The sequence below is a fragment of the Segeticoccus sp. genome (assembly GCF_035708005.1).
Map to the genome: position 1 here is coordinate 1 of NZ_DASSTI010000054.1, position 84,973 is coordinate 84,973.

At 71.6% G+C, this 84,973-nt stretch carries 82 protein-coding genes; 47 read left to right on the plus strand and 35 right to left on the minus strand.

The features are described 5' to 3' along the window. Window positions 1-599, minus strand: a 599-nt coding sequence (locus tag VFL99_RS05960) for a DsbA family oxidoreductase (protein WP_325105415.1), incomplete at its 3' end; no start/stop codon positions are given. 74 nt (window positions 600-673) lie between these two features. Here VFL99_RS05960 and VFL99_RS05965 point away from each other — a divergent pair. Further along, the gene (locus VFL99_RS05965) at window positions 674-1,231 is read left to right on the plus strand and encodes a VOC family protein (protein WP_325105416.1); all 558 of its coding nucleotides are present in this window, start codon (window positions 674-676) and stop codon (window positions 1,229-1,231) included. Window positions 1,232-1,246: 15 nt separating this feature from the next. On the opposite strand, the gene VFL99_RS05970 is transcribed toward VFL99_RS05965, so the two are convergent. The 6 genes from VFL99_RS05970 to VFL99_RS05995 all read right to left on the minus strand — a co-directional run bounded on the left by VFL99_RS05970 (window position 1,247) and on the right by VFL99_RS05995 (window position 7,010). Next, the gene (locus VFL99_RS05970) at window positions 1,247-2,290 is read right to left on the minus strand and encodes an aminoglycoside phosphotransferase/kinase family protein (protein ID WP_325105417.1); all 1,044 of its coding nucleotides are present in this window, start codon (window positions 2,288-2,290) and stop codon (window positions 1,247-1,249) included. Window positions 2,291-2,375: 85 nt separating this feature from the next. After that, on the minus strand, window positions 2,376-3,260 hold the full coding sequence (gene thpD, locus VFL99_RS05975) for an ectoine hydroxylase (protein WP_325105418.1): 885 nt from the start codon (window positions 3,258-3,260) through the stop codon (window positions 2,376-2,378). 47 nt (window positions 3,261-3,307) lie between these two features. Beyond that, complete coding sequence (locus VFL99_RS05980; protein ID WP_325105419.1) at window positions 3,308-3,712, minus strand: ectoine synthase; 405 nt, start codon at window positions 3,710-3,712, stop codon at window positions 3,308-3,310. Window positions 3,713-3,766: 54 nt separating this feature from the next. Continuing rightward, on the minus strand, window positions 3,767-5,026 hold the full coding sequence (gene ectB, locus VFL99_RS05985; protein ID WP_325105420.1) for a diaminobutyrate--2-oxoglutarate transaminase: 1,260 nt from the start codon (window positions 5,024-5,026) through the stop codon (window positions 3,767-3,769). Between the two features lie 42 nt (window positions 5,027-5,068). Next, a complete protein-coding gene (ectA, locus tag VFL99_RS05990; protein ID WP_325105421.1) occupies window positions 5,069-5,599 on the minus strand; it encodes a diaminobutyrate acetyltransferase in 531 nt (176 codons plus the stop codon). A 115-nt stretch (window positions 5,600-5,714) separates the two neighbouring features. Beyond that, on the minus strand, window positions 5,715-7,010 hold the full coding sequence (locus VFL99_RS05995) for an aspartate kinase (protein WP_325105422.1): 1,296 nt from the start codon (window positions 7,008-7,010) through the stop codon (window positions 5,715-5,717). Between the two features lie 284 nt (window positions 7,011-7,294). Between VFL99_RS05995 and VFL99_RS06000 the strand changes: the two genes are divergently transcribed. Further along, window positions 7,295-8,020, plus strand: a complete 726-nt coding sequence (locus tag VFL99_RS06000; protein WP_325105423.1) for a sulfite exporter TauE/SafE family protein — start codon at window positions 7,295-7,297, stop codon at window positions 8,018-8,020. On the opposite strand, the gene VFL99_RS06005 is transcribed toward VFL99_RS06000, so the two are convergent. From VFL99_RS06005 to VFL99_RS06015, 3 genes are read right to left on the minus strand one after another with little or no spacing between them, the layout of a single operon-like run. After that, window positions 7,980-8,744, minus strand: a complete 765-nt coding sequence (locus tag VFL99_RS06005; protein ID WP_325105424.1) for a type 1 glutamine amidotransferase — start codon at window positions 8,742-8,744, stop codon at window positions 7,980-7,982. The genes VFL99_RS06000 and VFL99_RS06005 overlap by 41 nt on opposite strands. A 13-nt stretch (window positions 8,745-8,757) precedes the next feature. Next, entirely contained in the window at window positions 8,758-9,492 is a 735-nt protein-coding gene (locus tag VFL99_RS06010) for a VIT1/CCC1 transporter family protein (RefSeq protein ID WP_325105425.1), read from the minus strand. Further along, on the minus strand, window positions 9,489-9,806 hold the full coding sequence (locus VFL99_RS06015; RefSeq protein WP_325105426.1) for a 4a-hydroxytetrahydrobiopterin dehydratase: 318 nt from the start codon (window positions 9,804-9,806) through the stop codon (window positions 9,489-9,491). Before VFL99_RS06015 ends, VFL99_RS06010 begins: the two co-directional genes overlap by 4 nt. Window positions 9,807-9,893: 87 nt before the next feature. Between VFL99_RS06015 and VFL99_RS06020 the strand changes: the two genes are divergently transcribed. From VFL99_RS06020 to VFL99_RS06065, 10 genes are all read left to right on the plus strand, one after another. Continuing rightward, window positions 9,894-10,346, plus strand: coding sequence for a (deoxy)nucleoside triphosphate pyrophosphohydrolase (locus tag VFL99_RS06020; RefSeq protein ID WP_325105427.1), 453 nt, complete (start codon window positions 9,894-9,896; stop codon window positions 10,344-10,346). A 13-nt stretch (window positions 10,347-10,359) separates the two neighbouring features. Continuing rightward, entirely contained in the window at window positions 10,360-12,264 is a 1,905-nt protein-coding gene (gene typA / locus VFL99_RS06025) for a translational GTPase TypA (protein ID WP_325105428.1), read from the plus strand. Window positions 12,265-12,595: 331 nt separating this feature from the next. Beyond that, window positions 12,596-13,609: an ABC transporter permease gene (locus VFL99_RS06030; protein WP_325105429.1), complete on the plus strand. Its 1,014-nt coding sequence runs from the start codon at window positions 12,596-12,598 to the stop codon at window positions 13,607-13,609. A gap of 80 nt (window positions 13,610-13,689) precedes the next feature. After that, entirely contained in the window at window positions 13,690-15,468 is a 1,779-nt protein-coding gene (locus VFL99_RS06035; RefSeq protein ID WP_325105430.1) for an ABC transporter substrate-binding protein, read from the plus strand. Window positions 15,469-15,651: 183 nt separating this feature from the next. After that, window positions 15,652-16,665 carry an ABC transporter permease gene (locus VFL99_RS06040; protein WP_325105431.1) on the plus strand — a complete coding sequence of 338 codons (1,014 nt, stop codon included), beginning with the start codon at window positions 15,652-15,654 and terminating at the stop codon, window positions 16,663-16,665. 50 nt (window positions 16,666-16,715) lie between these two features. After that, window positions 16,716-17,804, plus strand: coding sequence for an ABC transporter ATP-binding protein (locus tag VFL99_RS06045; RefSeq protein ID WP_325105432.1), 1,089 nt, complete (start codon window positions 16,716-16,718; stop codon window positions 17,802-17,804). Continuing rightward, the gene (locus tag VFL99_RS06050) at window positions 17,801-18,841 is read left to right on the plus strand and encodes an ABC transporter ATP-binding protein (protein WP_325105433.1); all 1,041 of its coding nucleotides are present in this window, start codon (window positions 17,801-17,803) and stop codon (window positions 18,839-18,841) included. Before VFL99_RS06045 ends, VFL99_RS06050 begins: the two co-directional genes overlap by 4 nt. Continuing rightward, window positions 18,841-19,767: an N-acetyl-1-D-myo-inositol-2-amino-2-deoxy-alpha-D-glucopyranoside deacetylase gene (mshB, locus tag VFL99_RS06055; RefSeq protein WP_325105434.1), complete on the plus strand. Its 927-nt coding sequence runs from the start codon at window positions 18,841-18,843 to the stop codon at window positions 19,765-19,767. Before VFL99_RS06050 ends, mshB begins: the two co-directional genes overlap by 1 nt. Beyond that, window positions 19,764-20,285, plus strand: a complete 522-nt coding sequence (locus VFL99_RS06060) for a flavin reductase family protein (protein WP_325105435.1) — start codon at window positions 19,764-19,766, stop codon at window positions 20,283-20,285. Before mshB ends, VFL99_RS06060 begins: the two co-directional genes overlap by 4 nt. After that, on the plus strand, window positions 20,282-21,985 hold the full coding sequence (locus VFL99_RS06065; RefSeq protein WP_325105436.1) for a VanW family protein: 1,704 nt from the start codon (window positions 20,282-20,284) through the stop codon (window positions 21,983-21,985). Before VFL99_RS06060 ends, VFL99_RS06065 begins: the two co-directional genes overlap by 4 nt. 23 nt (window positions 21,986-22,008) lie before the next feature. On the opposite strand, the gene VFL99_RS06070 is transcribed toward VFL99_RS06065, so the two are convergent. Then, window positions 22,009-22,995, minus strand: a complete 987-nt coding sequence (locus VFL99_RS06070) for a GNAT family N-acetyltransferase (RefSeq protein ID WP_325105437.1) — start codon at window positions 22,993-22,995, stop codon at window positions 22,009-22,011. A 140-nt stretch (window positions 22,996-23,135) separates the two neighbouring features. On the opposite strand from VFL99_RS06070, the gene fdxA reads away from it, so the two are divergent. The 3 genes from fdxA to VFL99_RS06085 all read left to right on the plus strand — a co-directional run bounded on the left by fdxA (window position 23,136) and on the right by VFL99_RS06085 (window position 25,998). Then, complete coding sequence (fdxA, locus tag VFL99_RS06075; RefSeq protein WP_325105438.1) at window positions 23,136-23,462, plus strand: ferredoxin; 327 nt, start codon at window positions 23,136-23,138, stop codon at window positions 23,460-23,462. Then, the gene (gene dapC, locus VFL99_RS06080; RefSeq protein WP_325105439.1) at window positions 23,463-24,602 is read left to right on the plus strand and encodes a succinyldiaminopimelate transaminase; all 1,140 of its coding nucleotides are present in this window, start codon (window positions 23,463-23,465) and stop codon (window positions 24,600-24,602) included. Between the two features lie 103 nt (window positions 24,603-24,705). Next, window positions 24,706-25,998 (plus strand): citrate synthase, encoded by a 1,293-nt coding sequence (locus VFL99_RS06085; RefSeq protein WP_325105440.1) that lies wholly within the window; start codon window positions 24,706-24,708, stop codon window positions 25,996-25,998. Window positions 25,999-26,146: 148 nt separating this feature from the next. Here VFL99_RS06085 and VFL99_RS06090 read toward each other — a convergent pair whose 3' ends face one another. Both VFL99_RS06090 and dapD read right to left on the minus strand, forming a co-directional pair. After that, window positions 26,147-27,076: a hypothetical protein gene (locus tag VFL99_RS06090; RefSeq protein WP_325105441.1), complete on the minus strand. Its 930-nt coding sequence runs from the start codon at window positions 27,074-27,076 to the stop codon at window positions 26,147-26,149. A 4-nt stretch (window positions 27,077-27,080) separates the two neighbouring features. Next, the gene (gene dapD, locus VFL99_RS06095; protein ID WP_325105442.1) at window positions 27,081-28,028 is read right to left on the minus strand and encodes a 2,3,4,5-tetrahydropyridine-2,6-dicarboxylate N-succinyltransferase; all 948 of its coding nucleotides are present in this window, start codon (window positions 28,026-28,028) and stop codon (window positions 27,081-27,083) included. A 60-nt stretch (window positions 28,029-28,088) separates the two neighbouring features. Here dapD and dapE point away from each other — a divergent pair, with 60 nt between their 5' ends. The 3 genes from dapE to VFL99_RS06110 are packed head-to-tail and all read left to right on the plus strand — an operon-like array spanning window position 28,089 to window position 30,292. Beyond that, on the plus strand, window positions 28,089-29,210 hold the full coding sequence (gene dapE, locus VFL99_RS06100; RefSeq protein WP_325105443.1) for a succinyl-diaminopimelate desuccinylase: 1,122 nt from the start codon (window positions 28,089-28,091) through the stop codon (window positions 29,208-29,210). Window positions 29,211-29,250: 40 nt separating this feature from the next. After that, on the plus strand, window positions 29,251-29,424 hold the full coding sequence (locus tag VFL99_RS06105) for a CsbD family protein (RefSeq protein WP_325105494.1): 174 nt from the start codon (window positions 29,251-29,253) through the stop codon (window positions 29,422-29,424). A gap of 46 nt (window positions 29,425-29,470) precedes the next feature. Next, complete coding sequence (locus VFL99_RS06110; protein ID WP_414713724.1) at window positions 29,471-30,292, plus strand: LOG family protein; 822 nt, start codon at window positions 29,471-29,473, stop codon at window positions 30,290-30,292. A gap of 153 nt (window positions 30,293-30,445) precedes the next feature. Here the strand turns inward: VFL99_RS06110 and folP are convergent, their stop codons facing one another. Then, window positions 30,446-31,336, minus strand: a complete 891-nt coding sequence (gene folP, locus VFL99_RS06115) for a dihydropteroate synthase (protein WP_325105444.1) — start codon at window positions 31,334-31,336, stop codon at window positions 30,446-30,448. Between the two features lie 14 nt (window positions 31,337-31,350). Here folP and VFL99_RS06120 point away from each other — a divergent pair, with 14 nt between their 5' ends. The 5 genes from VFL99_RS06120 to VFL99_RS06140 all read left to right on the plus strand — a co-directional run bounded on the left by VFL99_RS06120 (window position 31,351) and on the right by VFL99_RS06140 (window position 38,697). Then, a complete protein-coding gene (locus tag VFL99_RS06120) occupies window positions 31,351-31,635 on the plus strand; it encodes a DivIVA domain-containing protein (protein ID WP_325105445.1) in 285 nt (94 codons plus the stop codon). Window positions 31,636-31,641: 6 nt separating this feature from the next. Beyond that, entirely contained in the window at window positions 31,642-32,100 is a 459-nt protein-coding gene (locus VFL99_RS06125) for an SRPBCC family protein (RefSeq protein ID WP_325105446.1), read from the plus strand. 83 nt (window positions 32,101-32,183) lie between these two features. Next, window positions 32,184-35,144 carry an FAD-binding and (Fe-S)-binding domain-containing protein gene (locus VFL99_RS06130; RefSeq protein WP_325105447.1) on the plus strand — a complete coding sequence of 987 codons (2,961 nt, stop codon included), beginning with the start codon at window positions 32,184-32,186 and terminating at the stop codon, window positions 35,142-35,144. 4 nt (window positions 35,145-35,148) lie between these two features. Next, window positions 35,149-37,002 carry a thiamine pyrophosphate-dependent enzyme gene (locus tag VFL99_RS06135; protein WP_325105448.1) on the plus strand — a complete coding sequence of 618 codons (1,854 nt, stop codon included), beginning with the start codon at window positions 35,149-35,151 and terminating at the stop codon, window positions 37,000-37,002. A 6-nt stretch (window positions 37,003-37,008) separates the two neighbouring features. Further along, complete coding sequence (locus VFL99_RS06140; protein ID WP_325105449.1) at window positions 37,009-38,697, plus strand: alpha/beta fold hydrolase; 1,689 nt, start codon at window positions 37,009-37,011, stop codon at window positions 38,695-38,697. 31 nt (window positions 38,698-38,728) lie between these two features. On the opposite strand, the gene VFL99_RS06145 is transcribed toward VFL99_RS06140, so the two are convergent. After that, window positions 38,729-39,550 (minus strand): enoyl-CoA hydratase/isomerase family protein, encoded by an 822-nt coding sequence (locus VFL99_RS06145; RefSeq protein ID WP_325105450.1) that lies wholly within the window; start codon window positions 39,548-39,550, stop codon window positions 38,729-38,731. A gap of 5 nt (window positions 39,551-39,555) precedes the next feature. Beyond that, window positions 39,556-40,380: a PaaX family transcriptional regulator gene (locus tag VFL99_RS06150; RefSeq protein WP_325105451.1), complete on the minus strand. Its 825-nt coding sequence runs from the start codon at window positions 40,378-40,380 to the stop codon at window positions 39,556-39,558. Between the two features lie 147 nt (window positions 40,381-40,527). Here VFL99_RS06150 and VFL99_RS06155 point away from each other — a divergent pair, with 147 nt between their 5' ends. Continuing rightward, entirely contained in the window at window positions 40,528-40,701 is a 174-nt protein-coding gene (locus VFL99_RS06155) for a DUF3117 domain-containing protein (protein ID WP_325105452.1), read from the plus strand. 83 nt (window positions 40,702-40,784) lie between these two features. On the opposite strand, the gene VFL99_RS06160 is transcribed toward VFL99_RS06155, so the two are convergent. Beyond that, on the minus strand, window positions 40,785-41,417 hold the full coding sequence (locus VFL99_RS06160) for an O-methyltransferase (RefSeq protein ID WP_325105453.1): 633 nt from the start codon (window positions 41,415-41,417) through the stop codon (window positions 40,785-40,787). 74 nt (window positions 41,418-41,491) lie between these two features. On the opposite strand from VFL99_RS06160, the gene sigE reads away from it, so the two are divergent. The 4 genes from sigE to VFL99_RS06180 are packed head-to-tail and all read left to right on the plus strand — an operon-like array spanning window position 41,492 to window position 44,357. Beyond that, a complete protein-coding gene (sigE, locus tag VFL99_RS06165) occupies window positions 41,492-42,112 on the plus strand; it encodes an RNA polymerase sigma factor SigE (protein WP_325105454.1) in 621 nt (206 codons plus the stop codon). Next, window positions 42,112-42,681 (plus strand): zf-HC2 domain-containing protein, encoded by a 570-nt coding sequence (locus VFL99_RS06170; RefSeq protein ID WP_325105455.1) that lies wholly within the window; start codon window positions 42,112-42,114, stop codon window positions 42,679-42,681. Before sigE ends, VFL99_RS06170 begins: the two co-directional genes overlap by 1 nt. After that, window positions 42,678-43,913: a S1C family serine protease gene (locus tag VFL99_RS06175; RefSeq protein WP_325105456.1), complete on the plus strand. Its 1,236-nt coding sequence runs from the start codon at window positions 42,678-42,680 to the stop codon at window positions 43,911-43,913. Before VFL99_RS06170 ends, VFL99_RS06175 begins: the two co-directional genes overlap by 4 nt. A gap of 54 nt (window positions 43,914-43,967) precedes the next feature. Continuing rightward, complete coding sequence (locus tag VFL99_RS06180) at window positions 43,968-44,357, plus strand: Sec-independent protein translocase family protein (protein ID WP_325105457.1); 390 nt, start codon at window positions 43,968-43,970, stop codon at window positions 44,355-44,357. Between the two features lie 164 nt (window positions 44,358-44,521). On the opposite strand, the gene VFL99_RS06185 is transcribed toward VFL99_RS06180, so the two are convergent. The 4 genes from VFL99_RS06185 to VFL99_RS06200 are packed head-to-tail and all read right to left on the minus strand — an operon-like array spanning window position 44,522 to window position 48,240. After that, on the minus strand, window positions 44,522-45,655 hold the full coding sequence (locus tag VFL99_RS06185) for an Mrp/NBP35 family ATP-binding protein (RefSeq protein WP_325105458.1): 1,134 nt from the start codon (window positions 45,653-45,655) through the stop codon (window positions 44,522-44,524). Window positions 45,656-45,676: 21 nt separating this feature from the next. Beyond that, a complete protein-coding gene (locus tag VFL99_RS06190) occupies window positions 45,677-46,324 on the minus strand; it encodes a DUF1003 domain-containing protein (RefSeq protein WP_325105459.1) in 648 nt (215 codons plus the stop codon). Between the two features lie 23 nt (window positions 46,325-46,347). Then, on the minus strand, window positions 46,348-47,631 hold the full coding sequence (locus VFL99_RS06195) for a magnesium transporter MgtE N-terminal domain-containing protein (protein ID WP_325105460.1): 1,284 nt from the start codon (window positions 47,629-47,631) through the stop codon (window positions 46,348-46,350). 30 nt (window positions 47,632-47,661) lie between these two features. Next, complete coding sequence (locus VFL99_RS06200) at window positions 47,662-48,240, minus strand: hypothetical protein (RefSeq protein WP_325105461.1); 579 nt, start codon at window positions 48,238-48,240, stop codon at window positions 47,662-47,664. Between the two features lie 199 nt (window positions 48,241-48,439). Between VFL99_RS06200 and VFL99_RS06205 the strand changes: the two genes are divergently transcribed. Continuing rightward, entirely contained in the window at window positions 48,440-49,135 is a 696-nt protein-coding gene (locus VFL99_RS06205) for a L,D-transpeptidase family protein (protein ID WP_325105462.1), read from the plus strand. Between the two features lie 96 nt (window positions 49,136-49,231). Then, a complete protein-coding gene (locus VFL99_RS06210) occupies window positions 49,232-50,092 on the plus strand; it encodes a L,D-transpeptidase family protein (protein ID WP_325105463.1) in 861 nt (286 codons plus the stop codon). A 156-nt stretch (window positions 50,093-50,248) separates the two neighbouring features. On the opposite strand, the gene VFL99_RS06215 is transcribed toward VFL99_RS06210, so the two are convergent. Continuing rightward, window positions 50,249-51,175, minus strand: coding sequence for a serine protein kinase RIO (locus VFL99_RS06215; protein WP_325105464.1), 927 nt, complete (start codon window positions 51,173-51,175; stop codon window positions 50,249-50,251). Window positions 51,176-51,340: 165 nt separating this feature from the next. Next, window positions 51,341-52,195, minus strand: a complete 855-nt coding sequence (locus VFL99_RS06220) for a TetR family transcriptional regulator C-terminal domain-containing protein (protein WP_325105465.1) — start codon at window positions 52,193-52,195, stop codon at window positions 51,341-51,343. A 115-nt stretch (window positions 52,196-52,310) separates the two neighbouring features. Between VFL99_RS06220 and VFL99_RS06225 the strand changes: the two genes are divergently transcribed. The 8 genes from VFL99_RS06225 to VFL99_RS06260 all read left to right on the plus strand — a co-directional run bounded on the left by VFL99_RS06225 (window position 52,311) and on the right by VFL99_RS06260 (window position 60,885). Then, window positions 52,311-53,198, plus strand: coding sequence for a beta-keto acid cleavage family enzyme (locus VFL99_RS06225; protein WP_325105466.1), 888 nt, complete (start codon window positions 52,311-52,313; stop codon window positions 53,196-53,198). After that, window positions 53,191-54,159 carry a 3-hydroxyacyl-CoA dehydrogenase NAD-binding domain-containing protein gene (locus VFL99_RS06230; protein ID WP_325105467.1) on the plus strand — a complete coding sequence of 323 codons (969 nt, stop codon included), beginning with the start codon at window positions 53,191-53,193 and terminating at the stop codon, window positions 54,157-54,159. Before VFL99_RS06225 ends, VFL99_RS06230 begins: the two co-directional genes overlap by 8 nt. After that, window positions 54,156-54,611 (plus strand): thioesterase family protein, encoded by a 456-nt coding sequence (locus tag VFL99_RS06235; RefSeq protein ID WP_325105468.1) that lies wholly within the window; start codon window positions 54,156-54,158, stop codon window positions 54,609-54,611. Before VFL99_RS06230 ends, VFL99_RS06235 begins: the two co-directional genes overlap by 4 nt. Window positions 54,612-54,692: 81 nt before the next feature. Further along, complete coding sequence (locus VFL99_RS06240; protein ID WP_325105469.1) at window positions 54,693-56,288, plus strand: ABC transporter substrate-binding protein; 1,596 nt, start codon at window positions 54,693-54,695, stop codon at window positions 56,286-56,288. A 13-nt stretch (window positions 56,289-56,301) separates the two neighbouring features. Further along, the gene (locus tag VFL99_RS06245) at window positions 56,302-57,255 is read left to right on the plus strand and encodes an ABC transporter permease (protein ID WP_325105470.1); all 954 of its coding nucleotides are present in this window, start codon (window positions 56,302-56,304) and stop codon (window positions 57,253-57,255) included. Continuing rightward, entirely contained in the window at window positions 57,252-58,136 is an 885-nt protein-coding gene (locus VFL99_RS06250) for an ABC transporter permease (protein WP_414713725.1), read from the plus strand. Before VFL99_RS06245 ends, VFL99_RS06250 begins: the two co-directional genes overlap by 4 nt. Next, a complete protein-coding gene (locus tag VFL99_RS06255; RefSeq protein WP_325105471.1) occupies window positions 58,133-59,923 on the plus strand; it encodes an ABC transporter ATP-binding protein in 1,791 nt (596 codons plus the stop codon). The genes VFL99_RS06250 and VFL99_RS06255 overlap by 4 nt, the downstream gene beginning before the upstream one ends. Next, the gene (locus VFL99_RS06260) at window positions 59,920-60,885 is read left to right on the plus strand and encodes an alpha/beta hydrolase (protein WP_325105472.1); all 966 of its coding nucleotides are present in this window, start codon (window positions 59,920-59,922) and stop codon (window positions 60,883-60,885) included. Before VFL99_RS06255 ends, VFL99_RS06260 begins: the two co-directional genes overlap by 4 nt. 6 nt (window positions 60,886-60,891) lie before the next feature. Here VFL99_RS06260 and VFL99_RS06265 read toward each other — a convergent pair whose 3' ends face one another. Genes VFL99_RS06265 through VFL99_RS06280 form a run of 4 tightly spaced genes read right to left on the minus strand, consistent with a single transcriptional unit; the run spans window position 60,892 to window position 65,533 of the window. Next, a complete protein-coding gene (locus VFL99_RS06265; protein WP_325105473.1) occupies window positions 60,892-61,680 on the minus strand; it encodes an enoyl-CoA hydratase-related protein in 789 nt (262 codons plus the stop codon). Then, window positions 61,677-63,803 (minus strand): acetate--CoA ligase family protein, encoded by a 2,127-nt coding sequence (locus VFL99_RS06270; RefSeq protein ID WP_325105474.1) that lies wholly within the window; start codon window positions 63,801-63,803, stop codon window positions 61,677-61,679. The genes VFL99_RS06265 and VFL99_RS06270 overlap by 4 nt, the downstream gene beginning before the upstream one ends. Then, window positions 63,800-64,960, minus strand: coding sequence for an acyl-CoA dehydrogenase family protein (locus tag VFL99_RS06275; protein ID WP_325105475.1), 1,161 nt, complete (start codon window positions 64,958-64,960; stop codon window positions 63,800-63,802). Before VFL99_RS06275 ends, VFL99_RS06270 begins: the two co-directional genes overlap by 4 nt. 30 nt (window positions 64,961-64,990) lie before the next feature. Then, window positions 64,991-65,533: a thioesterase family protein gene (locus tag VFL99_RS06280; RefSeq protein ID WP_325105476.1), complete on the minus strand. Its 543-nt coding sequence runs from the start codon at window positions 65,531-65,533 to the stop codon at window positions 64,991-64,993. Between the two features lie 69 nt (window positions 65,534-65,602). On the opposite strand from VFL99_RS06280, the gene VFL99_RS06285 reads away from it, so the two are divergent. Further along, window positions 65,603-66,388, plus strand: a complete 786-nt coding sequence (locus VFL99_RS06285; RefSeq protein ID WP_325105477.1) for an IclR family transcriptional regulator — start codon at window positions 65,603-65,605, stop codon at window positions 66,386-66,388. Between the two features lie 99 nt (window positions 66,389-66,487). Then, entirely contained in the window at window positions 66,488-67,102 is a 615-nt protein-coding gene (locus VFL99_RS06290; RefSeq protein WP_325105478.1) for a YflT domain-containing protein, read from the plus strand. A gap of 43 nt (window positions 67,103-67,145) precedes the next feature. On the opposite strand, the gene VFL99_RS06295 is transcribed toward VFL99_RS06290, so the two are convergent. Together VFL99_RS06295 and VFL99_RS06300 are read right to left on the minus strand one after the other, a co-directional pair. After that, window positions 67,146-69,020 carry a chloride channel protein gene (locus tag VFL99_RS06295; RefSeq protein ID WP_325105479.1) on the minus strand — a complete coding sequence of 625 codons (1,875 nt, stop codon included), beginning with the start codon at window positions 69,018-69,020 and terminating at the stop codon, window positions 67,146-67,148. 83 nt (window positions 69,021-69,103) lie between these two features. After that, entirely contained in the window at window positions 69,104-70,657 is a 1,554-nt protein-coding gene (locus VFL99_RS06300; RefSeq protein WP_325105480.1) for an aminopeptidase P family protein, read from the minus strand. A gap of 93 nt (window positions 70,658-70,750) precedes the next feature. Here VFL99_RS06300 and VFL99_RS06305 point away from each other — a divergent pair, with 93 nt between their 5' ends. Beyond that, entirely contained in the window at window positions 70,751-72,208 is a 1,458-nt protein-coding gene (locus tag VFL99_RS06305) for a threonine/serine exporter family protein (protein WP_325105481.1), read from the plus strand. 21 nt (window positions 72,209-72,229) lie between these two features. On the opposite strand, the gene VFL99_RS06310 is transcribed toward VFL99_RS06305, so the two are convergent. Next, the gene (locus tag VFL99_RS06310) at window positions 72,230-72,637 is read right to left on the minus strand and encodes a DcrB-related protein (RefSeq protein ID WP_325105482.1); all 408 of its coding nucleotides are present in this window, start codon (window positions 72,635-72,637) and stop codon (window positions 72,230-72,232) included. Between VFL99_RS06310 and VFL99_RS06315 the strand changes: the two genes are divergently transcribed. Further along, entirely contained in the window at window positions 72,615-73,007 is a 393-nt protein-coding gene (locus VFL99_RS06315; RefSeq protein ID WP_325105483.1) for a hypothetical protein, read from the plus strand. The genes VFL99_RS06310 and VFL99_RS06315 overlap by 23 nt on opposite strands. Before the next feature lie 8 nt (window positions 73,008-73,015). On the opposite strand, the gene VFL99_RS06320 is transcribed toward VFL99_RS06315, so the two are convergent. Both VFL99_RS06320 and VFL99_RS06325 read right to left on the minus strand, forming a co-directional pair. Continuing rightward, complete coding sequence (locus VFL99_RS06320; RefSeq protein WP_325105484.1) at window positions 73,016-73,423, minus strand: hypothetical protein; 408 nt, start codon at window positions 73,421-73,423, stop codon at window positions 73,016-73,018. 78 nt (window positions 73,424-73,501) lie between these two features. Further along, window positions 73,502-75,013 carry a DEAD/DEAH box helicase gene (locus VFL99_RS06325; protein ID WP_325105485.1) on the minus strand — a complete coding sequence of 504 codons (1,512 nt, stop codon included), beginning with the start codon at window positions 75,011-75,013 and terminating at the stop codon, window positions 73,502-73,504. Between the two features lie 247 nt (window positions 75,014-75,260). Between VFL99_RS06325 and VFL99_RS06330 the strand changes: the two genes are divergently transcribed. Further along, complete coding sequence (locus tag VFL99_RS06330) at window positions 75,261-75,989, plus strand: ferritin-like fold-containing protein (protein ID WP_325105486.1); 729 nt, start codon at window positions 75,261-75,263, stop codon at window positions 75,987-75,989. Window positions 75,990-76,150: 161 nt separating this feature from the next. On the opposite strand, the gene VFL99_RS06335 is transcribed toward VFL99_RS06330, so the two are convergent. The 3 genes from VFL99_RS06335 to VFL99_RS06345 all read right to left on the minus strand — a co-directional run bounded on the left by VFL99_RS06335 (window position 76,151) and on the right by VFL99_RS06345 (window position 77,719). Next, window positions 76,151-76,423 carry a GlsB/YeaQ/YmgE family stress response membrane protein gene (locus VFL99_RS06335; protein ID WP_325105487.1) on the minus strand — a complete coding sequence of 91 codons (273 nt, stop codon included), beginning with the start codon at window positions 76,421-76,423 and terminating at the stop codon, window positions 76,151-76,153. Window positions 76,424-76,610: 187 nt separating this feature from the next. After that, the gene (locus tag VFL99_RS06340; protein ID WP_325105488.1) at window positions 76,611-76,835 is read right to left on the minus strand and encodes a DUF3107 domain-containing protein; all 225 of its coding nucleotides are present in this window, start codon (window positions 76,833-76,835) and stop codon (window positions 76,611-76,613) included. A gap of 176 nt (window positions 76,836-77,011) precedes the next feature. Next, entirely contained in the window at window positions 77,012-77,719 is a 708-nt protein-coding gene (locus VFL99_RS06345; protein ID WP_325105489.1) for a TetR/AcrR family transcriptional regulator, read from the minus strand. A 32-nt stretch (window positions 77,720-77,751) separates the two neighbouring features. Between VFL99_RS06345 and moeB the strand changes: the two genes are divergently transcribed. The 4 genes from moeB to VFL99_RS06365 form a co-directional block, all read left to right on the plus strand. Further along, window positions 77,752-78,978, plus strand: coding sequence for a molybdopterin-synthase adenylyltransferase MoeB (gene moeB, locus VFL99_RS06350; RefSeq protein ID WP_325105490.1), 1,227 nt, complete (start codon window positions 77,752-77,754; stop codon window positions 78,976-78,978). Window positions 78,979-79,008: 30 nt separating this feature from the next. Next, window positions 79,009-79,347, plus strand: coding sequence for an MGMT family protein (locus VFL99_RS06355; protein WP_325105491.1), 339 nt, complete (start codon window positions 79,009-79,011; stop codon window positions 79,345-79,347). A gap of 34 nt (window positions 79,348-79,381) precedes the next feature. Continuing rightward, entirely contained in the window at window positions 79,382-82,684 is a 3,303-nt protein-coding gene (locus VFL99_RS06360) for an ATP-dependent helicase (RefSeq protein ID WP_325105492.1), read from the plus strand. After that, window positions 82,681-84,973 (plus strand): ATP-dependent helicase (locus VFL99_RS06365; RefSeq protein ID WP_325105493.1); only part of this gene is annotated, 2,293 nt, incomplete at its 3' end. The genes VFL99_RS06360 and VFL99_RS06365, both read left to right, overlap by 4 nt.

An 84,973-nucleotide genomic window follows, 5' to 3' on the forward strand; every position in this document is an offset into this window, starting at 1 on the left:
AACACGGTCGGCGGCTGCGCACCGGAGACGCCGTAGCGTCCGCCGAGCACGAAGAAGGGCACGCCCTGGATCCCGATCTGCCGTGCCTGCGCGATGTCCTCCTGGACAGCAGGAAGGTACTGCTCGCTCTCGAGCGCCGTCCGGATCTCGTCGGCGTCCAGGCCGGCGTCCGTGCCGACGGCAGTGAGCACCGCCAGGTCACCGATGTCCTGTCCGTGCTCGAAGTGGGCAGAGAGCAGCGCGTCCTTGACGCGGTCGGCGACGCCGTGCTCCTTGGCGAGGTGGAGCAGCTGGTGGGCACGGATGCTGTTGGCGACCACGAGGTTGTCGTAGTCGAACTCCAGCCCTTCGCCGAGCGCCTGCTCGGAGACGTAGCCGATCATCTGGCGGACCTGCTCGACCGGCATACCCTTGCGGCTGCTGAGGTACTCGACCTCGCTGCCGTCGAAGTGCTCGGGAAGCGTGGGATCGAGCTGGTAGCTGTGCCAGGTCACCGTGACCTCGTCGCGGTGGGGGAAGTCGGCGAGCGCCTTCTCGAAGCGGCGCTTGCCGATGTAGCACCACGGGCACGCGATGTCGGACCAGATGTCAACGTTCACACTGTGGGCAACGGCGCGGACCCACCATTGCTTCCCGTGCTTCGGTCGTCGGACCGGACCAGCGATGAGATCCGGTGACACGACCGGTCAGCACCGGCAGACTCGTCACCGAGGACGAGGTCGTACCCGGCCACGAAGGGACCGTCATGTCACTCATCACCTGCCTCTGGTTCGACGGCGAGGCCGAGGAGGCCGCGCAGTTCTACACGAGCGTCTTCCCGGACTCCCGCATCACGGGCGTCACCCACAACACCGACGCCGCTCCGGGCGAGAACGGCGCCGTGCTGACCGTCGAGTTCGAGGTGAACGGCCAGCAGTTCGTCGGGCTGAACGGTGGCCCGGCCTTCTCCTTCAGTGAGGCGATCTCCTTCCAGGTCATGTGCAAGGACCAGGCGGAGGTGGACCGCTACTGGGCGATCCTGTCCGAGGGCGGCCAGGAGGGGCCCTGCGGCTGGTTGAAGGACCGCTACGGCCTGTCCTGGCAGGTCGTGCCCGCGGTGCTCCCGCAGCTGCTCAACGATCCGGACCGGGGCCGGGCGGACCGGGCGATGAAGGCCATGATGGGCATGGGCAAGCTCGACATCGCCGGCATCGCAGCGGCGGCCGACGGCGAGCCGGCGCCCGCCCTCTGACGTGCGCCACCATCCTCACGACAGCAGGGCGAGGGCCTCGTCGCACCAGCGCACCAGGTGCTGCAGCGCAAGGCCGCGCTGCTGGTAGAGCCGGTCTGGATCGGCACGCTCGTGGTAGGCCCGCTGCTCCGGCTCGGAGGCCTGCCCCAGCATCAGGGGGAGCAGCCAGGCGTACTTCACCGCGGAGGCCGTGACGCCGAGGCGCACGTCCCGCTCGTCCCCGGACCAGCCTGCCGAGCGCAGGCCGTGCAGGTATGCCGTGAAGCACACCTCGTCGAGCTCGGCGATCCGCTCGGCCGGCCAGAACAGGTCCAGGGTCGCGTCGGGCACGTGGTTGCCCACGTCCTCACCGACCGCCCCGTCGCCGACGTAACCCCAGTCGATGAGGGCGCAGCTGCCCCCCGGCCGGCGGAACTCGTTGCTGACCCACAGGTCGAGGTGGCACAGGGCCCTCGGGAGCCGCTCCATCACCTCGAGCAGGTGAGCGCGGTGGGCCAGGAGCCGCTGCCACCCGTCGCGGAGACCGGCCGGCCAGTGGTTGCGGACGAGTGGCTGCTCCCACGCGGCGTCGTCGTCGACGAGGGCCCACGGCGCGGGTCGAGTGGTGGAGTAGGCCCGCAGGAAGCCCCGGGACATCCACGGTTGCCACGCCGGCTGCCCGGCCGCGTGCCAGCGGCCGAGGCCAGTGACCAGGGCCGCGTGGTCGTCGATCGAGAACGCCGTGCCCGGGGTTCCCCGGAGGTCCTCCAGGCAGAGGGTGGCGCCACGGTCGTCCTCATCGAGGGAGAGGACCACCGGCAGGCCGAGGCCGGCGGCCTCCAGGCCGGCCCGTAGCGCCGGGGTGCGGTAGGCGAGCACCTCCCGGCGCCAGTAGTTCCAGTGTGCGGGGTCGCCTGCCGCGGCCCAGGGCACCTGCGGGTCGGCGAGCCCCTCGGCTCGGCGCAGGCGCTTGACCACGCTCGTCGCGCCGGAGGCGTCGGTGCGGCGCTCCACCGACGCGGTGACCTCGTTGAGCGGGTTGTGCCGCAGCACCTCCCGTCGCACGACCCCGAACGTCACGGCACCGATGATGACGCATCGGGCGGTGCGCAGATGCGAGGAGGGCCGGGCGGTTGCCCGGCCCTCCTCGCGTCAGCGTCGCGGCTCAGCGGATGGGGCTGTGGTCCCGAGACGCCAGGAAGCTCGGTCGCGGAGCGCTGGCGGCGAACGGTTCCACGCAGGCGTTCTCCACCGAGTTGTACACGACGAACAGGTTCGAACGCGGGAAGGGCGTCACGTTGCCGTTCGACGCGTGCATGCAGTTGGAGTCGAACATGGTGGCGCCGCCAGCGGAACCGGTCAGGACGTCGATGCCGTACCGGTCCGCGAAGTCGGTGAGGATCTTCGGGTCGGGAGTCCCGGCTCCCTGCATCACCAGCGACTCCTTGTAGTTGTCGTCCGGGGTGGCCCCGACGCACGAGACGTACTCCCGGTGCGAGCCCGGCATGATCATCAGCGGCCCGTTGAAGGTGTAGTTCTCGGTGAGGGAGACCGAGATGCTGACCGCGCGTGGGGCCGGCATACCGTCCTCGGCGTGCCAGGTCTCGAAGTCGGAGTGCCAGGAGAAGTCCTTGCCGACGAATCCCGGCTTGAAGTTGACCCGGCTCTGGTGGATGGAGACGTCCGAGCCGAGCACCTGTCGGGCACGGTCCACCAGGCGCGGATCGTGCGTGATGCTGCGGAACAGCTCATTCGTGCGGTGCACCTCGAAGACCGAGCGCAACTCGTGGGACGTGGCCTCGACGACGGTGCGCTCGTCGGCCAGGACCTCCCGGTCCTGGCCGAGACGCGACAGCTCGGCTCGCATGGCCTCCACCTCGTCCGGCGTCACGAGGTCCGGGACCTGCACGTAACCCTTCTGGTCCACGCTGGCCAGCCCGTCGGAGCCGAGCGGGCCGTCCGCCGCTCCGCCGAACACGACCGGCCCCTGGCGGCTGATGACGTCGGGTTCGCTGGCGACTCGGGTCGGGTAGGGGTCCGTGGATGGCATGCTGAATTCGACCTCCGTATTGCGTGAGATGGACGACCGGTCAGGTCTCAGGCCGAGACCTGGTCGTCCTCGGTGATCAGGGGATAGACCCCGTTCTCGTCGTGCACTTCCCGGCCGGTCACCGGCGGGTTGAACACGCAGGCGGTGTGAATGTCCTCGTCGGCGATGACCGTGTGCTGGTCGTGTCCGTCGAGCAGGTACATGGTGCCGGGCCGCAGCTCGTGGCGTTCCCCGGTCTCCCGGTTCACCAACGTGCCGCTGCCTTGGTAGACGTAGACGCACTCGACGTGGTTCGCGTACCACATCTCGGTCTCGGTGCCGGCACGCAGCACCGTGTCGTGGAAGGAGAAGCCGACGCCGTCCTTCGCCAGAACGAACCGGCGGCTGCGCCAGTTGCCGTGCTGGACGTCGTTGTCCGTGTCGTTCAGGTCCTCGAGGTGGATGACCTTCATGGGTTCCTTTCGGTTCTGTGGGGGATCAGCGGGTGGTTCGGCGCTGGGACGGTGTCAGGCGGCTCGTGGCAGGACGGCGCGTCCGGAGTCGATGAGGATGTCGAGCCCGCGCTCGAGCTCCTCCTCCGTCACTGTCAGCGGCGGCATCACCTTGAGCACCTCGCTGTCTGGGCCCGACGTCTCGACCAGCAGGCCGCGCTGGAAGGCGGCCGCGGCCAGCTTCTCGGCCACCTCGGTGTCCGGGAAGTGCACGCCGGCGAGCAGTCCCCGTCCCCGGTAGGAGGCGCCGGGGGACAGCGCCGCCAGTCGCTCGAGACCGCCCTGCAGCTGTGCCCCCCGCTGGGCAGCTGCTTGCGCCAGTGCGTCGTCCTGCCAGAACTCGCGCAGGGCGGCCGTGGCCGTGACGAAGGCCGGGTTGAAGCCACGGAAGGTGCCGTTGTGCTCGCCCGGCTCCCACAGGTCGAGCTCAGGGCGCAGCAGCGTGGCGGCGAAAGGAAGTCCCAAGCCGGACAGCGACTTCGACAGGCAGATGATGTCCGGGGTGATCCCGGCGGGCTCGAACGAGAAGAACGTCCCCGTGCGGCCGCAACCGGCCTGGACGTCGTCGACGATCAGCTTGACGTCGAAGCGGCGGCACAGGTCGGCGAGGGCGCGGAGCCACTCCATGCGAGCTGCCTTCAGGCCGCCCTCGCCCTGCACGGTCTCGACGATCACCGCGGCGGGAAGAGACAGGCCGGAGCCGCTGTCCTCCCAGACGCGCTCCAACCACAGGAAGTCGGGGGTGCCACCGTCGAAGTAGTCGTCGTACGGTGCCGGCGTGGCGTGGTAGAGCGGGGTCCCGGCACCCGCACGCTTCATCGAGTTTCCCGTCACGGCAAGGGAACCGAGCGTCATACCGTGGAAGGCGTTCGTGAACGAGACGATGTCCGTGCGGCCGGTCACCTTGCGCGCGATCTTCAACGCGGTCTCCACGGCGTTCGTCCCGGTCGGCCCGGGGAACTGGACCCGGTGGTCCAGGCCCCGTGGCTGCAGGATCGTCTCCTCGAAGGTCTCCAGGAACTCACGCTTGGCGACCGAGTACATGTCGAGCGAGTGGATGACGCCGTCACCGGCGAGGTAGTCCTGCAAGGCCTGCTTGAGTGCCGGGTGGTTGTGCCCGTAGTTGAGGGCACCGGCGCCGGAGAAGAAGTCCAGGTAGCGGGTGCCGTCCTCGGCGACCTGCTCGGCGCCGCGTGCCTGGTCGAAAACGGTCGGCCAGTTGCGGCAGTAGCTGCGGACAACGGACTCACGGCGGTCGAACACCGCTGTATTCATGTCTCTCCTTGTGGGCGGACGGGATGAACCCGTGCCCTGTCGTCAGTGAGCGTGGTTCAGGGGCGCGATGCGGTGCAGGAACTCGGGCTTCCACGGGTCTTCGTCCGGGAACTGGTCGGCCTCGAAGAGGGGGTCGACCGTGTGCTCTGCCCCGTGGCGCCGGGCCAGTCCCGCGAACAGGCTGCGGGAGGCCGGGTTGTCGTCGGTGATCGTGGTCTCCAGCGTGGTCGCGTCGGTCCGCTCCACGAGGTGCTCCAGGAGTCGGGAGGCGACGCCGCGCCCGCGCAGCCGTTCGTCGACGGCGACCTGCCAGACCATGAGCGTCTGCGGCGAGTTCGGGCGACGGAAGCCGGTGACGAAGCCGGCCACCTCGCCGTCGACGTCGGCCACCACGGAAGTGTCGGCGAAGTCGCGGGCCCACAGCAGGTAGGCATAGGGGGGGTTCAGGTCCAGCCGGACGGAATCTCTGGCGACCCGCCACATGCCGGCTCCGTCGCCGACGGCGGGCTGCCGGAGGACCGGCTCGGATTGGGTGGTGGCCTCGGGCAGGGTGTTCTGTCGTGGAGAGGTCATCCCGGCCGACCGTAGCGAGGTTTCGCAGGAAGCCCAAGTTTCGTGCATCAGATCACATCCTTCGTCGCGTCACATTCCCTTGCGATGAGCACGGTTGTGGGAAGCACGAATTCGCTCAGCGGCCGGTTCCTGCGTAGACGACGGCCTCCGCCTCGGTGTCCAGGCCGAAGGCGCGGTGTGCCGCGCGAGTCGCCTCCTCCAGCTGGCCACCCTCGACCACGACGGAGACGCGGATCTCGGAGGTCGAGATGAGGTGCACGGTGACGCCGGCCTCGCTCAGCGCGTGGAACAGCTCGGCGGACACCTCGGCGTTGGAGCGCATGCCGGCGCCCACGACGCTGAGCTTGCCCACCTCGTCGGTGAACGTCACATCGGAGAAGCCGAGCTGGGCCTGGGCCTCCCGCAGGGCCGCCACGGCCTTGCGGCCGTCATCGAGCGGCAGCGCGAACGAGAAGTCGATGTGTCCGGTGTCCACGGCGGTGTGGGTCTGGCCGATCATGTCGACGGTGGAGACCGCCTTGCTCAGCACCGAGAAGATGGTGGCGGCCCGTCCCGCCACGTCCGGCACGTTGACGACCGTGATCTTGCACAGGTCGTCGCTGTGCGTGACTCCGCGAATGACGGGTTCTTCCACCAGGCTCTCCTCGTGTTCGGTTCGTGCGTACTCGGGAATGGCCGCGAGGTCGTCGATCACCCAGGTGCCGGGCCGGTCCGCGAAGCTGGACCGCACGTGCAGCGGAACGCCGAAGCGCCGGGCGAACTCGACCGAGCGCAGGTGCAGGATCTTCGCGCCGTGGGCTGCGAGTTCCAGCGCCTCCTGCGTGGACAGCACCGGCATCTGCTGGGCGCTGGGCACCACCCGAGGATCGGCTGAGTACAGGCCGTCGACGTCGGTGTTGATCTCGCAGACGTCGGCGTCGACGGCCGCGGCGACGGCGACTGCCGTGGTGTCCGAGCCGCCACGGCCCAAGGTCGTGATGTCCTCCTCGGCAGAGGCGCCCTGGAAGCCCGCGATGATCGGGATCCTGCCTGCCTCGAGCGCGGCGCGGATCCGCTTCGGTTCGATGCCGGTGATCTTGGCCTTCCCGAAGTCGTGCGTGGTGCGCAGGCCAGCTTGTACGCCGGTGAGCGACACGGCCGGGCGGCCGAGTTCGCGCACCGCCATGGCGAGCAGGGACATCGAGATGCGCTCACCGGAGGTGAGCAGCATGTCGAGCTCGCGCGGGTCGGGCCGTTGGCTGATGTCGGTGGTCAGGTCGAGCAGGTCATCGGTCGTGTCACCCATCGCCGAGACGACGACAACCACGTCGTGCCCGGCCTCCCGGGTCCGAACGATGCGGCGAGCCACCCGTTTCAGGCTGGCGGAGTCCGCGACCGATGACCCTCCGTACTTCTGGACGACCAAAGCCATTCAGGCTTGCTCCTCGAGAGGTGTCGGGGGTCGGAACGGTCCAACACCCTAACGCGGATGCGAATCGGCGCTTGTTCTCGGCAGGTTCGTGATGGGGAATCAGGGTATCCACACCTTGAGCGAGCGGTTCCCTTGCTGCGTCGTGGAATTCGTGTGCCACTTACTCGAATCACGAGGGGCAGCAACTAGTTTCGGGGAGATCTCCAAGCCACGTCCGCGGGGCCGGAGGGGCCTTCAGCGAGGGGAAGGTCACAATCCTGTCTCGATGGTCCAAGATGGGTCTCGTGTGGCAGCTCCTGGTGGCGACAGCGCTGGCCGTGGCCTCAGGTGCGTTCGCCCAGTCGGTGACCGGCTTCGGCTTCTCGATGGTCGCGATCCCGCTGGTCAGCTTCGTGCTGGGACCGGCGGAGGCGGTCGTCGTGGTCACCGTCGTCGCGTGCCTGCTCACCATCGGGGCGAGCTGGCGCCACCGGGAGGACGTGCAGTGGCCGGTCGCCTCGCGGATGGTGCTGGCCGGTGTGGTCGGGATGCCGCTGGGGCTGGCGGCGCTGACGCTCGTGGACGAACGGCGCCTGGCCATGGGGATCGCTGTCGTGATCGCGGCCTTCGCGGTGCTGACCTTCGTCGGGTTCTCGCTGAAGCGGTCGACGGCCTCCACGGTCGGTGCGGGCCTGACCAGCGGCGCCTTCCTCACGTCGGCCGGTGTCAACGGCCCGCCGCTGGTCGCGGCGCTGCAGGCCATGGGGTTCAGCCCCCGCCAGATGCGGGCCACGTTGCAGGCCACCTTCGCTGTCCAGGACGTGCTCGCCGTGGCCGGGTTCGCCGCGGTGGGGCACGTCGAGGGCCGGACCTGGCTGCTCGCGGCCGTCGGCGTGCCGGGCCTGGTGGTGGGCTGGCTGCTGGGGGAGAAGGTGTTCGACCGGGTCGACCGGCGGACCTTCCGCGGGCTCGTCCTTGTGGTGCTGCTCGTCAGCGCCGTGCTGCTGTTCCTGAACGGGCTCCGGGGCTGACCGCGGTTCGGGCCAGCTCGGCGAAGCGGTGGGCCAGCGGCGCCCAGTCCCGCCGGAGGCGGTCCTCAGCGGCCTCGATCTGGTCAGCGATCGCCTCCACGTCGATGCCGTCCTCGCGTGGGGCCTCCGCGGAGGGCTTGGCGGTCGTCCACGTGCGGAACTGGGCCGGGGAGCACTCGGGGTGGAACTGCAGCCCCCAGGCGTGCTCGCCGAAGCGGGCGGCCTGGACGGTCCCGTCGGGAGAGGTCGCCAACCGGGTAGCGCCCTCGGGAAGCCGGGTCACCACGTCGCCGTTCCACATGATCGCGGGGCAGCCGTCCCCGACCACGCCGAGCAGCGGGTCCACGCGGCCGTCGTCGGTGAGTCGGACCGGGGTGAGCCCGGTCGCTTGGCCGTGGACGTTGCGCTCCACCGTGCCGCCCAGGGCCGCAGCCGCCAGCTGGTGGCCAAGACAGATGCCGAGGAACGGCCGGCCCTGCCGGATCGTGTGGGCGATGAGCTCGCGGGTCGGGGCGAGCCACGGCGCACGATGGTCGTCGTGCGCGCCCATCTCGCCGCCCAGCACGACGAGGCCGAGGATCTCGGCGTCGAGCTCGCCCGGAAGGGGCTCACCACGGTGTCCCAGGACCGCGTCGCAGCGCACGCCGACCTCGGCCCACCACTCACCGAACCACTCGGTCGGGCAGTCGTCCTCGTGCTGGATGACCAGAAGGCGCGCGCTCACCTGCGCAACCTATCTAGACGGTGACACCGATCGCGCTACCGATGCCGTAGGTGACCGCCATGGCGATGGCGCCGCCGAGCACGTTGCGCCAGACCGCGCGGTGCGGGCCCGAGCCGCCCAGTCGCGCGCTGACGACGCCGGTGACGACCAACGCGAGGAGGACGGCGACGAAGGTGATGGGCACCCGCCAGAGCGCCGGCGGGAGCACGATGGCGAACAGCGGCAGCAGCGCCCCGACGGTGAAGGCCACGAAGGAGGCGAGCGCGGCGTGCCAGGGGTTGGTCAGCTCGTCCGGGTCGATGCCGAGCTCGGTCTCCGCGTGGGCGGCCAGCGCATCGTGCTCGGTCAGCTCGTGGGCGACGCGCTCGGCGAGCCCGCGGCTGAGCCCCTTGGCGACGTAGAGCTGGGTGAGTTCCTCCAGCTCCTCCTCGGGCATGGTCCGGAGCTCGTGCCGCTCGAGGGCGAGCAGCGCCTCCTCGCTGTCCCGCTGGGTGCTCACGGAGACGTACTCGCCCACGGCCATGCTCATCGCGCCCGCGACGAGCCCGGCGACGCCGGCGATGAGGATCGGGGTCCGGTTGGTCGTCGCACCGGCCACGCCGACGACCAGCCCGGCCGTGGAGACGATGCCGTCGTTGGCCCCGAGCACCCCCGCCCGCAGCCAGTTGAGCCGTCCGTGGAAGCCGCGCTCGTGCGGCTCGTGCCGGTGGTCAGTGCCCACGGCAGCCGGGCCCCCGACCGAGGTCATGCCGGTCTCTCCTTGGCGTTGGCGCCCAACCGCTGGGCCGCCTGGGCGATCCGGTGGGCGAGCTCGATGTCCAGCTGGGTCAGGCCGCCTTCGGAGTGCGTCGACAGGCGCCACTGCGTCACCTTCCAGCGGATGTCGATGTCCGGGTGGTGGTTCATCTCCTCGGCCTCACCGGCGACCTCGTCCACCAGCCGGATCGCGGTGGGGAAGTCCGGTGCGTCGTAGCTCGCGGTGATCGCCTCGCCGTCGCGCTCCCAGCCGGCGAGCTCGCCGAGCTGCCGGGTGATCTCCTCGTCGGTCAGCAGCCTGCTCATGGCACCAGCCTCGCCCGCGCGCTGTGTGGTTGTCGAGGCAGGTTTGGCTGTCCTGACCAAGGGTGCGTGCGGCAGACTGGCCCCCCGATGTCGTCTTCGTGCCTGCCCGCGCCGCGCCTGGTGGTCGGTGCGGCGATCGTCGACGACCTCAGCCACCCCGCGCGCCTGCTGGCAGCCCGTCGCACCGAGCCGCCCGCCCTCGCCGGTGGCTGGGAGCTGCCCGGCGGCAAGGTGGAGCCGGGGGAGCAACTGCGCGCGGCGTTGCACCGCGAGGTCCGCGAGGAGCTGGGCGTGTCGATCCGGCTCGGCGCCGAAGTCCACGGGCCGCGGGACGGCGGTTGGCCGCTGGGGGACCGCTTCCTCATGTACGTCTGGTTGGCCGAGGTCGTCGCCGAGGAGCCCCGCCCGATCGAGGACCACGACGCGGTGCGCTTCCTGCCCCGGTCCGAGCTGTATGCCGTGCCTTGGCTCCCTGCCGACCTGCCGGTCGTGCGCGCGGTCGAGCCGTACCTGTGGGACGAAGGGGGCTCCGCGGGCTGAGAGAATGCGGGCCATGCCCCTTCAGACCCGCGGTGACATCCGCAACGTCGCCATCGTCGCCCACGTCGACCACGGCAAGACCACGCTCGTCGACGCCATGCTCAAGCAGTCCGGCGCGTTCGGCGGCCACCAGACGGAAGGCACCGACCTCGACCGGGTCATGGACACCGGCGACCTCGAGCGTGAGAAGGGCATCACGATCCTCGCCAAGAACACGGCGATCCACTACGCCGGACCGTCGGCGGACGCCGCCGGCCAGCCGGACGGCGTCACCATCAACATCATCGACACCCCCGGGCACGCCGACTTCGGCGGCGAGGTGGAGCGCGGCCTGTCCATGGTCGACGGTGTCGTCCTGCTCGTGGACGCCTCCGAGGGACCCCTGCCGCAAACCCGGTTCGTGCTCCGCAAGGCGCTCACGGCTCGGCTCCCGGTGATCCTGTGCATCAACAAGGTGGACCGCCCCGACTCCCGGATCGCCGAGGTGGTCGACGAGGTCTACGAGCTGTTCATGGACCTCCTGCCCGAGGACTCGGGCGACGCCGCCGAGGCCCTGGACTTCCCCGTGGTCTATGCCTCGGCACGCGCCGGGCGGGCCGGCCTCGACCGCCCCGCCGACGGCGAGGTGCCCGAGGCCAAGGACCTCGAGGAGCTCTTCGCGACGATCCTGCAGACCATCCCCGCCCCGTCGTATGACGACCACGCGCCGCTGCAGGCCCACGTCACCAACCTCGACTCCTCGCCGTTCCTCGGCCGGCTCGCGCTGTGCCGCGTGCACAACGGCACGATCCGCAAGGGGCAGCAGGCGGCGTGGTGCCGCCACGACGGGAGCGTCCAGCGGGTGAAGATCACCGAGCTGCTGATGACCGAGGCGCTGGACCGCAAGCCGGCCGAGTCGGCCGGACCGGGGGACATCATCGCGCTCGCCGGCATCCCGGACATCACCATCGGCGAGACCATCGCCGACCCCGAGGACCCCCGTCCGCTGCCGCTCATCACGGTCGACGAGCCCGCCATCTCGATGACCATCGGGACGAACACCTCCCCGATGGCGGGGCGCGTCAAGGGCGCGAAGGTCACCGCCCGGCTGGTCAAGGACCGGCTCGACCGCGAGCTCGTCGGCAACGTGTCGATCCGGGTGCTGCCCACCGAGCGGCCGGACGCCTGGGAGGTGCAGGGCCGTGGCGAGCTGGCGCTGGCGATCCTCGTGGAGCAGATGCGCCGCGAGGGCTACGAGTTGACCGTCGGCAAGCCCCAGGTGGTCACCAAGGAGGTCAACGGGAAGCTGCACGAGCCGGTCGAGCGGATGACCATCGACGCCCCCGAGGAGTTCCTCGGCGGCATCACCCAGCTGCTCGCGGCCCGCAAGGGCCGGATGGAGCAGATGACCAACCACGGCACGGGCTGGGTCCGCATGGAGTTCCTCGTGCCCTCCCGGGGCCTCATCGGCTTCCGGACCGACTTCCTGACCGAGACGCGCGGCACCGGCATCGCCCACCACGTCTTCGAGGGCTACGAGCCCTGGGCGGGCGAGCTGCGGACCCGGCTCACCGGCTCCCTGGTCGCCGACCGGGCGGGTGCCGCGACGTCCTACGCGATGTTCAACCTCCAGGAGCGTGGCGTGCTCTTCGTGGGGCCGACCACGGAGGTCTACGAGGGCATGGTGGTGGGGGAGAACTCCCGGGCGGACGACATGGACGTCAACATCACCAAGGAGAAGAAGCTGACCAACGTCCGCTCCTCCACGGCCGATGTGCTCGAGCGATTGGTGCCGCCCCGGGTGATGAGCCTGGAGCAGTCGCTGGAGTTCTGCCGGGAGGACGAGTGCGTCGAGGTGACGCCCGAGGGCGTGCGCATCCGCAAGGTCGTCCTGGACCAGCACGAGCGGGCCAAGGCCGCGGCCCGAGCGCGGCGTTGACCGCCGTCGGGAACACACCCGGCGCTCCCGGTCCGGCACTTTACCGAATCTTTACCATTTCTTGACGCGGGGCTGACCACGTGGGGGGCTGGCGTGACGGAGGAAACAGGAGTTATCGTTCCCGACGGCCCATGCGCGACAGAGTCGTCATGAGGACACGGGCGGGAGACGTTTTTGCAACGAATCGGCGTCCGAGGCCTTGCGTTCTGTCACACGTGGCCTACAGTTCCACCGGTGTCTGGTCGGATCGGCGGCCGTGCGCCTACCGCTCGGGGTCGACACTCGGACGGGCTGACGAGCGTTCCCAAGAGGGTTCAGGAGACAACCACACATGTCCCTAGGGCAGTTCGAGGCCTCTGAGGCCTCCGAAGTCGAGGAGTCGACCAGCGCCGCTGGTGGAGGCTCGACTGCGATCAGGGGCCGCTCCCCGTGGCAGCTGGCCCGCGCGCGGTTCCGGCGCGACAAGGTCTCGATGGTCGCCCTCGTGGTGACCGTGCTGTTCGTCCTCCTCGGCATCGCGGCACCCATCCTGGTGCGGGCCGGCGTCCTGGACCCGTACGGCCAGCACCAGAGCCTGCTCGGCGGGCTCGGCTCGCTGCCCACCGGACCGTTCGGCGGTGCGAGCCTGCAGCACCCGCTCGGCGTGGAGCCCGGCACCGGGCGTGACCTGCTCGCCCGGATCGTGTACGGCCTGGCGTCATCGCTGTTCATCGGGGCGGTGGCCACCGCCTTCTCGATCATCATCGGCACCGTCGTCGGCATCATCGCCGGCTTCAGCGGTGGCTGGATCGACACGGCGCTCGGCCGGCTGATGGACCTGGTGCTCGCGTTTCCCCAGCTGCTCATGCTGCTCGCGCTGTCCATCGTGGTCATCGACCGCCTGGTGGCGATGGGCATCCCCAGCGGCAACCCGTCGCACTTCACCTACGTGATCCTCGTCCTGGGCATCTTCGGCTGGCCCTACTTCGCGCGCATCATCCGCGGTCAGGTGCTGTCGATCCGCAGACGGGAGTTCGTCGAGGCGGCGGAGTCCCTCGGTGCCCGTGGCCCGCGCATCTGGTTCACCGAGATCCTGCCGAACATCTGGGCGCCGATCCTCGTCTACGTGAGCCTCCTGCTGCCCCAGTACATCGCGGCCGAAGCGGCCCTGGCGTTCCTCGGGGTGAGCGTGCAGCCACCCACGCCCACCTTGGGCAACGTGCTCACCGACTCGGTCAACTACGCCGGTGTCGACCCCATCTTCTTCTGGGCGCCAGGCGCCATGCTGGTGCTGCTCGTGTTGGCCTTCAACCTCCTCGGCGACGGACTGCGGGACGCCTTGGACCCCAAGACCGATCGGCACTGACAGACTCACCCTCACCGACCATCAGGTCACACCACACCGCAACACCGCCAGCACCGGCGGACTCACAGGAAGAGGAATCAATGAAGCGCACGAAGACAAGGGCGCTCACCGTGGCGCTCTCCGGCGTCCTGGTCGCCGGGCTGGCCGCCTGCAGCGGCGGCGGGACGAGCACCGGGAGCAACACGACCGGGGGATCGGGCAACTCGGGCAGCTCCGGGTCGACCCAGGCAGCGGGCAAGAAGGGCGGGACGCTCTACTACTACACGAGCCGTAACGCCGAGCACTACGACCCGCAGCGCACCTACATCGGCCGCGACATCGCCAACGAGTCGCGCATGGTCTACCGCACCCTGACCACGTTCCCGTCCGCGGACGGCGACGCCTCCCTGAAGCTGGTCCCCGACCTGGCGACCGACACCGGCAAGGCGAGCAACGGCAACAAGACCTGGACCTTCACCATCAAGAAGGGCCAGAAGTGGCAGGACGGCAAGGACATCACCTGCCAGGACTTCCAGTACGGCATCTCGCGGACCTTCGCGACCGATGTCATCACCGGTGGCCCGAACTACGCCATCCAGTTCCTCGACATCCCGCAGAACGCCGACGGCTCCTCGAAGTACCCGGGTCCGTACAAGGCGAAGCCGGCCCAGCAGAAGATGTTCGACAAGGCGGTGGCCTGCAGCGGCAACACCATCACCTTCCACCTGAACCGGCCGGTTCCGGACTTCAACCAGGCCGTCTACCTGCCCGCCTTCGCGCCCTACCGCAAGGACCAGGACCACGGAGACAAGTCGAACTTCGACGTGTTCTCCGACGGCCCGTACAAGCTGCAGGGCAAGTGGAACGAGGGTGGCACCAACACCTTCGTGCGCAACCCCGAGTGGAAGCCGGACGGCATCCGCAAGGCCCTCCCGGACAAGATCGTCATCACGGAGGGCATGGAGGACGAGGTCATCGCCCAGAAGCTCATCGCGGACCAGGGCAATGACAAGTTCGCCGTGACCGACCGGTCGGTGCCGGCGCCGTTCATCCCCAAGGTGATCTCCAACCCGAACGCCAAGGACCGGGCCACCAACCCGAACTCGCCGTTCAACAGCTACCTGCTGCCGAACTTCAAGAGCAAGGTCATGCAGAACAAGGCGGTGCGTGAGGCGCTGCTGGTCGCCACCGACAAGAAGGCGGCCTCGACCGCGCTCGGCACGGCGGTCAGCAACCCGAACTCGCTGTCCATCGTCAACCCGGCCCTCAAGGGCAACTGGAACAGCAACCCGTACAACACGACGGTGTCCGGTGACCCGGCCAAGGCCAAGAAGATCCTGCAGAAGGCCGGCGTGAAGATGCCGGTGCCGATCACCTACATCTACAGCCGCGGGAGCAACCAGACCGACAAGCAGGCCGCTGCGCTGCAGGAAGGGTGGCAGAAGGCAGGCTTCAAGGTCTCGCTGGACCCGCAGACCCAGAACTACTACACGATCATCCAGGACCCGTCGAAGGCGAGTCAGTGGGACGTGTGCTGGGGTGGCTGGGGTGCTGACTGGCCGAGCGCGTCGACCGTCATCCCGCCGCTGTTCGACTCCCGGGTCAACCTGAACAAGTCGAGCAACGGCCAGGACTACGGCGCCTACGCCAACCCGCAGGTGAACAAGGCGATCGACGCGTCGTACAACACCAGCAGCCCGGAGGAGCAGGCCAAGGCGCTGGAGAAGGTCGACGACATGCTCAAGAAGGACGTCGCCTACGTCCCGCTGGACATCACGAAGTTCTTCCTGATCCGTGGTTCCGGCATCACCGGCTGGGTCGACAACAAGGCCTTCGCCGACTACCCGGACCTGGGCGCCATCGGGGTCTCCGGCTCCTGAGCCGTCTGACCGCACCCGCGTCGTGGCCGGCCCACCAGCACGGTGGGCCGGCCACGGCCGGGCCTGCGGGCGGCGACAGCGCCGCAACGCAGGATCCAGCACCACCGCAACAAGCCCGAACAATGCCCCTGTGAAGGCCCCCCTGAAGTGAGGTGAAGTCCCCGCCGTGGCGGGGACGACCGGATGATCTACTACATCATCAGGCGAGTCATCGCGGCCATCATCATGATCGCGGTGATCAGCGTCGTCGTGTTCGCCCTGTTCTACGCGATGCCGGCCAACCCCGCCCGGTTGTCGTGCGGCAAGACCTGCACCGAGGCGCAGGTCCAGGCGAACCGGCACTACCTCGGGTACGACAAGCCCCTGGTCACGCAGTACAGCGAGTTCATGCAGGGCATCTTCCAGGGGCGCAAGTTCCCGGATGACAAGGCCTTCCAGGAGCGGAACCCGGACAAGGTGACCAACTGCCCGGCTCCCTGCCTCGGCTACTCGCCGTCGCGCACCTCGCTGGTCTCCTCCTACATCGCGCAGCGCTGGCCGGTGTCGGTCTCCATCGCGATCGGTGCCTTCGTCATCTGGCTGGGCGTCGGCGTGGGCTTCGGCATCATCGCCGCCCTCACGCGCGGCAAGTTCCTCGACCGCCTGCTGGTCACGTCCTCGCTGATCGTGTACTCGTTCCCGACCTTCTTCCTCGGGTTGATCATCTACACGTACGCGAGCATCCAGTACAGCATCCTGCCCGCACCCAACTACGTGTCCTTCTTCCAGAGTCCGGTGGACTGGGCCAAGGGCCTGATCATGGCCTGGATCGTGCTCGCCGCGGTCTACGCGGCCGCCTACATCCGGCTCACGCGAAGTTACATGCTCGAGACGATGGGGGAGGACTATCTCCGCACGGCTCGAGCCAAGGGAGTCGGGACACGCTCGATCATCTTCAAGCACACCCTGCGGGCCGCGCTCACGCCCATCGTGACGGTGGCCGGCCTGGACCTCGGTGTCGTGCTCGCCGGCACGGTCATCATGGAGCAGGTCCTCAACTACCAGGGGCTCGGGCGGGCCGCGGTGGACGCCACCACCCAGTTCGACCTGCCGATGATCGTCGGCATCGTCCTCGTCTCCTCGACCCTGATCGTCGTGGCGAACCTCGTGGTGGACGTGCTCTACGGCGTCATCGACCCCCGGGTCAGGCTGACGTGACGCCCTCCGCGCGCGACACTGACAGCACCACCCCCACAGGGAGACCACTGATGTCCACATCCACCACCACGGAGCCGACGCGGGCGGCGGACGCCGACGGAGCGCCGTTCCTCTCGGTGGAGGACCTGCACGTGCAGTTCGCCACCTCCGACGGCGTCGTCAAGGCCGTCGACGGCGTCAACTTCACCCTCGAGCGGGGCAAGACCCTCGGCATCGTCGGCGAGTCCGGTTCCGGCAAGTCGGTGACCAGCCAGTCGATCCTGCGCCTGCACCAGGGCAAGAACACCAAGATGTCCGGGCGGATCGTGCTCGACGGTGAGGACCTGCTCACCCTCCCCGAGTCGCGGATGCGCAGCCTGCGGGGCAGCAAGATGGCGATGATCTTCCAGGACCCGCTGTCCGCGCTGCACCCCTACTACACGATCGGCAACCAGCTGGTCGAGGCGATCCGGGTGCACCAGCACATCTCGAAGTCGGCGGCCAAGACCCGCGTCGTGGACATGCTCGGCCGGGTCGGCATCCCGAACCCGAAGCGCCGGTTCGACCAGTACCCGCATGAGTTCTCCGGCGGTATGCGGCAGCGCGCCATGATCGCCATGGCGCTCGTCAACGACCCGTCACTGCTCATCGCCGACGAGCCGACGACCGCCCTCGACGTGACCGTCCAGGCGCAGATCCTCGAGCTGATGAACGACCTGCAGGAGGAGTTCGGCTCGGCGATCATCATGATCACCCACGACCTCGGAGTCGTCGCGGACGTCGCCGACGACGTCCTGGTGATGTATGCCGGTCGCTGCGTCGAGCAGGGCAGCGTCGACGAGCTGTTCTACAACCCGCAGATGCCCTACACGGTCGGCCTGCTGGCCTCCATGCCGCGGCTCAACGAGACCCGCAAGGAGCGGCTCGACCCGATCCCCGGCAACCCGCCGTCGCTGATCAACCCCCCGAGCGGGTGCACGTTCCACCCGCGCTGCCCCTACCGCGACCTCGTCCCGGACGACCTGTGCCGGAAGAAGGAGCCCGAGCTGATCGCGACGATCCCGGGCCACCTGTCGCGCTGCCACATCGCCCCCGAGAAGCGCGCCGCGGCGTTCGCGCCCGCGCTGAACCGGGGCGCGTCCGGAGGTGACGCCGAATGACCACCGCCCCGACGACCGACCGTTCCGGGTCGACGTCCACGGAGAGCCGCGAGGAGGTCCTGCGGGTCACCAGCCTGCAGAAGTACTTCGCCCAGAAGAAGCCGGGCCTCATCCCCCGGGCGGATGCCCCGGTCCGTGCGGTCGACGGCGTGGACCTCGTCGTCCACCGCGGGGAGACCGTCGGTCTCGTCGGTGAGTCCGGCTGCGGCAAGTCCACCGCCGGGCGCACCATGCTCAAGCTGCTGCAGCCCACCGGGGGCAAGATCGAGTTCCTCGGTGAGGACGTGACCGATGTCAAGGGCCGCCGGTTGCGCCGGCTGCGCCGCGACATGCAGATGGTCTTCCAGGACCCCTACGGCTCGCTGAACCCGCGGCACACGGTTGGCAAGATCATCGCCGCGCCCTACGACATCCAGGGCATCAAGCCGTCGGGAGGCGTGCGCAAGACGGTTCAGGAGCTCATGGAGCGGGTGGGGCTCAACCCCGAGCACTACAACCGCTACCCCCACGAGTTCTCCGGTGGCCAGCGACAGCGCATCGGGGTGGCCCGGGCCATCGCCCTCGGCCCCGACCTGATCGTCTGCGACGAGCCGGTCTCCGCGCTCGACGTGTCGATCCAGGCGCAGGTCGTCAACCTGCTCGAGGACATCCAGGACGAGCGCAACCTGTCCTACATCTTCATCGCCCACGACCTCTCGGTCGTCCGCCACATCTCCGATCGCGTGGTCGTGATGTACCTCGGCAAGGTGATGGAGGAGGCCGACCGCGACACGCTCTACGAGCACCCGCTGCACCCCTACACGCACGCGCTGATGTCGGCCGTGCCCGTCCCCGACCCTCGGCACGCCGCGCAGCGCGAGCGGATCATCCTCACCGGCGACCTGCCCAGCCCGCAGAACCCGCCCTCGGGGTGCGTCTTCCGGACGCGCTGCCCGAAGGCGCAGCAGAAGTGCGCCGACGAGGTGCCGCTGCCGATCGAGCTCGCTCCGGGGCACCGGGTGGCCTGCCACTTCCCCGAGGAGCGCTCCGTCATCTAGTGGCTCCCGCGACGACCCCACGGGGGCGGGACCTGACGGCCGGGCTGGGCACGCGCCCCGCCCGGCTGCTCTTCGTCCACGCCCATCCCGACGACGAGACCCTGGCCACCGGCGTGGCCATGGCCCACCACGTCCTCGCCGGGGACGAGGTGCACCTGCTCACCTGCACCCTGGGGGAGGAGGGCGAGGTCATCCCGGCCGAGCTCAAGCACCTCGAGCTGGAGCAGGGCGCCCCCCGCCCCGCCGACCAGCAGGACCCCCTCGCCGCGGTCCGCCAGGAAGAGCTGCGCCGGGCCATGGCGGTGCTGGGGGTCACCTCGCACCAGGTGTTGGGCGCCGACCCCGCACGCGGGGTCACCTCCCGCTACCGGGACTCCGGTATGGCCGGCACGCCCAGTGCCGCTCACCCACGCGCCTTCGTGCGCGCCGACCCGGGTGAGGCGGCCGGTCTCGTCGCCGCGCAGGTGCGCCGGCTGCGCCCCGACGTCGTCGTCACCTACGACGCCCACGGTGGCTACGACCACCCCGACCACATCCAGACCCACCGGGTCACCGTGGCCGCGGTGGCCGCGCTGCCGGAGCGGGAGCGACCGCTGCTGTTCGGCACCTTCACCCCGCGCAGCTGGGCCGAGGAGGACCGCGGCTGGGTGCGGGAGCACGTCGAGGCGGGGGCAGACGGCATACTGCTGCCGGAGGCGGACGCGGCATACCCGTCCTCGGTGGTGCCGGACGAGGTGGTGACCCACCGGATCCTCGACGCCGCTGCCGAGGCGCGGCGAACCCGCGCGCTGCGCGAGCACCGCACTCAAGTCCGGGTGTTCGACGGCTACTACGCTCTGTCCAATGACCTCGCTGCACGTCTGTCCGGGAGGGAGGGCTACGCGGTGCTCGACCCGACGTCGGGGGCCCCGGTGGACGCCCGATGAGTGAGCCCTTGCGCACCCGCGAGCCAGTCCCGGCACCGGACACGGACCACTACCGCCGCGCGATGGGGCGCTTCGCCAGCGGGGTCACCGTCGTCACGACCTTCGCCGGTGGGCTCGACCACGCGATGACCGCCAACGCCCTCGCGTCGGTGTCCCTCGACCCGATCCTCCTGCTCGTCTGCGTGGAGCGCGACGCCCGGTTCCACGACGCGGTCGAGGAGGCCGGTGTGTGGGGGGTGAGCATCCTGCCCGCCCGTGCTCGCGCGACCGCCGACTGGCTCTCCAGCCGCGGCCGGCCGCTGCACGGACAGCTGGACCGGATCGAGCACCACCCGGGGCCGGTCACCGGCGTCGCGCTGCTCGACGACGCGCTGGCGCACTTCGAGTGCCGCACGACCGACCTGCACCCGGCCGGGGACCACAGCATCGTCGTCGGTGAGGTGGTGTCGGTCTTCACCCCCGACCACACCGAGGACGCACTGCTGTACTACCGCGGCCGTTACGGGCGGCTGACATGAGCCGGCGGGGTGGGACGGGCCGCGGCGTGTGGGGCAAGGTGCTGCTGCGCCTGGTCGTGACGCTGGCCGTCCTGGGGGCGGCCTACGTGGGGCTGGCCTACTACCTCGGCGGCCACGTGCCCTCGGGCACGTCGGTTCAGGGCGTCGACATCGGCGGGATGACCGAGCAGCGGGCCGCCCAGACGCTGCAGAGCGCCCTGCACGACCGGGCGACCCAGCCGGTGACCCTCAAGGTGGTGGACGACACCGTCGCGATCGACCCGCAGCGGGCCGGCCTACGGCTGGACATCCCGGCGACGTTGCGGGGCCTCACCGGCGTGACCTACGACCCGCACCTGGTGTGGCAGCACCTCACCGGCCAGGGGGAGCAGGAGCCGCTCAAGGTCTCCGTCGACGGGCGGGCCCTGCGCCACCAGCTCGACCAGGTCGCCCGCAAGGTGCACACCAAGGTCAAGGAGGGGTCGATCGCGTTCAACGACGGGGCGGTCAAGGTCACCCTGCCGCGCCAGGGCCGCTCGCTCGACGTCGCCGAGACCGCGCAGCAGATCCGGGGCGCGTGGCCGCGGCAGGCCCAGATCACCGCGTCGGTCGACGTGAGCCAGCCGAAGCTCTCGGCCCGGCAGCTGAAGAAGGCGGCCCACGACCTCGCCGCGCCGGCCGTCTCCGGCCCGGTGACGATCCGCTCGGGCAGCCACCACACCCAGCTGACGCCCGTCCAGCTCGGCCGGTTGCTCACCGTCGAGCGCGGTGCCGACGGCACCCCCGAGCTGAAGCTGGACGGCAAGCAGCTCCTCCAGCAGGTGCGCGCGCAGGCTCCGGACATGGAACGGCAGGCGGTCAACGCGACCGTGCGACTCGTCGGCGGCCGTCCGCGCGTCATCCCCGGGCACGACGGCCGGCAGCTGCAGCAGGACCAGCTGCAGCGGGCAGTGCTGAAGGCGGTGCACGGCACGAAGGGCCGCGTCGCCACGGTCGGCACCAAGCGGGTCAAGCCGTCGGTGACGACCGCCCAGGCCAAGGGCTGGGGGATCAACGAGGTCATCTCCAGCTTCCGCAGCCGGTTCCCCGTCGGCGGCGAGGAGAACGACCTGCGCACCCACAACATCGCCACCGCGCTGCGCCACATCAACGGCACCGTGGTCAAGCCGGGCGAGCAGTTCAGCCTCATCGGCATCCTCGGGGAGACCACCAAGGCGAAGGGCTACGTCAAGGCGGGGGTGATCCAGAACGGCCGGCTCGTCCTGGGCTGGGGCGGCGGCATCTCGCAGGTGTCGACCACCGTGTTCAACACGTCCTGGTTCGCGGGCGTCCAGCTCGACGAGCACACCCCGCACTCGTACTACATCCCCCGCTACCCGGTCGGCCGCGAGGCGACCATGTGGAACCCCACGATCGACAACAAGTGGACCAATGACACCGGTCACGGGATCCTCATCCAGACCTACATCAGCGGCGACGAGGTCGTGATGAAGTACTGGGGCACCGACGTGTTCACCGTCGAGACGCACACCGGTCCCCGACGCAACATCGTGCCGCCCAAGACGATCGTCGACCACGACGGGCAGTGCCTGCCGGAGTACCCGATGGAGGGCTTCGACATCACCGTCACCCGCACCGTGCGCCGGGGCGGTCAGGTGGTCGACCACAACGTCTTCAACACCCACTACATCCCGGAGAACCGCGTCATCTGCGCCGGGTGAGGTGGTCCGGTCGGGCAGGGCGGTCAGCGGGTCAGGTAGCGGTAGCGGTGGTGGGTGCCGAACCCGAGCCGCTCGTAGGCCGCGCGAGCGGGAGCGTTGCCCTCCTCGACCTGCAGCCAGATCGACCGTATGCCGCGTGCTCGCGCCTCCTGCGCCAGCGCGGCGGTGACCAGCGTGGCCAGGCCCCGACGGCGGGCCGACGGCTCGACGTGGACGTTGGTGAGTCCGGCCCAGACGTGGGCGAAGGGTGCCCGCCCGATGGCCAGGACCGTCTCGGCGCCGTCGCGGACCTCGCCGAAGACCTGCTCGGGTGAGCCGGTGACCAGGTGCCGGAGCACCTCCGGGTCCGTGGGGCGGGTGCCGGCGGCCGTCGCCAGCCAGTCCTCCGACGGCTCCCGGGTCACGGCGATCGTCAGCCCGGCCGAACCGGCGGAACGGCGGTGTCGCTCCGCGACGTCGTGGGCGGCGCCGACCACCGTGCCCACGCTGGCGGTCATGGCCAGGGTCGACACCCGCTCCCGGTAGCCGCGCTCGCGCAGCTCCTCCTCCAGCTCGGGTTGCCCGAAGAGCGCGAACAGGGCCGGCAGCTCCCGCTCGGCATACCACTGCTCGGCCCGCTCGACCGCCGCACCGAGCGGTGTGCCCGGGTCGCCCAGCGGCAGAACGGAGTTCGCGCGTCGGGTGAAGCCGTGTGAGGCGCGCAGCAGCCAGCCGCCGAGGGCCTCGCGCTCGAGCGGCGGCCAGCCGTCGACCATCGCCCGCTCGAGGTCCTCCTCGGAGATGGCCCGGTGCGGCGCACCGCGGCGGGACGGTGGCGGCGGCACCTCCTTGGCGAGCAGCACGTCGCTGCGCGGAACCACCTGGCGGCCGCGGCGGGTCTCGAGCTCGACCGCCTCGGCGTCGAGCGCCTCGATCCGGCCGAGCGCATCGGCCGTCCCGGTCCTGGAGCGGTAGCGCACGACCGCCCGCATGCCCGGGCGGAGACGGTCCAGCGGGTGCTCAGCGCTCATGGGCCCATCATCGGTCCCGCAGGGGCGGGGCCGTGCAGCGGACCGACGTGCTGCCGGGCGGGAGCACTCGGCATACTAGGTGGGTGAGGCGGTGCGCGTGCACCGCGAACCCACGCACGCCCGCAGGAGGACCGACTTTCATGACGTACGTCATCGCCCAACCATGCGTCGACCTGAAGGACAAGGCCTGCATCGAGGAGTGCCCGGTCGACTGCATCTACGAGGGCGAACGAACGCTCTACATCCACCCCGACGAGTGTGTGGACTGCGGTGCCTGCGAGCCGGTGTGCCCGGTGGAGGCGATCTACTACGAGGACGACGTCCCCGAGCAGTGGGCCGACTACTACAAGGCCAACGTCGAGTTCTTCGACGACCTGGGCAGCCCGGGCGGCGCAGCCAAGCTGGGCATGATCCCCAAGGACCACCCGCTCGTGTCGGCGCTGCCGCCGCAGGAGCACGACGAGTAGTTGAGGGCGCTCCCCGACTTTCCCTGGGACTCGCTCGCGGCGGTGAAGCAGCGGGCCAGCACCCATCCCGGGGGACTGGTCGACCTGTCGGTCGGCACCCCGGTCGACCCCACACCCGAGGTCGTGCAGCGCGCCCTGGTCGAGGCGGCGGACGCGCCGGGCTACCCGCAGACGTGGGGGACCCCGGACCTGCGGGAGGCGGTCAGCGACTGGTTCGCCCGGCGCCGCGGCACGCCCGGTGTCGACCCGGACGGCGTCCTGCCCACGATCGGCAGCAAGGAGCTCGTCGCGTGGCTGCCCACGCTCCTCGGGCTGGGCGAGCGCGACATCGTCGCCTTCCCCGACATCGCCTACCCCACGTATGACGTGGGGGTGCGCCTGGCGGGGGCCGAGCCGCTGCCGATGCGCAGCCTCACCGGGCTCGGTCCGATGACGCGGGCCACGACGCCGAAGCTGTTGTGGCTCAACACTCCCAGCAATCCCACCGGTCAGGTGCTCGGCGTGGGACACCTGCGCAAGGTGGTGCTGTGGGCCCGCCAGCACGGCGTCCTCGTCGCGAGCGACGAGTGCTACGCCGAGCTCGACTGGCGGGACGGCGATGGTGCTGGGCCGGGGTCCGATGAGTTGACCACTCCGAGCCTGCTCGATCCGCGGGTCTGCGGGGGTGACCACCACGGCCTGCTCGTCGTCTACTCCGCCTCCAAGCAGAGCAACCTCGCGGGCTACCGCGCGGCCTTCGTCGCGGGCGACGTGGCGCTCGTCACGCAGCTGCTCGAGGTGCGCAAGCACGCCGGCATGATCGTGCCGTGGCCGGTGCAGCGGGCCCTGCTCGCGGCGTTGGGTGACGATGCTCACGTCGCCGAGCAGAAGGCGCGATATGCCGCGCGCCGCGAACTGCTGCGCCCCGCCGTGGAGGCCGCCGGCCTGCGGGTGGACCACTCCGAGGCCGGCCTCTACCTGTGGGCGACCCGCGGCGAGGACGCCGGTGAGACGGTCGCCTGGCTGGCGGAGCACGGCATACTCGCTGCGCCGGGGACCTTCTACGGCACGGCGGGCGGCAAGCACGTGCGCATCGCCCTGACGGCCTCCGACGAGCACATTCGGGAAGCCGCCCGGCGGCTGGCCGGGGTCACGATGTGATCCCGCCCTCTCAGGGCATGTGCAGATTCCCCTTGGCGCTGGGGTACCGTCGAGGGCGCTGACGTTGAGCCGACGATGAGGTCGGGCTGCTAGGAGGACGTACATGACGAACGACTCAGGGGCCACCCTGCGCTCCGGTGACAAGGAGCTCGATCTCCCGCTGGTGAAGGCCGTCGAGGGCAACGACGGCTACGACATCTCCGCGCTCATGAAGGAGACCGGGCGGGTCGCGCTCGACGTGGGCTTCGTGAACACCGCCTCGTGCCAGTCGCAGATCACCTACATCGACGGGGCCCAGGGCATCCTGCGCTACCGGGGATACCCCATCGAGCAGCTGGCCGAGCAGTCGACCTTCCTCGAGACCTCGTACCTGCTGATCCACGGTGAGCTGCCGACCGCGGCGCAGCTGGCGGACTTCGAGGAGCAGGTGCAGCGGCACACCCTGCTGCACGAGGACCTCAAGGGCTTCTTCGCCGGGTTCCCGCGCGACGCGCACCCGATGCCGGTGCTGTCCTCGGCGGTCTCGGCGCTGTCCACCTTCTACCAGGACAGCCTCGACCCGTTCGATCCCGAGCAGGTGGACATCTCCACGGTCCGGCTGCTGGCCAAGCTGCCGACCATCGCGGCCTACGCCTACAAGAAGAGCGTCGGCCAGCCCTTGCTCTACCCGGACAACCAGCACGGGCTGGTCGAGAACTTCCTGCGGATGACCTTTGGCCTGCCGGCCGAGCCGTACGACGTGGACCCGGACCTGGTCAAGGCCCTGGACATGCTCTTCATCCTGCACGCCGACCACGAGCAGAACTGCTCCACGTCGACGGTGCGGCTCGTCGGTTCCTCGCAGGCCAACCTGTTCGCGTCGATCTCGGCGGGCATCAACGCGCTCTTCGGCCCACTGCACGGTGGCGCGAACGCCGCCGTCCTCGACATGCTCGAGGGGATCCAGACCAGTGGCGGCGACGTCGACGACTTCGTGCGGCGGGTGAAGAACAAGGAGCAGGGCGTCAAGCTCATGGGCTTCGGCCACCGGGTCTACAAGAACTACGACCCGCGCGCCAAGATCATCAAGAAGACCGCCGACACGATCCTCGAGAAGCTGGGGCAGCGGGACGAGCTGCTCGACATCGCGATGAAGCTCGAGCAGGTCGCGCTCGAGGACGACTACTTCGTGGAGCGCAAGCTCTACCCGAACGTCGACTTCTACACCGGTCTGATCTACAAGGCGATGGGCTTCCCGACGCGGATGTTCACCGTGCTGTTCGCGATCGGGCGCCTGCCCGGTTGGATCGCCCAGTGGCGCGAGATGATCAACGACCCGCAGACCAAGATCGGGCGCCCGCGCCAGATCTACGTGGGCGAGTCCGAGCGCCAGTACGTCGAGATGGACAAGCGCTGACGAAGACCGACAGACGCTGACAAACGCTGAAGGGCCGTGGCACTGCCACGGCCCTTCAGCGTTTGCTGGGTCCTTGTGCGTCCGTGTGCGTTGGGGGCTGGGACGTGACCGGGCGGTGGACTTCTCGGGTCGCGGCTGGGGCGCCGGGTCAGCCGATCCGGATCCGCACCGTCGTCGGTGAACCGGCCGGCGTGGAGGCGGCCTGCCAGGTGGCCGCGCTCGTGTCCCGCGACCGCGTCCAGGTCTTGTTGCCCACGGTCACGGCGGTGATTCCTCGGGCATCGGCGTGCGCCACGGCCCAAGCCCCCGCCGTCCACGCCTTCGTGGCCGAGCCCGCCGCGACCTGCACCACGTGCGGGCCGCGGACCGAGGCGCCGATGCCGGTCTGCGTGGTCAGCTCCTGCGCGACGGTGGAGGCCGACGCGGCCGCGCCCGCCTCCACGCCCGCGAGCCGACAGCCGAGTCCGGCGGAGGACTGCCCGGTGAGCACGGAGGCGAGGGTGCGTCCCTCGGTCTCGTGGGCGGCATACGCCTCGGGGTAGCCGCTGCGCTGGATCTGCTGGGCGATCTCGGTGATCCGCTTGTGCTGGAAGTCCGGGATCTTGACCAGCTCGTCGTAGAAGCGGTTGCTGGCGTAGACCGGGTTCATGATCTGGTCCGCGGTGCCCCAGCCTTGGCTGGGGCGCTGCTGGAACAGGCCGAGCGAGTCACGGTCGCCGTAGCGCAGGTTGCGCAGCTTCGACTCCTGGATCGCGGTGGTGATGGCGATCGACGCCGCGCGCGGCGGTAGCCCGCGCTTCACGGCCACGCCCGCGATGGTCGAGGCGTTGGCCATCTGCTCGGGGGAGAAGCTCACCTGGGGGCCGCCCTTGACCGCGACCGCCACACAGGACGGGGGGCCGAAGTTCCTCACCAGGCCCGTGATCCCGGCATACCCGCCGAGCACGACCGCCGCGAACAGCACCAGCAGGAGGAAGCGCCCCATCCACCGGCGCCGGCCGCTGCGAGGGCGGTGCTCCTCGCTCAGGATCAGGCCGTCCTCCTCCCGGTGGTGGACGGCGTCGACTCGCCGACCCATCGAGTCAGGCGTTGGCGTGCAGGGCCGCGTTGAGCGCGATGCCGTGGCCGGTGCGGCCCAGCGCCTCGACGGCACCCGTCTGCGAGTTGCGGCGCAGCAGCATCCCGTCGCGGCCGCTCAGCACGGACGCCTTGACGACCTCGGTGTGGCCGTCGTCGCCGGTCACGGTCACCTTGGTGCCCGCGGTGACGTAGAGGCCGGCCTCGACGACGCAGTCGTCGCCGAGGGAGATGCCGATGCCGGCCTCCGCGCCCAGCAGGCAGCGCTCGCCGATGCTGATCCGCTCGGTGCCGCCGCCGGACAGGGTGCCCATGATCGAGGCGCCGCCGCCGATGTCGGAGCCGTCGCCGACCACGACGCCCTGGGAGATGCGGCCCTCGACCATCGAGGAGCCGAGCGTGCCGGCGTTGTAGTTGACGAAGCCTTCGTGCATGACCGTGGTCCCCTCGGCCAGGTGGGCGCCGAGGCGGACGCGGTCGGCGTCGGCGATGCGCACGCCTGCCGGCACGACGTAGTCGGTCATCCGGGGGAACTTGTCGACCCCGTGGACCTGGACCGGCCCGCGCTCGCGCAGCCGCAGGCGGGTGCGCTCGAAGTCGTCGGCGGCACAGGGACCGAGGTTCGTCCAGACCACGTTGGTGAGGACGCCGAAGATGCCGTCGAGCCTGATCGTGTTCGGCTGCACGAGCCGGTGCGAGAGCAGGTGCAGGCGGAGGTAGGCGTCGCAGGCGTCCTTCGGTGCGGTCTCCAGATTGACCTCGACCTGCACCAGCCTGCTGCGCACCTGCCGGGCCGGGTCCTCACCCTCGAGGGCTGCCAGGTCCACCGGCGCGGCATACGGGTCGGCCTCGGGAGCGACGCCCAGGGCAGGGGAGGGGAACCACACGTCGAGGACCCGGCCGTCCTGCGTCTCGGTGGCCAGTCCGTAACCCCAGGCGCGCTGCTCGCTCATGGCCCCAAGGGTAGGCGAGCGTCCCGACCGGTCCGTCAGCGCGGCCGGTAGCCTGCCCGCATGCCTGCCGGTATGCCGAGCACCCCCACCACCCGGCGTGAGCTGGACCTCGACTCCGACGTGGTGTCGCTCACGGCCGCCCTGTGTGACATCCCCTCGGTCAGTGGGGCCGAGGGCGAGCTCGCCGACGCGGTGGAGCGGGCGCTGGGCCGGTTGCCCCACCTGCGCGTGGTCCGGGACGGCAACACCGTCGTCGCCCGCACCGAGCTCGGCCGGCCCGAGCGGGTGGTCCTCGCCGGCCACCTCGACACGGTCCCGCTCACGGACCCGCCGAACCTGCCCACCCAGCGCCGTGCCGGCGAGCTCTGGGGCCGCGGCACCGTGGACATGAAGGGCGGGGTGGCGGTGCAGCTGCGGCTCGCCGCCGAGCTGGCCGAGCCGAACCGCGACCTGACCTACCTGTTCTACGACTGCGAGGAGGTCGAGGCGGCCCGCAACGGCCTCGCCCGCCTCGCCCGGAACGCCCCGGAGCTGCTCGAGGCCGACTTCGCGGTGCTGCTGGAGCCGACCGACGGTGGGATCGAGGGGGGCTGCAAGGGCACCCTGCGCGTGGAGGTCGCCACCGTGGGCGTCGCCGCCCACTCGGCGCGGCCCTGGAACGGGCGCAACGCGATCCACGCCGCCGCTCCGGTGCTGCAGCGCCTCGCCGACTACCAGCCGCGCACCGCCACCGTGGACGGCCTCGACTACCACGAGGCGCTCAATGCCGTGGGCATCCGCGGCGGCATCGCAGGCAACGTCATCCCGGACGCGTGCGTGGTCACCGTGAACTACCGGTTCGGCCCCGACCGGACGCTGGCGGAGGCCGAGGAGCACGTGCGCACCCTCTTCGAGGGGTATGCCGTGACGGTCACCGACGGTGCCGAGGGCGCCCGCCCCGGCCTGCGGCTGCCCACCGCGCGCTCGTTCGTCGAGGCACTCGCCCTGCCCGTGACCGCGAAGCAGGGCTGGACCGACGTGGCGCGGTTCTCGGCGCTGGGGGTGCCGGCGGTGAACTTCGGCCCGGGCGACCCCAACCTCGCCCACCACGACGAGGAACGCTGCCCGGTCGAGCAGGTCGAGCAGGCCGAACAGTCCCTGTTGCGCTGGCTCCGGCGCGCGCCGGCCGCGGCGTCGACCTAGGGTCGAGGTGTCCACGCAGCCTGAGGAAGGACCGATCGACATGGGCCTCGACGACAAGATCAGCAACCAGGCGGAACAGGCCAAGGGAAAGGCCAAGGAAGCCGCCGGCGACGCCACGGACAACGAGCAGCTCCAGGCGGAGGGCAAGGGCGACCAGGCCTCCGGTGACCTGAAGCAGGCCGGCGAGAAGGTGAAGGACGCGTTCAAGGACTGACCGCCGACTGCGACGGGACGGGACGCCCTCTGGGTAGGTTGGGCCGGTGACTGACTACGGCGACTTCACCGCCAACCCGGAGGGCGCCTCCACGAACGGGGCCGAGGCCGAGCGCGAATACCGCACCGGCCCGGTGACGTTGCGGGGCAAGCGCGTCCCGAAGACGACCACCGACCAGCGCCTGCTCGACAACGTCGGGCGCGCCGACTGGCTGCACACCGACCCCTGGCGGGTCATGCGCATCCAGAGCGAGTTCGTCGAGGGCTTCGGCGCGCTGGCTGAGCTGGGTCCGGCGATCAGCGTCTTCGGGTCGGCCCGCAGCAAGCCCGGCAGCCACGAGTACGACCTCGCCGAGGAGGTCGGCCGGCGCGCCGTGGAGATGGGCTACGCGGTCATCACCGGCGGGGGACCCGGATCGATGGAGGCGGCCAACAAGGGGGCGCTCGAGGCCGGCGGGTCGTCGGTCGGCCTCGGCATCGAGCTGCCCTTCGAGCAGGGGCTGAACCGCTACGTCGAGCTGGGCGTGAACTTCCGCTACTTCTTCGCCCGCAAGACGATGTTCGTCAAGTACGCCCAGGGCTTCATCGTCCTGCCCGGCGGCTTCGGCACCCTTGACGAGCTGTTCGAGGCGATCACCCTGGTGCAGACCCGCAAGGTCACCAAGTTCCCGATCGTGCTGCTCGGCACGGACTTCTGGCAGGGCCTGCTCGACTGGGTGCAGGGCACGCTCCTCGAGGCCGGCACGATCAGCCCGAAGGACGTCTGCCTCGTGCAGGTGACTGATGACCCGGCCGAGGCGGTCCGTCTCGTCCACGAGGCCGAGCGGGTCACCGACGCCGCCGCCAAGCCCGCCGAACGCCCGGAGTGAGCCCAGCGCGTCGATCGTTGCGCCGGATCGGTGTGCCGGATCGGTGTGCCGGATCGTTGCGCCGGATCGTTGCGCCGGATCGGTGTGCGGTTCCGACTGCCATGACGACCAGAAGCGCACAACGATCGCGGACGACGATGCACGCCGGCCGGGTCAGCCGAGCGCGCGCCGCGCCTCCACCGGTATGCCGGTGCGCAGCCCCCTGACCATGTCGAGCGCCAGTCGTGTGGCGCGCACGTCGTGCGCCCGGACGAGCCGGACCCCCTCCCAGGCCGCGACGGCCGTCGCCGCGAGGGTCCCGGGGAGCCGTTCGGACTTCGGGCCGTGGAGCCCGAGCGTCTCGGCGATGAACTTCTTGTTGGACACCGCCAGCAGCACGGGCCACCCCGTCGCGACGAGCTCCGGCACCGCCCGGGTCACCGCGAGGGAGTGGTAGGTGTTCTTGCCGAAGTCCTGTGCCGCGTCGATGAGCAGGCCGTCCTCGCGCACCCCCGCGGCGAGGGCCCGCTCGGTGAGCGCCCGCAGGTGCGCCACCGCGTCGGCGACGACATCGGCATACCGCACCCGGTGTGGATCGGTGCGGGGCCCGTGCCCGCCGGTGTGGGCACACACGTAGGCGGCCCCGTGCCGGGCAGCGGCGCGCATCACGTCGGGGTCGTGCCCTCCCCAGGCGTCGTTGACGAGGTCGGCGCCGGCGGCGCAGGCGGCGTCGGCCACCTCGGCCCGCCACGTGTCCACGCTGATGACCAGGTCGGGCCAGCGCTCGCGCACGGTCGCGACGAACGGCACCACCCGCTCGATCTCCTCCGCGGGGCTCACGTCCGGACCCGGACCGGCCCGCACACCACCGATGTCGACGGCGTCGGCGCCGTCGGCTATCGCCCGCTCGACCGCGGACAGGGCGGCGGCGTCCTCGACGTAGGCACCGTGGTCGAAGAAGGAGTCCGGCGTGCGGTTGACGATCGCGAGCAGGCCGGTCTCCCCGGGGCGGAAGACCCGCCCACGCAGGACGAGGTCGTGGGCGGCAGCGGACGCGGAGGGCATGGGACGATCATGACGTGATCGTCCTGCTCGTCGTCATCGTGGTCGTGCTCATCGGCCTGACCGCGGCCGCCGTGGCCGGTCGGGTCGGCGCCGGCACCCCGCCACCGGTGTCCACGCAGTCCTTCCAGCCGCTGCCGCCGGGAGAGCTCGACGCCGAGGACATCGCGGACCTGCGCTTCGACCAGGCGCTGCGCGGCTACCGGATGGACCAGGTCGACGGGGTGGTGGAGCGGCTTTTCGAGGAGATCCGGCAGCGGGACACGGAGATCGCCGAGCTGCGCGGCAGCGCCGAGCGCTGAGCACCGGTGGCCGCCTTCGACCTCCGCCGCGTCGTGCCGGCGCCGGTTCCGGTGGTGTGGCAGGTGGTCACCGACTTCGGCGGCTACGGCCGCTTCATCCCGCTGACCACCGTCCGCACCGACCCGGGACCACCCGGGCAGGGCTGGTGCTTCACGGGATTGACCGGGCTGGGCCAGCTGCGACTGCCGGACACGATGCGGTTGACCCGGTGGCGACCGCCCGTCCACGCCGCGGCGCCCGCGGCGTTCACGGTCGTCAAGACCGGCCCCCTCCTCGCCGGCTGGGCGGACGTCCAGGTGTCACCGCACCCGCAGGGCAGCCTGGTCCGCTGGCAGGAGGAGATCGTCCCCCGGCCGGTGGCCCTCGGCCGGCTGACCGCTCCGCTGCTCGACCGGGGCAACGCCGCGCTCTTCCGGCACGCCCTGGCACGGATGGCCGCCGAGGCGAGCCCGGGCGGCCGGTAGCGCCGTCTCGGTGCATGAGACGAGAGGTGCTGGGTAGAGGTCTGAGCCCCTGCAGTCCCGCCGAAGGGTGACCCCATCCGGCCATGAGCACGCTCGCCGACACGACCACCACGCACGACCACCACGGGTCCGGCGAGCTGAACAGGGGCCAGTTGGCGCGCGAGCTGCAGCAGGTGGTCCGCGGTGAGGTCCGCTTCGACGAGGCAAGTCGCCACCTCTACGCCAACGACGCCTCGATCTACCGCTTCGTGCCGGCCGGCGTGGTCATCCCCCGGGACGAGGAGGACGTGGTCGCGGCGGTCGAGGTCTGCCGGCGCCACCACGCGCCGATCCACGCCCGCGGCGGCGGCACCGGCCTCGCCGGCCAGACGGTGAACACGGGCGTGGTCTTCGACTTCTCGAAGTACATGAACCGGATCCTGTCGGTCGACGCCGAGGGCCGCACCGCGCGCGTCCAGCCCGGCGCCATCTGTGACGATGTGCGCAAGGCCGCCTTCGAGCACGGCCTGACCTTTGCCCCGGACCCCGCCACCCACGACCACAACACGCTGGGCGGGATGATCGGCAACAACTCCTGCGGCACCCACTCGGTCTACGGCGGCAAGACCGTCGACAACGTCCTCGAGCTCGACGTCCTCCTGTATGACGGCACCCGCCTCACGCTCGGGGTCGGCGAGGAGCAGCGCCTGCAGGAGATCATCGACGGCGGGGGCCGCCGCGGGGAGATCTACGCCGGCCTGCGGGACCTGCGCGACGAGTACGGCGACCTGATCCGGCAGCGCTACCCCGACATCCCGCGCCGGGTCTCCGGCTACAACCTCGATGACCTGCTGCCGGAGAAGGGCTTCAACACGGCGCGGGCGCTGGTCGGCTCCGAGAGCACCTGCCTGCTGGTGCTGTCGGCAACCCTGCGCCTCCTGCCGTGGCCGCCGAAGCACACGCTCGTCGCCCTGGGCTACCCCGACTCACCGGCGGCCGCGGAGCACGTGGTGGAGGTGCTCGACACCGACCCGATGGGGCTGGAGTTCTTCGAGTACGGCGTGCTCGACAACCTCCACCGCAAGCACTTCCCGACCCCGGGGGAGGACGAGCTGCCACCCGGGCACACGTTCGTGTTCGTCGAGTACGGCGGCCAGACCCAGGAGGAGTCCGACGCCGCCGCCCGGCGCCTCGTCGACCGGCTGCAGCAGCTGCAGGACCGATCCACCGCCAAGGTCATCAGCGACCCGGAGGTCCAGGACGACGTCTGGGAGCTGCGCAAGGGGGCGATCGGGTCGACGAAGATCCCCGGCGAGCACGCCGGTTACGCCGGGTGGGAGGACGCCGCCGTCCACCCGTCCCGGTTGAGCGACTACCTGCGCGACTTTCGGTCGCTCGTCGACGGATACGGCTACCACACGGTGCTGTTCGGACACTTCGGCCAGGGCTGCATCCACAACCGGCTCGACCTCGACATCGCCACCCAATCGGGGATCGACACGTTTGGCCGGTTCCTCTCCGACGCCGCCGACCTCGCGGTCCGCTACGGCGGGTCCCTGTCCGGTGAGCACGGCGACGGGCAGCTGCGGGCAGCCTTCCTGCCGCGGATGTTCGGGCCCGAGCTGGTCACCGCGTTCGAGCGGTTCAAGGACCTGTTCGACCCCGACGGGGCGATGAACCCCGGCAAGGTCGTGCGGCCGAACTCGCCCGTCGACGACCTGCGCGAGGGGGTCGACTACCGGCCTCCCGACCTGACCACCCACTTCAGCTTCGCGGAGGACGGCGGCTGGGCCGGTGCCGCCGACCGCTGCTTCGGCGTGGGCAAGTGCCGCCACCTGGAGGGCGGCACGATGTGCCCGAGCTTCATGGTGACCCGGGAGGAGAAGCACTCCACCCGGGGGCGGGCCCGCATGCTCTTCGAGATGATGCAGACGGCGGGGGAGCGCAGCGACCCCTGGCGCGACGAGGGCGTCAAGGACGCCCTCGACCTGTGCCTGGCCTGCAAGGGCTGCAAGGGCGACTGCCCCGTCCGCGTCGACATGGCCACCTACAAGGCGGAGTTCCTGTCCCACTACTACGAAGGGCGGCTGCGCCCGCGAACCGCCTACGCGATGGGCCTGATCCAGCAGTGGGCGCGTCTCGCGTCGATCGCTCCGCACCTGGTCAACCGGCTCGGCTCATGGTCCCTGACCGCGCCGCTGCTCAAGGCCGTGGCCGGTGTCGCGCAGGACCGCCAGGTGCCGCAGTTCGCGGGCCACACCTTCCGCGCGAGCCTGGACCGCTCCCTGCTGGGCGGTGCCGGCGCCCCGGTCCTGTTGTGGGCCGACACCTTCACCAACCACTTCCAGCCGCAGGTCGCCGAGGCCGCGGTGCGGGTGCTGCGCGCGGCCGGGTTCGCCGTGCAGGTCCCGGACCAGCACCTGTGCTGCGGCCGGCCGCTCTACGACTACGGCATGCTGCCCACGGCCCGGCGCTACCTGGAGCAGGTGCGCGACGCGCTGCGGCCGCAGATCGAGGCCGGGGTGCCGGTCGTGGGGCTCGAGCCGTCGTGTGTCGCGGTCTTTCGCGACGAGCTGCCCGGGATGCTGCCGGAGGACCCGCTCGCCCGTCGGCTGGCCGACCAGACGCTCACGCTCGCCGAGCTGCTGGGCCGGTATGCGCCGAGCTGGCGTCCGCCCCGGCTGGACCGGAAGGCGCTGGTGCAGGTGCACTGCCACCAGGGCGCGGTCATCGGCTTCGACAGCGAGCGTGCACTGCTCGAGCGGACCGGTCTCGACCTCGAGGTCCCGGACAGCGGATGTTGCGGCATGGCAGGCAGTTTCGGTTACGAGGCAGGGGAGCGGTATGACGTCTCGATCGCCTGTGGCGAGCGGGTCATCCTCCCGAAGGTGCGGGATGCCGCAGCGGACACGCTGATCCTCGCCGACGGGTTCAGCTGCCGCGAACAGATCGAGCAGAACACCGACCGGCAGGCGCTGCACCTCGCGCAGGTGCTCGACCTCGCGATGAACGGCGATGACCCTGCGTTGAACGGCGATGAACCCGCGATGAACCAGGAGGACTGAGCAGATGTCAGAAGAGAAGACGGCAGCGGATGCCTTCGTCGAGCGGTTGATCGAGTGGGGGGTCGACACGATCTTCGGCCTGCCCGGTGACGGCATCAACGGGCTGATGGATGCGCTGAACAAGCATCGCGAGCAGATCCACTACGTGCACACCCGGCACGAGGAGGTCGCCGCGATGGCGGCGGTCGGCTACGCCAAGTTCACCGGCAAGCTCGGTGTCTGCTTCGCCACGACCGGCCCCGGCTCGGCGCACATGCTCAACGGGATCCTCGATGCCCGGGTCGAGCAGGCACCCATCCTGGCGATCAGCGGGATGACCTACCACGACCTGGTGGGCACCAGCTACCTCCAGGACATCAACGAGGACTACATGCTCAACGACGTGACGGTCTACAACCAGCGGATCATGGGACCGGCGCACGTCACCAACGTCGTGGACTACGCCGTCCGCAGCGCCCTGACCGAGCGGGGACCGGCGCACCTGGCCTTCCCGATCGACTTCCAGGCTGCCCCGGCGGACTCGGGGATGCGCTACAAGCGCAATGTTCCCGGGCACACGTCGACCAGCTACCGGCCGCCGATCCGCGTGCCGGAGAACGGCGCGCTGCAGGCCGCCGCGGATGCCCTGCGAGGCAAGACCAAGCCCGCCATCCTCGCCGGCGCCGGTGCTCGCGGGGCCGGTGACGAGCTCGAGCAGGTCGCCGAGAAGCTCGGCGCCCCGGTGATCAAGGCCATGCTGGGCAAGGACTGCATCCCGGACGACTCCCCCTACACGACCGGGTCCATCGCCCTGGTCGGCACGTTGCCGAGCCAGGAGGCGCTCGAGCAGTGCGACGCGCTGCTCATCGTCGGCAGCTCCATGCCCTACATCGAGTGGTACCCACAGCCCGGGCAGGCGACCGTGGTGCAGATCGACGACATGCCCGAGCGGATCGGACTGCGCGCCCCGGCGGAGGTGGGGCTGTGCGGTGACGCCGCCGCGACCCTGCGGGCACTGCTGCCGATGCTGGAGCGCAACGAGAACCGGTCGTTCCTGCAGCAGGCCCAGGACGGGATGCGCGACTGGTGGGCCCTGATGGAGGAGCGCGGGACCCGCGAGGACGTCCCGATGAAGCCGCAGGTGCCGGCGTGGGCACTCAACGACGTGCTCGCCGACAACGCGATCATCTGCGGTGACTCCGGCACCGTCACGACGTGGGTGGCCCGTCAGGTCAAGGTGCGACGCGGCATGAACTTCAGCTTCAGCGGCACCAACTGCTCCATGGCGGCAGGGCTGCCCTACGCGATCGGCGCGCAGACGGCATACCCCGATCGGCAGGTGGTGGTGTTCACCGGCGACGGGTCGCTCACCATGCAGCTGGGTGACGTGATGACCTGCGTGCAGCACAACCTGCCCGTGAAGATCGTCGTGGTGCGCAACGACAGCCTGGGCCTGATCAAGTGGGAGCAGATGGTCTTCCTCGGCAACCCGGAGTACGGCGTCAACATGACGGCCCTGGACTTCGTGAAGTTCGCGGACGCCTGCGGCATCTACGGTGCCCGGGTGGAGGACCCCAAGGACTGCCTGCCCGCGCTGCGCGCCGCGATGCAGCACCCGGGCCCGGCGATCGTCGAGATGGTCGTGGACCAGAACGAGCCACCGATTCCCGCGAAGGCCACCACCCAGCAGATCAAGAAGCTGATGACGGCGCTGAAGGACGGCACCCCGAACCGCAACCGGATCGCGCTGCAGATGACCAAGGACATGCTCGACGAGTCGAGCTTCGAGGCGAGCCCGGGCAGCCGGATCCCGGACAAGGTGGCGGACGCGGCCTCCCACGTCGTGGACTCCGCACTGAAGCACACGAAGGGGTCCTGACCGGCCGTGGAGCCGAGCGGCCGGGTGGGGGACCCGGTCGCCGAGGACACGTTCCTCGGTCACCGGGCCCTGCAGGCGTGGCCGCTGATCCTGCTCACCACCGCACCGGTGCTGCTCGAGGCGGCCGTGCTGCGGTGGGTGCACTTCACCTCGGCGATGGGTCTGGCCCCCCAGGTGAGCGCCACGGCGACGTTCGGCGTCTTCCACGACCTGCGCTGGTTGCTGGTCTACCACCGGACGTGGTGGGGATTCGTGCTGGAGTTCCTGGCCGCGCTGGTCCTGCGCAGCCTCCTGATGGGCGGGATCGTGCACGCGGCCTGGCCGCCGGACGCCGCTCGCCCGCCGTTGCGGACGACGCTGTGGCGCAGTGCCGCCTTCACCTTCGCCACCATGGTCTTCCTGTCCCCGTGGGCGGTGGTCGCCCTGGCGGCCTCGGAGACCGCGCTGTCGTGGTTCTTCCTCGGTGAGCTGCTGCCGGTGCTCTTCCTGGGGGTCTTCCTCAGCAAGGGCGGGATCGCCAAGGGGTGGTGGCGCGGCATGCCCTGCTGGGGCGCGATGGGCTGGACGTTCGTGTCGTTCTTCATGCTCTGCCTCGACGCCATGGTGGTCAGCTTCACGCCCGGCTGGTGGCAGGTGCCGGTCGCCGGGGCCGCCGGCGCGGTCAACGCCTGGCTCTGGCACCGCACCGTGCACAGCGTCGTGCACGGCTCGCCCCGTGCTCCCCACCTGCCGACGGTGCCCATCGCCTACGTCGTGAGCGCGCTCTCCCTGGTCGCGCTCGGGCAGTTCTCCATCATCGGCACCCAGCTCGCGCAGCGGCCGGTGCCGCCGATCCGCGCGGCCCACGCCCCGCAGCTGCCCGACAAGATCCTCTTCGTGGCGGGCTTCGACTCCCTCTTCGAGCCGGCCCGCACCCGTGGTGACCCGGTCATCCACTACTCCTACCGCGGGCTGCGCAACGGGAAGCCGCTCGGCTACGGCCCGGCCTGGACGCACGAGTCGATGCTCCTCGCGGCCGACAAGCTCGCCCACCAGGTGCAGGTCGCCCACCGCCACACCGGTATGCCGATCGCTCTGGTCGGGCAGAGCGAGGGCACCTTCGTGATCCGTGCCTACCTCGAGCGCCACCCGGCGCGCCACGTCGACGCGGTGGTGCTGCTCAGCCCACTGGTGCGTCCCGGCCGGATCTACTACCCGCCGCCCGACCGGTCCTCCGGCTGGGGCTACGTCGCCGGCTGGGAGCTCCGGGGCATGCTCGCCGTCGTGCGGAAGACCAGCGGCACCCACCTGAACGCCGACGAGCCGTTCCTGCGCTCGGTGCTGGACAACGCCCCGCTCTTCCGGAACACGATGATGTGCCCGGTCAAGGGGGTCCGGATGGTGGCCTTCCTGCCGACGGTGAGCGCGGCGGTGGTCCCGCCGGGCGCCGTCTCCCACATCCCGACCATCGAGCTCCCGGGCCTGCACGCCGCGCTGCTCGGCCGGCCGTCGGTGCAGGAGCGGATGCAGCGGTTCCTGATGGGGCAGAAGGCCGGCAACGCGCCCGGCCTCTACTACCCGATCATCCAGAAGGCGTCCTCGGCGTGGGAGGCACCGGCGCTGGCGCTGTCGTTGAACCCCGTGTGGCACGCCCAGGGACTGCCGGACACCGCGTTCGGCGACGACGGCTGCGTCGCTGCGGCCAGTGGCCGGTGACGGTCGGTCGGCTCCGGTGCCGGCCGGCTGGTCAGCTCCCGGTGAAGGTGGGCTTCTCCTTGGCCAGGAACGCATCCACGGCCGCGGTGTGGTCGGCGCTGCCGCCGGTCAAGGTCATCAGCTCGGCTTCGTGGGCCAGCGACTCGGACAGGGGATGGCCGGCGGAGTACGCCACCGCGCGCCGGATGGACCCGTAGGCCAGGGTGGGCCCGGCCGCGAGCCTGCTCGCCAGCTCGCCGACCACCTGCTCGAGCTCGTCGGCGGTCACCACCTGGGTGACCAGCCCGAGCGAGAGTGCCTCCTCGGCCTTGATCGTGCGCGGCAGCAGCAGCAGCTCCTTGGCCTTGGCGGGGCCCACGAGTCGGGGCAGCCACCAGGAGGAGCCGGAGTCGCAGGACAGCGCGATCCCGGCGAAGGCCAGGTTGAAACCGCCGGAGTCCACCATGACCCGGAAGTCCGCGGCGAACGCGAACGCGGCACCGGCTCCCGCGGCCACACCGTTGAGGGCGGCCACCACGGGCTTGTTCATGGTCGAGAGCAGCTCGACGATGGGGCTGTAGTGCTGTGGCACCGTCTCCCACAGGGTGGGGTCCTGCGCCTTCAGGAAGCCGACGTGCTCCTTGAGGTCTTGGCCCACGCAGAACGCCCGCCCGGAGCCGGTGAGCACCACGCACCGCACGGATGCGTCGTCGGCGACCTCGCGCAGCGCCGCGAGCAGGGCGTCCTTGGTGGCGACGTCCAGGGAGTTCATGGCCTCCGGCCGGTTCAGCCGGACGGTGGCCACCCCGCCCTCGCGCTCGACCAGCACAGGCTGTGCGCTGTCGGTGGGCGTGCGATCCGGGGCGTCGGTCATCTCGTTCAGCTCCTCGAGGTGGTGGGTGCGGGATCGGTCGGGTGGTGGTCGGTGTCGCCGAGGCACTCGTCGACGAAGCGGCGTGCCAACGGCAGCAGGTCCGCAGCGAGGCGGTCGAACACCTCGGCGGCCTCCTGGCCCGGCCAGCCCTGGGGCAGCACCTCGCGGGGGAGGCCGGGGTCGTCGAAGAGGAACTTGCGCCACTCGTGCACGAGGGTCGTCCGGTTCGCGAACGCCCGGTCGGCCGGGATCTCCGAGGGCAGCTGCTCGCGCAGCCGGCACGCCCGCGCGAGGAACCGTGCGTAGGCCGTGCCGAGGGTGTCGAGGTCCCACAGGCCGGCGGCCAGGGCACGGGGGTCGTCGGCGAACCGGGCGTGGAACTGCCGGCTGGCCATGCCCTCGGCCCGCAGCGTGGCTGCCAGCTCGGCGCTCGCGCGAGGTGCGATCCACGTGTCGGCGGCCAGCCGGGCATACCCGAGATAGCTCAGGGCCGCGACGCTGCGCGCCCGAGCGGCGCGGCCGGCCCCCCGCTCCGTCACCACCAGGTGCCAGCGGCCGTCCCACTCGGGGGAGCCGGTGCGGTAGATGCGCGACCGGGCCTCGGCCAGCCGGTCCCGGGCCCGCTCCGTGGCCGCGTAGCCACGCTGACCGTCCCGCTCGGCCGGCTCGAGCCAGCCCTCCCGCACGAGCCGGGACACCGCGGTGCGGACTGCCGGCGGGGCGACCTCCACCGTCCCGAGCAGCCGGACGATCCCCGCGATGGGGGCCCAGCTGCCGCGGTCGGCGAGGTGGTCGCCATACAGGTCGAAGACCGCCGCACGAGCATGCACGCGCCCCAGTGTCGCGGATGCGGATTTCCACGCGTGCACGGGAGTGCGCGATAATACGTGCGAAGACGGTGTGCATCGGGCCCTGGCCCCGCGTGGAGGGTGCACACATCCCGTATCGACCTGTCCACGCCTGGAAGGGGTTCTGCGATGGCGGCGATGAAGCCGAGGACCGGAGACGGCCCGCTCGAGGTCACCAAGGAGGGGCGCGGCATCGTCCTGCGCATGCCCCTCGAGGGTGGCGGGCGTCTCGTGGTCGAGATGACGCCCGACGAGGCGGCGGCGCTCGGTGAGGCCATCAAGAGCTGCGACGGCGTCGCCTGAGGCATCTCGCACTCAGCACCGGGCCCCCGGAACCCCGCTGGTTCCGGGGGCCTTGTCGCGTCCGGGCGCGGCGAGGGAGCCGGCTACCGCTTGACCGCAGCGAGCAGGCCGTCCCCCGTGGGCAGCAGCGAGGGCAGCAGCCGCTCGTCGTCGCGCAGCTGCTTGCCGAGGTCCCGCAGCACGGTGGTCGCCTCGTCGCGGGCCGCCGGGTCGGCCACCCGGTCGTGCCAGAGCATGTTGTCGAGCGCCAGCACCCCGCCGCGGCGCAGCAGCCGCATCGCCTGCTCGACGTAGTCGGGGTAGCGCTCCTTGTCCGCGTCGATGAGCACCATGTCGTAGGCACCATCGGTCAGCCGCGGCAGCACCTCGAGGGCGTTGCCGGAGATGACACGGGTGCGTTGCGGCGGGATGCCGGCCGCGGCGTAGGCCTTCTTGGCCGCCCGCTGGTGCTCGGGGTCGACGTCGATCGTGGTCAGGATGCCGTCCCGGGGCATCCCGGCGAGCAGCCACAGCCCCGAGGTGCCGGCACCGGTGCCCACCTCGACGACGGCCCGCGCACCCACGGCCGCCGCGAGCAGGCGCAACGCGGAGCCCACGCCCGGGAGCACCGGGGTGCACCCCAGCTCCTCACCGCGCCGGCGGGCCTGCTCGACGACCTCGTCCTCGGCGATGAAGTCCTCCGCATAGGCCCAGGTCGCCGGCTTGGGTGCACTCATGCGGCACAGCCTAGTGCTCACCCGAGGTGCCGGTTCCTCAGCAAACACTCAGGCTGCTCCACCACGATGGAGCCATGAGTCGGAGCACCCCCGTCGTGAGCCCGCCCCCGGAAGGGTGGACCCCACCGTCGTGGGAGGAGATCGTCGAGCAGCACTCGGCGCGTGTCTACCGGCTCGCCTACCGGTTGACCGGCAACCAGCACGACGCCGAGGACCTCACCCACGACGTGTTCATCCGGGTGTTCCGGTCGCTGCACTCCTACCGGCCCGGCACCTTCGAGGGCTGGCTGCACCGGATCACCACCAACGTCTTCCTCGACAAGATGCGCCGCAAGCAGCGCATCCGCTTCGACGCGCTCGCCGACGACGCCGCCTCCCGCCTGCCCAGCCGTGAGGCCGGCCCGGAGCAGCACTACGCCGACACCCACTTCGACGACGACGTGCAGCGCGCGCTCGACGCGCTGGCTCCCGAGTTCCGGGCCGCCGTGGTGCTGTGCGACATCGAGGGGCTCTCCTACGAGGAGATCGCCGCCACGCTCGACATCAAGCTCGGCACCGTGCGCTCGCGGATCCACCGCGGCCGGGCCCAGCTGCGGGACGCACTGGCGCACCGTGCGCCACGCCCCACCACACGCACCGACACCACGACGAGCGGCCGCGCGGTCAGCGGCCGGCCGGTGGTCGGGACGAGCTGATGCCGGCCCTGCCCGGGGGCGACGGCAACCACCTCGGCGACCTGGTCAGCGCGTATGCCGATCGCCGCCTCCCAGCGGACCTCCAGCTGGCGGCCGACCGCCACGTGGTGGTCTGTGACCGCTGCCGCCAGGCGGCGGCGGAGGAGACCGAGCTCCTCGCCGCCCTGCGCTGCGACAGCGTGCCGACCATGAGCGCCGGCCTGGCCGCGAGCCTGATGGGGCTCGGCCAGCAGGAGCGGCCGCAGTCGCTCCCCGGGCCCGCACCGGTCGCCACCGTCTCGCTCGGCGCACCCGCGCTGCACCGCTCCGTCCGACACGCCGTGGCCGCCGCCGCGGTCGCCGCGAGTGTGTGCGGCATGGCGGCGTGGGCCATCGCCGGTCCCGGGCCGTCGGCGCACCCGGTGCAGCCCCGGTTCGCGCAGCCGTCCAGCCTGCGTCCCGGCGGTGAGGCCCGCCCGGCCCTTCCGGCGGCGTGGCATGCCGCGCGGGTGCCGGTCACCGCGGTCCTGGTGGACCAGCAGGGCGTGATGCGCTTCGGTCGGCCGGGTCCGGCACAATCGACCCCATGACCGACCAGGGGTGGCGCCGCCCGGGCGACGCACCCCCGCCGCCGCAAGGGCCGGCATACCCTCCTCCTCCGCAGTACGGCTCGGCGCCCTACGGCGCCCGCCCGAGCGGTCCGCGCGCGCCCACCCCCGCGCCGGCAGGGGTGGGCCAGGGGCTCGTCATCGGCTTGGTGGTGGGGGCGGTGGTCCTCGCTCTCGTGGCGGGACTGCTCGGCGGTGCCGTGGGCGCGTTGGTCGCTTCGCGCCGGGTGGAGCCGCTGCCACCGCCGACTGCCTCCAGCAGCTCGGCGCCGGCGCCCCCGCGCTCGGTCGCGGCCATGGCGGCGCGCGTCCTGCCGAGCGTGGTGACGCTGCGCGTCAGCGGCGGCGGTGAGGCAGGCACCGGCTCGGGGTTCGTCATCCGGCAGGACGGTTACATCCTCACGAACAACCACGTGGTGGCGGTCGCCTCCGGTGGTGGCCAGGTGACGGTGGAGTTCAGCAACGGTCAGCGCCTGCCGGCACGCGTCGTCGGGCGGGACGCGTCCTACGACCTCGCGGTGGTCAAGGTCGCCCGCGACTCCCTGCCGGTGCTGCGGCTCGCCCGTTCGGCGCAGGTCCGGGTCGGGGACCCGGTCGTGGCCGTCGGGGCACCGCTGGGGCTGGAGAGCACCGTGACCAGCGGCATCGTCAGCGCTGTCGACCGTCCCGTGTCCACGGCGGGGGAGGCGCAGGGCCGGTCCTTCCTCAACGCCATCCAGACCGACGCGGCGATCAACCCGGGCAACTCCGGTGGCCCGCTGCTCGACGACTCCGGCGAGGTGATCGGGGTCAACACCGCGATCGCGCGGATCCCGGGCGCCAGCCGCTCAGGGCAGTCGGGCAGCATCGGGCTCGGCTTCGCGATCCCGAGCGACCAGGCGCGCCGCACGGCCGAGCAGCTCATCGCCACCGGTCACGCCGCGCACCCGATCATCGGGGTGACGCTCGACCTGGGCTACTCCGGTCCCGGCGCGAAGGTGCTGGCGCGCACGCGCAAGGGACCTGACCCGGTCGTCCCCGGCGGCCCCGCCGCGCGGGCCGGCATCCACCCGGGCGACCTCATCGTCGCGATCGACGGGGAACGGATCCGCTCTGCCGAGGAGCTGATCGTCGCCATCCGGGCCCATGCGGTGGGGGACACGGTGAAGCTGACCATCCGCCGCGACGGCACGGAGCACCGGGTCACGATGAAGCTGGCGGGCAGGAGCGACTAGTTCCAGCCGCTGCGCATATCGTGGACCCGACCGCACCGCCCCCTGAGGAGTTCGATGGGCTTTTTCGACATCAACGGCTGGGAGTTCGTCATCCTGGTGGTTCTGGGTGTCATCGTGCTCGGCCCGGAGCGCCTCCCGGAGTACGCCGCGAAGCTCGCGCGCCTCGTCAAACAGGTGCGCAGCATGGCGGACGCGGCCAAGAGCCAGCTGCGGGACCAGATGGGGCCGGACTTCGAGGACGTCGACTGGGAGCAGTTCGACCCCCGGCGCTACGACCCGAGACGGATCGTCCGCGAGGCGCTGCTCTCCGACGGGGACGACGACGCGGCTGCTGGTGACCCGGCCTCGTTCGGCCAGCAGGCCGGCGAGCCCAGGATGCGGCGCACCAGCCCGATCCGGCACGACCCGTCGCTGCCCACGCCGTACGACACCGACGCGACCTGACCCGGGACCGGGTCTTCGAGCTGCTGCGTGCGTGCCATCATCCCCGAGATCGGGGCTGCCGGGCGGTCGGCGGGCCGACAGCGTGCCATCATCACCGAGATCGGGGCTGCCGGGCGGTCGGCGGGCCGAAAGCGTGCCATCATCCCCGAGGTCGGGGCTGCTGCTCAGCGACCGGCAGGGGTGAGCCCGAGCGAGCGCCCCGCCAGCCCGCGGGCGCGGGTCGCGAGGCCGCGGGCGATACCGCGCAGGGCGGCACCCGCGGCGGAGTCCGGCTCACCGAGGACGACCGGCATGCCCTGGTCGCCCCCCTCGCGCAGCCGGGTGTCGAGCGGGATCTGCCCCAGCAGCGGCACCTCGGCGCCCACCGCCCGCGTGAGCGAGTCGGCCACGGCCCGGCCGCCACCGGAGCCGAAGATCTCCTGGCGGGTGCCGTCCGGCAGCTCCAGCCACGACATGTTCTCGATCACGCCGACGAGCCGCTGGTGGGTCTGCAGGGCGATGGAGCCGGCTCGCTCGGCGACCTCCGCAGCGGCCTGCTGCGGGGTGGTCACCACGAGGATCTCCGCGCCGGGGATCAGCTGGGCGACCGAGATGGCGATGTCGCCGGTCCCCGGCGGCAGGTCGAGCAGCAGCACGTCGAGGTCTCCCCAGAAGACGTCGGCGAGGAACTGCTGGAGCGCGCGGTGCAGCATCGGGCCGCGCCAGACGACCGGCTGGTTGCCGGGGACGAACATCCCGATCGAGATGACCTTCACGTCGTGGGCGACCGGCGGCAGGATCATGTCGTCGACCTGCGTCGGTCGGTGCTCGACGCCCAGCATGCGGGGCACCGAGAAGCCGTAGACGTCGGCGTCCACGACACCGACGCGCAGCCCCCGCTCGGCGAGCGCGGCCGCGAGGTTGACCGTCACCGAGGACTTGCCGACGCCGCCCTTGCCGGACGCGACGGCATACACGCGGGTGAGCGAGCCGGGCTTGGCGAAGGGGATCTCCCGCTCGGCCGTGCCTCCGCGCAGGTTGCGGCGCAGCTCGGCGCGCTGCTCGTCGCTCATCACCCCCAGCTGCACGTCCACGCCGGTGACCCCGGGCACCTTGCTGACCGCTGCGGTGGTGTCCCGGGTGAGGGTCGACTTCAGCGGGCAGCCGGAGACGGTGAGCAGGACCGTGACCTGCACCTGCCCGTCGTCGGAGACGTCGACGGAGCCGACCATGCCGAGCTCCGTGATCGGCTTGCGGATCTCCGGGTCGTTGACGGTGGCCAGGGCGGCCCGGATGTCCTCAGTGCGTGGTGCCGGCATGCCTCCATGCTAGGTCGCGGTTCAGCGGTCCCCGTCGCTGGCATCGGAGGCCCGGCCGTCGGGGGTGCCCGGCGACTCCGTGACCGCGAGGCCCCGCTGGTCGAGGTGCTCCCCGAGGTGCTCGTCGAGCTCCTCCAGCAGGCTGCGCAGCTCGGAGCGCACGAAGTCCCGGGTCGCCATGTCCCGCACCGAGATCCGCAGCGCCGCGACCTCACGGGTGAGGAACTCCGTGTCGGCGAGGTTGCGCTCGTCGCGGTCCCGGTCCCGCTCGATGGTGACGCGGTCACGGTCGTCCTGGCGGTTCTGGGCGAGCAGGATCAGCGGTGCGGCGTACGAGGCCTGGGTGGAGAAGAACAGGTTCAGGAGGATGAACGGGTAGGGGTCCCACTTCAGGCCGTAGATGCCGACGATGTTGAGGGCGACCCAGACGATGATGAACACCGTCATGTAGAGCAGGAACCGCGCGGTGCCCATGAAGCGGGCGAAGGTCTCGGCGAAGTTGCCGAACGCGTCCGGGTCCAGCTGGGGTCGGCGGATCAGCTGCCCCCCCGTCTCCCGGGGCTGGTCCAGCCGCGGGGACTGCCGGCCACCGGCCGGGCGCACGCGCGGCGGGTCCTCACGCTCGGCCCGGCCCCGTGGCCGTGCCCGCTCCTCGCGCTCAGTGCTCATCGCTTCGCACTCCGTCGTCGCGCTCAGTGCTCATCGGTCACCTCGTGGCGCTCCTCCCGCCAGTCCTCCGGGAGGATGTGGTCCAGCACGTCGTCGACGGTGACCGCGCCGAGCAACCGGCCCTCCTCGTCGACCACGGGCACCGCCACCAGGTTGTAGGTGGCCATCATGCGCGTCACGATCCCGAGCGGCGCGGTGGGCGTCAGCGGCTCCAGGTCCTTGTCCAGCACGGCGCCCACCGCCGAGTGCGGCGGCTCCCGCAGCAGCCGCTGGATGTGCACGATCCCGAGGAGCTTGCCCGTCGGCGTCTCCAGCGGTGGCCGGCACACGAAGACGGTCGCGGCCAGGGACGGGGACAGCTCCTCGCGGCGCACCAGCGCAAGGGCCTCGGCGATCGTGGACTCCGGCGCCATGATCACCGGCTCGGTGGTCATCATGCCGCCGGCCGATTCCTCGTCGTAGCTCAGCAGCCGGCGCAGCGGTGCCGCCTCGTCGGGTTCCATCCGCTGCAGCAGCAGCTCCGCCTTGTGGCTCGGCAGCTCTGAGAGCAGGTCCGCGGCGTCGTCGGGCTGCATCGCCTCGAGCACGTCCGCGGCCCGGTCGGTGTCCAGCCCGGTCACGATCTCGACCCGGTCGTCCTCGGGCAGCTCCTCGAGGACGTCGGCGAGCTTCTCGTCGTCGAGGGCCCGGGCCACCTCGCCCCGCCGCTTCGGGGTCAGGTCGTGGATCGCCTCGGCGAGGTCGGCGGGCTTGAGCTCGTCGTAGGTCTCCAGCAGCAGGTCCGCCCCCTGACCCGCGGTCTCCACGTGCAGCCCGGACACGTCGGAGATGTCCACCAGCACCGTCTCGCCGCGGCGCCGCCGCAGGCGAGGCAGCGCGTGCGCCGGGGGTGTCCCCTTGCGGCAGAACACCTTGCTGATGACCCAGTCGCGGCTGCGCTCGAGCTCGATCGCGACGTCCTCGACGGTCGCGGTGTACGGCTCCTCGTCGGGCTCGCGCACCCGCACCTCGCGGTCGAGCAGCTGGGCGAGCACGAGCGTCTCGGTGGAGCGCTGCTCGAAGCGGCGCATGTTGACCAGGCCCGTGGTGATGACCTGACCGGCGTCGATGCTGGTGACCCGGGTCATCGGCACGAAGACGCGCCGTCGTCCGGGAACCTCGACCACGAGCCCGATCACCCGTGGCCGGCGGCGGGTCCGCCCGAACGACACCACGACGTCGCGGACGCGCCCCACCTGGTCGCCCAGCGGGTCGAACACGCTGAGGCCCGCGAGGCGCGCGACGAAGACGCGGGTCACCGGATTCACGGCGCCAAGGCTAGCGACCGCACGTCCGGGTCACCGGGACGCTTTGCCGTCCGGCTCAGTCCGTCGCAGCCGGCGCCGCCGATGCGGTCGGCCCCGGGCGTGCCACGGCAGCCAGCTGTCGGTCCGGGCCGGGGAGGGGACGGGGGCAGCGGCACCCGAGCGGTCGTCATACCGTCCGGGTTGCTCGAGCAGCTCCAGGGGGACGAGGGCGGTGACCACGTTCTCCTCGGCCCACCGCTGCACCGTGTCGCCGGCCGGGGCGTTGAGCCGGCCGGCCTTCAGCGCGGCGGTCGCCGCCTCCCACCGGTCGTCCTCGGGCACCACGCGTTCGGCGCGTGCGGTGGCTCGGACCAGCCGCCCGCCGGTGTCCTTGCTGCGCAGCGTCACCTCCACCCGCTCGGGCAGCTCCGGCAGGTGTTGCTCCCCAGGACCGCTGACGACGTAGGCGGTGTCCTCGACCCACGCATGCCACGCCGGCCACGCGCGGTCGCCGGGCACCGTGATCCACAGCACCTTCGAGGTGGTCGCGGCCTGCGCGAAGAGCCGCAGCGGGGTGGCGGGCTCGCCCGGGGTCGGGTCCGGCGCCGACGTCGCCTCGCTCTCGCTCACGAGGGCAGGGTATGCCGACCCGGCAGCGTGTGCCGACCCTCCCGCAGCTGCCCTGGCGAGGGGAACCACCTCCGTCCGGTGGCGTTTACCGATTCGTTGCGGTGGACGACGTATCCCGGGAGCGGGCCCACGCGTCTTCCTCAGTGACCGGCGTCATCGGGGGCGCCGGCACCACCGGGGAAGCAAGGGGATGGTGGGCATGGAGCTCACACGCAGGGGATTCATCACGGGGGCAACGGGACTCGCGGCCGGGGGAGCGCTGGCACTCGTCGGGGCACTGCCCGCGCTGGCGGTGAGCCACCCGACGTTGCGGTACGGCTCCCGCGGCGCGGCCGTCGTCACGCTGCAGCGCCGGCTGAACGCGTTGCGCTACTGGTGCGGCGCGGCCGACGGGGTGTTCGGCGGGCTCACCCAGCAGGCGGTGCTCGCGATCCAGAAGGTGGCCGGTCTGGTGCGCGACGGCATCTGCGGGCCGGTGACCTGGTCCCGGCTCGATGCCGGCGTGCGGGCCGGACCGCGGACCCGCAGCGGCTACTGGGTGGAGATCGACAAGCGCCACCAGGTGCTGCTGGTGGTGGACAACGGTCGTCTGAGGCACGCCCTCGCGACGAGCACCGGCTCGGGCAAGTGGTTCCGCTACGGAAGTCGCTGGCTGCGCGCCGTGACGCCCTCGGGCAGCTTCCGGGTCACCCGCTCGGTCAACGGCTGGGACTACGGGCCGCTCGGCGGCCTGTACCGGCCGATGTACTTCAACGGCGGCATCGCGGTGCACGGGTTCGGCTCGGTGCCGGCCTACCCGGCATCGCACGGGTGCTGCCGAGTCAGCCTGGGTGCGATGGACATGCTCTGGCGCACCCGGGAGATCACGGTCGGGCGCCGGGTGCTCGTCTACTGAGCCGGACGGTGGTGGGCGATCCTTTACCAAATCGTGTCGCAACCCGGGCAACGCGTTGCCGGTCGGCTGCGTCGACATGGGTGATGGTTGTCGTTGGTGCCGTGGCGGCCGGGCCACGAGAAGAAGCGAAGGGGGTCCACCTCGATGGTGCTGTGGCTGAGTCGGCGCGAGCTGGTGCAGACCGTCGCGGGCGTCGCGGCGGCCAGTGGCCTGTCGATCGCCGGTCTCTCCGGCGGCTCCGCGTCCACCCCGACACCCACACCGACGCCGGCCCCCACGCCGACTCCCACACCGACACCCACGCCGAGCCCGACCCCGAGCACGCCGGAGCCGCCGGCCACGACCGAGCCGACGCCCGCGATGCTGCGCGGCGGCGACTCCGGACCGGCCGTCCTGCAACTGCAGCAGCGGTTGAGCGCGCTGGGCTACTGGCTCGGCACACCGGACGGCAGCTTCGGCGCGGCGACCACGGCTGCGGTGGTGGCGCTGCAGAAGGTCGCGGGGCTCTTCCGCGACGGGGTCTGCGGCCCGGCGACGATGGCGCACGTCGAGGCGGGCACCCGCCCGGCGGCCCGCTCGGCCGGCGGCCACCACGTCGAGATCGACGTCAGCCGCCAAGTGCTGATGCTCGTCGACGGCGGGCAGGCGCGCACGATCCTCGCCACCAGCACGGGCTCGGGCGCGAAGTTCCAGATGGGCGACAACGGCCCGTGGTACACCGCGGTGACGCCGCCCGGCTCGTTCCAGGTCTTCCGGCAGGTCGACACGTGGGACAAGAGCCCGCTCGGGGCGCTCTACCGACCGAAGTACTTCAACGGCGGGATCGCCATCCACGGCTTCCCCGTCGTCCCCACCGAGCCGGCCTCCCACGGCTGCTGCCGCGTGAGCATCGGCGCGATGGACATGTTGTGGGCCAGCGGAGCCGTGCCGATCGGCACCACTGTGCTCGTCTACTGACTTGGCGCCCGGCGGCGTCGACCCACTGGGGAGCGGGTCCGCCGCCGGGGCCAACCAGACGACGCCGTCCACCCCGGCGGCCGCGTCAGCGGGCCGGGGTGCGGCGTCACCAACCCTCGGTGACCACGCCCGTCGACGTCCCTGCGGCCGCGGGCGTCACCAGCGGGCGACGGCTTCGGCCATCAGGTCGCCGAACAGCTCGTCCTCGTCGACCTCGAGGCCCTTGCGGGTGAACCACGCGCAGATCGTGTGGCAGTCCCGCTGCAGGTACTCGGGTCCGCGCGGGTTGCCGACGACGTCGACGATCTGTGGCCAGTCGATGACCACGAGGCGCTCGCCGTCCAGCAGGATGTTGTATGCCGACAGGTCGCCGTGCGCCCATCCCTCCCGCGCCAGCGTGGCCATGGTGGCGCGACACTGCTCGAACAGGTCGGCGAGCAGGTCAGGTTCGGGCCGCGTGCCGGCCAGGCGGGGCGCGGCCTGACGGGTGTCGGGATCGCCGATGAACTCCATCAGCAGCTCGCCCTCGTGCAGCTGCACGGGGTAGGGCACCGGCAGGCCGAGCGACCAGAGCTCCGCGAGCGCGCCGAACTCGGCCCCGGCCCACTGTGCGGAGATCATCTCCTTGCCGAAGCCGGTCCGCCGCGCCATGGCGCGCATCTCGCGGCTCTTGCGGACGCGGCGCCCCTCGAGGTAGCCGGCGTCGCGGTGGAACAGGCGGTGCTCGGCCGAGCGGAAGCGCTTGGCGGCCATGGTGACGTCCGCCGTGCCGTCGGTGTGGCCCGGGAGCCACCGGCGCACGACGTGGACGTCCGCCTCCTTGCCGGTTTTGAGGATCCCGAGGTCCTCCTCGACGGCGCCGAGGGCGGTGATGACCCACTCCGGACGCGGGGTGGGCCCGTGTTGTGCGCTGTCCCAGGTGGTCCAGCGCTCACCTTCGGGCGGTGCATCCGGGAAGGTGTCGATGGACAGACCGTCGAGGCGGTCGGGGTGGTCAGCGGGAGGAGCCGGGTGCTCCTCCGAGGTCGACGTGGTCGACCGGTTGGGGGTGGTCGACGAGGTCGACGAGGTCAGGTGTGACACGGAGGTTCTCCAGGAGGGGTAGGGGTCGGGTGCAGGCAGCACCCGGGACAGTCGTCGACATGTCACCCTCCTTTCGTGCCGTCCCGGCAGGTGCCGGGACGTGGTTCGTGGCTGTGACTCAGGCTGCCGCTCCGGCGTCGCGCGAGGCAACAGGTTTTCCAGCGGTCATCGCGGCGCGGCGACTGGGTGGTCGCCGCGGAGGGACCGCTGCGCGTGCTCCAGGAGGACCTCGCGCATCGTCTCGACGGTGTGGTGCGGCGTCCCCGTCAGCAACCGGATGGCGAGGCCGTCCGCGAGCGACATGAACTCCAGCGCGAATCGGTGGGCGTCCCGGGTCGTGAAGTCGCCGTGGGCCACCCCGCGGTCGACCACGCCGGCCACGAGGTCGAGCCAACGGCGGTGGAAGTCACCATGCACCGCCCGCAGCTCGGGGCGTCGCGCCGACTCGGTGGACACGTGCAGCCAGATGAGCCACTCGTCCTGCGACTGGCCGGGGCGAGGGAGCAGCTGGTCGATCAACCGGCGCAGGGCCGCGCCGGCATCGGACACCAGGTCCAGCTCCTGCTGCTGCCGGGAGAAGGCCTGTTCGGCGCACCGCAGCAGCGCGGACTGCAGGAGCTGCTGCTTGCTCGGGAAGTAGTGCCGCAGCGCCGCGACGCTCGTCCCACAGGCAGCGGCGATGTCGACGAGCCGCACCCGGTAGCCGTGACGGGCGAGGAGGTGCCACGTGGTGTCGAGGATCTCGCCGCGGCGTCGGGCCTCCCGTGTGCGCCTGGCCATGGCGGGACCGGCGTGCGGCGCGGCGGGGGTGGGACTGATCCCGCTGCCGAACAGCAGCCAGTCGGTGGACACGCTCATCCGCTCGGCAATCCGGAGCAGCTCGTCGGTGCGGAAGCGTCGCCGGCCGCGCATCGACTTCGACAGCTTGGTCGGTTCCAGCTCCACGGTGGCCGCGAACTCCCGGTGCGTCCCGCTCAGGTTGTCGGCCAGGTAGCGCACGCGGTCGGCCAGGGCGTCCATCACCGCAGCCTAGGGAGGCCGTTGCGAAAACCGCAATCGTCGATGGCCTCCAACGCCGGGCCCTCGCTACGGTCGGCCGCCTACCGACAGCCGTCAGAGAAGGGTGGCGAACGACATGAACCGCGACGTGGTGCTGACCTGCGCGCTCACCGGCGCCGGTGACACGGTCGGCAAGAGTGAGCACGTGCCCGTGACACCGGAGCAGATCGCGGCCTCGGGCATCGAGGCCGCCCGCGCCGGAGCCACCGTGGTGCACGTCCACGTGCGCGACCCGGAGACCGGCCGCGGTTCTCGCGAACCGGCGTTCTACGCCGAGGTCGTCGAGCGCATCGAGGCCAGCGGCGTCGATGTCATCGTCAACCTCACCGCCGGCATGGGGGGTGACCTGCACGTCCGCGATGCCGACCCCACGCACCCAGGCCCGGAGACCGACCTGGTCGGCGGCGTCGAGCGGCTGGCCCACGTCGAGCAGATCCGGCCGGAGATCTGCACGCTCGACTGCGGCTCGCTCAACTTCGGCGACCACGACATGGCCTACATCAGCACCCCCGAGATGCTGCGCGCCGGGGCCAAGCGGATCCAGGAGCTGGGCGTCAAACCCGAGCTCGAGGTGTTCGACACCGGGCACATCTGGATGGCCAACCAGCTGCACGCGGAGGGCCTGCTCGACGACCCGCCGCTCTACCAGCTGTGCCTGGGCATCCCCTACGGCGCTCCTGCCGACCCCCGCGTGGCGGCCGCCATGGTCGACCTGCTGCCGGACGGGGCCAACTGGGCCGGCTTCGCCATCGGCCGGATGCAGATGCCGATGGTGGCGCAGATGGTGCTGCTGGGCGGCAACGTGCGGGTCGGGTTGGAGGACAATCTGTACCTGTCCAAGGGCGTCAAGGCGACCAACGGCCAGCTCGTCGAGCGGGCCCGGACCATCATCGAGCACATGGGCGGACGGGTGGTCAGCCCGGCCGAGGGGCGCGACAAGCTGGAGCTGAAGCCCCGTGGGTGACCGGCAGGCACCGGTGCGGCCGGAAGACGTGCGCCGTGTCGCCTGCATCGGTGCCGGCGTCATCGGCGGGGGGTGGGTCGCTCACTTCCTGGCCCGTGGCTACGACGTCACCGCCTGGGACCCGGCCCCCGACGCCGCCGAGCGGCTGCAGCGTCTCCTCGCGGCTGCCTGGCCGGCCGTGACCGAGCTCGGCCTCGCGCCGGGAGGGCGCCGCGACCGGTTGTCCATCGCCCCCACGCTCGAGGCAGCCGTCGCGGACGCGCAGTTCGTGCAGGAGAGCGCACCGGAACGGCTCGACCTGAAGGTGCAGCTGCTCGCGGACCTCGACGCGGCCACACCGGAGGGCGTCGTGATCGCGTCGTCCACCTCCGGCTACGGCATGAGCGAGATGCAGCTGAAGTGCACCCGGCCGGATCGGCTCGTCGTGGGGCACCCGTTCAACCCGCCCTATCTGATCCCCCTGGTGGAGGTGGTCGGTGGCGAGTCGACCTCGGCCGACACCGTCGCGTGGGCAACGCGCTTCTACGAGCTGACCGGCAAACGCGTCATCACCATGGACCGGGAGGTGCCGGGCTTCATCGCCAACCGGCTCCAGGAGGCGATCTGGCGGGAAGCGTTGCACATGGTCGCCGAGGGTGAGGCGTCGGTCGAGCAGATCGATGCGGCCATCGTGGACGGCCCGGGCCTGCGGTGGGCGTTCATGGGCCCGTGCCTCACCTTCCACCTCGCCGGTGGCGAGGGTGGCATGGCGCACATGCTCGACCACTTCGGTCCCTCGTTGGAGGCGCCATGGACCCGGTTGACCGCCCCCGCGCTCACCGAGGAGCTGCGCGACGCCATGGTGGCCGGCTGCGACGCCGAGGCCGACGGCCGGACGATCAGTGACCTGGTGGCCGAGCGCGACCGCGGCCTGGTGGCGGTGCTGCGGGTGGCCGAGGAACTGCGGTCGGGGCGGCCGTGACCGTCCCCGTCCCCACGCACCGCGAGCCGGTGCGGGCGGAGTGGATCGACTACAACGGCCACCTGTCCGAGCCGTACTACGTCCTCGTCTTCGGCCACGCCACGGACGGGCTCATGGACCACGTGGGGCTGGGGCCGGCATACCGAGAACGGACCGGGTGCTCGCTCTACACCGTGGAGGCGCACGTGCGCTACCTCGACGAGGTCGCGCGCGGGGCGCGGCTGGAGGTGGACGCCCGGGTCCTCGGCGTGGACGAGAAGCGGGTCCACTACTGCCTGGAGATGACCGTCGACGGGACCGTGGTGTCCACCGAGGAGCTGCTCGGCCTGCACGTCGACAGCACTGCCGGCAGGGCGGTTTCCTTCCCCGAGGCGACAGTTGAGATGCTCCGGGGACTGACGCAGCCAGCTCCGCCGTATGCCGGCCGCGCGGTGGGGCTGCACCCGCGCTGACCTGACACCCATGACGAGAGGACCGACCGGGCACATCCCACGACCCGCGACCTGCTCCCGCTGATCGAAGGAGACCCTGGTATGCCCAGGCACCGAGGTAACCACGACGAACGCCTGCTGAGCCGGCGCCAACTGGTCCGCACGGCCGGGGCGGGAGCAGTACTGCTCGCCAGTGGCGCCCTCGCAGGGTGCGGCACCGCCGCGATCCCCGGGGCGCAGGCCGCGACGGACGTGGGAGGCTCCCGGGGCGGGCGGCTCAGGGTCGGCGTCGTCGGTGGCTCCGCCAAGGACACCCTCGATGCGCACGGCCCCGTCACGCACCCGGACGAGGCTCGTGTCATCAACCTCTACGACACGCTGCTGGAGTTCGACCACGACTACCGCCTCCAGCCCGCGCTCGCCGAGTCCGTCGAGGCCAACAAGGAGGCCACCGTCTGGACGGTCCGGCTGCGGCCGGGGCTGGAGTTCGGCAACGGCAAGACGATCACCGCCGACGACGTGGTCGCCACGATCCGGCGCATCGCCGACCCCCAGGACCCCAAGTCGGGGGCTGCCGGCTTCGCAGCCGTGGACCTGCACGACCTGACCGTGCTCGACAACCGAACGGTGCGGCTGCACCTCAAGACCCCGGACGCGACGCTGGATGACCAGTTTGCGCAGTACAGCAACGGGATCGTCCCCGCCGACTATGACCCGAAGCGGCCGGTCGGCTCCGGAGCCTTCACCGTGCGCTCCTTCCAGCCGGGACTGCGCAGTGTGTTCTCGGCGAACCGGAACTACTGGCGCCCGCACGAACCCCAGCTCGGCGAGCTGGTGATCATCGACTTCCCGGACGACACCGCCCGGGTCAACGCCCTGCTCGGCGGTCAGGTCGATGCCATCGACCAGTTGCCCATCGCGCTCATCAACGTCATCAACGGCGACCCCGGACTGCAGGTGCTGGAGAGCCAGACCGGGGCGTGGCTGCCGTTCACGATGCGCGTCGACACCCCGCCCTTTGACGATGCACGGGTCCGCCAGGCCCTGCGCCTCGTGGTCGACCGCGAGCAGATGATCAACCAGGTGCTCAGCGGTCACGGACGCATTGCCAACGACCTCTACTCGCCGTTCGACCCCTGTTATGACACGAGCCTTCCGCAACGGCACCAGAACATCGACAAGGCGCGGTCGCTGCTGCGCCAGGCCGGCAAGGAGGACCTGTCCGTCGAGTTGGTGACCTCCCCGGTGGCCGCCGGACTGGTCGAGGCGGCGCAGGTGTTCGCGCGCCAGGCGGCTGCGGCCGGAGTGAACGTGCACGTCCGCAAGGTCGACCCGGGGGAGTTCTACGGCGACAAGTACCTGAAGTGGCCGTTCGCCCAGGACTTCTGGTTCACCCGCAACTTCCTGCCGCAGGCGAGCAGCGGCAGCATGCCTGACGCGCCCTACAACGAGACGCACTGGAACAACAAGGAGTTCATCTCACTGGTGCGGCAAGCCAAGGCGACCGTCGACCGGGAGGACCGGTGCCGGCTGATCCAGCAGGCGCAGCAGATCGAGCACGAGTCCGGGGGCTACATCATCTGGGGATTCACCAACCAGGTGGACGCCTACAACGTGCGCGTGCACGGCCTACGGCCGGATCGCAGCGGGATCCCGTTGTCCGGCTACAAGTTCCGCCAAGTCAGCTTCGGCTCGTGAACAGGAGTGTGCGATGACGAAACTCCTGGTGCGCAGGATCCTCAGCGGATTGGTCATCCTCTTCGCGGTGTCGATCCTCGTCTTCCTCACCACCAAGGCGCTCCCCGGTGATGCGGCGCAGGCGATCCTCGGACGGGAGGCGACTCCCGCACGGCTGGCCGCGGTCCGGAGCCAGTTGCACCTCGACCAGTCACCGGTGATGCAGTACCTCGCCTGGCTGAAGGGCATCCTCACCGGCCAGCTCGGCTCCTCGTTCGCCACCGGCGAGTCGATTGCCTCACTGATCACCCCGCGCATGATGAACTCGTTGGTGCTCATGGGCATCTCAGCTGCCATCGCAACGCCCGTGGCGATCGTCCTCGGCACCTGGAGTGCCCTCCGCCGCGACCGTGCCGCTGACCACCTGACTTCGATGGTCACCCTCGTGCTGGCGTCCATGCCCGAGTTCGTGGTCGGCATCCTGCTGGTGCTGCTGCTGTCGACCGGGGTGTTCCACCTCCTGCCCGCCGTCTTCGTCGCGAAGCGGCCCGGTCCGATCTGGGTCGACCCCAGCCAGCTCGTGCTCCCGACCCTGACGCTCGTCCTCGCGGTCGGGCCCTACATCGTGCGGATGATGCGAGCGACGATGGTCGAGGTGCTGGAGAGCCAGTACGTGCTGCAGGCACGGCTGAAGGGGCTTCCCGAACGGGTTGTGCTCTGGCGACACGCCATCCCGAACGCCATCGGGCCGGTCGCCCAAGTGATCGCGCTCCAGCTCGCGTGGCTGGCCGGCGGCGTCGTGATCGTCGAGTTCCTCTTCAGGTTCCCCGGCATCGGCTTCGCCCTCGTCGATGCGGTCAACAACCGCGACATCCTCGTCGTGCAGGACATCTCGTTGCTCATCGCGGCGGTCTACATCGTGGTGAACCTGGCGGCGGACGTCGTGGCCCTCGCCGCCAACCCCAGAGTGAGGACGGCAGCCCGATGAGCACCATCACCCCCACCGTGGCCAGCACCCGCCGCAGGATGCGCCGTCAGTCACTGCTGCGTCAGGCAGCTCGCGTCCGACGCACCCAAGTCGGCCTCGTGCTCGTGGCGGTCGTGCTCGCGGTCGCCTTCGTCGGCCCCTTACTGGCACCGTACGGCCCGACGGAGTTCGTCGGCCAGCCCTACCTCGCGCACGCGAAGGGAACCGCATTCGGTACGGACGACCTCGGCCGGGACGTGCTGTCCCGCTTCCTCTGGGGCGGCCGCTGGCTGCTCGCGCTCTCGGCGCTCGCCACCCTCCTGGGCGTGGGGGTCGGCGCGCTCGTGGGGCTGGCCGCGGGCTACGTCCGGGGCTGGCTGGATGAACTCCTCATGCGCGGCGGTGACGTCCTGCTGGCCTTCCCCCAGGTCGTCATCGCCCTGCTGCTGCTCACCGTCGTCGGACCGAAGAAGTGGCTCCTGGTGCTGGTCGTCGCCCTGGGCCACGCACCCCGCACCGCGCGGGTCGTCCGTGGGGCGGCGCTGAGCGTCGTCGGCCGCGACTTCGTCGAGGCGGCCGAGTCCGCTGGAGTGCCGGCGTGGCGCATCCTCGGCCGGGAGCTCCTCCCCAACGTGACCGGGTCGCTCATGGTGGAGGTGGGGCTGCGGCTCACCTACTCGATCGGGCTGATCGCGGCCCTGAGCTTCCTGGGCCTGGGGCTGCAGCCCCCAGCGGCGGACTGGGGCCTGATGATCAACGAGAACCGGGTGGCGCTGACCGTGCAGCCGTGGGCGGTGCTCCTCCCCGTACTCGCCATCGCGGTGCTGACGGTGGGCACGAACCTGGTCACCGACGGCCTCGCCCGCGCGTCCGCGGGCATCGGACGAGGAGTGGAGTCATGAGCAGTGCCCTGCGGATCGAGGACCTGCGCGTCGACGGCAGGCCGTCCGGTGCGGCCATCATCGATGACATCCACGTGGTGCTGCACGCCGGAGACGTCCTGGGCGTGGTGGGGGAGTCGGGTTCCGGCAAGTCGACGCTGGCGCTGGCGGTGCTTGACTACTTCAAGGACGGGACTGCGCTGGCGGAGGGCTCGGTCCGGATCGGCGACACCGAGCTGACGACGCTGCCGGCGAGGCAGGTGCGACGGCTGCGGGGACGGCACGTGGCCTACATCCCCCAGTCGCCGGCCTCCGCGCTGAACCCGGTGCTGCGCATCGGCACCCAGCTGCGCGAGTGCCTCGCGTCGAAGGACTCCGGAAACAGCGGTCCGGAGGCAGCGGCCGGGGTGGAGCGCATGCGCGAGGTCCTGCGCGAGGTGGCCCTCCCGGACACCGACGACTTCCTTCGTCGGTATCCGCACCAGCTCTCGGGCGGCCAGCAGCAGCGGGTGGCCATCGCGATGGCCTTCATCGCCCGCCCGGAGGTCATCGTCCTCGACGAGCCGACGACCGGATTGGACGTGACCACGCAGAAGCACGTTCTGGCCACGGTGCGGGACCTGTGCGCGGACTACGACGTGGCCGCCGTCTACATCAGCCACGACATGGCGGTCGTCGGGGAACTGGCCGACCGGATCGCGGTCATGTACTCGGGTCGCCTCGTCGAGGTCGCCCCGGCACCCGACCTGCTCACCCGGCCGCAGCACCCCTACACGGTCGGGCTGCTGTCGTCGGTGCCTGACCTGTCCGGGCGTCGGCAGGTCGACGCGATCCCGGGCTTCGCCCCCTCACCGTTGAACCGACCCACCGGCTGTGCCTTCGCGCCGCGGTGCCCCCTCGTCGTCGACGAGTGCCTGGTAGCACCCCCGGAGCAGCGAGCGATGGGACCTGAGCACACGGTCCGCTGCCGGCGTGCCGGGGAGCAGCCGCTGCGGCTGCGGCTGCGGACCCCGCACCCGGAAGGCTCCGACACCTCCGCGCCCCCGCAGCTCGCCGTCCAGGAGCTCCGCGCGTGGTACACGGGCGTGCCGGTGCTCGAGGGCATCAACCTGCAGGCGAACGTGGGGGAGTGCCTCGCCCTGCTCGGAGAGTCCGGCAGCGGGAAGACCACACTCTCGCGCTGCGTCGCGGGGTTGCACCACCAGTATTCGGGTTCGGTGACCCTCGACGGGGAGGAGCTCCCCCACTCCACTCGCCAGCGCACTCGCGAAGAGCGGCGCCGGGTGCAGTACATCTTCCAGAACCCCTACGAGTCGCTGAACCCGCGTCGCACCGTGCGGGAACTGGTCACCGGCCCGATGCGGTATCTCGTCGGGAACGTCCCGGACACCGAGGAACGGTTCCAGGGCGTGCTCGCCCGGGTGGCGCTGCGACCCGACCTCGCGGACCGCTACCCCGAGCAGCTCAGCGGCGGGGAGCGCCAGCGCGTCGCCATTGCCCGCGCGCTCATCGCCGAGCCGGAGGTGCTGATCTGTGACGAGATCACCTCAGCGCTGGACGTGTCGGTGCAGGCCTCGATCTCCGAGCTGCTCGCCGAACTGCAACGTGATCTGGGCCTGACGCTGCTCTTCGTCACCCACAACATCGCGCTGGTCCGCAACGTCGCCCAGTCGGTGGCTGTGCTCTCCGGCGGCGTCCTCGTCGAGCAGGGCCCGGTCGACCGGGTCTTCGAGCAGCCCGCGCACGAGTACACCCGCAGCCTCATGGCCGACACCCCTACCTTCCAGCTCACCGGGCAGGAGCCGTGACCTCGCCCAGCGGCCGGCTCTATCCCGAGAACGCCCGCCTGCTCAGCGAGCTCGACGACGCACCGCTGCCCGGCGACCCACGGTTCGACCTCTCACGCTCCCGTGCGGAGGTGAGCCGCACTGCTCCGACGTGGTTGGGAGCGGGAGCCTGCACGGTGGTCGACCTGGCCCTCGCTGGCGTGCCGTGCCGGCTCTACCGGCCCCCGGACGCGCAGGGCGTAGCGGTCCACGCGCACGGTGGTGGCTTCGTCGAAGGTGACCTCGAGACCCACGACGCGGTCTGCAGGGAGCTTGCGGTCTGCTCCGGCTGGGCCGTCGTGGCCGTCGACTACCGGTTGGCGCCCGAGCACCCGTTCCCGGCAGCCTACGAGGACGTCGAGGCCGTCGTTGAGGTCGTGGCTCGCGCAGATCCGCGCCCCGCTGGTCTGGCCCAGGTGCCCCGTCGGCCGCTCGCCCTGGTGGGCGACAGCGCCGGGGCGATGATTGTCGCTGGCGTCGCCCTGCGGGAACGGCGTGCGCGTGGGCAGGGCCCCACCCGCTTCGCCCTTCAGGTCCTCGTCTACCCGGACTGCGGGCAGGTGGACGGCCTCACCACGGTGCCGGAGATCCAGCGCGGCTTCGGCCTCACCCCGGAGGCCCGCGAGTGGTATCGCAGCGCCTTCGTCCCCGATGGCTCCGACGCTGAAGAGCTGGCTCCCTTGCGCTCCCGCTCGTATGCCGACCTGCCACCGGCCGTGGTCATCACCGCCGAGCTCGATCCCTTGCGCGAGAGCGCGGAGGAGTATGCCGCCCGCCTCGCCGGTGCCGGAGTCCCGGTGGTCTGCACCCGCTACCTCGGTGCGGTGCACGGGTTCTGGCGGCGCCCGGGCCATCTGGCCTCGGCCACCGCCGCCGTGGACCAGGCGGCCACCGCACTCCGGCGCCGGGCGAAGGAGCTGCTGGCCGGTGAGGCCGGCGCCTGACGGCTCTTACCGGCCCGACCACCGGGGTGGGCGCTTCTCCTCGAATGCCCGCGCACCCTCCTTGGCGTCCTCGCTGGCCAGCACCCGCTGGTAGGCGTGCAGCTGAGCGTCGCGCATGAGCCGAAACCCCTCCGCGGCACCGACCGACTCCGTGGTGCGGGTCACCTCCTTGACCGCGGCCACCGACAACGGCGCCGCGGCGCAGATCTCCTCGGCGAGCGCCACGGCCTGGTCGCGCAACTCGGGGCCCGGTACGACCCTGTTGGCCAGGCCCCACCGGCCCGCCTCCGCCGCGCGCATCCGCCGGCCGGTCAGCAGCAGCTCGGTCGCGATGGCGCGAGGGAGCCGCTGCGGCAACCGGATCATGCCACCGGAGTCCGGCACCAGTCCTAGACGCACCTCGGGCACGGCGAACTCGGCGTGCTCCGCGGCGACCAGGAGGTCGGCCGCGAGCGCCAGCTCGAAGCCACCTCCGACCGCCAGCCCGTTGACGGCCGCGACCACCGGCTTGGCCAGGTTGAAGAACTCGGTCAACCCGGCGAAGCCGCCCGGGCCGTGGTCGGCATCCGGGGCCTCGCCCTGGGCGGCTGCCTTGAGGTCCCAGCCGGCGGAGAAGAACCGGTCACCGGCACCGGTGAGGACGGCCACCCGCAGGTCCGGGTCGTCTGCCAACCGGACGAAGGCCTCGTGCAGCAGCCGGCTGGTCCTCACGTCGATGGCGTTGGCTGGCGGTCGGTTCAGCGTGATGAGCAGCACGCCGGGAGCGACGTCCTCCTGCAGCACGGCCCCGGTCATCGGCAGGCTCCTTCCTCGGTGGCGGCACGGGGTGGTGCGCCTCGGTCGGTGGCGTGCGCGGAAGGCACGGTCCCGCGCAGCAGGACATCAACGGCGACGACACCCTGTCCCTGGGGGAGGACCAGCAGCGGGTTGACCTCGACCTCGGCGACGTCGGGCGCGGACTGGACGTAGTCGGCGAGAGCGGAGACGGTGCGAACCACGGCCTCGACGTCTCCGCTCGGCGCCCCGCGAGCGCCGTCGAGCAGGGGCCAGGTCCGCAGTCGCCGCAACGCCGCTCGGACCGCGTCGGCCGTCACGGGAAGCAGCAGCACCACGGTGTCCCGCAGGACCTCCACGAGCGTGCCACCGGCGCCGAGCGTCAGTGCCGGACCGAACAGCGGGTCCCTCCGCACGGCGACCACCAGCTCGGCGACGGTCCCCGGCACCATCCGTTCCACCAGGAACGAGTTCGCCAGTGGTGCCAGGTCGGCGACCGCGTGTGCGACGTCGTCGGCGCTGCGCAGGTTCAGGCGCACGGCCCCGACGTCGCTCTTGTGGGCCAGCCCGGGTGCCAAGGCCTTCACGACGACGGGGAAGCCGATCCTTCGGGCGGTCGCGACGGCGTGTGCCGCGTCCGTCGTCGCCCCGACGGGGACGGGCACGCCCTGCGCCGCCAGTGCCTGCTTGCCGGTCCATTCGTCCACGACACAGCCGCTGCGTGGTGCCGTCGGGGAGGCACCGGTCACGGCAGGGATGTCGGCGGCGTGGTTGCGGGCCACGGCGATGCCGGTCGCGGCCGCCACGGCCCGGAGGCCGTCGGCGGTGCCCTGCAAGGGGGCGATGCCCTGGTCGAGCAACCAGGTCCGCGCGGCCTCCGGTAGGCCTTCGGGGAGCGTGCTGAGGACGGCGGCGGGGGCGCGGGTGGCGCGATGGGCCCGGGCGAAGGCCTCGAGGGTGCCCCACCACGCGTCGCTGTCCGCAGGGGGTCGCGGCACGTCCAGCACCAGGATGTGCAGGTCGAGCCCGGAGCCGAGGAGCGCGTGGAAGCAGGCCTCCTGCGCGAGCGGGTCGCCCCAGACGTAGGTGTGGTAGTCCAGCGGGTTGCCGACCGCGACGGACGGCCCGAGCACGTCGCGAAGTCGCGCCTCCGTGCGCGACGGCAGGGACGGCATACCGACGTGGTGGCGGTGGGCCAGGTCGGCGACGAGGGCGGCCTCACCGCCCGAGCAGCTGGCCGACGCGATGCCCCTGCCGGGAAGGGGGCCGTGCACGTGCAGCAGCTTGAGCGTCTCCACGAAGGTGGACACGTCGTGCACGCGCGCCATCCCGTGTCGTGCGAACATCGCCGCCCACAGCTCGTCCGCGCCGGCGAGGGAGGCCGTGTGGGACAGGCCGGCTCGAGCGCCGAGCTCGGAGCTGCCGGCCTTGAGGACGACGATCGGCACACCGCCCCGCAGGGCGGACAGCGCCGCGCGCGAGAGGGCCGCCACGTCACGTACGCCCTCCAGGTGCAGCCCGATGGCTGAGATGCGTGGGTCGGCGAGCATCGCCTCGATGAGCTGCGGCACGTCGGTGACCGCCGCGTTGCCCACGGCGGCGAGCTGAGCCAGTGGGAGGGACCGCTGCTGCATGGTGAGGTTCTGGGCCAGGTTGCCGCTCTGGGTGATGACGCCGACGCCCCGGTCCACCGGCTGACCGCCGTGCTGGTCCGGCCACAGGGCGACGCGGTCGAGGTAGTTCAGCACCCCCATGCAGTTCGGACCGACCAGCGCCATGCCGTCGGCCGCCTCGACCAGCTGCTGCTCGAGCTCCCTTCCGGCGGAGCCGGATTCGGCGAAGCCGGAGGCGTGGCACACGACGCCGCCCGCGCCGCGGGCGGACAGCCCACCCACGACCCGCACGCTGGCGGCCGCAGGGACCGCGACCAGGGCTGCGTCCGGTGCCTCCGGCAGTGCCGCCACATCCGGGTAGCAGCGCAGGCCTTCGAGGGCGTCTCGAGACGGGTGGACCGGCCACAGCGCACCGGTGAACCCGAGGTCACGGCACTGGCGCAACGCCACAGCGGCCCGCTCGCCGCCCACGAAGGCGACGTGTCGGGGAGCCAGCAGGCGCTGCAGCGCGCCGGCCCGGGTGCCGGTCACGAACCGAGCGGGCGCAGCAGGGAGCGGGCAATGATGTGCCGCTGGATCTCGCTGGTGCCGTCCCAGATCCGCTCGACCCGGGCGTCGCGCCAGAAACGCTCGATCGGCAGTTCCGCCATCAGTCCCATCCCGCCGAAGATCTGCACCGCCCGATCGGTGATGCGGCCCAGCGCCTCCGACGCGAACAGCTTGGCCATCGCGGCGTCCTGGTCGCTCATGGTTCCGTGGTCGAGGCGGGAGGCGGCACGCAAGGTGAGCAGGTCGGCCGCCTCCACCTCGGTGGCCATGTCCGCCAGTGCGAACCCCACGCCCTGGAACCGCCCGATGCTCTGGCCGAACTGGGTACGCTGCGCCGCCCACTCGGTGGCCAGGTCCAGCACGCGGCGCGAGCGGCCTACGCTGGTCGCCGCCACGCTCAGCCGACTGGCGCCGAGCCATTCGCCCATGAGGTCGAATCCCCGGCCCTCTTCGCCGAGCCGTTGGCCGACCGGGACCCGGCAGTCGACGAAGGACAGCTCGCACTGGTGGTAGCCGCGGTGCGACACGCAGGCCGAGCCGCGTCGGACGGTCAGCCCCGGGCTGTCGAGGTCGACCAGCAGGGCGGTGATCCGCTTCTTGGGGCCGGCCGTGGTCTGCTCGGCGCCGGTCGCAGCGAACAGGATCACGAAGTCGGCCATGTCAGCGTGGCTGATGAAGTGCTTCGTCCCGTTCACCACGTAGTCCCCGCCGTCCCGCACCGCGGTGGTGGCCATCGACCGGATGTCGGAGCCGGCGCCCGGCTCGGACATGGCGAGGCAGTCGTGACGTTCGCCGCGCACCGTGGGCAGCAGGTAGCGCTCGCGCTGCTCGCCGACACAGGCGAGCAGGATGTTGCTCGGGCGTGCCACCAGGCTGTGGAGCGCGTAGCTGGCCCGCCCGAGCTCGCGCTCCACGAGAGTCATCCCCACGGCGTCCAAGCCCGGGCCCCCCACGTCCTCGGGCATGTTCGCGGCATACATCCCGGCGGCGACGGCCTTCTTGCGCACCTCGGCGGCGAGCTCGGGAGCGACCTCGTCGCAGCGCTCGACCTCCTCCTCGTGCGGATAGAGCTCGCGCTCGACGAAGCTGCGGGTGGTCTCGACGAGGGCGTGCTGCTCGTCGGTGAGCTCCAGGTCCACGGGCGATTCCTCCTCTGTGCGGCGAGCTGGTCAGTGACGAATGCCCATCGGCCGTCCCACGACGTCGGGGACGGGGAGGGCGGCGTGCCGCCGGGCGACGGCGGCCACATGGCCGGCGATCTCCGGAGGGAGCGGGGCGGAGCGGCTGGCCTGCGTGTCCACGTGCACGAGCAGCTGCTCGGCGGTGGCCAGCAGCCGCTGGTCCCCGCCGTGGCGCATCTCGTGGAAGAGGTGCAGACGCTTGGCGTCGTGGTCGAGCAGCTGGAGGCTCAGCTCGAGCGGCTCGCCCTCACTCGCCTCCCGCAGGTTGTGCAGGTGCGTCTCGACCGTGTACAGCGAATGGCCCTCGTCCCGGTAGGTCTCGTCGATCCCGAGGTAGCGGAAGAAGGCGTCGGCGTTGTCCCCGAAGGCGAGCAGGTAGCACGACTCGCTCATGTGGCCGTTGTAGTCGACCCACTCCGGCGGGACGGTCGTGCGGTGCAGGCGAAGCGGTGCGTCGATCCCCGCCGTCTCGTCCCAGTCGCGGCGGCCGGTGCCCTCATAGGGCGTGACCACCCCGTGTGCCTTGCCCATCGAGCCCGCCTCCGCATAATGTGCGACGTAGATTCGGAACGTGCAACGACCGTACGAAGGAGAGGCGCCGTGGTCAAGGGAGTGCCGTCACCCAGTGCGCCGTCGGACGACGGACGGGGCCGGGTGCAGGCCGTCGACCGGGCAGTGAGCCTGCTGCATGCCGTCGCCGCCACCGCACCGGAAGGACGCCCGGGGGCAGAGCTGGCGGCCGAGTGCGGGTTGAACCGCGCCACCGCCTGGCGCCTGCTCGCCACGCTCGAGCACCACGGCCTGGTGGAGCGGAACCGGCGGACGAACCGCTACACGATCGGGTTCGCCCTCACCCGGCTCGGCACCGCCGGAGGCACGGAAAGCCTGGTGCGTCGCGCCCATCCGGTGCTGGCGCGGATCAGCGAGCAGACGGGGGAGACGGCGAGCCTCGCGGTGGCCGGTCGCACCGGCCTCACCTATGTCGATGAGGTGGTGCCGCGCACGGTGCTGACGGCGCGCTGGCTCGGCCGGCACGTGCCGATCCACGCCACCTCGGCCGGGAAGGCGTTCCTCGCCTGGCTGCCGGCCGAGGAGGTGCACGCCCTCTGCTCAGTCCGGCTCGAGGGCTACACGCGCACCACACGGACCGATGAGACGCGGCTGCGCGCCGAGCTGGCCACCATCCGGGAGCGCGGCTACGGCATCAGCGACGGCGAACTGGAGCCGGACGTGTTCGGGGTCGCCGCGGCCGCGCTCGACCGCTACGAGCACCCCTTCGCCGTCGTCTGCCTGTGGGGACCCAAGGAGCGGTTCGCCGGACGGTTCGATGAGCTCGGCACCCTCGTGCGGCACGCGGCGGACCAGCTGGCGGACGACGCGGCCTGACGCTCGCTGGCCCTACGACTGCCGCCCGCGCGGCTGGCCCGGGCACGGTCCGTGGTGCCGGAGGCGGGAGATGGCGGCGCGGAATGCAACGATGGTCACATGAGCGCGCAACCGAACATGCGCCGTGGCTTCGGCGGCGGCCCGATGCCCGGCATGACCCTCGAGTACCCCATGTCCCTCGGTGTCTACGACAAGTACGAGGAGGCGCAGCGCGCCGTCGACTACCTGTCCGACCACGAGTTCCCCGTGCAGAACTGCATGATCGTCGGCACCGACCTGCGCCAGGTGGAGCGGGTCACCGGCCGGCTGACGCGCGCCCGGGTCGCGCTCGGCGGTGTGCTCTCCGGGGTGTGGCTGGGCCTGTTCGTGGGGCTGATCTTCGCGCTGTTCAGCACCGGCAAGGAGAGCTGGATCGCCACCGTCGTGTCGACGGTCGTCTTCGGCGCCATCTTCGGGCTCATCTGGGCCCTGATCGGGTATGCCGCCACGCAGGGCCGCCGCGACTTCACCTCCGTCAGCCAGGTGGTGGCGACGAAGTACGAGGTGCTGGTCGAGCACCGCTACGCCCAGCGGGCACGTGAGCTCCTCACGCAGCTGGACCCGATGCGCGCCGCCCAGGCCGAGGCGGACGCCCGTGTCCGGGCCGCCCAGGAGGAGGCGCGCCGCCGGGCGCAACAGCAGGGCACGCCCCCGCCGCCCGACGGCACCCTCTGAATCCCGCTTCTCCGGGCGGGCGGGCGCCTGCTGGGTAGGGCGCCTACTGGGTGAGCGCCTGCTGGTCGTCGTCGTGGCTGCGGGTCGGACGCGCGAGGCGCACCCGGAAGACCCGCTCGCGCTCGCGGGCCTCCTGCTGGTCGCGCTGACGCGCGGCGAGCAGCTGCGTCAGGGTGACCATCCCGACGACGCGATGGGGGTCGTCCCGGTCCACGACCGGCATACGGTTGACCTCGGCGACGGCCATGAGCCCGGCGACGTGCTTGAGCGTCTGGTCCGGGTGCGTCGTGGCGCGCGGCTCGCGGATGAGCGCGGACAGCGGGGTGGTGCCATCGCCCTCGGTGTTGGCGGTGAACAGCGCCTTGCGGGTCACGACACCGGCGAGCGTGCCGTCGGAGTCCACGACCGGGTAGAGGCGTTGCCGCCAGGCGGCGCCCCCGTCCATCGGGGAGCCGAGCGCGTCGACCGCGTCCGAGACGGTCAGGTCCATGTCGAGCTCGAGGACGTCGTCGGACATCACCTCGCCGGCGAAGAGCACCTCGAGCGGGTCGACGTCGTACTCCCGGGTGAGGTGGTAGCCCCGCCGGGCGATCTTCTCGGTGAGCACCGAGCGCTTCAACAGCAGCACGGACACCGCGAACGCGGTGGTCGCCCCGATGATCAGCGGCAGGATGGCGTCGAACTGGTGGGTCAGCTCGAGGGCGAACACGACACCGGTGAACGGGGAGCGCATGACTCCGCCGAGGACACCGGCCAGGGCGATCAGCGCCCAGAACCCGGTGCCGACGTCGGGGAAGACCTGCGCCTCGAGGGCACCGAGGGCGCCACCGATCATGAACATGGGCGCGAGGACACCGCCGGAGGTGCCCGAGCCCAGCGAGAGCGACCAGATCAGGGTCTTGACGATGAGGATGCCGGCGACCAGGCCGAGGCTGATCGAGCCGGTCAGCTCGGCGCCGATGACGTTGTAGCCGACGCCGAGCGCCTGCGGCACGAAGAGGCCGCCGATGCCGATGATGAGGCCGCCGATGGCCGGCCACCACATCCAGTGGATCGGCAGGCGCCGGAAGGCGTCCTCGGAGGCATAGACCAGTCCGGTGGCGAAGATCGCCAGCAGCCCGGAGATGACGCCCGACACGACGCACAGCCCGTACGAGGTGGGGGTCAGGTGCAGCACCGCGTGCACCGGGAACAGGGGGCCCGAGCCGAGCAGCGGCATGCGCACGACCGTGGCCACGCAGACGGCGCCCGCGACGGGAATGAGGCTGCGCGGCCGCCACTCGAAGAGGAGCAGCTCGACGGCGAGCATCAGCGCGGCGAACGGCGTGTTGAAGGTGGCCGCCATGCCGGCGGTGGCGCCGGCGACGAGCAGCGTCTTGCGCTCGTCCGCGGTGAGGTGAAGGAACTGCGCGAACAGCGAGCCCATCGCGCCGCCGGTCATGATGATCGGGCCCTCGGCGCCGAACGGCCCACCGGTGCCGATCGCGATCGCCGAGGAGATCGGCTTCAGGACCGCCACCCGCGGCTCGACCTTGCTGCCGCCCATGAGGATGGCCTCGATCGCCTCCGGCATGCCGTGGCCGCGGATCTTCTCGGAGCCGTAGCGGGCCATGAGGCCGATGACCAGACCACCGAAGACGGGCGCCAGCAGGATGACGAACGGGTTGTGGTTCGCCGCGCCCGGTGCCACCAGCTCGGTCTCGATCCGCTGGTAGAACACCAGGTTGGTGATGAGCCCGATCAACCGCAGCAGGGCCCAGGAGACCAGGGCGCTCACCGCGCCGATCGGCAGGGCCAGCAGCGTGATGAACAGCACCCGCTGGGTCGTCGTGAAGTCGCCGAGGTGGCGGACGTCCCGCACCTTCTGGGGCGGCTCGTCAGTGGCGTCGGAGGACGGGACGACGGACGCGGGACTCACTTTTGCTATCACTCCGGCCGGGGAAATGGATCGGGGGACGATGTACTAGGTTACGGCCTCCCCCCACAGCGGCCGGGAAGGGATCAGGCGTCGCCGCCCTCGCGGATGCGCCGGATCCACGCCTCGACGTCGCCCGACGTGCGGGGCAGGAAGCCGGAGAGGTTGTCGTGGCCGTCCTCGGTGACCAGCACGTCGTCCTCGATCCGCACGCCGATGCCGCGCAGTTCCTCGGGGACGAGCAGGTCGTCGGACTTGAGGTACAGCCCCGGCTCGACGGTGAGGATCATGCCCGGCTTCAGCTCGGCATCCAGGTAGTCCTCCTTGCGCGCCTGCGCGCAGTCGTGGACGTCGAGGCCGAGGTGGTGGCTGGTGCCGTGGACCATCCAGCGGCGGTGGAACTGCCCGTGCTCCTTGTCGAGCGTCTGCTCGACGTCCACGCCCTCCGGCAGGAGGCCCCACTCGTGCAGGTACTCGGCGATCACCCGGATGGCGGCGGCGTGCACGTCACTGAACTTGTTGCCCGGCTTGACGGCGGCGATACCAGCCTCCTGGGCGGCATACACGGCGTCGTAGACCTTGCGCTGCGCCTCGGTGAACTCGCCGCTCACCGGGAGGGTGCGGGTGACGTCAGCGGTGTAGAGGGAGTCGACCTCGACGCCCGCGTCGAGCAGGACCAGCTCGCCCTCCTCCACGTCACCGGTGTTCTTGATCCAGTGCAGGGTGTTGGCGTGGTCGCCCGCGGCGCAGATGGAGTCGTAGCCGACCCCGTTGCCCGAGTGACGCGCGTGCAGTCCGAAGACCCCTTCGATCCACCGCTCCCCGCGGCCACGGCGCACGGCCTCGCGCAGCTCGGCGACGACCGCCTCGAAGCCCTCGGCCGTCGCCTCGATCGCCCGGCGCATCTCGGCGATCTCCCACTCGTCCTTGACGAGTCGCAGCGTCGAGAGGAAACGGGACAGCTCGTCGTCGGCCTCGTGCTCCGAGGTCTGCTGTTCGGTCGCCTCGGCCTGCTGGGCCTCCGCCTGCGCGTGGCTGCCCGCATCCTGGGTGGCGGCATCGCGGGTCCGGTCGACCAGCGCGGCCACGTCACTGTCGGCGTCGCGCAGCACGCGGATCACGATGTGCCCCGCGTCCTTCGCCAACGCGTCGGGCAGTTCGTCGATGTGCCGCGCGGCGATGCCGAGCTCGGCCTCGACGTCCTCGGTCGTCGGCCGCGCGCCGACCCAGAACTCGCCGTAGCGGGAGTCGCCGAAGAACTCCTCGGTGTCGCGGCCTGCGAGCGGACGGAAGTAGAGCACCGCGTCGTGGCCCGTGCCCTCGCGGCGCGGTTCGAGGACGAGCACCGCGTCCGGCTCACGGTCCCCGCCCAAGCCGGTGAGGTGGGCGAACGCGCTGTGCGGGCGGAAGGCGTAGTCGGTGTCGTTGCTGCGGACCTTCAGTCCACCGGCCGGCACGACGATCCGCTCCCCGGGGAAGGCGGCGGAGACGGCATCGCGTCGGTGGGCTGCGTAGTCGGCGACCTCCGCGCGGGCAGGGCGCTGGTCGCTGCGGGGAGCCCAGCTGCTCGCGATGAAGCCGCGGAACTCCTTGTTCGTGGGGCGGCTGCGGTGCTCTGCCTGCTTCTGCTGTTCGCTCACCCCGCCATCGTCCCACGTCGTGAGATCGCCCCGTTCGCCACGCCGGTGGGACGCGTTTGATCTGCCTGCCGGGCAGGCCGCACAGTAGGTGCCGTGTCCACCCAGTTCCCGCAGCACCGGCCTGCCCGCCCGCGACCGCAGGCCGGCCGCGTCATTCGGGAACGAGCGCAGTGGGCGCTGCGGGCGCACAACCCACCCACCGTCCCGATCGGGATCGGCGCGTGGGCCAACGAACTCGACGAGCGGCAGGCCCGCGCAGTCATCGACCTGGCACTGCGCACGGGGGAGTCGATGCTGTCGACCGGCGCCTCCGCCTCCGACGTCGTCGCCACCGTGCTGCGGCTCATGTCGGCCTACGGGGTGCGCTCGGCGCACGTGGACATCACCTACACCTCGATCACCGTCTCGATGCACCGGGGGATCGACGACGACCCGCTGACCGTCATGCGCATCGTCCGGGTGCGCTCAGCGGACTACACGCGGCTGGAGCGGCTGCAGGAGCTCGTCCGGGCGATCGCCGAGGACAAGATCACCGTCGACGAGGCCCGGGCCCGGTTGGACCAGGTGGTGCGTGCCCCGCACCCGTACCGCCGGTGGTTCATCACCGCGACGTTTGCGCTGATGGCGGCCGCGGTCACCGCCCTGCTGGGCGGCGGCATCGTCATGATCATCGTCAGCACGCTCACCACGGTGCTCATCGACCAGTCCCAGCGCTGGCTGGCGCAGCGCGGGCTGGCGGCGTTCTTCAGCCAGGCGGTCGGTGGCGCCATCCCGACCCTCGTCGCCGTCGGCCTGTATGCCGCCCAGCACGCGGGCCTGCACGTCCTCGGCGGGATCTCGCCCTCCTTGGTCGTGGCCTCGGGCATCATCGTCCTGCTGGCCGGCCTGTCCGTGGTCGGCTCGGCCCAGGACGCGCTGGACGGCTACTACGTGACGGCGGGTGCACGGACCTTCGAGGTCATGCTGATGACCCTCGGCGTGGTGGCCGGCGTCACCGGGGTGCTGGCCCTGGCCGGCCGGCTGGGCGTGCCGATGTCGATCTCGCCGTTCACCAGCCTGGCGCCGAGCATCGCCGTGCAGGTCCTGGCCTCGATGGCGACCGCGACCTTCTTCTGCCTGTCCACCTACACCGGTGCCCGGGCCACCATCATGGGAACCGTCACGGCCGGGCTCGGTTGGTGCGTCTACCTGCTCGGGTTCGAGCTCGGTTTCGGCCGACCCACCGCCAGCGCCCTGGCGGCGCTCGTGATCGGGGCGGTGGCCCAGCTCGTCGGCTACCGCCTGCGCGTGCCGTCCCTGGTCATCACCACCGCCGGCATCGTGCCGCTGCTGCCCGGTGGCTCCGTCTACCGCGGGCTGTTCGAGATGCTGCAGGGTGCGAACGGCGACGCAACGGCGGCCCTGCCGGGACTGGTGGAGGCGGCTGCGGTCGGGCTCGCGCTCGCCGGCGGGGTCAGCCTCGGCACCTTCGTCGGCCGGCCGGCGCGGCTGGCGCTGGACCGCAGCATGCGCCGGGCCCTCGGGCGCGGCCGCGCCGACGCGCGGGAGTGACGGCAGGACCTCGGGACCGGGTCAGGACCACTGCCAGCTGTCGAGGACGGAGCCGAGCACCTTCTGGAGCGCGGGGGCATCCGCAGGTGCTGCCGTGCCGGTCGGCACGAACAGTCGGTTGTCGTGGACCACGAAGTACTGGATCTGGACGACCTTCTTGGCGTTGACGGTCCGCTGCAGCTGGATGCCGGTGCTGGAGACGCCGCCGACCTGGGTCGAGGGCTCCTGGCTGACGTGGGCGCCGTGCTTGCGGTACTCCTTGACCATCTGGTCCGCCGCTGCCTGGGAGCTGCCCTGGTAGTGGTCCTGGGAGCTGCTGACCGTGATGTTCAGGGGGATGCCGTCGGTGGGCTTCGGCGCCCGCGCGGCCAGCTGGATCTCGGCGAGGTCCTGGAACTGGTTGCTGATGTCGGCCCACTTCTCCGGCACCTCAACGCTGAAGTCGGCGTTGCGCGACGTGATCTGCGTGCCCTGGGGACTGGCCGAGCCGCTGGCGGACGGGGCGCTGGAGGAGCTGCTCGGCGGGGCCGAGCTCGTTGAGGTGCTCGGGCTCGAGCTCGTGCTCGACACCGACGGTGTCGGTGCCGTCGTCGCCGTCGTCGTGGAGCTCGACGTCGAGCCGCCGGCCGTCGGGGAGGCGACACCTCCCGAGGGCGCGCCGCTGCATCCGGCGAGCAGCACCGTGCCGAGGGCAAGACCGGTCACGGCACCGGTGCGGGCCCGGCCCCAGCGTCGTCGCGCAAGCATGGGCGCGATCCTACAAACGCTGTCCGAGGCCTCCCGGGAGGCAGCGCCGTGACGCGCGCCTCAGCGCCACTGCGGCTGCGCGGCTGCCTGGTAGAAGGCGCTGGACTCCCGCCGCCACAGCAGGACGAGCGTGGCGATGTCGACGACCACGATCAGCAGGCTCACGAGGAGGCTGGCGGTGCTGAGCTGACCCTGCACGAGGCTGGACAGGAAGGACAGCACGTAGAGTCCGCCGAGCACCGTCGCCACGATGCGAGCCCACGACTTGCCCCGACCGTTGGCCCACGCCATGAGCACCCACAAGAGCACGCCGATGATGCCGAGCACCACGCCGATCGCGATGCCGACGGACACGGCCGTGTCGACCTGGTCCGCCGTCAGCGGTCCGCCGCCTCTGGCCGCCAGTGCGAGGAGCCTGCCACGCACCAGGAACGGGCGTCCAGCAGCGGGACTGAACCGTGATGGCACCGTTGCACACCGTGGTGCCGGTGCCGGCGACTCGAGCTGCGGTCAGCTGGCGCGTCGGCCCGCTGGCCGGCCGCTCACTCAGCCGTTGGCGGTGCTGGCCGACCGGCCGCCCCGCGTCCGGCGCCGGTTGCGCTTGCGCCGGTGGGGTGCGTCGCTGCCGCCCTCACGGGTGTCGCGGGCCTGTCCGGAGGACCGCTGCGAGCCGCCCTGCCCCGCGCCGCGGCCGCGGCCCCGGCCGCCGGAGCGGCCAGCACCGGAACGGCCGCGCCCGGGACCGTTGTGCTGCCCGGTCTCGCCGAGGTCCTCGAGCTCCTCGGCCTCGAGCCCGGCGCGGGTGCGGGCCGACCTGGGGAGGGACCCGGTGACCGTGGTCGGGATGTCGAGGTCGGTGAACAGGTGGTCGGAGGTGGAGTAGGTCTCCTCCGGCTCGGGGATGCCGAGGTCCAACGCCTTGTTGATCAGGCCCCACCGCGGCATGTCGTCCCAGTCGACGAAGGTGACCGCGGTGCCGGTGTTCCCCGCACGGGCGGTCCGGCCGATGCGGTGCAAGTAGGTCTTCTCGTCCTCGGGGCACTGGAAGTTCACGACGTGCGTGACGTGCTCGACATCGATGCCACGGGCGGCCACGTCGGTGGCGACCAGCACGTCGACCTTCTCGTGGCGGAAGGCGCGCAGGGCCTGCTCGCGGGCACCCTGGCCGAGGTCGCCGTGGATGGCGGCGGAGGCGAAGCCGCGGGAGGCCAGGTCGTCGGCGACCTTGGCCGCGGTGCGCTTGGTGCGGGTGAAGACGATGGTCAGGCCGCGCTCGCGGGCCTGCAGGAGCCGGGCGAGCATCTCGACCTTGTCCATCGCGTGGGCGCGGTAGACGAACTGCTGCACCGCCTGCACCGTGTGCTTGTCGCTGCCGTCCTCGCCCATGGCGCGGATGTGGGTTGGCTGGGTCATGTAGCGACGGGCCAGTGCCACGACGGCGCCCGGCATGGTGGCCGAGAACAGCATCGTCTGGCGGGAGGCCGGCGTCATGGCCAGGATCCGCTCGACGTCCGGCAGGAAGCCCAGGTCAAGCATCTCGTCGGCCTCGTCGAGCACGACGGTGCGCACGTAGGACAGGTCCAGGTGCCCCTGCTGCGCCAGGTCGATGAGGCGGCCCGGCGTGCCGACGACGACCTCGACACCGCGCTGCAGGGCCTCGATCTGCGGCTCGTAGGCCCGACCGCCGTAGACGGTCAGGACGCGCACTCCGCGCCGCTTGCCGGCCCGCTCCAGGTCACCGGCGACCTGGACCGCCAGCTCGCGGGTGGGGGTGACGGCCAGCGCCTGGGGCCGCCCGGGGGACGGGAGCCCGGCGAACTCGTCGTCCCGGGGACTCACCACGTGCTGCAGGATCGGCACGCCGAAGCCCAGCGTCTTGCCGGTGCCGGTCTTGGCCTGACCGATGATGTCGTGCCCGCCGAGCGCGACCGGCAGGGTCATCGCCTGGATGGGGAAGGGGTGGACGATACCGGCGTCGGCGAGCGCGTCGACGATCTCGGCGCGCACGCCGAAGTCGGCGAAGGTGGTCTCGGAGGTGACGATCTGGGGTGCGTTCACGCGTGTTTTCTCTTCCGATCGGCGGAGGCCGCACGCATCCGGACACCACTCGTCATCGAGCGGGATCGAGGTCGACTGGTCGACTCGGACGCGGGCCACACCCGCGGTGGCGGAGCCGATCGGAGTTCTTCAATGGGCGTCACCCCCCTGGGCGACGCAGGATCAGGGCCGACCGGGCACCGGTGGTCACCACCTACTCTACCGCGTCGCCGGACCAGGGCCGGACCACTCGGGTTACGGTGAGTCCGTGGCCGACGCGAACCTCGAGAGCGACCCGACCCCGGGGGAGGGCGCGGCTCCGCAAACAGGTGATCCCGCCGGCGGCTTTCGCGCGGCCATCGTGGACCTGCTCGGTGTGCTCGCCTACGCCGAACTGACCGCGTTCTTCCGGCTCGCTGCCGACGCCCAGATGGCCCCCACGCAGCCGGATCGCAGTGCCCTGGGTCGACTCGCCGTGGTGGAGTTCCACCACCACGAGCTGCTCGTGGACCGCCTGCGGCAGCTCGGTGTCGACCCGGAGGGTGCGATGGCGCCGTTCGTGCGGCCCATCGATGCCTTCCATGAGCGCACCCACGCCTCGACCTGGCTGGAGGGACTGGTCAAGGCCTATGTCGGGGACGGCCTGTCCACGGACTTCTACCGGGAGATCTCCGCCTACGTCGATCCCTCGACCCGGGAGCTGGTCCAGACCGTGATGGCCGACGGCGGCCAGGCGGACTTCGCCGTCCATGCCGTGCGCGCGGCGATCGAGCGGGACGAGCGGGTCGCCGGTCGGCTGGCGCTGTGGGGGCGGCGGCTCGTGGGGGAGGCGCTCTCCCAGGCCCAGCGGATCGCCGTCGAGCGGGACGCGCTCGCGTCACTGCTCGTCGGGGGTGTGGACCGGCCGGGAGCCGACCTGGCCGAGCTGGGGCGGATGTTCACCCGGCTCACGGAGGCGCACACCCAGCGCATGGCGCGGTTGGGCCTCAACGCCTGACGACGAGGGCGCTTGGCTGCGCAGTGCTGAGCGGTTCACCGGAACGCACAGGACCGTGCCGCCCGCCCAGATCGCGTGCCGCCGACCAGGACGACGGTGGCCCCGCCCGGAGGGGGCGGGGCCACCGTGGTCGACGGGTTGGTCGACGGTTGCGGGATCGCTCAGACGCGGTCGCGCCGCTTGCCGGTGATCGACATGTAGATCGCGATCAGCACGGCCGCGACGATGACCCCGACGATGAACGGGATCCACGCGAAACCCGAGTGGTTCTGGTAGCCGACGGCTTGGGTGATCCAGGAGCCGATCAGTCCTCCGACGATCCCCAGGATCACCGTCATGATGATGCCGATGTTCTGCCTGCCCGGCATGACCAACCGTGCCAGTGCACCGATGATCGCGCCGACGATGATCGCCGAAATGATGGTCCAGATCATGCGAACCCGCTCCTTCCTGTGCCGGCCCCGGCGGGGCGGCAGACGGTCCAGAGTGTCGAACCGGGGCCGGCGGGATGCCGGCCTCGGGCCGTGCAAGGTGTGCTCACTGTGCCCGCACGGCGCCCGTGCCGCAAGCCAAGACTGTGACCTGCGTCACGCGTGTCGTGCGGTCGCCCGTGACCGCGGGTCAGCGGCCGAAGCCCACCTGCCCGCGCTCCGTGGCGCCGAGGTCCACGTACCCCAAACCAGCCACGGGAACCAGGATCCGGCGGCCCCTTTCGTCGATGAAGCTGAGCACTCCCGACCCCGCGTCGACGGCCTTGCTGACCTGCTCGGTGATCGTGTCGGCACTCTCGTGCGACTCGAACGTGATCTCGCGCGCGATGTCGCGTACGCCGATCCTGACCTCCACCTCGTCCTCCTCGACTGTCTGCTTGCGGACACACCGTGGTGGGGGCACCTCGGTGACAGGACGGGTATGCCGACCACGCGGCATACCCTCCACCGAAGGCTAACCGTGGGCCGCCGGTGAGGCTTCCCCGGCGGGGCGCGGGCGCCGGCCTGCCGGGCGGACCTCCGAGGTCGCTGCTAGCGCTCGATCTTGGGGAAGCCTCCGAGCCCGCGCCACGCGAGGTGGCCGATGAGCCGGGTGGCGTCCTCGCGGGACAACTTGCTGTTGACGCCCTCGTTGGCCAGCCAGAAGCGGGCACAGACCTGGGCCATGCCGGACAGGGCGACCCCGAGCATCTCCGCGTCCACCTCCGGCAGGTCGGTGTCCTCGCGGATCACCGCCGCGATCGCGGCGACGGTGTCGGCCGAGACCTGCTCGACCCGTTCGCGCACGGCCTGCTCGTTGGTGAGGTCGGACTCGAAGACCAGCCGGAACGGCTCGCCCTCGCGGGCGACGAACTCGAAGTACGCGCCGATGGCGGCGGTCACCCGCAGCTTGTTGTCGGTCGTCGAGGCGATGGCGCTGCGCACCGCGTCGACCAAACCCTTGGCGTGCCGGTCCAGGATGGCGAGGTAGAGATCGAGTTTGCCCGGAAAGTGTTGATAGAGAACGGGTTTGGATACCCCTGCCCGCTCGGCGATCTCGTCCATCGCGGCCGCGTGGTAGCCGGAGCTGACGAACACCTCCTGCGCCGCCTCGAGCAGCTGCACCCGCCGCGCCGAGCGCGGGAGCCGCCCGGTGCCGCGCCCGCCGGGGCCCCCGGCTCCCTCGGCGCGGTGCCCCGCGGGATCGGCGGTGGTCCGGGCCGCCGCGCCCGCCCGCCGGGAGTCGTCGCTGGGAGGCACGGCGGCATCCTACGCGTGGCTACGCTGGGGACATGGTTTCCCGGTCCGACCACCTTCCCCCGCAGCCGGGCGCCGCCGGCGCCGGGACCGGGGCGACGAGCGACCCGCTCGAGCGCGCCGAGGTGGAACGCTACGCGCGGCACCTGCTCCTGCCCGAGGTCGGGCTGGAGGGACAACAGCGGCTGCGCCGTGCGAAGGTGCTCGTGGTCGGCGCGGGCGGCCTCGGGTCGCCGGCGCTGCTCTACCTCGCCGCGGCCGGCGTGGGCACGCTCGGTGTCGTGGACGACGACCGGGTGGAGCTGTCCAACCTGCAACGACAGGTGATCCACGGTGAGGGCGACCTCGGCCGCCCCAAGACCCTCTCCGCCCAGGAGACCGTCGCCACCGTGAACCCGCACGTCCGCGTGGTGCGGCACGACCTGCGGCTGGGCGTGGACAACGCGCTGGACCTGATCGCCGGCTACGACGTCGTGCTCGACGGCACCGACAACTTCCCGACCCGCTACCTCGTCAACGACGCGTGCGTGCTGCTCGGCAAGCCGCACGTGTGGGGCTCCATCTACCGGTTCGACGGGCAGGTCAGCATCTGGTGGGCGGGGCACGGACCGTGCTACCGCTGCGTCTTCCCCGAGCCGCCACCGCCGGGCATGGTCCCCTCGTGCGCGGAGGGCGGTGTGCTCGGCGTCCTGCCCGCCTCGATCGGCTCCATCCAGGCCACCGAGGTGCTCAAGCTCGTCCTCGGCATCGGCGAGCCGCTGGTCGGCCGGCTGCTCGTGCACGACGCGCTCCGCCAGACGTGGGACACGCTGCGGGTGCAGGCCGACCCGGACTGCCCCGTCTGCGGCGCCCAGCCCACCATCACGGAACTGCGCGCGGAGGACGCCGCCTGTGCGCTCCCCGGCGCGGCGCCGGGGCAGGAGCCGGTGCCGACCGTCGACGTGCGCGAGCTCGCGACGCTCCTCGCGCAGGGTGGAGCCGAGGCCGGCGCGCTGGCGCTCGTCGACGTCCGGGGACCGGGGGAACGGGGCATCGTGTCGATCCCGGGAGCGGTCGGCATACCGCTGGAGGACTTCCGCTCGGGGGCGGCCCTGGCCGCGGTGCCGACGGACCGGCCGGTGGTGCTGGCCTGCAAGTCCGGGGTGCGGTCGGCGGAGGCGGCGCGGATCCTGCTCGCCGCCGGGCGGCGGGACGTGCGCAGCCTGGACGGCGGCGTGCTCGCCTGGGTCCGGGAGATCGACCCGAGCCTGCCGACCTACTGATGGTTGCCGCGGGGTGCGGCCGAGGGCCCGATGACCGGTGAGGACGCGGTCGAGGACCTCCCGTCGCTGCCCGCGTACGCCGAGGACGTGCTCGACGTCGTCGACACCATTCCGCCCGGGTGCGTCCTGGCGTACGGGGACGTCGCGCGGCTGGTCGGGCGAGGCGGCCCCCGTGGGGTCGGACGGGTGATGGCGCACTACGGCGCGCTGACGAGCTGGTGGCGGGTGATCCGCGCCGACGGGCGCCCGCCCCCGCACCACGAGCGTGAGGCGCTGGCGCACTACCGGCAGGAGGGCACGCCGCTGCGCGGCGACCGGGTCGACATGACGCGCGCCCGCCCGCCGTTTGCCCCCCACCGGCCGGTATGACGGGATGTCACCGCCACGTGATGAACTCACGTGCGTGCCCCTGCTCCTCGCGCCCGAACCGGCCGCCGCCGTCCCCGAGCTGGACGAGCACCAGCGCGCCGCGGTGGGCCGCCGTGGCCGGGTGCTGCGCGTGCTCGGTGGGCCCGGCACGGGGAAGACGACGGTGGCCGTCGAGACGATCCTGGGCCGGGTGCGCGAGCTCGGTCTGGAGCCGGACCAGTGCCTGGCCCTCGCGCCGTCCCGACAGTCAGCGGGACGCCTGCGCGAGCAGGTCACGGCGCGTCTGGGTGGGACCTCCACCGAACCCCTCGCCCGGAGCCACCAGGCGTTCGCCTTCGGCATCCTGCGACAGGACGCGGCGTTGCGCGGGGACCCGGCGCCCCGGCTACTGTCCGGGCCGGAGCAGGACGTCATCCTGCGCGAGCTGCTGGCCGGTCACGCCCGGGGTCTCGGGCGCGCCCCGCGGTGGCCGGCCTCGGTGGTGCCCGCCCTGGAGACCCGTGGGTTCCGCGCCGAGCTGCGCGACCTGCTCATGCGGGCCGTCGAGCGTGGCATCGAGCCGGACCAGCTGGCGGACCTCGGCCGGCTGCACGACCGGCCCGAGTGGGTCGCCGCGGCGCAGCTGCTGCAGGAGTACGACGAGGTCACTGCGCTGGCCCGGCCCAGCGCCTACGACCCGGCCGCCATCCTGACCGCCGCGGCCGACCTGCTCGAGGAGGACCCGGCAGCTCTGGACCGGGTCCGCTCCGGCCTGCGGCTCGTGGTGGTCGACGACGCCCAGGAGCTCACCGCCGCCGCGGCCCGGTTGCTCGACGTGGTGACGGGCGACGGCACCGAGCTGGTGCTGCTGGGTGACCCCGACGTGGCGGTGCAGGGCTTCCGCGGCGCCGACCCGGGCCTGTTCCTGAGCTGCGGGCACCCGGACCGCCCGGGCGCCGCCACCGTCACGCTGCAGCGGTCACACCGACTGCCGCCGGCGGTCGCCCGCGCCGCCGCACGGGTCAGCCGGCGGATCGGAGCGGTCGCCGGCTCCGGTCACCGCGAGCCCGAGCCGACCCCACGGTCCGGTGCGGCGGTCGAGGTGCGGCTGCTGCGGGCCGCCGCGCAGGAGGCCCAGCTGATCGCCTCCGAGCTGCGGCGCGCGCACCTGCTCGAGGGAGTGCCGTGGGCCGAGATGGCGGTCATCGTGCGCGGGCAGGGGCGCACCGGATCGTTGCGCCGCATCCTCGCCGCCGCGGGCGTCCCCGTCAGCGTGCCGGCCACCCAGACCCCCTTGCGCGACGAGGTGGCGGTGCGCCCGTTCCTGGCGCTGCTCGAGGTCGTGCTGGCCGTGGCGCTCGGGCGGGCGGACCCGCTCACGCCCGAGGTGGCCCTCGACGTGCTCCAGTCGCCGATCGGCCACGCCGACGCGGTGGCGGTCCGCCGGCTCCGGCGGTCGTTGCGTCGCCGGGAACTGGAGGACGGCGGTGGTCGCACGAGCGACGAGCTGCTCGTCGAAGCGCTGCTGCACCCCGAGGAGCTGCTGCGGCTCGGGCCGGAGGCGTTCCCTGCCCGGCGCGTCGCGACGGTCATCCGGGCAGGCGTGGAGGCCGCCCGGGCCGAGGGCGACTCCGGTGAGCGGCGCTGGGCGCCCGGGGTCACCGCGGAGTCCGTGCTGTGGGCGATGTGGCAGGCGAGCGGGCTGGCCGAGCCGTGGAAGGCCACGGCCCTCGCCGGGGGAGTCGGCGGCCAGCGGGCCGATCGCGACCTCGACGCGGTGCTGGGGCTGTTCGACGCGGCCGCCAAGTACGTCGACCGGCTGCCCCGGATGGGCCCCACTGGGTTCCTCGAGCACCTCCGCAGCCAGGACGTCGCCGAGGACAGCCTCCTGACCCGCGCCCCCGAGGACGCGGTCCGCCTCCTGACGCCGCAGGGCGCCGCCGGACTGGAGTGGGAGCTCGTCGTCGTCGCCGGCGTCCAGGAAGGCGTGTGGCCCGACCTGCGGTTGCGCGGGTCGCTGCTCGGCTCCGAGCGCCTGGTCGACGTGCTCACCGGTCGGGGCGAGTCGCTGCGGGCGGCCCAGACCGCGGTGCGCTACGACGAGACCCGGCAGTTCCTCATGGCGATCACCCGTGCCCGGCGGCGGCTGCTGGTCACGGCGGTGCGCAGTGACGAGGAGCAGCCCTCGCCGTTCCTCGACGTGCTCGACCCGCCGGAGGGCGGCGACGGGGCAGACCTCGGCGGTGAGCTGCGGCCGTTCGCCGACCCCGGTCGCACGATGACCCTCGCGTCCTTGGTCGGGGAGCTGCGGCGCGAGCTGGTGGGCAACGGTGACGGCGCCGCCGAGTCCACCGGCGTCGCCGATTCGGCCCGGCAGCTGGCCCACCTGGCCTCCGCCGGCGTGCCCGGCGCGGACCCGGCCGACTGGTGGTCCCTGCTGACGGTCAGCGACGACCGGCCGCTGCGCCCGGACGGCGTGCCCGTCACCGTCTCCCCCTCGCGCATCGAGGCCTTCGGCGACTGTGGGTTGCGCTGGCTGCTCAGCTCCTGCGGTGGTGACGGGCCGAGCGTCGGGGCCGCCTCGATCGGCACCCTCGTGCACGACCTGGTCGCCGAACTCGGTGACGTCGACGCCGAGTCCCTCCGCGCCGCGGTCGACGAGCGCTGGTCCCGGCTGGGCCTGCCCGAGGGGTGGCTCTCGGACAAGCAGCGTGCCCAGGCGCACGCCATGGTGGACCGGTTCGCCGCCTACGTCGCCAGCGGTGACGCGGCGCCGTGGCGCCGGGTGGGTGCCGAACTCGACATGGAGGTCACCGTGGGACGGGCCCGCCTGCGGGGTCGGGTCGACCGGCTCGAGCAGCGCGACGACGGGGCGCTGCGCGTGGTCGACCTCAAGACCGGCACCACGAAGCCGGTCCAGGCCGACCTCGAGCACCACCCGCAGCTGGGCGCCTACCAGCTCGCGGTCGAGGAGGGGGCCTTCGCTGGCGTCGACAGCGACCGCCGGGCGGAGGCGTCGAGCGAGCCGGTATCCCGCGAGTCGGCGTCCGGCGAGTCGGCGCACAGCGAGTCGGCGTCCGGCGAGTCGGCGTCCGGCGAGTCGGCGCACAGGGAGACGCCGGACGTCAGCGGAGGCGCCGTCCTGCTGCAGCTGGGCAAGGCGGCGGGCAAGAGCTACACGCTGCAGCAGCAGCCGCCGCTGGGCGAGCAGGATGATCCGGACTGGGCCCGTGAGCTGGTCGTCTCGACCGCCGAGGGCATGGCCGCCGCGGTGTTCACCGCCCGGCAGGGCACGGCCTGCCGCACCTGCCCGGTGCGCGCCAGCTGCCCCCTGCAACCGGAGGGGGACCGGCTGTGAGCGTCGACATCGACCGGCCGGCGCCGGGAAGCCGGGCCGGCGCACCCGGGGCGCCCCCGAGCCTCAGCGCTCGGGCGATCGCTGCGGCGCTCGGCAACCCGCCGCCGACTCCCGAGCAGCAGGCGGTCGTCGAGGCGCCGCTCGAGCCCTTGCTCGTCGTGGCCGGCGCCGGATCGGGCAAGACCGAGACCATGGCCTCGCGCGTGGTCTGGCTGGTGGCCAACGGCTACGTCGAGCCCGACCAGGTGCTCGGGCTGACCTTCACCCGCAAGGCGGCCACCGAGCTCGGCGAGCGCATCGCCCGCCGGCTGCGCCGGCTGCGGCACGCAGGGCTGTGGGAACCGCCCACCGAGCAGGACGGCGCCGAGGTGCTCGGGGGCACCCCCACGGTCTCGACCTACCACTCGTATGCCGGCCGGCTCGTGGGCGAGCACGCCCTCCGGCTCGGGGTCGAGCCCGACTCGCGGCTGCTGTCGGAGGCCGCCGCCTGGCAGTACGCCAACGAGGTGGTCGAGCGCTACGACGGCCCCATGGACGACGTCACCTACGCCGCCTCGACGGTGACGGCGGCCGTCGTGGACCTCGCCGGTGAGCTCGCCGAGCACCTGCTCGAGCCCGAGCAGGTGGACGCGCTCCTGGTCGAGGTGGTGGAGCGGATGGCGGCGCTGCCGCCCGGGGGGAAGGCGCGCGGGCTCCCGAAGGAGGTCAAGGACCTGGTGGGCGCACTCAAGGCGCGCCGGCAGGTGTTGCCGCTCGTCCGGGCATACCTCGACCTGAAGCGGTCGCGCGACGCACTGGACTTCGCCGACCAACTGGCGCTGGCGGCCCGGCTCGCCCGCGACCTCCCCGAGATCGGCGCGATGGAGCGGCAGCGCTTCCGCGCCGTGCTGCTCGATGAGTTCCAGGACACCAGCGAGGCCCAGATGGTGTTGCTGCACTCGCTCTTCGCCGGCGCCGGCGGCTCCTCCCTGCCGGTCACGGCGGTGGGGGACCCGCACCAGTCCATCTACGGCTGGCGGGGGGCCAGCGCGACGACCCTGAGCCGCTTCCCGCGGCTGTTCGGCCGTCCGGACGCGCCGACGCAGGTGCTGCCGCTGTCGACCAGCTGGCGCAACGACGAGGCCATCCTCGCGGCGGCCAACCGGACGTCGGCGCCGCTGCGGCACGGAGCCGCCGTCGACGTCGAGGTGCTGCGCGCCCGTCCGGGCGCGGGGCCGGGGTCGGTGCAGGCCGCGCGGCTCGAGACGGTCGAGGACGAGGCCGCGCACGTCGCCGCGTGGATCGGCGACCAGTGGTTCACCGACCAGGGGCAGCGCACGGGCGTCTCCGCGGCGGTGCTGTGCCGCAAGCGATCCCAGTTCGCCCCGATGATGGAGGCACTCAAATCGCGCGGCCTGCCCGTCGAGGTGGTTGGGCTCGGCGGGCTGCTGACGACTCCCGAGGTGGCCGACATCGTGTCGCTGCTGTGGGTCGTGCAGGACCCCTCCCGCGGGGACCACCTGATGCGGCTGCTCACCGGTCCGGGCTACGCCCTCGGCCCCGCCGACCTCGACGGGCTGGCCACCTGGTCCCGACAGCTGCAGCGGCGGGACCGGGCCGCGGGTGCGGCCCCCCGAGACCAGGAACCGGAGACCGTCGAGGTCCCGAGCATCGTCGAGGCGCTCGACGAGCTGCCCCCGCCCGGCTGGTCCGGTCCGGACGGACAGGCGCTCAGCGAGACGGCGCGGCACCGGCTGGTCTCCCTGGCCGAGGTGGTGCGCCGGTTGCGGGGGCTCACCGGGTTGTCCCTGGCCGACCTGGCGGGGGAGGCCGAGCGCGCCCTCGGCCTGGACATCGAGGTGCTCGCCCGCCCGGAGTACACGCCGGCCAGCGCCCGGGCGCAGCTCGACGCGTTCGCCGACGTGGCGGCCACCTTCTCCGGCTCGGCCGACCGGCCCACGCTGGGCGGCTTCCTGTCGTGGCTGGCCGCCGCGCAGCAGGAGGAACGCGGGCTGGACAAGGGCTACCTCGAGGTCTCGACCGACGCGGTGCAGGTGCTCACCGTCCACGCCGCCAAGGGGCTGGAGTGGGACGTCGTCGCCGTGCCGGGACTGACCGTGGCGTCCTTCCCGGCGCACAGCGGCTCCTCGACCCGCTGGGTGGACGGCCAGTGGCGCCACCCCCGACCGAAGGACAAGGGCTGGTGCGGCGGGCTCGACGGAGTGCCCTACCCGCTGCGCGGCGACGCGGACGGCCTGCCGGTCCTCCGCTGGGACGTCCCGGAGGACCTCACCGGCGTCAAGGACGAGG

What these genes read in the sequence shown, in the direction of transcription:
- thpD (WP_325105418.1), bottom strand. Translation starts at nt 3,260, where the DNA reads ATGCCATCCACGGACCCCTACCCGACCCGAGTCGCCAGCGAACCCGAC.
- VFL99_RS05980 (WP_325105419.1), bottom strand. Translation starts at nt 3,712, where the DNA reads ATGAAGGTCATCCACCTCGAGGACCTGAACGACACGGACAACGACGTC.
- ectB (WP_325105420.1), bottom strand. Translation starts at nt 5,026, where the DNA reads ATGAATACAGCGGTGTTCGACCGCCGTGAGTCCGTTGTCCGCAGCTAC.
- ectA (WP_325105421.1), bottom strand. Translation starts at nt 5,599, where the DNA reads ATGACCTCTCCACGACAGAACACCCTGCCCGAGGCCACCACCCAATCC.
- VFL99_RS05995 (WP_325105422.1), bottom strand. Translation starts at nt 7,010, where the DNA reads ATGGCTTTGGTCGTCCAGAAGTACGGAGGGTCATCGGTCGCGGACTCC.
- VFL99_RS06010 (WP_325105425.1), bottom strand. Translation starts at nt 9,492, where the DNA reads ATGACCTCGGTCGGGGGCCCGGCTGCCGTGGGCACTGACCACCGGCAC.
- VFL99_RS06015 (WP_325105426.1), bottom strand. Translation starts at nt 9,806, where the DNA reads ATGAGCAGGCTGCTGACCGACGAGGAGATCACCCGGCAGCTCGGCGAG.
- VFL99_RS06020 (WP_325105427.1), top strand. Translation starts at nt 9,894, where the DNA reads ATGTCGTCTTCGTGCCTGCCCGCGCCGCGCCTGGTGGTCGGTGCGGCG.
- typA (WP_325105428.1), top strand. Translation starts at nt 10,360, where the DNA reads ATGCCCCTTCAGACCCGCGGTGACATCCGCAACGTCGCCATCGTCGCC.
- VFL99_RS06030 (WP_325105429.1), top strand. Translation starts at nt 12,596, where the DNA reads ATGTCCCTAGGGCAGTTCGAGGCCTCTGAGGCCTCCGAAGTCGAGGAG.
- VFL99_RS06035 (WP_325105430.1), top strand. Translation starts at nt 13,690, where the DNA reads ATGAAGCGCACGAAGACAAGGGCGCTCACCGTGGCGCTCTCCGGCGTC.
- VFL99_RS06040 (WP_325105431.1), top strand. Translation starts at nt 15,652, where the DNA reads ATGATCTACTACATCATCAGGCGAGTCATCGCGGCCATCATCATGATC.
- VFL99_RS06045 (WP_325105432.1), top strand. Translation starts at nt 16,716, where the DNA reads ATGTCCACATCCACCACCACGGAGCCGACGCGGGCGGCGGACGCCGAC.
- VFL99_RS06050 (WP_325105433.1), top strand. Translation starts at nt 17,801, where the DNA reads ATGACCACCGCCCCGACGACCGACCGTTCCGGGTCGACGTCCACGGAG.
- VFL99_RS06060 (WP_325105435.1), top strand. Translation starts at nt 19,764, where the DNA reads ATGAGTGAGCCCTTGCGCACCCGCGAGCCAGTCCCGGCACCGGACACG.
- VFL99_RS06065 (WP_325105436.1), top strand. Translation starts at nt 20,282, where the DNA reads ATGAGCCGGCGGGGTGGGACGGGCCGCGGCGTGTGGGGCAAGGTGCTG.
- VFL99_RS06070 (WP_325105437.1), bottom strand. Translation starts at nt 22,995, where the DNA reads ATGAGCGCTGAGCACCCGCTGGACCGTCTCCGCCCGGGCATGCGGGCG.
- fdxA (WP_325105438.1), top strand. Translation starts at nt 23,136, where the DNA reads ATGACGTACGTCATCGCCCAACCATGCGTCGACCTGAAGGACAAGGCC.
- VFL99_RS06085 (WP_325105440.1), top strand. Translation starts at nt 24,706, where the DNA reads ATGACGAACGACTCAGGGGCCACCCTGCGCTCCGGTGACAAGGAGCTC.
- VFL99_RS06090 (WP_325105441.1), bottom strand. Translation starts at nt 27,076, where the DNA reads ATGGGTCGGCGAGTCGACGCCGTCCACCACCGGGAGGAGGACGGCCTG.
- dapD (WP_325105442.1), bottom strand. Translation starts at nt 28,028, where the DNA reads ATGAGCGAGCAGCGCGCCTGGGGTTACGGACTGGCCACCGAGACGCAG.
- dapE (WP_325105443.1), top strand. Translation starts at nt 28,089, where the DNA reads ATGCCTGCCGGTATGCCGAGCACCCCCACCACCCGGCGTGAGCTGGAC.
- VFL99_RS06105 (WP_325105494.1), top strand. Translation starts at nt 29,251, where the DNA reads ATGGGCCTCGACGACAAGATCAGCAACCAGGCGGAACAGGCCAAGGGA.
- folP (WP_325105444.1), bottom strand. Translation starts at nt 31,336, where the DNA reads ATGCCCTCCGCGTCCGCTGCCGCCCACGACCTCGTCCTGCGTGGGCGG.
- VFL99_RS06130 (WP_325105447.1), top strand. Translation starts at nt 32,184, where the DNA reads ATGAGCACGCTCGCCGACACGACCACCACGCACGACCACCACGGGTCC.
- VFL99_RS06135 (WP_325105448.1), top strand. Translation starts at nt 35,149, where the DNA reads ATGTCAGAAGAGAAGACGGCAGCGGATGCCTTCGTCGAGCGGTTGATC.
- VFL99_RS06145 (WP_325105450.1), bottom strand. Translation starts at nt 39,550, where the DNA reads ATGACCGACGCCCCGGATCGCACGCCCACCGACAGCGCACAGCCTGTG.
- VFL99_RS06155 (WP_325105452.1), top strand. Translation starts at nt 40,528, where the DNA reads ATGGCGGCGATGAAGCCGAGGACCGGAGACGGCCCGCTCGAGGTCACC.
- VFL99_RS06160 (WP_325105453.1), bottom strand. Translation starts at nt 41,417, where the DNA reads ATGAGTGCACCCAAGCCGGCGACCTGGGCCTATGCGGAGGACTTCATC.
- sigE (WP_325105454.1), top strand. Translation starts at nt 41,492, where the DNA reads ATGAGTCGGAGCACCCCCGTCGTGAGCCCGCCCCCGGAAGGGTGGACC.
- VFL99_RS06170 (WP_325105455.1), top strand. Translation starts at nt 42,112, where the DNA reads ATGCCGGCCCTGCCCGGGGGCGACGGCAACCACCTCGGCGACCTGGTC.
- VFL99_RS06175 (WP_325105456.1), top strand. Translation starts at nt 42,678, where the DNA reads ATGACCGACCAGGGGTGGCGCCGCCCGGGCGACGCACCCCCGCCGCCG.
- VFL99_RS06180 (WP_325105457.1), top strand. Translation starts at nt 43,968, where the DNA reads ATGGGCTTTTTCGACATCAACGGCTGGGAGTTCGTCATCCTGGTGGTT.
- VFL99_RS06185 (WP_325105458.1), bottom strand. Translation starts at nt 45,655, where the DNA reads ATGCCGGCACCACGCACTGAGGACATCCGGGCCGCCCTGGCCACCGTC.
- VFL99_RS06190 (WP_325105459.1), bottom strand. Translation starts at nt 46,324, where the DNA reads ATGAGCACTGAGCGCGAGGAGCGGGCACGGCCACGGGGCCGGGCCGAG.
- VFL99_RS06205 (WP_325105462.1), top strand. Translation starts at nt 48,440, where the DNA reads ATGGAGCTCACACGCAGGGGATTCATCACGGGGGCAACGGGACTCGCG.
- VFL99_RS06220 (WP_325105465.1), bottom strand. Translation starts at nt 52,195, where the DNA reads ATGGACGCCCTGGCCGACCGCGTGCGCTACCTGGCCGACAACCTGAGC.
- VFL99_RS06225 (WP_325105466.1), top strand. Translation starts at nt 52,311, where the DNA reads ATGAACCGCGACGTGGTGCTGACCTGCGCGCTCACCGGCGCCGGTGAC.
- VFL99_RS06240 (WP_325105469.1), top strand. Translation starts at nt 54,693, where the DNA reads ATGCCCAGGCACCGAGGTAACCACGACGAACGCCTGCTGAGCCGGCGC.
- VFL99_RS06245 (WP_325105470.1), top strand. Translation starts at nt 56,302, where the DNA reads ATGACGAAACTCCTGGTGCGCAGGATCCTCAGCGGATTGGTCATCCTC.
- VFL99_RS06250 (WP_414713725.1), top strand. Translation starts at nt 57,252, where the DNA reads ATGAGCACCATCACCCCCACCGTGGCCAGCACCCGCCGCAGGATGCGC.
- VFL99_RS06255 (WP_325105471.1), top strand. Translation starts at nt 58,133, where the DNA reads ATGAGCAGTGCCCTGCGGATCGAGGACCTGCGCGTCGACGGCAGGCCG.
- VFL99_RS06265 (WP_325105473.1), bottom strand. Translation starts at nt 61,680, where the DNA reads ATGACCGGGGCCGTGCTGCAGGAGGACGTCGCTCCCGGCGTGCTGCTC.
- VFL99_RS06280 (WP_325105476.1), bottom strand. Translation starts at nt 65,533, where the DNA reads ATGGGCAAGGCACACGGGGTGGTCACGCCCTATGAGGGCACCGGCCGC.
- VFL99_RS06290 (WP_325105478.1), top strand. Translation starts at nt 66,488, where the DNA reads ATGAGCGCGCAACCGAACATGCGCCGTGGCTTCGGCGGCGGCCCGATG.
- VFL99_RS06315 (WP_325105483.1), top strand. Translation starts at nt 72,615, where the DNA reads ATGTCGGCCCACTTCTCCGGCACCTCAACGCTGAAGTCGGCGTTGCGC.
- VFL99_RS06335 (WP_325105487.1), bottom strand. Translation starts at nt 76,423, where the DNA reads ATGATCTGGACCATCATTTCGGCGATCATCGTCGGCGCGATCATCGGT.
- moeB (WP_325105490.1), top strand. Translation starts at nt 77,752, where the DNA reads ATGGTTTCCCGGTCCGACCACCTTCCCCCGCAGCCGGGCGCCGCCGGC.
- VFL99_RS06355 (WP_325105491.1), top strand. Translation starts at nt 79,009, where the DNA reads ATGACCGGTGAGGACGCGGTCGAGGACCTCCCGTCGCTGCCCGCGTAC.